This is a genomic window from Streptomyces tubbatahanensis, from assembly GCF_022699385.1.
GTDB classification, from domain to species: domain Bacteria; phylum Actinomycetota; class Actinomycetes; order Streptomycetales; family Streptomycetaceae; genus Streptomyces; species Streptomyces diacarni.
Map to the genome: position 1 here is coordinate 6,799,476 of NZ_CP093846.1, position 113,178 is coordinate 6,912,653.

General features: G+C 73.5%; 98 protein-coding genes and 2 pseudogenes (2 of these 100 running past the window's edge). 53 read left to right on the forward strand and 47 right to left on the reverse strand.

The window, feature by feature from the left end:
* A protein-coding gene (locus MMF93_RS29085) for an ATP-dependent DNA ligase (protein WP_242756099.1) crosses the window boundary here: on the forward strand, positions 1 to 138 show its final stretch. It extends 939 nt beyond the left edge of the window; only the last 138 of its 1,077 coding nucleotides appear in the window; its start codon lies off the left edge, out of view; its stop codon occupies positions 136 to 138.
* Between the two features lie 21 nt (positions 139 to 159).
* On the opposite strand, the gene MMF93_RS29090 is transcribed toward MMF93_RS29085, so the two are convergent.
* Positions 160 to 798 carry a TetR/AcrR family transcriptional regulator gene (locus MMF93_RS29090; protein WP_242756101.1) on the reverse strand — a complete coding sequence of 213 codons (639 nt, stop codon included), beginning with the start codon at positions 796 to 798 and terminating at the stop codon, positions 160 to 162.
* A gap of 167 nt (positions 799 to 965) precedes the next feature.
* Between MMF93_RS29090 and MMF93_RS29095 the strand changes: the two genes are divergently transcribed.
* Positions 966 to 2,393 carry an ABC transporter permease gene (locus MMF93_RS29095; protein WP_242756103.1) on the forward strand — a complete coding sequence of 476 codons (1,428 nt, stop codon included), beginning with the start codon at positions 966 to 968 and terminating at the stop codon, positions 2,391 to 2,393.
* Positions 2,394 to 2,516: 123 nt separating this feature from the next.
* Here the strand turns inward: MMF93_RS29095 and trxA are convergent, their stop codons facing one another.
* Complete coding sequence (gene trxA, locus MMF93_RS29100) at positions 2,517 to 2,906, reverse strand: thioredoxin (protein WP_242756105.1); 390 nt, start codon at positions 2,904 to 2,906, stop codon at positions 2,517 to 2,519.
* Between the two features lie 279 nt (positions 2,907 to 3,185).
* Positions 3,186 to 4,367, reverse strand: a complete 1,182-nt coding sequence (locus MMF93_RS29105; protein ID WP_242756107.1) for a PP2C family protein-serine/threonine phosphatase — start codon at positions 4,365 to 4,367, stop codon at positions 3,186 to 3,188.
* A gap of 292 nt (positions 4,368 to 4,659) precedes the next feature.
* Between MMF93_RS29105 and MMF93_RS29110 the strand changes: the two genes are divergently transcribed.
* The gene (locus tag MMF93_RS29110) at positions 4,660 to 5,154 is read left to right on the forward strand and encodes a MarR family winged helix-turn-helix transcriptional regulator (RefSeq protein WP_242756108.1); all 495 of its coding nucleotides are present in this window, start codon (positions 4,660 to 4,662) and stop codon (positions 5,152 to 5,154) included.
* A gap of 163 nt (positions 5,155 to 5,317) precedes the next feature.
* On the opposite strand, the gene MMF93_RS29115 is transcribed toward MMF93_RS29110, so the two are convergent.
* Entirely contained in the window at positions 5,318 to 5,710 is a 393-nt protein-coding gene (locus tag MMF93_RS29115; RefSeq protein WP_242756109.1) for a DUF2267 domain-containing protein, read from the reverse strand.
* Positions 5,711 to 6,068: 358 nt separating this feature from the next.
* On the opposite strand from MMF93_RS29115, the gene MMF93_RS29120 reads away from it, so the two are divergent.
* The 8 genes from MMF93_RS29120 (at position 6,069) to MMF93_RS29155 (ending at position 15,642) form a co-directional block, all read left to right on the forward strand.
* A complete protein-coding gene (locus MMF93_RS29120; protein WP_242756110.1) occupies positions 6,069 to 7,460 on the forward strand; it encodes an extracellular solute-binding protein in 1,392 nt (463 codons plus the stop codon).
* Entirely contained in the window at positions 7,453 to 8,406 is a 954-nt protein-coding gene (locus MMF93_RS29125) for a carbohydrate ABC transporter permease (protein ID WP_242756111.1), read from the forward strand. The genes MMF93_RS29120 and MMF93_RS29125 overlap by 8 nt, the downstream gene beginning before the upstream one ends.
* Positions 8,403 to 9,269 (forward strand): carbohydrate ABC transporter permease, encoded by an 867-nt coding sequence (locus MMF93_RS29130; protein ID WP_242756112.1) that lies wholly within the window; start codon positions 8,403 to 8,405, stop codon positions 9,267 to 9,269. The genes MMF93_RS29125 and MMF93_RS29130 overlap by 4 nt, the downstream gene beginning before the upstream one ends.
* Positions 9,266 to 10,807 carry an FGGY-family carbohydrate kinase gene (locus MMF93_RS29135; protein ID WP_242756113.1) on the forward strand — a complete coding sequence of 514 codons (1,542 nt, stop codon included), beginning with the start codon at positions 9,266 to 9,268 and terminating at the stop codon, positions 10,805 to 10,807. The genes MMF93_RS29130 and MMF93_RS29135 overlap by 4 nt, the downstream gene beginning before the upstream one ends.
* A gap of 95 nt (positions 10,808 to 10,902) precedes the next feature.
* Entirely contained in the window at positions 10,903 to 11,958 is a 1,056-nt protein-coding gene (locus MMF93_RS29140; protein ID WP_242756115.1) for a hypothetical protein, read from the forward strand.
* Complete coding sequence (locus tag MMF93_RS29145) at positions 11,955 to 12,626, forward strand: aspartate/glutamate racemase family protein (protein WP_242756117.1); 672 nt, start codon at positions 11,955 to 11,957, stop codon at positions 12,624 to 12,626. Before MMF93_RS29140 ends, MMF93_RS29145 begins: the two co-directional genes overlap by 4 nt.
* Positions 12,623 to 13,912, forward strand: a complete 1,290-nt coding sequence (gene otnK, locus MMF93_RS29150) for a 3-oxo-tetronate kinase (RefSeq protein ID WP_242756119.1) — start codon at positions 12,623 to 12,625, stop codon at positions 13,910 to 13,912. Before MMF93_RS29145 ends, otnK begins: the two co-directional genes overlap by 4 nt.
* Positions 13,913 to 13,923: 11 nt before the next feature.
* Positions 13,924 to 15,642, forward strand: a complete 1,719-nt coding sequence (locus MMF93_RS29155) for a glycoside hydrolase family 13 protein (RefSeq protein WP_242756121.1) — start codon at positions 13,924 to 13,926, stop codon at positions 15,640 to 15,642.
* Here the strand turns inward: MMF93_RS29155 and MMF93_RS29160 are convergent.
* From MMF93_RS29160 to pcaH, 5 genes are read right to left on the reverse strand one after another with little or no spacing between them, the layout of a single operon-like run.
* Positions 15,609 to 16,805 carry a 4-hydroxybenzoate 3-monooxygenase gene (locus MMF93_RS29160; protein WP_242756124.1) on the reverse strand — a complete coding sequence of 399 codons (1,197 nt, stop codon included), beginning with the start codon at positions 16,803 to 16,805 and terminating at the stop codon, positions 15,609 to 15,611. The two genes, MMF93_RS29155 and MMF93_RS29160, sit on opposite strands and share 34 nt — an antisense overlap.
* Complete coding sequence (locus MMF93_RS29165; RefSeq protein ID WP_242756126.1) at positions 16,802 to 17,623, reverse strand: alpha/beta fold hydrolase; 822 nt, start codon at positions 17,621 to 17,623, stop codon at positions 16,802 to 16,804. The genes MMF93_RS29160 and MMF93_RS29165 overlap by 4 nt, the downstream gene beginning before the upstream one ends.
* Complete coding sequence (pcaB, locus tag MMF93_RS29170; protein WP_423835545.1) at positions 17,620 to 19,071, reverse strand: 3-carboxy-cis,cis-muconate cycloisomerase; 1,452 nt, start codon at positions 19,069 to 19,071, stop codon at positions 17,620 to 17,622. The genes MMF93_RS29165 and pcaB overlap by 4 nt, the downstream gene beginning before the upstream one ends.
* Positions 19,010 to 19,684: a protocatechuate 3,4-dioxygenase subunit alpha gene (gene pcaG, locus MMF93_RS29175; protein ID WP_242756127.1), complete on the reverse strand. Its 675-nt coding sequence runs from the start codon at positions 19,682 to 19,684 to the stop codon at positions 19,010 to 19,012. Before pcaG ends, pcaB begins: the two co-directional genes overlap by 62 nt.
* A complete protein-coding gene (gene pcaH, locus MMF93_RS29180) occupies positions 19,681 to 20,559 on the reverse strand; it encodes a protocatechuate 3,4-dioxygenase subunit beta (RefSeq protein ID WP_242756129.1) in 879 nt (292 codons plus the stop codon). The genes pcaG and pcaH overlap by 4 nt, the downstream gene beginning before the upstream one ends.
* A 309-nt stretch (positions 20,560 to 20,868) precedes the next feature.
* Here pcaH and MMF93_RS29185 point away from each other — a divergent pair, with 309 nt between their 5' ends.
* Positions 20,869 to 22,659 (forward strand): IclR family transcriptional regulator domain-containing protein, encoded by a 1,791-nt coding sequence (locus tag MMF93_RS29185; RefSeq protein WP_242756130.1) that lies wholly within the window; start codon positions 20,869 to 20,871, stop codon positions 22,657 to 22,659.
* Positions 22,660 to 22,695: 36 nt separating this feature from the next.
* On the opposite strand, the gene MMF93_RS29190 is transcribed toward MMF93_RS29185, so the two are convergent.
* Entirely contained in the window at positions 22,696 to 23,157 is a 462-nt protein-coding gene (locus MMF93_RS29190) for a nucleotidyltransferase domain-containing protein (RefSeq protein WP_242756131.1), read from the reverse strand.
* A 50-nt stretch (positions 23,158 to 23,207) separates the two neighbouring features.
* Between MMF93_RS29190 and rpsN the strand changes: the two are divergent.
* Positions 23,208 to 23,431 (forward strand): annotated as a pseudogene (gene rpsN, locus MMF93_RS29195) (30S ribosomal protein S14); the annotation flags it as partial.
* A gap of 162 nt (positions 23,432 to 23,593) precedes the next feature.
* Here rpsN and MMF93_RS29200 read toward each other — a convergent pair.
* Positions 23,594 to 23,812 (reverse strand): hypothetical protein, encoded by a 219-nt coding sequence (locus MMF93_RS29200; protein ID WP_114024422.1) that lies wholly within the window; start codon positions 23,810 to 23,812, stop codon positions 23,594 to 23,596.
* Between the two features lie 296 nt (positions 23,813 to 24,108).
* On the opposite strand from MMF93_RS29200, the gene MMF93_RS29205 reads away from it, so the two are divergent.
* Entirely contained in the window at positions 24,109 to 24,345 is a 237-nt protein-coding gene (locus tag MMF93_RS29205; protein ID WP_242756132.1) for a chaplin, read from the forward strand.
* Between the two features lie 123 nt (positions 24,346 to 24,468).
* On the opposite strand, the gene MMF93_RS29210 is transcribed toward MMF93_RS29205, so the two are convergent.
* The 12 genes from MMF93_RS29210 to MMF93_RS29265 form a co-directional block, all read right to left on the reverse strand.
* A complete protein-coding gene (locus MMF93_RS29210; protein ID WP_242757840.1) occupies positions 24,469 to 26,151 on the reverse strand; it encodes a hydrogenase maturation protein in 1,683 nt (560 codons plus the stop codon).
* 67 nt (positions 26,152 to 26,218) lie between these two features.
* Positions 26,219 to 27,208, reverse strand: a complete 990-nt coding sequence (hypE, locus tag MMF93_RS29215; protein ID WP_242757841.1) for a hydrogenase expression/formation protein HypE — start codon at positions 27,206 to 27,208, stop codon at positions 26,219 to 26,221.
* 100 nt (positions 27,209 to 27,308) lie between these two features.
* The gene (gene hypD / locus MMF93_RS29220; protein ID WP_242756133.1) at positions 27,309 to 28,436 is read right to left on the reverse strand and encodes a hydrogenase formation protein HypD; all 1,128 of its coding nucleotides are present in this window, start codon (positions 28,434 to 28,436) and stop codon (positions 27,309 to 27,311) included.
* The gene (locus MMF93_RS29225; protein WP_242756134.1) at positions 28,433 to 28,795 is read right to left on the reverse strand and encodes a HypC/HybG/HupF family hydrogenase formation chaperone; all 363 of its coding nucleotides are present in this window, start codon (positions 28,793 to 28,795) and stop codon (positions 28,433 to 28,435) included. The genes hypD and MMF93_RS29225 overlap by 4 nt, the downstream gene beginning before the upstream one ends.
* Positions 28,796 to 28,824: 29 nt before the next feature.
* A complete protein-coding gene (hypF, locus tag MMF93_RS29230; RefSeq protein WP_242756135.1) occupies positions 28,825 to 31,161 on the reverse strand; it encodes a carbamoyltransferase HypF in 2,337 nt (778 codons plus the stop codon).
* Positions 31,148 to 31,936: a hydrogenase nickel incorporation protein HypB gene (hypB, locus tag MMF93_RS29235; RefSeq protein WP_242756137.1), complete on the reverse strand. Its 789-nt coding sequence runs from the start codon at positions 31,934 to 31,936 to the stop codon at positions 31,148 to 31,150. Before hypB ends, hypF begins: the two co-directional genes overlap by 14 nt.
* A gap of 4 nt (positions 31,937 to 31,940) precedes the next feature.
* The gene (gene hypA, locus MMF93_RS29240; protein ID WP_242756139.1) at positions 31,941 to 32,321 is read right to left on the reverse strand and encodes a hydrogenase maturation nickel metallochaperone HypA; all 381 of its coding nucleotides are present in this window, start codon (positions 32,319 to 32,321) and stop codon (positions 31,941 to 31,943) included.
* Between the two features lie 146 nt (positions 32,322 to 32,467).
* Positions 32,468 to 32,998 (reverse strand): hydrogenase maturation protease, encoded by a 531-nt coding sequence (locus MMF93_RS29245; protein WP_242757842.1) that lies wholly within the window; start codon positions 32,996 to 32,998, stop codon positions 32,468 to 32,470.
* Positions 32,999 to 33,147: 149 nt separating this feature from the next.
* Positions 33,148 to 33,816, reverse strand: a complete 669-nt coding sequence (locus tag MMF93_RS29250; RefSeq protein WP_242756140.1) for a hypothetical protein — start codon at positions 33,814 to 33,816, stop codon at positions 33,148 to 33,150.
* A gap of 116 nt (positions 33,817 to 33,932) precedes the next feature.
* Complete coding sequence (locus MMF93_RS29255) at positions 33,933 to 34,934, reverse strand: LacI family DNA-binding transcriptional regulator (protein WP_242756142.1); 1,002 nt, start codon at positions 34,932 to 34,934, stop codon at positions 33,933 to 33,935.
* A 164-nt stretch (positions 34,935 to 35,098) separates the two neighbouring features.
* Complete coding sequence (locus tag MMF93_RS29260; protein ID WP_341483314.1) at positions 35,099 to 36,028, reverse strand: helix-turn-helix transcriptional regulator; 930 nt, start codon at positions 36,026 to 36,028, stop codon at positions 35,099 to 35,101.
* 28 nt (positions 36,029 to 36,056) lie between these two features.
* Positions 36,057 to 37,865 carry an AMP-binding protein gene (locus MMF93_RS29265; RefSeq protein ID WP_423835547.1) on the reverse strand — a complete coding sequence of 603 codons (1,809 nt, stop codon included), beginning with the start codon at positions 37,863 to 37,865 and terminating at the stop codon, positions 36,057 to 36,059.
* Between the two features lie 181 nt (positions 37,866 to 38,046).
* On the opposite strand from MMF93_RS29265, the gene MMF93_RS29270 reads away from it, so the two are divergent.
* The 3 genes from MMF93_RS29270 to MMF93_RS29280 all read left to right on the forward strand — a co-directional run bounded on the left by MMF93_RS29270 (position 38,047) and on the right by MMF93_RS29280 (position 40,802).
* The gene (locus tag MMF93_RS29270) at positions 38,047 to 38,919 is read left to right on the forward strand and encodes an NmrA family NAD(P)-binding protein (RefSeq protein WP_242756144.1); all 873 of its coding nucleotides are present in this window, start codon (positions 38,047 to 38,049) and stop codon (positions 38,917 to 38,919) included.
* Positions 38,920 to 39,113: 194 nt separating this feature from the next.
* Positions 39,114 to 40,154: a PP2C family protein-serine/threonine phosphatase gene (locus tag MMF93_RS29275; protein WP_242756146.1), complete on the forward strand. Its 1,041-nt coding sequence runs from the start codon at positions 39,114 to 39,116 to the stop codon at positions 40,152 to 40,154.
* A 132-nt stretch (positions 40,155 to 40,286) separates the two neighbouring features.
* Positions 40,287 to 40,802 carry a lytic polysaccharide monooxygenase auxiliary activity family 9 protein gene (locus MMF93_RS29280; protein WP_114017985.1) on the forward strand — a complete coding sequence of 172 codons (516 nt, stop codon included), beginning with the start codon at positions 40,287 to 40,289 and terminating at the stop codon, positions 40,800 to 40,802.
* A 133-nt stretch (positions 40,803 to 40,935) separates the two neighbouring features.
* Here MMF93_RS29280 and MMF93_RS29285 read toward each other — a convergent pair whose 3' ends face one another.
* A complete protein-coding gene (locus MMF93_RS29285) occupies positions 40,936 to 41,976 on the reverse strand; it encodes an amidohydrolase family protein (RefSeq protein ID WP_242756147.1) in 1,041 nt (346 codons plus the stop codon).
* Positions 41,977 to 42,162: 186 nt separating this feature from the next.
* The gene (locus MMF93_RS29290) at positions 42,163 to 43,698 is read right to left on the reverse strand and encodes a type I glutamate--ammonia ligase (protein WP_242756149.1); all 1,536 of its coding nucleotides are present in this window, start codon (positions 43,696 to 43,698) and stop codon (positions 42,163 to 42,165) included.
* 246 nt (positions 43,699 to 43,944) lie between these two features.
* Here MMF93_RS29290 and MMF93_RS29295 point away from each other — a divergent pair, with 246 nt between their 5' ends.
* The gene (locus MMF93_RS29295; protein WP_242756150.1) at positions 43,945 to 44,916 is read left to right on the forward strand and encodes a helix-turn-helix domain-containing protein; all 972 of its coding nucleotides are present in this window, start codon (positions 43,945 to 43,947) and stop codon (positions 44,914 to 44,916) included.
* A 183-nt stretch (positions 44,917 to 45,099) separates the two neighbouring features.
* Here MMF93_RS29295 and map read toward each other — a convergent pair whose 3' ends face one another.
* The gene (map, locus tag MMF93_RS29300; RefSeq protein ID WP_242756151.1) at positions 45,100 to 45,882 is read right to left on the reverse strand and encodes a type I methionyl aminopeptidase; all 783 of its coding nucleotides are present in this window, start codon (positions 45,880 to 45,882) and stop codon (positions 45,100 to 45,102) included.
* Between the two features lie 77 nt (positions 45,883 to 45,959).
* Between map and MMF93_RS29305 the strand changes: the two genes are divergently transcribed.
* On the forward strand, positions 45,960 to 46,274 hold the full coding sequence (locus tag MMF93_RS29305) for a helix-turn-helix domain-containing protein (protein ID WP_242756152.1): 315 nt from the start codon (positions 45,960 to 45,962) through the stop codon (positions 46,272 to 46,274).
* Positions 46,275 to 46,417: 143 nt separating this feature from the next.
* Here MMF93_RS29305 and MMF93_RS29310 read toward each other — a convergent pair whose 3' ends face one another.
* Together MMF93_RS29310 and MMF93_RS29315 are read right to left on the reverse strand one after the other, a co-directional pair.
* Positions 46,418 to 47,635, reverse strand: a complete 1,218-nt coding sequence (locus MMF93_RS29310) for an acetyl-CoA C-acetyltransferase (protein WP_242756153.1) — start codon at positions 47,633 to 47,635, stop codon at positions 46,418 to 46,420.
* A 100-nt stretch (positions 47,636 to 47,735) separates the two neighbouring features.
* Positions 47,736 to 48,689: a LysR family transcriptional regulator gene (locus tag MMF93_RS29315; RefSeq protein WP_242756154.1), complete on the reverse strand. Its 954-nt coding sequence runs from the start codon at positions 48,687 to 48,689 to the stop codon at positions 47,736 to 47,738.
* A 192-nt stretch (positions 48,690 to 48,881) separates the two neighbouring features.
* On the opposite strand from MMF93_RS29315, the gene MMF93_RS29320 reads away from it, so the two are divergent.
* Both MMF93_RS29320 and MMF93_RS29325 read left to right on the forward strand, forming a co-directional pair.
* Complete coding sequence (locus tag MMF93_RS29320; RefSeq protein WP_242756155.1) at positions 48,882 to 50,369, forward strand: 3-hydroxyacyl-CoA dehydrogenase; 1,488 nt, start codon at positions 48,882 to 48,884, stop codon at positions 50,367 to 50,369.
* A gap of 89 nt (positions 50,370 to 50,458) precedes the next feature.
* The gene (locus tag MMF93_RS29325; protein WP_242756157.1) at positions 50,459 to 51,616 is read left to right on the forward strand and encodes an acyl-CoA dehydrogenase family protein; all 1,158 of its coding nucleotides are present in this window, start codon (positions 50,459 to 50,461) and stop codon (positions 51,614 to 51,616) included.
* A 58-nt stretch (positions 51,617 to 51,674) separates the two neighbouring features.
* On the opposite strand, the gene MMF93_RS29330 is transcribed toward MMF93_RS29325, so the two are convergent.
* Positions 51,675 to 52,787, reverse strand: a complete 1,113-nt coding sequence (locus MMF93_RS29330) for an isoaspartyl peptidase/L-asparaginase family protein (RefSeq protein ID WP_242756159.1) — start codon at positions 52,785 to 52,787, stop codon at positions 51,675 to 51,677.
* Between the two features lie 522 nt (positions 52,788 to 53,309).
* Here MMF93_RS29330 and MMF93_RS29335 point away from each other — a divergent pair.
* Entirely contained in the window at positions 53,310 to 53,945 is a 636-nt protein-coding gene (locus MMF93_RS29335; protein WP_242756161.1) for a hypothetical protein, read from the forward strand.
* Between the two features lie 35 nt (positions 53,946 to 53,980).
* On the opposite strand, the gene MMF93_RS29340 is transcribed toward MMF93_RS29335, so the two are convergent.
* The gene (locus MMF93_RS29340; protein WP_242756162.1) at positions 53,981 to 55,351 is read right to left on the reverse strand and encodes a PucR-like N-terminal domain-containing protein; all 1,371 of its coding nucleotides are present in this window, start codon (positions 55,349 to 55,351) and stop codon (positions 53,981 to 53,983) included.
* Positions 55,352 to 55,938: 587 nt separating this feature from the next.
* On the opposite strand from MMF93_RS29340, the gene MMF93_RS29345 reads away from it, so the two are divergent.
* The 16 genes from MMF93_RS29345 (at position 55,939) to MMF93_RS29420 (ending at position 72,301) form a co-directional block, all read left to right on the forward strand.
* Complete coding sequence (locus MMF93_RS29345) at positions 55,939 to 56,556, forward strand: hypothetical protein (protein WP_242756163.1); 618 nt, start codon at positions 55,939 to 55,941, stop codon at positions 56,554 to 56,556.
* Positions 56,557 to 56,716: 160 nt separating this feature from the next.
* Positions 56,717 to 58,225 (forward strand): DUF6801 domain-containing protein, encoded by a 1,509-nt coding sequence (locus MMF93_RS29350; RefSeq protein WP_242756164.1) that lies wholly within the window; start codon positions 56,717 to 56,719, stop codon positions 58,223 to 58,225.
* 37 nt (positions 58,226 to 58,262) lie between these two features.
* The gene (locus MMF93_RS29355) at positions 58,263 to 59,378 is read left to right on the forward strand and encodes an ABC transporter ATP-binding protein (protein WP_242756165.1); all 1,116 of its coding nucleotides are present in this window, start codon (positions 58,263 to 58,265) and stop codon (positions 59,376 to 59,378) included.
* Positions 59,375 to 60,250 carry an MlaE family ABC transporter permease gene (locus tag MMF93_RS29360; RefSeq protein ID WP_242756166.1) on the forward strand — a complete coding sequence of 292 codons (876 nt, stop codon included), beginning with the start codon at positions 59,375 to 59,377 and terminating at the stop codon, positions 60,248 to 60,250. The genes MMF93_RS29355 and MMF93_RS29360 overlap by 4 nt, the downstream gene beginning before the upstream one ends.
* A 3-nt stretch (positions 60,251 to 60,253) precedes the next feature.
* Positions 60,254 to 61,078, forward strand: a complete 825-nt coding sequence (locus tag MMF93_RS29365) for an MlaE family ABC transporter permease (protein ID WP_242756167.1) — start codon at positions 60,254 to 60,256, stop codon at positions 61,076 to 61,078.
* The gene (locus MMF93_RS29370; protein WP_242756168.1) at positions 61,075 to 62,460 is read left to right on the forward strand and encodes an MCE family protein; all 1,386 of its coding nucleotides are present in this window, start codon (positions 61,075 to 61,077) and stop codon (positions 62,458 to 62,460) included. Before MMF93_RS29365 ends, MMF93_RS29370 begins: the two co-directional genes overlap by 4 nt.
* Positions 62,457 to 63,488 carry an MCE family protein gene (locus tag MMF93_RS29375; RefSeq protein ID WP_242756169.1) on the forward strand — a complete coding sequence of 344 codons (1,032 nt, stop codon included), beginning with the start codon at positions 62,457 to 62,459 and terminating at the stop codon, positions 63,486 to 63,488. The genes MMF93_RS29370 and MMF93_RS29375 overlap by 4 nt, the downstream gene beginning before the upstream one ends.
* Positions 63,485 to 64,534 (forward strand): MCE family protein, encoded by a 1,050-nt coding sequence (locus MMF93_RS29380; RefSeq protein ID WP_242756170.1) that lies wholly within the window; start codon positions 63,485 to 63,487, stop codon positions 64,532 to 64,534. Before MMF93_RS29375 ends, MMF93_RS29380 begins: the two co-directional genes overlap by 4 nt.
* Positions 64,531 to 65,676, forward strand: coding sequence for an MCE family protein (locus MMF93_RS29385; protein ID WP_242756171.1), 1,146 nt, complete (start codon positions 64,531 to 64,533; stop codon positions 65,674 to 65,676). Before MMF93_RS29380 ends, MMF93_RS29385 begins: the two co-directional genes overlap by 4 nt.
* Entirely contained in the window at positions 65,673 to 66,992 is a 1,320-nt protein-coding gene (locus MMF93_RS29390; RefSeq protein ID WP_242756172.1) for an MCE family protein, read from the forward strand. The genes MMF93_RS29385 and MMF93_RS29390 overlap by 4 nt, the downstream gene beginning before the upstream one ends.
* Positions 66,992 to 68,245 (forward strand): MlaD family protein, encoded by a 1,254-nt coding sequence (locus tag MMF93_RS29395; protein ID WP_242756173.1) that lies wholly within the window; start codon positions 66,992 to 66,994, stop codon positions 68,243 to 68,245. Before MMF93_RS29390 ends, MMF93_RS29395 begins: the two co-directional genes overlap by 1 nt.
* Positions 68,242 to 68,916 (forward strand): hypothetical protein, encoded by a 675-nt coding sequence (locus MMF93_RS29400; RefSeq protein WP_341483315.1) that lies wholly within the window; start codon positions 68,242 to 68,244, stop codon positions 68,914 to 68,916. The genes MMF93_RS29395 and MMF93_RS29400 overlap by 4 nt, the downstream gene beginning before the upstream one ends.
* Positions 68,913 to 69,461 (forward strand): hypothetical protein, encoded by a 549-nt coding sequence (locus tag MMF93_RS29405; RefSeq protein ID WP_242756174.1) that lies wholly within the window; start codon positions 68,913 to 68,915, stop codon positions 69,459 to 69,461. Before MMF93_RS29400 ends, MMF93_RS29405 begins: the two co-directional genes overlap by 4 nt.
* A gap of 5 nt (positions 69,462 to 69,466) precedes the next feature.
* Complete coding sequence (locus tag MMF93_RS29410) at positions 69,467 to 70,138, forward strand: nuclear transport factor 2 family protein (RefSeq protein WP_242756175.1); 672 nt, start codon at positions 69,467 to 69,469, stop codon at positions 70,136 to 70,138.
* A 20-nt stretch (positions 70,139 to 70,158) separates the two neighbouring features.
* Positions 70,159 to 71,043: a hypothetical protein gene (locus MMF93_RS29415; RefSeq protein WP_242756176.1), complete on the forward strand. Its 885-nt coding sequence runs from the start codon at positions 70,159 to 70,161 to the stop codon at positions 71,041 to 71,043.
* A 10-nt stretch (positions 71,044 to 71,053) separates the two neighbouring features.
* Positions 71,054 to 72,301 (forward strand): lytic transglycosylase domain-containing protein, encoded by a 1,248-nt coding sequence (locus MMF93_RS29420; protein WP_242756177.1) that lies wholly within the window; start codon positions 71,054 to 71,056, stop codon positions 72,299 to 72,301.
* A 234-nt stretch (positions 72,302 to 72,535) separates the two neighbouring features.
* On the opposite strand, the gene MMF93_RS29425 is transcribed toward MMF93_RS29420, so the two are convergent.
* On the reverse strand, positions 72,536 to 73,597 hold the full coding sequence (locus MMF93_RS29425; RefSeq protein WP_242756178.1) for a cation diffusion facilitator family transporter: 1,062 nt from the start codon (positions 73,595 to 73,597) through the stop codon (positions 72,536 to 72,538).
* Positions 73,598 to 74,016: 419 nt separating this feature from the next.
* Between MMF93_RS29425 and MMF93_RS29430 the strand changes: the two genes are divergently transcribed.
* Complete coding sequence (locus MMF93_RS29430) at positions 74,017 to 76,599, forward strand: beta-glucosidase family protein (protein ID WP_242756180.1); 2,583 nt, start codon at positions 74,017 to 74,019, stop codon at positions 76,597 to 76,599.
* A 303-nt stretch (positions 76,600 to 76,902) separates the two neighbouring features.
* Entirely contained in the window at positions 76,903 to 77,475 is a 573-nt protein-coding gene (locus tag MMF93_RS29435) for a transglycosylase SLT domain-containing protein (protein WP_242756182.1), read from the forward strand.
* Positions 77,476 to 77,793: 318 nt separating this feature from the next.
* On the opposite strand, the pseudogene MMF93_RS29440 reads toward MMF93_RS29435, so the two are convergent.
* Positions 77,794 to 78,045: pseudogene (locus MMF93_RS29440) on the reverse strand (type B 50S ribosomal protein L31); the annotation flags it as partial.
* Between the two features lie 187 nt (positions 78,046 to 78,232).
* On the opposite strand from MMF93_RS29440, the gene MMF93_RS29445 reads away from it, so the two are divergent.
* From MMF93_RS29445 to MMF93_RS29460, 4 genes are all read left to right on the forward strand, one after another.
* Complete coding sequence (locus MMF93_RS29445) at positions 78,233 to 79,366, forward strand: baeRF3 domain-containing protein (protein WP_242756183.1); 1,134 nt, start codon at positions 78,233 to 78,235, stop codon at positions 79,364 to 79,366.
* 41 nt (positions 79,367 to 79,407) lie between these two features.
* Complete coding sequence (locus tag MMF93_RS29450) at positions 79,408 to 80,628, forward strand: MFS transporter (protein ID WP_274709517.1); 1,221 nt, start codon at positions 79,408 to 79,410, stop codon at positions 80,626 to 80,628.
* A 183-nt stretch (positions 80,629 to 80,811) separates the two neighbouring features.
* On the forward strand, positions 80,812 to 82,374 hold the full coding sequence (locus MMF93_RS29455; RefSeq protein ID WP_242756184.1) for a sialate:H+ symport family MFS transporter: 1,563 nt from the start codon (positions 80,812 to 80,814) through the stop codon (positions 82,372 to 82,374).
* Positions 82,374 to 83,363, forward strand: a complete 990-nt coding sequence (locus MMF93_RS29460) for a dihydrodipicolinate synthase family protein (protein WP_274709518.1) — start codon at positions 82,374 to 82,376, stop codon at positions 83,361 to 83,363. Before MMF93_RS29455 ends, MMF93_RS29460 begins: the two co-directional genes overlap by 1 nt.
* 32 nt (positions 83,364 to 83,395) lie before the next feature.
* On the opposite strand, the gene MMF93_RS29465 is transcribed toward MMF93_RS29460, so the two are convergent.
* On the reverse strand, positions 83,396 to 84,148 hold the full coding sequence (locus tag MMF93_RS29465) for an SDR family NAD(P)-dependent oxidoreductase (protein WP_242756185.1): 753 nt from the start codon (positions 84,146 to 84,148) through the stop codon (positions 83,396 to 83,398).
* A 341-nt stretch (positions 84,149 to 84,489) separates the two neighbouring features.
* Here MMF93_RS29465 and MMF93_RS29470 point away from each other — a divergent pair, with 341 nt between their 5' ends.
* Complete coding sequence (locus tag MMF93_RS29470; RefSeq protein WP_242756186.1) at positions 84,490 to 85,071, forward strand: DoxX family protein; 582 nt, start codon at positions 84,490 to 84,492, stop codon at positions 85,069 to 85,071.
* Between the two features lie 39 nt (positions 85,072 to 85,110).
* Here the strand turns inward: MMF93_RS29470 and MMF93_RS29475 are convergent, their stop codons facing one another.
* Positions 85,111 to 86,469: a 6-phospho-beta-glucosidase gene (locus tag MMF93_RS29475; protein ID WP_242756187.1), complete on the reverse strand. Its 1,359-nt coding sequence runs from the start codon at positions 86,467 to 86,469 to the stop codon at positions 85,111 to 85,113.
* Positions 86,466 to 87,218 (reverse strand): DeoR/GlpR family DNA-binding transcription regulator, encoded by a 753-nt coding sequence (locus MMF93_RS29480; protein ID WP_242756189.1) that lies wholly within the window; start codon positions 87,216 to 87,218, stop codon positions 86,466 to 86,468. Before MMF93_RS29480 ends, MMF93_RS29475 begins: the two co-directional genes overlap by 4 nt.
* Before the next feature lie 141 nt (positions 87,219 to 87,359).
* On the opposite strand from MMF93_RS29480, the gene MMF93_RS29485 reads away from it, so the two are divergent.
* Genes MMF93_RS29485 through MMF93_RS29500 form a run of 4 tightly spaced genes read left to right on the forward strand, consistent with a single transcriptional unit; the run spans position 87,360 to position 91,768 of the window.
* On the forward strand, positions 87,360 to 88,466 hold the full coding sequence (locus tag MMF93_RS29485; protein WP_242756191.1) for a carbohydrate kinase family protein: 1,107 nt from the start codon (positions 87,360 to 87,362) through the stop codon (positions 88,464 to 88,466).
* Between the two features lie 28 nt (positions 88,467 to 88,494).
* Entirely contained in the window at positions 88,495 to 89,910 is a 1,416-nt protein-coding gene (locus MMF93_RS29490) for an ABC transporter substrate-binding protein (protein WP_242756193.1), read from the forward strand.
* The gene (locus MMF93_RS29495) at positions 89,910 to 90,887 is read left to right on the forward strand and encodes a carbohydrate ABC transporter permease (RefSeq protein ID WP_242756194.1); all 978 of its coding nucleotides are present in this window, start codon (positions 89,910 to 89,912) and stop codon (positions 90,885 to 90,887) included. The genes MMF93_RS29490 and MMF93_RS29495 overlap by 1 nt, the downstream gene beginning before the upstream one ends.
* Complete coding sequence (locus MMF93_RS29500; protein WP_242756195.1) at positions 90,884 to 91,768, forward strand: carbohydrate ABC transporter permease; 885 nt, start codon at positions 90,884 to 90,886, stop codon at positions 91,766 to 91,768. The genes MMF93_RS29495 and MMF93_RS29500 overlap by 4 nt, the downstream gene beginning before the upstream one ends.
* Here MMF93_RS29500 and MMF93_RS29505 read toward each other — a convergent pair.
* From MMF93_RS29505 to MMF93_RS29530, 6 genes are read right to left on the reverse strand one after another with little or no spacing between them, the layout of a single operon-like run.
* Entirely contained in the window at positions 91,746 to 94,118 is a 2,373-nt protein-coding gene (locus MMF93_RS29505; protein WP_242756196.1) for a penicillin acylase family protein, read from the reverse strand. The two genes, MMF93_RS29500 and MMF93_RS29505, sit on opposite strands and share 23 nt — an antisense overlap.
* A gap of 40 nt (positions 94,119 to 94,158) precedes the next feature.
* Entirely contained in the window at positions 94,159 to 95,673 is a 1,515-nt protein-coding gene (locus tag MMF93_RS29510) for a sodium:solute symporter family protein (protein WP_242756197.1), read from the reverse strand.
* On the reverse strand, positions 95,670 to 95,984 hold the full coding sequence (locus MMF93_RS29515; protein WP_242756198.1) for a DUF3311 domain-containing protein: 315 nt from the start codon (positions 95,982 to 95,984) through the stop codon (positions 95,670 to 95,672). The genes MMF93_RS29510 and MMF93_RS29515 overlap by 4 nt, the downstream gene beginning before the upstream one ends.
* Positions 95,985 to 96,023: 39 nt before the next feature.
* Entirely contained in the window at positions 96,024 to 96,830 is an 807-nt protein-coding gene (locus MMF93_RS29520; RefSeq protein WP_242756200.1) for an SDR family NAD(P)-dependent oxidoreductase, read from the reverse strand.
* Positions 96,827 to 98,275, reverse strand: coding sequence for an aldehyde dehydrogenase family protein (locus MMF93_RS29525; RefSeq protein WP_242756202.1), 1,449 nt, complete (start codon positions 98,273 to 98,275; stop codon positions 96,827 to 96,829). The genes MMF93_RS29520 and MMF93_RS29525 overlap by 4 nt, the downstream gene beginning before the upstream one ends.
* Complete coding sequence (locus MMF93_RS29530) at positions 98,275 to 99,516, reverse strand: M20 family metallopeptidase (RefSeq protein ID WP_242756204.1); 1,242 nt, start codon at positions 99,514 to 99,516, stop codon at positions 98,275 to 98,277. Before MMF93_RS29530 ends, MMF93_RS29525 begins: the two co-directional genes overlap by 1 nt.
* Positions 99,517 to 99,783: 267 nt before the next feature.
* On the opposite strand from MMF93_RS29530, the gene MMF93_RS29535 reads away from it, so the two are divergent.
* The 3 genes from MMF93_RS29535 to MMF93_RS29545 all read left to right on the forward strand — a co-directional run bounded on the left by MMF93_RS29535 (position 99,784) and on the right by MMF93_RS29545 (position 103,349).
* Positions 99,784 to 100,596, forward strand: a complete 813-nt coding sequence (locus MMF93_RS29535) for a FadR/GntR family transcriptional regulator (protein ID WP_242756206.1) — start codon at positions 99,784 to 99,786, stop codon at positions 100,594 to 100,596.
* A 462-nt stretch (positions 100,597 to 101,058) separates the two neighbouring features.
* Entirely contained in the window at positions 101,059 to 102,267 is a 1,209-nt protein-coding gene (locus MMF93_RS29540; RefSeq protein WP_242756207.1) for a S1 family peptidase, read from the forward strand.
* Between the two features lie 158 nt (positions 102,268 to 102,425).
* Positions 102,426 to 103,349: an XRE family transcriptional regulator gene (locus tag MMF93_RS29545; protein WP_242756208.1), complete on the forward strand. Its 924-nt coding sequence runs from the start codon at positions 102,426 to 102,428 to the stop codon at positions 103,347 to 103,349.
* Positions 103,350 to 103,467: 118 nt separating this feature from the next.
* Here MMF93_RS29545 and MMF93_RS29550 read toward each other — a convergent pair whose 3' ends face one another.
* Complete coding sequence (locus MMF93_RS29550; RefSeq protein ID WP_242756209.1) at positions 103,468 to 104,139, reverse strand: HAD family hydrolase; 672 nt, start codon at positions 104,137 to 104,139, stop codon at positions 103,468 to 103,470.
* 236 nt (positions 104,140 to 104,375) lie between these two features.
* Here MMF93_RS29550 and MMF93_RS29555 point away from each other — a divergent pair, with 236 nt between their 5' ends.
* Positions 104,376 to 106,367, forward strand: coding sequence for a glycoside hydrolase family 84 protein (locus tag MMF93_RS29555; RefSeq protein ID WP_242756210.1), 1,992 nt, complete (start codon positions 104,376 to 104,378; stop codon positions 106,365 to 106,367).
* 81 nt (positions 106,368 to 106,448) lie between these two features.
* Here the strand turns inward: MMF93_RS29555 and MMF93_RS29560 are convergent, their stop codons facing one another.
* From MMF93_RS29560 to MMF93_RS33445, 5 genes are all read right to left on the reverse strand, one after another.
* Positions 106,449 to 107,570: an aromatic ring-hydroxylating oxygenase subunit alpha gene (locus tag MMF93_RS29560; protein ID WP_242756211.1), complete on the reverse strand. Its 1,122-nt coding sequence runs from the start codon at positions 107,568 to 107,570 to the stop codon at positions 106,449 to 106,451.
* Positions 107,567 to 108,742, reverse strand: coding sequence for an N-methyl-L-tryptophan oxidase (solA, locus tag MMF93_RS29565; protein ID WP_242756212.1), 1,176 nt, complete (start codon positions 108,740 to 108,742; stop codon positions 107,567 to 107,569). The genes MMF93_RS29560 and solA overlap by 4 nt, the downstream gene beginning before the upstream one ends.
* An 83-nt stretch (positions 108,743 to 108,825) precedes the next feature.
* Complete coding sequence (locus tag MMF93_RS29570; protein ID WP_242757848.1) at positions 108,826 to 111,330, reverse strand: GcvT family protein; 2,505 nt, start codon at positions 111,328 to 111,330, stop codon at positions 108,826 to 108,828.
* Positions 111,331 to 111,332: 2 nt separating this feature from the next.
* Complete coding sequence (locus tag MMF93_RS29575; protein ID WP_242756213.1) at positions 111,333 to 112,418, reverse strand: S-(hydroxymethyl)mycothiol dehydrogenase; 1,086 nt, start codon at positions 112,416 to 112,418, stop codon at positions 111,333 to 111,335.
* 283 nt (positions 112,419 to 112,701) lie between these two features.
* Positions 112,702 to 113,178, reverse strand: partial view of an IclR family transcriptional regulator gene (locus tag MMF93_RS33445; RefSeq protein ID WP_274709519.1) — the 3' portion only. 327 nt of this gene lie beyond the right edge of the window; only the last 477 of its 804 coding nucleotides appear in the window; the start codon falls outside the window, past its right edge; the stop codon is at positions 112,702 to 112,704.

Below are 113,178 nucleotides of genomic sequence, written 5' to 3' on the forward strand. Positions count from 1 at the left end.
CACATGGAGGGCGAGCGCTTCCGCCACACGGTCCTCTTCCGGCGCTGGCGCCCCGACCGCGAGCCGGGCTCGTGCACGTACGAGCAGCTGGAGCAGCCCGTACGGTACGACCTCGAGGAGGCGCTCGGCGGGCGGTGACAGGCCTGCGGGGCTGAGGGGTCAGCGCGCCGACCGTGCCGGGTCGCCCTCAGTGGGCTCGGGCAGGCCGGCCGCCAGCGAGTCGAAGCAGGAGTCGAGCATGGCCAGCAGGTCCTCGGCGGAGGACTCCGGGTCCCAGGCGCGGATGGCCGAGCGCAGCACCGTCATCCCGGCGCCCGCCAGGAGGCGCGGGTAGAGGGCGTCGGAGGGCAGCCCGGTGCGGGCTGCGACGGCGTCGGAGAGCGCCTCGGCCATGTGGCTGTTGCTGTGCACCAGCTTGGGCACCAGTTCCGGATGGGCGCCCAGCAGCTTGCGGCGCTCGCGCCAGCCCGCGTCGGCGACCAGCGCGGGGATCGCCGTGCGCAGCGTCTGGCGCAGGGCCGTCAGGGGCGGCTCGTCCGCGGGCCGTGCGGCCAGGAGGTCGACGAGGTGGCCGGTGAGCCTGTTGTCCCAGTCGAAGACCGCGTCGTCCTTCGTCTCGAAGTAGTTGAAGAAGGTGCGGGGGGAGACCCCGGCGGCCTCGCAGATGTCGTGCACGGTGACGGCGGCGGGGCCGCGCTCCAGATACATCGCCACCGCGGCGGCGCGCAGCGCCGAGCGGGTCTCCAGTTTCTTCCGCTCCCGGAGACCGTGGGCGGTCTCGGCGGTCTCGGCGGCCATCTGTGCTCCCGTGCTCTCCGGTTGCGGTTCTCCCCTGCGGTCCCACCCGCGGTCTCACCTGTGGCGCTTCCTACAGTAGTGCATTTTTGCAGCGCTGCACCTTTCTGTTAGCGTAGCTAATCATTGGCCATGCCACATAATTTTCACGAGGAGGCGGACCCCAGTCCATGGCGGAACACAAGGCGGAACCGGAGAGCGGAGGCGGCCCCTCGGCGCTCCGCACGACCGTGCGCACCCTGGCGGAGACGCTCTGGTTCCCGGCGTTCTTCTTCACCGGCTTCCTCGTCTGCTACCTGCTGCCCTTCCACAACCCCGTCCCCCACCACGTGGACGTGGCCGTGGCGGGGCCCACCGCGCCGCAGCTGGAACAGGCGCTCGAACACAAGAGCCCAGGCGCCTTCGACATCCACCAGGTCGCCGACGCCGACGCGGCGCACGACGCCGTCACAGGGCGCGAGGCGACCGCAGGTTACGTGCCCGACGCCAAGCAGCCGCAGCTCTACGTCGCCAAGGCGGACGGCTACTCGCTGGAGTCGGTCCTCCAGAAGACCTTCACCTCCGTCGCCCAGCAGAGCGGCGGGCAACTCCAGGTCCACGAGGCCGCGCCCACCGCGCCGGGCGACGGCATGGGAACCGGACTGTTCTACGTCGTCCTCGCCTGCACCATCCCCTCGTACATCAGCGTGATGATGCTGCTGCGGGCCACCACCTTCGGGCGGCGCAAGAAGGTGCTCACGCTCGCGGCCGTCGGAGCCGTGGAGAGCGTCGTGGCCTTCTTCGTGGCGCGGGGCATGGACGTCATCCCGAACGAGCCGCTGGCCATCCCCCTGATCTTCCTGATGACCCAGGCGGTCGCGCAGACCTCCTTCGGTCTGGTGCCGTTCTTCAAGCAGTTCTTCCCCGGCGTGGCCATGGGCCTGTTCGTCCTGCTGAGCATGCCCTCCAGCGGTGGTGCGATACCCGTCCAGATGGTCCCGGGCTTCTTCAGGGCGCTCCATCCGGTCATGCCGATGGGCAACCTCATCGAGGCGTTGCGCGGGCTGTTCTACTTCGACGGCAAGGACGTGTGGCGGCACGTGCTGGTGCTGTGCGCGTGGATCGTCGCCGGTGCGGCGCTGCTCGCCCTCGGCCTCTGGAAGGAGCGGCGTGCGGCCCGCAAGGAGGCCGGGAACGGTACCGAGGCCGAGGCCGAGGTGGCGGGCGACGAGCCGCAGGCGGCCGTCACCCCGTCCGAGCCCCCGGTCGAGGACCCCTCCTTCGAGCTGCCACGGCCCAGCGCCGTGCCGCCGCACCTGCACCGCATGGGGCAGCAGCAGCCCACCCTGACCGGCCGGGTCACCGACGAGGGCGGCCGGGCGGTCCACGGCGTCGCCATCACGGTCACCGGCACCCACGGCAGGGAACTGGTCCGCGCGATCACCGACGAGAACGGCGAGTACGCCGCGGCCGGTCTGCCCGACGAGTTCGTCAACGTCATCGCCAGCAGCCCCGACCGGCTCGCCGCCGTCGCCCGCGTACGGGCCAGGGACGGACACCCCGTCCGGCAGGACTTCCGCCTGGACCGCCGTCCCGTCCCCGCGGGCACGGGGCGCTAGCAGGCCGCGTGCGGCGACCACGACGACGGCCGCCCGGGTGCGAACCCGGGCGGCCGTCGTCATGCGGGTGCGGGGCCGCGAGGCGCTCGGCCGTGGCCGCCCGCCCTCCTGATACCGGACCCCTCAGGCGTTGCCGCCCTCGGAACCGCCCTCCTGCTGGGCTTCGGCGGCGGACTTGTGGACCTCTTCCATGTCCAGCGCGCGGGCCTGGCCGATCACGTCCTCCAAAGCGGCCTCGGGAAGCGCACCGGGCTGGGAGAAGATCAGGGTGCGGTCGCGGATGATCGCCAGGGTCGGGATCGACTGCACCTCGAACGCCGCTGCCAGCTCCTGCTGGGCCTCCGTGTCCACCTTGGTGAAGGCCAGGTCGGAGTGGCGCTCGGCGGCGGCCTCGTACACCGGGGCGAAGCTGCGGCAGGGGCCGCACCAGGACGCCCAGAAGTCGATCAGGATGAAGTCGTTCCCCGCGATGGTCTCCTCGAAGTTGTCCGTGGTCAGCTCGATGGTGCTCATGCTGTCTCCTGCGATGGGGGCATCAGGACGGGCCGCGCCCTGGTATGGCGGGAAACAAGCCCCGCCGGGCCCCACATTCCCCGCCCACCCCCTTCTCCGGCAAGCGCGCCTCCCCGGCGAGCGCGCCTCCCCGGCAAGCGCGCCTCCCCGGCAAGCGCGCCTCCCCGGCAAGCGCGCCTCTCGGGAAGCGCCGGCCTCTCGGGGCGCGCGCCGCCCTCGCGTGCGCGGGCCCCGGCCTCTCTCCGGATCAGGCGCGGCAGGGGAGGGCGCTGAGGGGCGTCAGGCGTGCTCCGCCCCGCGGCGCCCGTACCAGTCGACGCACACCGTGAGGGCGTCGTCCTCGAAGAGGCCCTCGCCGCGGTGGCGGGTGAGCTCCTGGAAGACCGCGCGGGGCACCTGCGCGGCGGGCAGCAGCCCGTTGGCGGTCAGCGAGCGGGCCAGCGCGTGGTCACCGAAGGCCTCGCCGGCGGGGGAGCGGGCCTCGTAGACGCCGTCCGTGGCCAGGAGCAGCCGGTCACCGGGCTGCATCCGGAAGTGCTCGGTCACGTAGTGGGTGTCCTCGAACATGCCCAGCGGCAGCTGCGCGTCGAAGACCAGGGGCTCCACCTTTCCCTCCCGGCGCAGCCAGGCGCGCGGCGACCCGGCCTCGACGACCTCGGCCCGGCCGGTGGCGAGCTCGAAGCGGATCAGGACCATGGCGACGTGCGCGGCGCCCCTGTGCTGCGCGTACACGGCCTGGTCGGTGAGCGCGGCCTGGTCGGCCAGTGAGAGGCCGGCGCGGCGGGCGTTGCGCATCGCGCTGACGGCGAGGTTGGTCAACAGGGCCGCCTCCACACCGTCGCCCATGCCGTTGGCGACGGCGACGGTCAGATGGTCGGCCGAGACGGACCAGTCGAAGTTGTCCCCGCTCGTGGAGTACGCGGGCTCCAGATGGGCGCCCAGGGCGAACTCCGCGCGCCGCAGGGACCGGCCGGGCAGCAGCTGCCACTGCATCTCCGCGGCCAGCGTCAGCCGGGTGGCCCGGCGGGCTCGCTGGTAGAGGTCCGTGTCGCGCTCGGCGACCGTGATCTCGTGACCGAGGGCCCGGCACAGATCCTCCAGCTCCGGCAGCAGGCCGTGCGCGTCGGTGTCGGAGGGGAAGGCGACCGACAGCACGCCCAGCCGGTCCCCCCGTACGCTCACCGGCAGGTGCACCGTCACCGTGCGTGCCGCCCTGTCGGCCAGGACGAGAGGCTCCGGCGCCCGCAGCGCACGCCCCTGCGGACTGTTGTGGATGCGCAGCGGCTCGGCGGTGGACGGTACGGGCTCGACCCGCTGCAGGGTGCGCATGCCGAAGTCGGCCATGCGCAACTCGGCTCCGGACGCTCCGTACTGTTCTCGCAGTGCCTGCTCGACGACATCCATCAATGCGTGGGGGGCGGCGGCGCGCAAGGCCCGCTCGACCACGGCGAATCTGTCCACGTCTCCTGCTTCTCGTTCTGCCGAATCGTGCGACGGCCTGGCAGGGGGCACTGCGTACCCTGCGGCCGGACCAGTACATTATCGTCGCACTGCAACATTCGCTGAATGACAACAGATGGCCGCTCGGCGGCCCGGGCAGAAGGCCGTGACCTGCGGGTGAGGGCCTGCCGCGCGGGCCTGTCCGAAGAGTGCCGGAGGGCGATAAGCTCTTCTCCGCCCCTTGCACGGAGACGGACAGGCGACGAGTGTGCCCCGTGACGACGGGCAGAAGCGCCGGAAATGGGGAGTGAACGTGACCTCGACCTCGCACGAGGCAGCCGGGGCGGCCGGCGAGGTCATCGAACTGCTGGAGATCCTGTGGGAGCACGGCAGGGACGCGGTCTCCACCTCGCCCGTCTCCGCCTCGCAGCTGCGGGTGCTCTACTGCCTCGACCGTGACGAGGGCATGAACCTCCGCATGCTGGGGGAGCTGCTGGGCTCTGCGCCCTCCTCGGTCAGCAGGCTGTGCGACCGGCTCCAGGCGCTCGGCTTCCTGGAGCGTCTGCCCAGCCCCGTCAGCCGCCGGGAGCTGGAGCTGCATCTGACCCGTCAGGGCAAGAAGTACCTGAGTGACCTGCGGCTGCGCCGTGAGGAAGCCCTCACGGCGACCCTGGCGGCGATGCCGCCCAAGGCCCGCGCCGTCCTGACGGAGGGCTTGCAGGCCTTCCGGGAAGCGGCGGAGGACGCCACGCCCACGCGGCGGCTGAACGCCCTCGAAGAACTCGAAGAAGTGGACCGCTCCGCCTGACCCGGACCGCTCACAGGCACTGCCGCGGCGAGGCGCGGTCGTTCTCTGGTATCGATCCCACCGGATCGGCCCCATGCAGCCGGCGCGCCGCCCCGGACCCGCCGCGCCTGTCGGCCCGCACCTCCCGGCGCAAAGCCGAGGCGCGCACCTCGCGGTGCGCGCCTCACCTGCTCAGTTCGGCCTTGCCGAAGAGTGCCGCGTAACCGCTCGGCAGCTGGCTGATCAGCTGGTTGAGCTCTCCGCCTGAGACCGCGTCGGCGAGGGTCGACAGGACGGCGCTGGCGTCCCACTCCGCGGTGCGGGGGCGGGCGCCCGTCTGCGCGGCGACGCGCTCGCAGAACCGGGCCACACCGAACGTCTCGGGGTCGTCCTCGCCCGCCTCGGCGACGACGGGTCCGAGCGGGCCCGGCAGCTGGGCCGCCAGCTCTCCGGCCTTGACGGGGGTGATGCGGTTGGCGAGCACGCTCAGTACCACCCAGGTGACCTGCTCGGCCTCCTGCTGGTCGTGGTACTCGCCGCGTTCGCGGACCTGGGCCAGGAACTCGTCGTACCTCATGATCGGCTCCTTCGTGCCGCCGGATCTCGTGCCCTTGTGCGCGGTGGTCTCGTGTGCGCGGTGGTCTCGCGCCTCGCGGTACCCAGTGGGTCGCCCGCCCATGGGTGGGGATGTCCGACCCGCCCGCAGAAGGTGCGCTCCCTCCGGACGCCGTGGGGTGTCCGAGCCGGCCGTCCGGAGCGGACTGCCCGACGCGGCTGTCGAGCCGGCTGCCGGAGGCGGCTGTCCGAGCCGGTTTCGTCCGCGCCATTGACCGCCGGGACGGGTGTGGTTACGTTCCCACACGACATCGATGTCACCTCGACGTCACTCCCCTGGCCGGCCCGCCGGACCCCCGCAGACACTCACGGGAGAGAACATGCAGCGGAATCCCGCGCCACCTCGGCGGCCCGCCTCCGGAACCGTCCGCAGGACCGTCCTCGGCGCGGCCGCCGCGGGCCTGTTCGGCGGGGCGCTGACCGGATGCTCGGGCCGTGCCGACGGCGCCGAACGGGCGCTGCGCGTCGCCTACCCCTTCTGGGGAGAGGACGACATCGTCCACCGCCAGATGCGGGCCTGCGCCGACGCGTTCGCCGCCGCGCGGACCGGCCGTCCCGTCGAGCTGATCCCGATCCCCGACCAGCAGGGCAACTTCGCCACGAAGATCGAGCTGATGCAGCGCTCGGCGACCAGCGCGCCCGACGTCGTCTTCCAGGACACGGTGATGACCAACGCCGACGTCCAGGCGGGATATCTGCGACCGCTGGACGCGTGGTTGCGCGCATGGCCGGACTGGCGGCACTTCAACGCGACCGCCCGTGAGGCCACCCGCGCCGACGACGGCCGCACCTACGGCGTGCTCACCGGGACCGACGTCCGCGCGATCCTCTACGACCGGCGCGTCTTCGCCGCCGCCGGGCTCCCGTCCGTGTGGCGGCCACGCGACTGGAACGACCTGCTCGGCGCCGCCCGGATCATCCGCCGCCGGGTCCGGGGCGCCGTACCGCTCAACGTGTACGCCACCAAGGCGCTCGGTGAGGCCACCACCACCCAGGGCCTGCTGATGCTGCTGTACGGCACCGACGACGGCTTCCACGACGAGAAGTCGGGCCTGTGGAAGGGCGACACCCCCGGGCTGCGCGCGAGCCTGAGCTTCGTCGACGCGGTCTTCCGCGAGGAGCTGGGTCCCACCCGGCAGATGTCGTTCAGCCCGACGGCCCGCGACAAGCTGGTGTCCGAACTGCTGCCCGCCGGCAAGGTCGGCATCGCGGTGGGCGAGGGCTCCTGGACCCCGAAGACGTGGATCGAGGGCGGTGCCTCGCCCTGGCCGGGCTGGACGCGGCACATCGGCGTCGCCGCGATGCCCGCGCGGCACGGCCCCGGCCGGGTCAGCCTCTCCGGCGGCTGGATGCTGTCGGTGGGAGCCCACAGCGCCGCTCCCGAGGCGGCGTTCCGCTTCATCGCGTACGCCACAGGACGCGAGCGGGCGCTGCGGTACGCCGTGGAGAACGCCCAGATACCGGTGCGCGAGGACGTGCTGGCCGATCCCGCCTACACGGAGGCGCTGCCCACCAACGAGACCTTCGCGAAGCTGCTGTCCGTCACGGAGTTCCGTCCCACGCAGGCCGAGTACCTGATGGTCTCCAGCCGGGCGCAGGTCGCCATGGAGGACGTGATGACCGGCAAGGCCACCCCGGCGCGAGCGGCCCGCACCTATGCCGACGGGCTGCGCGACGACCTCGGCGAGGACCGGGTGGTGGACCGTGGCTGAGTCGGTCCTGACCCGGGCCGGCGCCCCGGGGACCACCGAGCCGCGTGGGACCGCGCCGGGGCGGCCGCCCTCCGGCCTGCGGCGTACCGCCGGACGGGCCCTGCCGCTGCTGCCGTCCGTCGCGCTGCTCGCCGTCTTCTTCGCCGGGCCCGTCCTGTGGTGCGTCTACGCCGCCTTCACCAACACGGCGCTGACCGGAGCCGCGGCGCGCGACCCGGAGTTCGTCGGCCTGCGCAACTTCACCCGGCTCTTCGGTGACCAGCAGTTCACCGCCTCCCTCGTGCTCACCCTCGTCTTCGCGCTCACCTCCGGAGTGCTGGGCCAAAACGGCCTCGGGCTCGCACTGGCCCTGCTGCTGCGCGGCCGCGCCCGGTGGATAAGGACGGCGCTGGGCGTGCTGCTGGTCGGCGCCTGGGTACTGCCGGAGATCGTCGCGGGCTTCACGCTGTACGCGTTCTTCTCCGACGGCGGCACCCTGGACACGGTCCTCACCTCGCTCCACCTGCCCGCGCCCGACTGGCTGGTGGAGCATCCGATGCTCACCGTCGTGCTGGCCAACGTGTGGCGCGGCACCGCGTTCTCCTGGATGGTCTACACGGCCGCGCTGGACGAGATCCCGCCCGAGATCGAGGACGCGGCCGCCACCGACGGCGCCACCGGTGTGGCCAGGCTGTGGTGGGTGACGCTGCCGATGATCCGGCGGTCGGTCTTCACCAACCTGATGGTCGTCACCCTCCAGACACTGGCCGTCTTCACCCTCATCTTCGTCCTCACGGGCGGCGGCCCCAGCGGCGCCAGCGAGACGGTGCCGCTGTACATGTACCAGCAGGCGTTCAAGTTCTTCCAGCTCGGCCAGGGCACCGCGATCGCGCTCGTGCTGCTCGCGCTCGGCGGCCTGTTCTCGTTCCTGTACCTGCGCGTGCTCAAGCCGGAGTTGAACCGATGACGTCGCCCACGCTCGCACCGCTGTCCCTGACCAGACTCACCGAACCCCGTCGCGCGGCCGGCACGGCACTCGTCCACGTCGTCCTCCTCGGTGTCGCGCTCTGCTTCGCCGCGCCGTTCGTGTGGCTGCTGGTGGCGTCCGTGGACGCGGAGGCCACCGCGAGCGCCGCCGTGCCGAAGCTGACGGCCGGCAACTTCACGGCCGTCGCGGACTGGGAGACCAGCATCCGGCCGATCCTCAACAGCCTGCTGCTGTGCGGGGGAGCGGCCCTGGTCAACATGGTCGTCTCGGTGCTCGCCGCCTACCCGCTCTCCCGCTACCGGCTGCGTTTCAGACGGCCGTTCCTCTACGGCGTCCTGTTCGCGACGGGGCTGCCCGTCACCGCCGTCATGGTGCCCGTCTACGAGCTGTTCGTCCGGCTGGAACTGGTGGACTCGCTGTGGGGCACCGCCCTCTTCCTGGCCACCGCCACGCTGCCCTTCTCGCTGTGGCTGACCAAGGGCTTCATGGACGGGGTGCCGGTCTCGCTGGAGGAGGCCGCCTGGGTGGACGGGGCCTCAGGGCTCCAGTCGCTGCGCCACGTGGTGCTGCCCCTGATGGCGCCCGGCATGGCGGTGGTGGCCGTCTTCACCTTCATCGGCGCCTGGGGCAACTTCTTCATCCCGTTCGTGCTGCTCCAGTCGCCGGAGAAGGAACCCGCGGCAGTCGGCCTGTTCACCTTCTTCGGCCAGTACGGCACCGTCGCCTACGGGCAGTTGGCCGCCTACTCGATCCTCTACTCGCTGCCCGCGGTGCTGCTGTACGTGCTGGTGTCCCGCAAGCTCGGCGGCGGTTTCGGCCTCGGCGGGGGGCTCAAGGGGTGAGCACCCGTACGCCCGCCGCGCCCGTACTCGCCGGCCTCGACATCGGCTCCACCCACTGCAAGGCGCTGCTGTGCGACGGCTCGGGCCACGTCCTGGCCCGCGCCGGGCGGCGCACCCCGCGCGGCGCCGACGGGCACACCCACCCGGTGCCCGACCTGCCGGCGGCCGCGCTGGAGGCCCTCCGCGCGTGCGTCGCGGCCGCCCACACGGTCCCGGACGCCGTGGGCGTGACCGGCATGGCCGAGGCCGGAGTACCCCTCGACCGTACGCACTCCCCGCTCGGGCCCGTCCTGGCCTGGTCCGATCCGGCCCCCGGCGCCGAAGCCGCGCGCCTGGCAGACGTGTGGGGGAGGGGAGAGCTGCACGCCCGCACCGGGGTGCTGCCACAGGCGAAGGTGCCCCTCGCGAAGTGGTGCGCCCTCGTACGGGAGAAGCCTGACCTGCCCGTACGGATGCGGCGCTGGGCCGGGGCAGCCGACCTGGTGGCGCACGCACTGACCGGACGGGTGGGCACCGCGGCGACCTTCGCGCAGCGCACCATGGCCTGGGACCCCGTGGCAGGCGACTGGATCCCCGAACTGCTGGCCGAGGCGCGCCTGACGCCGCACCACATGCCGCACGTGCACGCCCCCGGCGCAGCGCTGGGCCGCGTCACGCGGGACGCGGCAGGTGCGACGGGACTGACCGCAGGTACGCCGGTGGTCGTCGCCGGGCACGACCACCCGGTGGGAGCCTGGGCGGCGGGCGCGCGAGGCGCGGGACAGGCCGCGGACTCCATGGGCACCGCCGAGGCCGTGCTGACCGTCACCTCGCGGCCCCCGCACGCACACGCCGCCGGCGCCGAGGGCATGTCGTGGGGCAGGCACGTCGACGGCGAGGGCTGGATCGTCCTGGCGGGCATGCAGGGCTCTGGCGCCCTGGTCGAGTGGTTCTGCGACCGGTTCCTCGACAGCGCGGGCGGCGAGCGGGACGCGAGCCGCTACGAGGAGTTCGCGCGGCTCGTGGCGGCGTGCCAGGGGCCACCCGACGCACTGGTGATCGAGCCGTATCTGTACGGGCGCAGCTCCCCGCGCCCCGACCCGGACGCCGCGCTCACCGTCCACGGACTGCGGCCGCACCACGGGGCCGGCCACCTCGCGCGCGCCCTGCTGGAGGCCGCGGCCCACCACGCCCGCTGGATGGCCGACACCCAGGCGGAGCTCACCGGGGCCCCGCCGCTCGGCGTCACGCTGCTGGGCGGCGGCACCCGGCTGCGGTCCTGGACCGCCCTCAAGGCCGCCGTCAGCCCCTGGACCACCGCCGTGTGCGCGGAGCCCGAGGCCGCCGCGCTGGGCGCGGCGGCCTGGGCGGGCGCCGCGCTCGGCCACGCGCCGGACGCGGTCGGGGCGCCCGCCACCCCGCTCGTCGCCGACCCGTCCGACGCGGAGCTCTACCGCGCCCGGTACCGCACCCGGTTCCTGCCGCTCGTCGCCCGCGCGGGACCCGAGGCGTCCGCACGTCTCGTCGCCCGCGAGCCCCGAGGTACCCGCAGGCCCTGACGCACCCGCGCGGTTCGAAGTCCCCCAGGGCCCGCACGATCCCCAGACCGCCCCCGGATGTCCGGCACAGTCCCGTCCGACAAGGAGCCCCCTGCGTGAATCCCTCCACCGAAGCGGCATCCGCGGCCGAGTCCGCGTCCGAAGCCGAGTCCGGCGCCCGAGCCGCACACGCCTCCGCGGCCGGAACCGCGCACCCGCTCCCGCGCGCATCGCGAGTCCCCCCGCTGGCCGGCGGTTCGCTCGCACCCGCGGGGCTCTCCCGGCCCGGCGGCACGTTCGCGATGGTCGCCGCGGACCAACGCGACTCGCTGCGCACGATGATGGCCGACCGGGCGGGCCTGCCGCACGGCGCGGTCGCCGACGCGCGGCTGACCGCGTTCAAGGTGGCCACGGCGCGCGGTCTCGCCCCGCACGCCTCCGCGCTGCTCCTCGACCCCGACCACGGCTACCGCCCGGTCCTCGACGCGCGTGTGCTGCCCGCGGGGTGCGCCCCCATCCTGGCCGTGGACGTGCTCGACCAGCGGCCCGGCGGCCCCGTCGAGGACACCTCGCTCGACGACGGCGTCGATGTGGCCGCCGTCCGCGCCGAGGGCACGCGCGGCCTCAAACTGCTGGTGATCTGGCGCCGCGACGCCCACCGCGAGCGGCGCGTCGCCCTGGCCGCGCGCTTCGTGGAACTGTGCCGCACGGCCGGGCTGGCCTCCGTGCTGGAGCCCGTCGCCCGCCCCACCGAACAGGAGGAGGCCGCCGGAACCTTCGCACTCGACGACGCCATCGTCGAGGCCGCCCGCGAACTCGCCCCGCTGCGGCCCTCCGTCTACAAGTGCCAGGTGCCGGGGGCCGGCAGGGGCACCGTCGCCGAACTGGCCGCGCGCGCCGAGCGGATCGACGCCGTGGTGGACGTGCCGTGGGTGGTGCTCTCACAGGGCGTGGCCCCCGCCGACTTCCCCCGCGCCGTGGAGGCCGCCTGCCGCGCCGGCGCCTCCGGCTTCCTGGCCGGGCGCGCCCTGTGGACCGCCGCGTTGGACGCTCCCGACCCCGAGGCGGCCCTGCGCGGCCCGTGCGCCGGCCGGCTCACGGAGCTCGGCGCGCTGGTCGACGCCCACGGCAGACCCTGGTGGGACGCGCCCGCGGCGAGGAGGGCGGCGTGACGGGCCCCGGACCCCGGGTGTGCGTGCTGCACACGGTGGCGGCGCTGCCCGCCGTCTTCGATCCGCTGCTGCGCGCCTGTGCCCCACACGCCCGCCCCTACCACGTCGTGGACGAGAGCCTGCTCGCCGACACGATCGCGTACGGGCCGCTGCCGCGCACCACCGAACGGCTGGGCGCCTACGTGAGCCTCGCCGAGCAGGCCGGGGCGGACGCCGTGCTGGTGACCTGTTCGTCCGTGGGCCAGGCCGCGGAAGTGGCCAGGCGGCACGCCACCGTTCCCGTGCTGCGTGTGGACGAGCCCATGGCCGAGCGGGCGGTCCGCGAGGGCCGGCGCATCGCCGTACTGGCGACGCTCGCCTCCACGCTGGAGCCCACCGCGCACCTCGTGGGCCGCAAGGCCGAGGCGGCGGGCAAGGCCGTCACCCTCACCACCAGCACGTGCCCTGGCGCCTACGAGGCACGGTCCCGCGGGGACGCCCGCACGCACGACGCGCTCATCGCGGACGAGGCCCGGCGGCTGGCCGCGGGCCATGACGTGCTGCTCCTCGCCCAGGCGTCGATGGCCACGGCGCTGGCCCGGCTTCCTGCGGACGCGTTGCCCGTTCCCGTGCTGACTTCCCCCGAGTCGGGCACGGCCCAACTGGCCGGGCTGGACGGCGCACGGTGAGCCCGGGCCCGGAACTGGGCTGCATAGCCGACGACTTCACCGGCGCCACCGACCTGGCGGGCAACCTGGCCCAGGCGGGGCGACGAGCCGTGGTCACGGTGGGGGTGCCCGCCTCGCCCGTGCCGGACGCGGACGCGGTCGTGGTGGCGCTCAAGAGCCGCACCGCGCCCAGGCAGCGGGCCGTCGGAGAGTCGCTGCGCGCCCACCGCGCGCTCGCGGCCATGGGGTGCGGGCGGATCTGGTTCAAGTACTGCTCGACGTTCGACTCCACCTCCGAGGGCAACATCGGGCCCGTCACCGACGCCCTGCTGGAGGCGACCGGTGCGGCCTGGACGATCGCCTGCCCGGCCTTCCCCGCGGGCGGACGCACCGTCTACCAGGGGCACCTGTTCGTGCACGGCCGCCCCCTCGACGAGACCGGCATGCGGCACCATCCCCTCACCCCGATGACCGACTCCGACCTGGTGCGGGTGCTGCGCCCGCAGACGGCGTACGGTGTCGGGCTGCTGCCGCACCAGGTGCTGCGCGCCGGGCACCGCGCCGTGCTCGCACACGTGGCGCGGCTGACCGCCGACGGCCGGGTGCGTACCGTCGTCACCGACGCGGTGGACGAGAAGGACCTGGCCGTCGTCGAGCGCGCCACCCGCCACCTGCCGCTGGTCACCGGCGGTTCGGGGCTCGCCCTTTCGCTGCCCGGCGGGGTGCCGGGGGCCCGTGCCGTCGAGGCGGCCCCGGGGCCCGCGGCGATCCTCGCCGGAAGTGTCTCGGAGGCGACGCTGGCCCAGACGGCGCACGCGCGGCGCACCTTGCCGGCCCGCAAGCTCTCCGCGCCCGACGTGCTGCGCTCGCCCGCCGACGCCGCCGCCGCGGCCGTCGCCTGGGCCGCGCCGCACCTGGCGGCCGGGCGGACGGTGGTGCTGCACAGCGCCGACGACCGCGAGGACGTCCGCCGTGCCCGCGAGCGGCACGGCGGCGCGCACGGAGCCGCCGAGCAGGCCGTGGAGGAGACGTTCGCCGCCTGTGCGCGGGGGCTGGCCGAGCGCGGGGTGCGCCGGTTCGTCGTCGCCGGCGGCGAGACGTCGGGTGCGGTGGTGACGGCACTGGGCGTCCGGACTCTGCGCATCGGCCCGGCCATCGCGCCCGGTGTGCCCTGGACCTGCGCGTCCTGGCGGGGCCGCACCGTCAACCTCGCGCTGAAGTCGGGCAACTTCGGCGACCCCGACCTGTTCACCGCGGCCCAGCGGTATCTGGACCACCCCGCCACGACCGCCCCGATCCGCCGCTGAGGGAAGGCCCCATGCCGCTCACCACCCCCGCCCCGCCCAGCAGCCCCGCCCCTGCCGGGAGCTGGTGGCGCGACGCCGTCATCTACCAGATCTACGTGCGCAGCTTCTCCGACAGCGACGGCGACGGCCTCGGCGACCTGCCCGGCATCACCGCCCGCCTCGACCACGTGGCCGACCTCGGCGCCGACGCGGTGTGGCTGACGCCGTTCTACGCCTCACCCATGGCGGACGGCGGCTACGACGTCGCCGACTACCGTGCCGTCGACCCACGGTTCGGCACCCTCCAGGACGCCGACCGGCTGCTGGCCCGCGCCCACGCGCTGGGGCTGCGCGTCCTCATGGACATCGTCCCCAACCACACCTCCGAGACCCACACCTGGTTCCGGCAGGCGCTGGCCTCCGCGCCCGGCAGCCGCGAGCGGGCCCGCTACGTCTTCCGTGACGGACGCGACGGGGGCCAGGCGCCGCCCACCGACTGGCGGTCCGTCTTCGGCGGCCCCGCCTGGGAGCGCACCGGGGACGGACAGTGGTACCTGCACCTGTTCGCCCCGCAGCAGCCCGATCTGAACTGGAACAACCCCGAGGTCGTCGCCGAGTTCCACGACGTCCTGCGCTTCTGGCTCGACCGTGGCGTGGACGGCTTCCGCTTCGACGTCTGCCACGGCATGGCCAAGGACCTGACAGAGCCCCTCCGCGATCTGGGGCCCGACCAGACCCACCACAAGATCGTCGGCCAGGGCTGGGACGGCGCCCACCCCTTCTGGGACCGCGACGAGGTCCACGATCTGCTGCGCGGCTTCCGCCGCGTCACCGACGCCTACACCCCGCCGCGCCTCGGGGTCGCCGAGTCGTGGGCCGGACTGGAGCGCCGCGCCCTCTACACCCGCCCCGACGAGCTGCACCAGGCGTTCAACTTCGACTTCCTGGGCGCCACGTGGGACGCGGCGGCCCTGCGCACCACCATCGACCGCTCCCTCACCCTGGCCGCCGCCCACGGGGCCGCGCCCACCTGGGTGTTCTCCAACCACGACGTCATACGGCACGCCTCCCGCCTCGCCCTGCCACCGGGCACCGACGAGGAGGAGTGGCTGCGCCTGGGCGGCGCGGCCCCGCACCTGCCCGCCGGAGCGGTCCGCGACCGGGCCCGTGCCGCCGCCCTGCTGCTGCTCGCGCTGCCCGGCGCCGCCTACCTGTACCAGGGCGAGGAGCTGGGCCTGCCCGAGGTCGCCGACCTCGCGTGGGAGGCGCTCGCGGACCCGGTGAGCCGCCGCTCGGGAGGGGAGCGCAAGGGCAGGGACGGCTGCCGGGTCCCGCTGCCGTGGGATCCCGGAGGCCCTTCCTACGGTTTCGGGCCCGGGCCGGAGCCCGCGTGGCTGCCGCAGCCCGACACGTTCGGCCCGCTGTCCGTCGCCTCCCAGCGCGCCGACCCCGGCAGCACGCTGCACCTCTACCGCCGGGCGCTGCGCCTGCGGCGCGAGGCCGGCCCCGGCGAGTCGCTGGTGTGGAGCGCCCGGGCACCGGCGGACGTGCTCGACTTCACCGTCGGGCCGCTCCGCTGCGTGGTCAACCTCGGCGCGGAGGAGGTGCCGTTGCATGGGGACGCGGAGCCGCTGCTGTCCTCGGCCGGGCGGCGTGGCGCCACCTCGTGCCTGCCGCCGGACGCGGCCGTGTGGCTGGCCGCGGACCCGGGCGCGCGCTACCCCTCGTCGGGCAGCGGCACCCCCGTGTAGTTCTCGGCCAGTTCCGCCGCGGCGTGCGGGGAGGCGGCGACGCGCTCCAGTTGGGAGAGCTGGAGCCGGGTGTCGAAGGAGGACTGGTCGGGCGCGGTGTGCAGGGTCGTGGTCATGAAGGAGGAGAAGTGCTCGGCGCGCCACACCCGTCGCAGGCAGTCGTCGGAGTAGGTGTCGAGCACAGCGGTCGAGCCGGTCTCGTGCAGGTGGGCGAAGGCGCGGGCCAGCACCGCCACGTCGGACACCGCCAGGTTGAGGCCCTTGGCGCCTGTCGGCGGGACGATGTGCGCCGCGTCCCCGGCCAGCAGCACCCGCCCGAAGCGCATCGGCTCGGTCACCGAACTGCGCATCGGCAACACGGCCTTCTGGGTGACCGGGCCGCGCGTCAGCCGCCAGTCGGCGTCCGCCCCGAACCGGGTGTCCAGCTCGTCCCAGATCCGCTCGTCGGGCCAGGCGTCGGGCTCCGTGCCGACCGGCACCTGGAGGTAGAGCCGGCTGACCGTCGGGGAGCGCATGCTGGCCAGCGCGAAGCCACGCGGCGAGTGGGCGTAGATCAGCTCGTCGTGGACGGGGGGCGCGTCCGCCAGGATGCCCAGCCACGCGTACGGGTAGACGCGCTCGTGCACCTGGCGCGCCTGGGCGGGGACGCAGTCGCGCACGACACCGTGGAAGCCGTCGCAGCCGACGACCCAGTCGCAGGCCAGCGCCCGCTTTCGGCCCTCGTGGGTGTAGCGGACGGTGCAGCCGCCGTCCCGGGCGCCCTCCACCGCGTGCACCGGCGCCTCGAACAAGAGGGGAGGGCCGTCGGCGAGTTGGAGTGCTATGAGGTCCTTGACGACCTCCGTCTGGGCATAGACCCACACGCGGCGGCCGCCGGTGAGCGCGGGGAAGTCGAGACGGTGGCGGCGCCCCGCGAAGCGCAGTTCGATGCCGTCGTGCGGCAGCCCCTCGCGCTCCAGCCGGTCCGCGGCGCCCGCCCGGCGCAGCACGTCGACGGTGCTCTGCTCCAGGATCCCGGCGCGCTGCCGCTGTTCCACGTAACCGCGTCCCCGGCTCTCCAGGACGACGCAGTCGATGCCGCGCAGGTGCAGCAGCCGGGCGAGCAGCAGTCCTGCGGGGCCCGCACCGACGACGGCCACCCGCGTGCGCGAGCCGGGACTCACGCGGGGCCTCGTTCCCCGGCGGGGTGCGGCGGGGTGGCGCCGTCCCAGTGGCTGAGCAGCGCTTCGGTGACGGCCTCGGGCTGCTCCACACCGGCCAGGTGCGCCGCGCCCGCCACCCGCACGAGCGCGGACGCGCGGATGCCGTGCGCGAGTTCACTGGCGTGGGTGGGCGGGATGGCCGGGTCAGCGGCGCCGGCGACGACCAGCGTCGGCGCGGTGATCCGCGACAGCACGGGCCGCGCGTCGAAGTCGGCGACGGCCTCGCAGCAGGCGGCGTACCCGGCCGGGTCGGCCTCGGCGAGGTCCGCGAGCAGCCGTGCGCCGAGTGGCGTGCCGGTCATCCGCTCGGGGTCGGCGAACCAGCGCCCCGGCGCCGCCTCCAGGAGGGAACGGGTGCCGTCCTCGCGCACCAGCGCGGCCCGCTCGTGCCATCCCGCGGGCTCCCCGAACCAGGCCGACGAGCACACCAGCGCCAGCGACGAGATCCGCTCGGGGTGGTGGACGGCCAGGTGGGTGCCGATACCGCCGCCCAGCGAGATGCCCGCGTACCGGAAGGTCTCCCAGCCGTGGTGGTCGGCGAGCGCCAGCACCCGCGAAGCCAGCTCGGCGACGGTGGCGGGCTCCGCGTCCGGCGCGGCGGCGCTCCCGCCGCCAGCCTCGCCCCCGTGGCCCGGCAGGTCGTACCGCAGCACCCTGTGGTGCCGGGTCAGGGCGGGGACCTGGGGCTCCCACACGGCGAGGGAGGTGCCCAGCGACGGGCCCAGGATCAGCGGCGCGCCGTCTTCGGGGCCGTCGAGGCGGTGGTGCGGCAGGGTCACGGACTCTCCTCGGGTCGCGGTGCTGTACGGGGTGGTGCGGGCGGGACGTCGGCCAGCGCCCGGTCCACGAGCGCGGGCGCGCAGCCCGTGTGGCGCGCGGGCTCGGCCAGGTCGGCCCAGACCTCCTGCGGGACGTCGGCCAGTTCGTCGTACCCGCGCAGGACGTCGACGAACGGGGCGTGTTCGGACACCGACCGTGCGGCGGCCTCGGTGACCAGCGCGCCGGCCCGCGCCCGCCCCACGTACCGGGAAAGGACGAGCGCCGCGCGCTCGGAGACGAGGCGCCCGTCCGTCAGCGCGAGGTTCTCGCGCATGCGTTCGGGCCGCACGCGCAGCCCCTCGGTGAGCTCGGCGGCGCACCGTGCCGCGCCCCCGGTCAGCCGCAGCGCCTCGCGCAGGGTCTGCCATTCGGCGTGCCAGGCCCCGGCGGGCCGCTCGTCCTCGGCGGCGAGCGCGCCCAGCAGCACGCCGGCCAGCGCGGGGAGCTGCCGTGCGGCGGAGGCGACGAGGGCGGCCCGCACCGGGTTGGCCTTGTGCGGCATGGCCGACGAACCGCCGCCCGCGTCCTCGGCCACCTCCGCCGTCTCCGTGCGGGACAGCGCCAGCACGTCCGCGGCGAGCTTGCCCAGTCCGCCCGCGGTCTGCGCGAGGGCGGCCGCCAGGTCGGCGACGGGCGTGCGCAGGGTGTGCCAGGGCAGCGGCGGTTCGGCGAGCCCCGTCTCCTCGGCGAGGAGGGCGGGCAGCCGCAGCGCCGCCTCCTCACCCCCGTGCGCGGCGAACGCGGCCAGCGTTCCCGCCGCGCCGCCCAATTGCACCGGCAGCGCCTCCCGTACGGAGGTCAGCCGCCGCCGCGCGTCCAGCGCCAGGGTCCGCCAGCCTGCCGCCTTGAGGCCGAAGGTGGTGGGCACGGCGTGCTGGGTGAGGGTACGGCCCGGCATGGCGCTGTCCCGGTGGGTGGCGGCGAGCGCGGCCAGCGCGGCGGCGGTGCGCTCCAGGTCGGCCAGCAGGTGGCCGAGCGTGCGGTGGGCGACCAGCATGGCGGCGGTGTCCATGAGGTCCTGGCTGGTGGCGCCCCGGTGCACCCAGGGCCCGGCCGCTTCTCCCACCGCCGCGGTGAGGTCGGCGACCAGCGGAATGACGGGGTTGCCCCCGGCGCCGGCGCGCAGCGCCAGGTCCCGTACGTCGAAGCGCGCGGCGTCCGCCGCGGCGGTGACGGCGCGCGCTGCCGCGTCGGGGGCAAGCCCGAGCCTGGCCTGGGCGCGGATGAGGGCGGCCTCGGCGTCGAGCAGCGCCTGGAGGAACGCGCGGTCGCCCGTCGCGGACTCGGCCGGGGAGCCCGCCCGCACGGGGGAGAGCAGCCCGAGATCGGCCCCGTCGTCGGGTGCGTCACCGGGCCCGTGGGCCGGTGGCGGCGCCGGGGGGCTGGTGGGGTCCGAGGGGGAAGTCAAGAAAGACCGTCTCCTTCTCGCCCTGGAGGCGGAGGTCGAAGCGGTAGCGCCGCTCGGCTTCGCGAACGGCGAGCAGCGTGTGGAGGCGCTCGGGCGGCAGCGCGGCGAACTCCGGCTCGGCGGCCAGCGCTTCGGCGTGTTCGGGCAGGTGGACGCGGGTGTGCAGGTGGTGCAGCAGGCCTCGCGCGAACAGCACGAGCGACAGGTACGGTACGGCGCCACTGCGGTGCGGGCCCGGCGCGAGGGTGCGGATCATCCAGTGTCCGTCGGCGTCCGTCGGTATCCGGGCGAAACCGGTGAAGCGTACGGTGTCGCGGCCCACGACCTGCCCGGTCACGGGATCGTGGCGCAGCGAGCCGGGCGCCCCGGCGGTCGCTCCTGCCGGGTCCGCCTGCCAGAACTCCAGCAGCGCGTCGGGCACCGGCTCACCCGCGCCGTCGAAGACGTACCCGTGCAGGGTGAGCGCTTCGGGATGCCCGGCGGGGACGAGGCCGCCGCCACCGGCGAAGGGGAGCGCGTAGCCGTAGAAGGGGCCGACGGTCTGCGACGGGGTGGGCGGGAGCGGCGTGGCGGCGGGAGGGGGCGCGGCCGCGCCCCCGGTCGGTTCGGTCATCGGGCGCGGCCCTCCTCGCGCCAGGTGGCGGCCGGGCCGTCCAGGACGATGTCCCAGCGGTAGCCCAGCGACCACTCGGGAACGGACAACTCGTGCTCGTAGTCGGCGACCAGCCTCTCGCGTGCCGCCGGGTCGGTGACGGACTGCAGGATCGGGTCGTACGGGAAGAGCGGGTCCCCGGGAAAGTACATCTGCGTCACCAGCCGCTGGGCGAAGGCGTCGCCGAAGAGGGAGAAGTGGATGTGCGCTGGACGCCAGGCGTTGGTGTGGTTGCGCCACGGGTAGGCGCCGGGCTTGATCGTGGTGAAGGCGTACCGCCCCTCGTCGTCGGTCAGGCAGCGGCCGAACCCGGTGAAGTGCGGGTCGAGCGGCGCCGGATGCTGGTCGAGCTGGTGTGCGTACCGGCCGGAGGCGTTGGCCTGCCACACCTCCACCAACTGCCCGCGCACGGGCTGTCCGCGCCGGTCGAGGACCCGCCCTGTGACGGTGATCCGCTCTCCCAGCGGTTCCGCGTGGTGCCGGCGCATCAGGTCGCTGTCCAGCGCGGTGACGTCCGTGACGCCGAACACCGGGCCCCTCAGCTCGACGGCCTCCGGGTCGCGCAGCGGCAGCGGCGCGGCGAGCGGGTGGCGCAGGGCGCTGCTGCGGTACGGCGGGAAGTCGCGCGGCGGATGGCCCCGGATCGCCGCGCGCGCGGCCCGCGCGTGCGCCGCGCCGATGGCCTCGTCGATGTCCGCCTGCGAGGGCGCGGGGGAGCGGGGCGGCGCGCCGCCGCCTCGCGCGGTGGCGCCGTGCGCGTGTGGGGGTGGGACGCGCTGTGCGTGCGGGGCGGCCGAGCCGGGCTCGGCCGGCGGGGAAGGGCGCTGTGCGGTCATCGGGCCTCCTCGGGGACGCGGATCGGGGCGGCGGTGCGCTCGGCCACCTCGGCGGACTCGCCACCGGGCGCGCACTCGTGCGGGACGGCGCCGATCGAGGCCGTACGCCGGCGGCGGGTGCGCGGCTCGCGCTGTCCGGTGTTCGCACAGTGAACTATCGTTCGTTCCCGAACGCCCGGTGAGTCTCTTCCGGGCGTGAGGCCTTGTCAATGGGTGCCGCACCCGGGAGACCGCGCCCGTGGCCCCGTCGGACACGCGCCGGGAGCGAGAGGTGACGCCGCCCGCCCCGTGAGGACTTCGGAGGAGCGCATGCCACGCAGCGCAGCGACCCCACCGCCCGCACCGCCCAGGCCCTCCCCGCCCCGGGCCGCGCCCGGCGGGGAGGCCGTGGCCACCGTGGAGCGCGGCCTGACGGTTCTCGGCGCCCTCGCGGCGGCGCCCGGCGGCCGCCTCAGCCGCGCGGAGCTCGTGCGCGTCACTCCGCTCGCCCGCGCCACCCTCGACCGCGTCGCCGCCACCCTCGTCCGCCTCGGACACATGCGCGCCGAGGGGAATGACCTCCGGCTGACGCCCCGCGTCCTGGAGTTCGGCAACGCCTACCTGGCCGCGAGCACCCTGCCCGGGGCGCTGGGCCCGCACGCCCACCGGCTCGCCGACGAGCTGGACGAGTCGGTCTCCGTCGCCGTCCCCGACCGCGACGGAGCACGCTTCGTCATCCAGTGCCCGCGGCGGCGCGCCATGGCCGTCACCTTCCACATCGGTGACCTGCTGCCCGCCGAACGGTGCGCGCCCGGCGCCCTGTTCGCCGCCCGGTGGGACGAGGCCACGTGGCGGCGCTGGCGGCAGCGCCTGGCCGAGGACCCGCACGCCGCCGGGTTCCTCGCCCTGCCGCCGCGCCGCGGCCCGTGGCAGGCGCCAGGGGCCGGGGAGTTCACGGCCCGCGTCGCCGAGGCCCGCGAGGCGGGCGCCGCCGTGGACGACCAACTCGTCGAGCCCGGACTCGTCGCCGTCGCGCTGCCCGTGTACGGGCCCGACGCGACGCTCGTCGCCGCCGTCAGCGTCGTCAGCCACACCAGCAGACACACCGCGGCCAGCCTCGCCGCCCACGCGCTGCCCCGGCTGCGCGCCTGCGCCGCCACGATGTGCGAGACGCTCACCACGTCCCCGCGCGGGGCGACGGTCCCCGCGCACCCCTCGGCGCCGGCCCCCGCGCACCCCTCGGCGCCGGTCCCCGCACACCCCTCGGCGCCGGCCCCCGCACCCACCCAGGCGGCGGCCCTGCGGGCGGTCAAGGACGAGGTCGGGCCCGGCTTCCTCCAGTCGCTCGCCCGCGGCCTCGCCGTCCTGTCCGCACTGCGCGCTCCCGGAGGCCTCACGCTCTCCCAGGTCGCGGCCGCCACCGGGCTCTCCCGGGCGACCGCCCGCCGCCTCCTGCACGCACTGCGCCACCTCGGCTACGTGGGTGCGGGCGCCGACGAGACCCGTTTCGCCCCGTTGCCCAGGACGCTGGGGCTCGGCTTCGCCACCCACGCGGGCCTCACGTTCGAGCGGATCGCCACCCCGCACCTGGCCGAACTCGTCGGCCGCGTCCACGACTCGGCCTCGATCGCCGTCCTGGACGGCACCGCCATCCGCTACGTGGCACGCGTCGCCGCCACCCGCATCATGGGTGTCGACCTCGGCGTGGGCGCCCGGCTCCCCGCGTACGCCGCCGCGATGGGCCGCGTCCTGCTCGCGGGGCTGGACCGCCGGGACGCCGCCGACCGGCTGGCCCGCTCGGAGCCGGAGCCGCTGACCGGCCGCACCCTCACCCGGCAGGCGGAACTGACCGCCGCTCTGGAGGTCGCACGGCGGGACGGTCACGCCCTGGTCGACCAGGAACTGGAGGAAGGGCTGCGCTCCCTCGCCGTCCCCCTCCACGACCGGCACGGCCGGGTGGCCGCCGCCCTCAACGTCGCCGCGCACGCCGCGCAGCGCACCCCGGACGAACTGCGCACCGCCGTCCTGCCCGAACTGCGCGCGACGGCCCGCCGGATCGAGACGGACTTGGCTGCCGCCACGGAGTACCTGGCGGCGGAGGCGCTCACCGGCGCGCCGTAGCGAGGCCGCTTCCCGAGGTTCCCGTCCCGGCCGCGCTCAGCCCCCGCGACAGGCGTCCTTCAGCTCGGCGAGCAGGCCCACAGGGTCGTGCAGGACGAGCGCCCCGTCCCCGACGACGCGGCGGGTTCCGGGGTCCACCGGCTGCGTGGCCGCCCACGACGGCGCTCCGATCCCGAACTCCACCTCGAGCCCCGAGCGCGCCGCGAAGCGGCGCTCCCGGATGGCACCCCACTGCCGGGTGCGTACGGGCTGCGGCAGCCCGAGTCCGTGGGCCCAGGCGTCGCCGTCGAAGGCGGACACGTCGGCCACCAGCAGGACGAGATCGATGTCCGAGCTCGTCCGCGCCGTGCCCCGGGCGCAGGAACCGACCAGCAGCAACCCGGCCACGTCCGGGCGGCGGGCCGCCCACTCGGTCACCCTGGCGAGCACCTCGTTGATCTCGGTGACGCGTGCGGCGGGCAGGCCGGGACCGGGGGAGGGGAGAGGTGGGTGGCGCATGCGCAGAGCCTACGGGCGGCCGCCGGCGAGGTGGCGGCCCGCGGTCGGCCGAGATCGTGCGCGGGCCCTCCATCCCCGAAGCCGAACGACGTGCCGCGCAGGGCGAGTTGCGGCGCCAGCCGCGCGACGCCAGTGCGGCCCGGTGCGCAGCAACGGGGACAGCGTGGACGGCCGCCCCCGTGGCCACCTGCGGGCCTTCGGGCTCTCCCGGGTCCGCTTCCGTGAGCAGGCGCACGCCGGGTTCCTGCCGGGGGTCACCAAGTCCTCCTGGTGACCCGGCGTGCCGGCGCCCGCCGCACACGTCACCAGGGGCCGCTCCGGACGGAGCGGCCCCTGGGGGTCGGCCGGACCCGCGGTCCGGCCGTGACGCGGAGGGATCATCCTTGGAGGTTCGGAGGGCCTCCCCGCGTCGGCTGGAGAACCGCCGGCGAACCGGTCAGTCGTTCTGCATCGGGCCGAACTTGAAGATCACCGAGTCGTTGATGATGTGATCGTCGTCCGAGACGTTGACGGACGTCCAGTTCTTGTGGACGTCCTTGTTGACCCAGTTGTACTCGTCGCCGCCGCAGGCCGAGGCCGCGGTGGTGCCGGCGGCGGCCAGGCCGAAGGCGGCGAGGCCGACCGCGAGGGAACGCGTCAGGGTGCGCATGCGCATGGAAACCTCCGTGGGGATCACGAAAGAACAAGGACCGGCCCATCGTCGCCGCCTCGCCGTGCATTACAGAGCAATATATGAAGGACACGGCATAACGGACCCGAATGGCCTCCTCGGCCGCGGTCTCGGGCCGTCAACACGTCGGGCCGCCGCCGGCCCGCCCACAGGTGAGGCGCCGCAGGCAAACACCGCCGATCGGGTGAGACCCCGCCCGTTGCGCGTGGCGACGGAACGTCCGGCTCAGGTCGCGGTGCACCCTTGTGCGCGTCCTGGTACACAGAGCAAGGAGGATCGCCATGCGCATCCGTACCGCGGTTGTCGCCTCAGGTCTGGCCGCCACCACCGTTCTCGGCGGCGCGAGCGCGGCGTTCGCCGACGCGGGCGCCAGTGGCGCAGCGACGAACTCGCCGGGGGTGCTCTCCGGCAACGTCGTCCAGGTTCCGGTCCACATCCCGATCAGCGTGTGCGGCAACACCGTCGACATCGTCGGGGTCCTGAACCCGGCCTTCGGCAACTTCTGCTACAACGACTGACACCGCCCCCGCGGAGGCGGGTCTCCCCTCTCCCGCGGGCTCTCCGTTGTCAGTCGAGCGCCCCGCCGGCACACCGGCGGGGCGCTCGCGCGTGCCCGGTCGCGGGACCGTGGTGCCGGGCGCCTACCCCCGGCGGCCCCGTACGTCGCCGGGAACCGGCTCCTTGCGCAGGAACGCGGCGCGCAGCGCGTGGTGCGGCGCGCCCGGGTCGAACAGGACGCGGTGCATGGCGGCCAGTTCCTGGTCGCGGTACGAGGCCAGCGGCTCCGCCGCCTCGTCGCGGGCCCTGTTGGCCTTCTTGACGGCCAGCCGCTGGTGGGTGGCCGGATCCACGGCCAGCGCGGCCGCCAGCTCGGCCACGCGCGGCGCGAACTCGCTCGGCCCGGCGGGCAGCACCCGGTCCACCAGGCCGATGCGGCGCGCGGTGGCCGCGCTCATCGGCTCGGCGTCCCGCATGAGCGCCTCGGTGATCTCCGGGCCGACCCGGCGGGGCAGCGTGTAGGTCCACAGCTCGGAGCCCGGCAGGCCCATCAGCCGGTAGTGCGGGTTGAGGACGGTGCCCGCCCTGCACCACACCTCGTCTGCCGCGGCGGCCAGCATGGCGCCGCCCGCCGCGGCGTTGCCGCCGAGCGCGGCGACCACCAGCCGGTCCGTGGTGGTCAGGACCGCCTCGACCACGTCGTCGATCGCCTGGATGTTGGCCCAGCCCTCGGCCGCGGAGTCGCGCGCCGCCTCGATGACGCCGAGGTGGATGCCGTTGGAGAAGAAGTCGCGCGCACCGCCGAGCACCACCACCCGGGTCGGCCTGGTGCAGGCGTACCGGTAGGCGGCCAGCAGCCGTCGGCACTGGACGGTGCTCATCGCGCCGCCGGGGAAGGAGAAGTGCACGTACCCGACGCCGTCCCGCTCCCGGTAGCGGATCTCGGAGTAGGTGGAGCGTTCCGGTGCCAGTTCGAGCGGTGCCGGGCGTTCGGGCACGTCGGGCAGCCGCTCGCCCAGCGCCAGCGTGGCGGGCAGCTTGAACGTCGCACGGCCGCCGGGGGCGCGCACGGGGCGCAGCTGGGGGATCCAGACCGCGCCGTCCACCGTGGCCCGGCAGATGGCGCCCGCCCGGGTGGCGACGATCTCTCCCGGGGCGCCGTGCAGTTGGTCCTCGAGGTGGCCGCCGTGCAGGTACCACTCGGCGCCCAGCAGTTCGTCGCGCACCCCGGGCTGCGAGTCGGCGGCCCGCAGGGTGCGCAGCACGGCGACCGTCCCGTCCGAGCCCCAGTCGATGCGGCGTTCGGACTGCCGCATGACCGGCCGCACCGTCGGCGTGAGGTCCCGCTGCGAGAGCGGGCGGTGGCTGCCGGTGGCGAACCGGGCCAGTGCGCTGCGGACCGCTTCGAGTGCCGCGTCGGAGACCTCACCGCGGTACAGGTCGCTCTTGGCGACGCCGCTGGGTACCGCGCACTCGGCGGAGGCCCAGATGTCGCCCGCGTCCATCTCCGCCTCGGCCTGGAGCACGGTCACGCCCCAGCGGGTACGCCCTTCGGCGACGGCCCTGTCGAGGGAGGAGGGGCCGCGGTCGCCGGGCGGCCCCGGGTGGACGATCAGGCAGGTGTACCGCGACCACACGTCCTCGGGGACGGCTGTCCGCAGCATCGGCGCGACCACCAGCTCCGGCTCGTACCCGGCGACCGCGTGCCGCATGTCGTCGGCGTCGCGCACCACCTCGGTGGCGACGGTGTGCCGGGCGTCGCGCAGTTCGGCCTGTACCCGCTGGGTCAGGCTGTTGAAGGCGCTCGCGATGAGCAGGATCCGCACCACGACCTCCTGGTGGCTGTTGGGTGAGCTGTCGGCAGGTGCCCTGGCGGACACGTTCCTGGGTGGTTCAGCAGATGCGGGGGAGTTGTTCGCCCAGCGGCAGGTCCACGACTCTGCGGCCGCCGAGACCGGTGCGGGCGACGACCATGCCGGGGTGCTCCTCGACGCACTCGCCGATCACCGCGGCCTCGGCCCCCAGGGGGTGGGCGCGCATCGCGGCGAGTACGGCGTCGGCCTCGGCGGGTGGCACGAAGGCGAGGAGCTTGCCCTCGTTGGCGACGTACAGCGGATCGAGGCCCAGCATCGAGCAGGCGTTCGCCACGGCGTCGGGGACCGGCAGCGCACGCTGGTGCAGCTCCACGCCCACCGAGGCGGCCGACGCGATCTCGTTGAGGGCGGCGGCGACACCCCCGCGCGTGGGGTCGCGGAGCACGTGCACGTCCCGGGTGACGGCGAGCATGGACTCCACAAGGCCGCCCAGCGCCGCGCAGTCGCTCTCGATGCCGACCTCGAACCGCAGCCCCTCGCGCTTGCTGAGGACCGCCACGCCGTGCGCGCCGATCGCGCCGCTGACCAGCACCACGTCGCCGGGGCGAGCGCGCTGCGGCCGGATGTCGACCCCGGCGGGGATCAACCCGATCCCCGCCGTGTTGAGGTAGACGCCGTCGCCGCGCCCCGCCTCCACGACCTTGGTGTCCCCCGTGGCGACCTCCACCCCCGCGGTGCGGGCCGCGGCGCCCAGCGCCTCGGCGATCCGCGCCACCAGGGCGATCTCCACGCCCTCCTCCAGGATGAACCCGCAGGAGAGGTAGGCGGGCCGGGCCCCGCTCATCGCCAGGTCGTTGACCGTGCCGTTGACGGCCAGGTCGCCGATGCTGCCGCCGGGGAAGAACAGCGGCCGCACCACGAAGGAGTCGGTGGAGAAGGCCAGCCGGGCGCCGCCGAGTTCCAGCGCGGCCGAGTCGGCGAGCGCGGACAGCGCCCGGCCCCCGAACGCCGGGGCGAAGACGTGCTCCACCAGTTCGGCCGAGAGCGCTCCGCCCCCGCCGTGGCCCATCACGACCCGCCGCTGCCCGCGCAGCGGCGCGGGGCACGTCCAGCCGGAGAAGTCGGGAGCGGGGGAGGGTGCGCCCGCCGCGGGCTCGGCGGTCTCGGTGCTATTCAACGCTGCTCGCCTCCAGTGGTGCGGTCGTCGTCCCGCCGAGCCGGCGGTAGAGGTAGTAGGCGGCGCAGGCACCCTCGCTGGAGACCATCGTGGCGCCCAGCGGGGTGCGCGGGGTGCAGGTGGTGCCGAACGCCTCGCACTCGTGCGGTTTCAGCAGCCCCTGCAGCACTTCGCCGCTGCGGCAGGCCGCCGGTTCCCTGGTGGTGATCGTGTCCACGGAGAACCGGTACTCCGCGTCCCAGGCGCGGTAGCGGGGCGCCAGTCGCCAGCCGCTTTCGGGGATGACGCCGATGCCGCGCCAGCCGCGGTCGCACGGCGCGAAGACCTGATCCAGCATGGCCCTGGCCGCCGTGTTGCCCTGCGCGACCACCGCGCGCGGATAGGCGTTCTCGACGGTGTGCCGCCCGCTCTCCAACTGGCGTACGGCCCGCCGCACGCCCTCCAGGATGTCCAGCGGCTCGAACCCGGTGACGACGATGGGCACCCCGAACCTGTCGGCCAGCGCGGGGTACTCGTCCGTCCCCATGACGCTGCACACGTGCCCCGCGGCGAGGAACGCCTGCACCCGGCACTCCCCGGAGCTCATGATCGCCTCGATGGCGGGCGGCACCCGCACGTGGGAGACGAGCAGGCTGAAGTTGCGCACGTCCTGCTCGGCCGCCTGGTGGACGGCCATGGCGTTGGGCGGAGCGGTGGTCTCGAAGCCGATGCCGAAGAAGACCACCTCGCGCTCCGGGTTCTCGCGGGCGATGCGCAGCGCGTCCAGCGGCGAGTAGACGACGCGGACGTCGCCGCCCTCCGACCTGACCTGGAAGAGATCCCGCCCGGTGCCCGGCACCCGCAGCATGTCGCCGAACGAGCAGAAGATGACGTCGGGGCGCGAGGCGATCTCCAGCGCCTTGTCGATCAGTTCCAGCGGGGTGACGCAGACCGGGCAGCCGGGCCCGTGGATCAGTTCGAGTCCCTCGGGCAGCAATTGGTCGATGCCGTGCCGGATGATCGAGTGGGTCTGCCCGCCGCACACCTCCATCAGCGCCCACGGGCGGGTGACGGTGGCGTGGATGTCGTCCAGCAGCCGCCGGGCCAGCTGCGGATCCTGGAACTCGTCGATGTACTTCACGCCCGCACCTCCTGCTGCCCGTTCCGCACGGGCTGCTCGTCCTCGTTCCGCCGCGCCCCCTCGCCCCGCCGCGCGTCGGCCTCGCCCCGCCGGGCCTCCTCGGCCGCCTGCCACGCGTCGCCGAACTCCTCCTCCAGCAGCCCCAGCCCCTGGAAGAGCGCCAGGGTCTGCCGGGCCGACTCCTCGTCCAGCCGCTGCAACGCGAATCCGACGTGCACGATGGTGTACTCGCCGACCCGCAGGTCGGGCAGGTAGGCGAGGCACACCTCCTTGACCACGCCACCGAAGTCGACGGACGCCATGCGCGTGCCGTCACGCTCCTCGATGTCCAGGACCTTGCCGGGTACCGCCAGGCACATGGGCTCGTTCTCCTCGTTCGACGGTCGGGTCAGTGGGCCGCGACCAGGAGCTGGCCCAGGGCCAGCCCGCCGTCGCCGGGCGGGACGATCGTGTGGCGCAGGACCGTGAAGCCGTCGGCGCGCAGCCCGCGCGCACAGGCCTCGGACAGCAGTGCGTTGGCGAACACGCCGCCGGTCAGCGCCACGGTCTCCACCCCGTGCCGCTCGCGGGCCACCGCGCAGGCGCGCAGCACCAGCGCGGTGACCGCCGCGTGGAAGCGCGCCGCCATCACCTCCCGCCCCACGCCGGCGCGCAGGTCCGCGACGACGGCCGCCAGCAGTGGTCCCGGGTCGGCGAGCAGCGGCCCGCCGTCGGCGGGGGAGCGCAGCTCGCACGCGTAGGCGCCGGGGTCAGGCGCGGAGCAGGCCGCAGCCGCGGCCTCCAGTTCGACGGCCGCCTGCGCCTCGTATCCGGCGTGCCCGCACACGCCCGTCAACGCGGACACCGCGTCGAACAGCCGTCCCATGCTGGAGGTCGGCACGCAGTGCAGGGAGCGCTCCAGCTGCCGCGCCAGCACCCGCAACTCAGCCGCGGAGCGGCCCGCCACGCACGGCAGGTCCGCGTCCCAGGCCAGCCCCGCGGCCCACAGCTGGGCGAGCGCCATCCGCCAGGGGTGGCGTACGGCGGCGTCACCTCCGGGCAGCGACGCGTAGCGCAGGTGGGCGAAGCGGAGGGAGCGGTCGTAGTCGGCGAGCAGGAACTCACCGCCCCAGACCGCGCCGTCGTCGCCGTACCCCGTGCCGTCGAAGGCGACGCCGAGTACGGGGAACGAGCCGTCCAGCCCGTTCTCGGCCATCACCGAGGCGACGTGCGCGTGGTGGTGCTGGACCCGGCGCAGCGGCCGGTCGCCCGCTGCGCCCTCGGCCCACCGGGTGGACCGGTAGCCGGGGTGCGGGTCGGCGGCCAGCAGCTGCGGGGCGACCCCGGTGAGACCCGCCAGGTGCTCGCCCGCACGTGCGAACGCGCCCAGCGTGGCCGGATCGTCCATGTCCCCGATGTGGGCCGACAGCCACGCGCGCCGCCCCTCGCCCAGGCCCAGGACGTTCTTCAGGTCCCCGCCCACGGCCAGCGCGGGCCGTACGGGGACGGGGAGCGGCACCGGCACCGGCGCGTACCCGCGCGAGCGGCGCACCGGCAGCACCTCACCGTCCACGACACGCACCACCGAGTCGTCGCACGGCACGTGGATCGGGCGGTCGTGGGTGAGGAAGGCGTCCGCGAGAGGCGCCAGCCGCTCCCACGCCTCGTCCTCGTCCCAGGCGATGGGCTCGCCACCCAGGTTGCCGCTGGTCATCACCAGCAGCCGGGGCCCAGGCGGATCACCGGGCAGGCCCAGCAGCAGGTGGTGCAGCGGGGTGTAGGGGAGCATGACACCCAGGTCGGGGCTGCCCGGCGCCACGGCGGCGGCGAGCCCGTGCCCCGTCCCGGACAGACGTCTGCGCAGCAGCACAATGGGGCGGCGGTTCCCCCTCAGCACGGCCCGCTCGTGCGGGCCGACGGCGGCGAACTCCTCGACGTCCGCGAGGTCGCGGGCCATCACCGCGAACGGCTTGTCCCCGCGCGCCTTGCGCGAGCGCAGCAGCCGCACGCTCTCCTCGTCGGCAGCGTCGCACGCCAGGTGGTAGCCGCCCAGGCCCTTCACGGCGACGACGGCGCCCCGCGCGAGCAGCCGCCGCGCCTCGGCCACCGGCTCGCCGCCGTCCTGCGACCACCCCGCGCCCGTGCCCGGCGCCCGGGGTACCAGCAGCCGCACGCGGGGACCGCAGTCGTGGCAGGAGACCGGCTGGGCGTGGAAGCGCCGGTCGGCCGGGTCCTCGTACTCGCGGGCACACCGCTCGCACATCGCGAAGCGCGCCATGGTGGTGTTGGCGCGGTCGTAGGGCAGTCCGGTCACGAGGGTGAAGCGGGGCCCGCAGTCGGTACAGGTGACGAACGGATGGCGGTGCCGGCGGTCCGCGGGGTCGGCCAGTTCCCGCAGGCAGGCTTCGCAGGTGGCGGTGTCAGGGGCGACGAGGGCGGGCAGCGCGGACGGCGTACCGCCCGGCCGCGAGGCGACGATACGGAACCCGGAGCCCCCCTGCGGCGGCAGCGCCTCGTGCGTGACCGACTCGACCAGGGCCAGCGGTGGCGCCTCGCTCCCCACCCGCTGCCGGAAGGCCGCCACCGCCTCGCGGGCGCCCTCCACCTCGGCCACCACGCCCTCGCCCGTGTTGGTGACGTGTCCTGCCAGCCCCAGCCGCCCGGCCAGGCCGTACACGTACGGGCGGAACCCCACGCCCTGCACCACGCCCCTGACCAGGACGCGGCTGCGCTCAGCCCCCGACATGCGCGGGAGCGTGCGGATGGCTCAGCCCCTGATCCGGGCCGTGGTCGTCAGCGTGGCGGTGTTCGTGCGCGTGCCCGTGCGCCGCCGTACGGCGGTCCATCACCGGGCGGTGGGCGGCGGCACCGCCCGCCACCGCCACGGCGCGATCCAGCAGCGCACCGACGCCGACCCCGGCCCGCGCCGAGGTGAAGACGACCTCGACACCGGGGTTGACCTGGTCCACGTGGGCCAGGAAGGCCTCACGCTCGAAGCCGACGGCCTCGGCGATGTCCTCCTTGGTGACGAGGACCAACTGCGCCGTACCGAACGCCGTGGGGTACTTCAGCGGCTTGTCCTCGCCCTCGGTGACGGAGGCCAGCACCACGCGCAGCGACTCGCCCAGGTCGTAGGAGGCCGGGCAGACCAGGTTTCCCACGTTCTCCACGAACAGCAGCCGCGTGTCCCGAGGCAGCCAGCCGGTCAGGTGCCCGGCGAGCATGTCGGCCTCCAGGTGGCACAGCCCGTCGGTCAGCACCTGCTTGCAGGGCACACCCGAACGGGCCAGGCGCCGCGCGTCGTTCTCGGTGGCCAGGTCGGCGGTCAGCGCGGCCACGGCGACCCCGCGCTCGCGGGCCAGGGCCAGCTCGGCCTCCAACAGCGCCGTCTTGCCGCTCCCCGGGCTGGAGAGCAGGTTGACGGTGACCGTCCCGCGCGCGGCCAGCTCGGCGCGCAGGTGCTCGGCACGGCTGTCGTTGCGGGCCAGCACGGCCTGCTGGAGATCGGTGACGCGGCACATGGGATCACAGCTCCTCGAGGGCTCGGGCGCGCTGCGGGCCCTCGGCCCAGCGCACGGTGGCGATGCCCAGCTCGCGGCCGGACAGCAACCGGGTACGGGAGTCGCCGCACCGCGTGCAGCACAGCCGCGGCGGCACACCCGTGGCCCACTCACGGCCGCAGGACTCGCACCGGGCGCGCCCCGCGACCTGTTCGATGGCCAGTTCGGCGCCCGCCAGGACGGTGCCCTCGCAGGCGAGGGAGAAGGAGAAGCGCAGCGCGTCGGGGACCACGCCCGCGAGCTCGCCCACCGACAGCGTCACGGTCTCGACGCCCTCGGCGCCGTGCGCGCGCGCCGCCTCCTCGACCTGGCAGACCACTGCCATCGCGATGGACATCTCGTGCATCGGGCACTTCCCTGCGGTACGGGGACCGGGCTGCGGCCCGCACCATTACAGGGCCGGCCCGAGCCGCCCCCGCGCCGCCACGCCGCTGCCCGGGCGGGCCGTCCGCCGTTCGGCGGTTTCCCGCGCGCCGCTCGTGTGATGCGCCGTCAGCAGGCCGCCTCCAGCTCGTCCAGCAACCGCAGCACCAGTTCGCAGGCGTCGTCGACGGCGGCCGCCACCGGTGCGCTCAGCCCGATGCCCTCCTCCAGCGCGGCCGGCTCGCAGCCGACGACGAACACGCGCCGCGGCCTGCTGCCGCCGGTAGCTTCGCTCAGGGTCTCCAGCAGCGCGAGCACCGTGTCCGGTGACATGTGGTGTCCGTCGAGAACGGGCACGCCCTCCGGCGCCACCCGGTCGTCAGCGCCGACCTCGATCAGGTGCACCGTCCCCGGCTCGCCGCCCCGGTGGACCGCGTCGACCAGGACGAGAACGGCGCAGCCGTCGAGAACCTGGTAGGCCAGGTGCACCCCCCGCACCCCGATGTCCACCGCCTCGACGCCCGCCGGCAACGCCCGCTTGGCCAGCCGCTGGACGACCTCCACCCCGAAACCGTCGTCACGCAGAAAGATGTTGCCGATACCGGCGACGAGGACCGGGGCAGCGCGCTCGGCGACGGGGTCGTGCGCGGGGGCGGTCACGGACTCGTGCCCGGGGTCGACGGGGGCGTTCACGGGGGCTCCAGAGGTGGGGGTGCGCGTACGCGGTGGGGACGGGCGGGCCCGGCGGGGCCCGGCACGGCCGGATGCCGCGCCGGGCCCCGCGGGGCGGTCAGGGCTGCGCCCCGGCCTCAGGCGTGCTGCGGAACGCGGTCCGTGGTCGCCGCCTGCGCTGCCGCGGCCGGCGGGCCGTCGCCCGGGTCCGCGTGGGGGGAGACCGGGCGCCAGCGGTCGGGGGCGTGCTGCTCGACCACGCCGTGCTCGGCCAGGCCCAGCAGGTGCTTGGCGATGGTGCGGCTCTGGTAGCCGACCCGGGCGGACAGCTCCTCGACGGTCAGCCCGTCGGCCCCCGCCTCCTTCACCTCCTGCCAGGTGCGGGCCGCGCTCTGCCCCAGCCCGCCGTCGCGCGCGGGCGTACGGAAGAGCACGCCGAGCGATTCGGGCGCGTGCGCGGGCGCCGGCACGGTCGCGGACTCCGACGGGGCCGCGCCCATCGGGTCGCAGTCCGGTGCGGACGCCGGTTCGGGGGAGGGCAGGCGGCGTTCGGGCGGGGTCGCGGGTCCGGCCACGGTGGCCTGGGGGCGGGCAGCCTGCGGGCCCGGCGCGGTGTCGCCCGCGCGTGCGGGCTCCGGCACCGCGGCCGGGGGCGCACCTGTGGTGGTGGGGGCCGCGGCCGGCGTCCGGGGGCGCGCCGCCGGGACGGCGGCCTCACGGGTGGCCGTCACCCGGACGGCGGGCCCGACCGGGCGGGGCGTGCGGTTGACCTGGCGGTGCCTGCGTCCCCTCTGGCGCTTGCTCATCGCGCGCTCACCTGCCCGAGGAGCCGCCGTGCGGAAAGCTGATCAGGGTGTCGTCGTGCAGTGATCATGTGGGGCTTAACGAAAGAACCGGCCGCAGGTCGATCCGCCGATCGGGGTCAGCCGGGTCCCGCCGTGCTGTTTCTCGGTTCCAGCGAGGTGCGCAGCACGACGGTCTGCAGCGGTTTGGCCGATCCCGCGATGCGCTCCTGCAACAGGGCCGCGGCGGCCTCGCCGAGGTCGTAGGCCGGCAGGTGGACGGTGCTCAGCGACGGGTGCACGAGCGAGGCCCACGGCACGTCGCCGAAGGAGAGGATGCCGAAGCCGGGCGGCGCGACGCCGGCCTCGCGCAGCGCCCGCAGTGCGCCGACCGTCATCAGGTTGTTGGCCACGAACACGGCGTCCGGCGGCACGTCGAGTGCCAGCAGCTCCTTCATCGCCGTGTAGCCACCCTCCACGCGGAAGTCGGCGTGCCGGGTGTGGGCGCGGATCCAGTCGTCGGGGACGTCCGCGTCGCGCAGCGCGGCGCGGTAGCCGGCGAGGCGGTCCTCCGAGGTGGAGGCGCCTGCCGGCCCCGTCACGCAGGCGATGCGCCGGTAGCCGCGCTCGATCAGGTGTGCGGTCGCGTCCTCGGCACCGTGCTGGTTGTCGACCATCACCGCGTCGACGTCGGCCGCGCGGGGGCGGCGGTCCACCGCGACGACGGGCATGCCCCGCTGGGCCGCCGCCGACAGGTCGGTGCGCCTGCGGGAGGCGGCCGCCACCACGAGCCCCGCCATGTGTTCGGCGAGTGCCACATCCAGGTAGCGGCGTTCCTTGTCCACGTCCTCGTCGGTGTTGCACAGGACGACCGAGAGGTTCGTGCGCTGGGCGGCGTCCTCCACCCCACGGGCGAGCGCGGTGAAGAAGGGGTTGGCGATGTCGGGGATGAGCAGCCCGATGACGCTGGCGCGCTGGGTGCGCAGGGAGCGGGCGACCCGGTTGGGGGAGAAGCCGAGCGTGTCGGCCGCCTCGCGGACGCGCTGGGCGCGTTCGGCCGTGACCCGGCCTCCGTTGAAGACACGCGAGACGGTGGCGGGCGACACCCCGGCGGCACGCGCCACATCACTGATGGTTGCCACCCGTCTCCCTCGCTTCCGGCCTCGGCCCCGTCACCCTACGGGTGAACCCTACTCGGGCTGAAATCGATTTCTCACCCGGCCCCGACGCGTCGGCGCCCGCGGGACGCCGTCGTCGCGGGCCGAGTCGAGCCGTTTCGGGGCGGGTCGAGCCGAGTCCAGCCCGTTCAGGGCAGCAGGCCGTGGCGGCGGGCCGCCGCCACCGCGTGGTGGCGGCTGTGGACGCCCAGCTTGCGGGTGGCGCTGCGCAGGTAGGCCTTGACGGTCTCCGGCTCCAGGCAGAGGTACTGGGCGGCCTCGGCGTTGGTGCAGCCGAGGGCGACGTAGGAGAGGACGTCGAGTTCGCGGGCCGACAGGCGCGGACGGCCCGCGGGGCTCGCGTCGGCCTGGCCGCCCTCCGGGCTGGTCTCGGCGCGCAGGAAGCGGTCACAGGCGTGGCGGAGCCGGTCTCGCAGCGCGGTGTCCTCGATCTCGTGCGCGATGCCGCGCAGTTCGGCGTGCAGGTCGCGCAGCGCGTCAAGACCGGGGGACGGCGGGGCCTGGGACGGGACCTCGGCGGCGGCTTCCAGCAGACGGACGCGCCGGTCGACCTCGTCCCGTACGGCCAGCTCACCCGCGAGCCGCCGCGCGGTGTCCATCAGCGCGGCGGTGGCCCGTTCGCCCAGTGGCGCGGCGTCGCGGACGGCCGCGTAGAGCACGCCGCGTACGCCGCTGCGCACCGTGACGGGCGCGGCGACGATGGCGCGGATGCCTTCCTGGCGCACCGGATTGTCGTAGTCGTGGGTGATGCTGGTGGCCGGGACGTAGTCGTTGACCGCGAGAGGGCGTTGGTGGGTCAGTACGTAGCCGCCCAGCCCCCGCCCTGCCCCGACGCGCAGTCCGCTCATGGAGTCGGTCAGGGTGCCGGTGAACTCGGTGAGCCGCAGCGTGCCGTCCCCCACCTCGCCGCCGAAGACGCAGCGCACGCCGGTGCGTTGTCTGGCCAGGCGCAGCGCGTGCCGGAAGGCGTCGGCGTCGTGGGGGCGCAGCAGCGGCCGCACGCCCGGTGTTCCGCCGGGCGTGCGGGAGCGGGAGGGGGAACGGTCGGGGGAAGGCAACCTCGACTCCTGGGCTACGGAACGGTGATCACTTCGGTTTCCGCTGATCTTCCTCGCCTGCCGCGTCCGGCGCCGCCGCGCCGGGGCCGGACGCCAGCAGCTCGGTCGACTTCTCGCGCATCTCCACCTTGCGTATCTTGCCGGTGACGGTCATCGGGAACGCGTCGACGACGTGCACGTGGCGCGGGATCTTGTAGTGGGCCAGCTTCCCCGAACAGAATTCCCGTACGCCGTCGGCCGTCAGGGCCGCCGCGCCCTCCCGCATCCGTATCCACGCCATCAGCTCCTCACCGTAGCGCTCGTCCGGCACGCCGACGACCTGTGCGTCGAGAACGTCCGGGTGGGTGTGGAGGAACTCCTCTATCTCGCGCGGATAGATGTTCTCCCCGCCGCGGATGACCATGTCCTTGATGCGTCCTGTCACGCTGACGTACCCGTCCTCGTCCATCACCGCGAGGTCGCCGGTGTGCATCCAGCGGGCCGCGTCGATGACCGCGGCGCTCGCCTCGGGCTGCTCCCAGTATCCGAGCATCACCGAGTAGCCGCGGGTGCACAGTTCGCCGGGCTCGCCGCGCGGCAGGCACCGGCCCGTCGCCGGGTCGACGACCTTCACCTCCAGGTGCGGGCCGACCCGCCCGACGGTGGAGACCCGCCGCTGGAGCGAGTCGTCCGCGCGGGTCTGGGTGGAGACGGGGGAGGTCTCCGTCATGCCGTAGCAGATGGACACCTCGGCCATCCCCATCCGGTCGATGACCTGCTTCATCACCTCGACCGGGCACGGCGATCCGGCCATGATGCCGGTGCGCAGGCTGCCGAGGTCCCAGGAGGCGAAGTCGGGTTCGGCCAGCTGCGCGATGAACATCGTCGGCACTCCGTACAGGGAGGTGCACCGCTCCTCCTGGACCGCGCGCAGCGTCGTCCTCGCCTCGAAGGCGGGGGACGGGATCACCATGCAGGCGCCGTGGGTGGTGGCGGCCAGATTGCCCATCACCATGCCGAAGCAGTGGTAGAAGGGCACCGGCAGGCAGATGCGGTCGGCTTCCGTGTAGCCGCACAGTTCGCCGACGAAGTAGCCGTTGTTGAGGATGTTGTGGTGGGAGAGGGTGGCGCCCTTGGGGAAGCCGGTGGTGCCCGAGGTGTACTGGATGTTGATGGGGTCGTCGGAGGAGAGGGTGGCGGCGAGGGAGTCGAGGGTCCGGCGGGCGTACTCGGGCCCCTGCGCCCGGCCCCGGGCGACCAGATCCGCCCAGTCGCCCGCCGGCCGCGGTGCCGAGGTGCCCGTACCGCCGTCCGCCGGCCGCGGCGCCGAGGAGCCCGTACCGCCGATCAGGACGACGTCGGTCAGTTCGGGGCACTCGGGGCGCACCTGTTCGATCATCGCCGCGTAGTCGGAGCCCTTGTGCGCGGTGGCGGCCACCAGTGTGCGGACGCCCGCCTGCTGGAGGACGTACGCCAACTCGTGCACCCGGTAGGCGGGGTTCACGTTGACGAGGATCGCGCCCAGCTTCGCCGTGGCGTACTGGGTCAGCGTCCACTCCGGGCAGTTGGGCGCCCAGATGCCCACCCGCTCGCCCTTGCGCACGCCGAGACCGTGCAGGCCGAGTGCGAGCGCGTCCACGTCGGCGGCGAAGCCGCGGTAGGTCCAGCGGCGGCCCCCCGCCACGTCGACCAGCGCCTCCCGGTCCCCGTGCGCGGCGACGGCCCGGGCCAGGTTCTCCCCGATGGTGTCGCCCAGCAGCGGACTGGTCGACGGCCCCGAGGCGTAGCTGCGTGCGGGGCCGTCCGGCCGGGGCTGACGCTGCGCTGCGGGGGCACTCTGCGGAACGGATGCGGGCACGGGCGGCCTCCACGGTGGTCCGTCGGGTGTCGTGGGTCACACGTACCGGTAGCGGCGCGGTGCGCGCTACCCCTCGCCGGGGGTAGCGCGCACCCGGCAGCCCCTGGCCGCGGGTACCTGCTCGAGCACCGGCGCGGGTATCCGCTCGCGTACGGCGCCCCGATGGTCTTGGCTGGCGTCCATGAGAATCGTCGTGACCACACCCACCGGACGTGTCGGCTCCCGTGTTGTCCGCCTGCTCCTCCACTCAGGGGTGCGCCCCACCCTGCTGGCGCGGGACCCCGCCCGGCTGCCCGAGCGGGTACGCGAGCGCGCCGAGGTGGTCCGCTGCGACCAGGGCGACGGCGAAGCCGTGGTGCGGGCGACCGAGGGCGCGGACGCGCTGTTCTGGGTGGATCCGCCCACCGATGACGAGGACCCGGTCGAGGGGTACGCCCGGATGGGCGCCAACGCGGCGCGCGCGGTGCGCGAGAACGGCATCGGCCGCACCGTCTTCCTCAGCAGCGGCGGCGCCGAGAAACGCTCGGGTGCCGGGGAGATCGACGGGCTCGGCCGCACGGAGGAGATGCTGAACGCGACCGGAGCGCACGTGCTCCATCTGCGGTGCGGCTACTTCTACACCAACCTGCTCTTCGAGGTGGAGGCGCTGCGCACCGAGGGCGTGCTGCGCACCACGCTGCCGCTGGACCATCCGCTGCCGTGGGTGGACCCCCGCGACATCGGGGACGTCGCGGCGGCCCGCCTGCTGTCACCAGGATGGACGGGGCAGCACACTCAGGGAGTGCACGGCCCCGCGGACCTGACCTGGCCCGACGCGGCCGCGATCCTCACTGAGTCCGTGGGCCGCCCGGTGCGGGCCGAGCGCATCTCGGACGACGAACTGCGCGCCGGACTGCGGGCCGCGGGGCTCGGAGCCCGGCAGGTCGAGGGGGTCGTGGGGATGTCGGCCTGGATGCGCGACGGCTTCACGCCCGAGGACGCCCGCACCCTGCTGACCACGACGCCGACCACCCTGGGGTCCTGGGCCTGGGAGCACCTGCGTCCGCTGCTGTGACCCCGGGCGGCTCCCGACCGCGGGGCGCGCACCGTCCCTGAACGGCGGCTCGCGGGCCGTCATGAGCGTGCAGAAATGTACGCAAATGGGAGAATCGGCATGACGGAGCGCTCGCCCTGGCGACGCGACAGACGGACAGGGACGAGGAGAGCTGGGTGGTCGGCCCCGCGGTTGCACAGGTCAGAGTGCCGTACGTGGCACCGCCGCTGCTTCTGCTCGGGGGCGTGGCGGCGGACCTCTTCGCGCCCCAGCCGTACTACGGACTGCCGCTGCTGGCCTGCACCTCGATGGTGGCGGGCATGGTGTACTCCTTCCGGATCAGCGCCCTGTTCGGGTTCGCCGCCTGTGCGGGTGCCGCCGCGTCCGCCGCGTACACGGGCCGGGAGAGCTCCGCGCTCTTCACGGACGTGGCCGCCGTGCTGGTCGTCAGCCTGGTCGGTCTGTGGATCAAATGGCTCGTGGACCGCCAGGGGCACAACCTCGCCGTGGCGCTGACCGTCGCGGAGGCGGCGCAGCGCGCCGTCCTGCCCGCTCCCCCCACCGACGTGGGGCCGCTGACCGTGGCCGACCGCTACGTGGCGGCACAGGCCGGGGCCGCGATCGGGGGTGACCTGTACGCGATCCAGGAGACGCCGTTCGGTATCAGGGCGCTGATCGGCGATGTGCGGGGCAAGGGGCTGCGAGCCGTCTCCGCCGTCTCGGTCGCGGTCGGCGCCTTCCGCGAGGCGGCCGAGCACGCGCCGACCCTGCACGAGTTGGCCGACCGGCTCGATCGCGCCCTGGACCGGGAGGGCGGGCGGCGCAGGAACTCCGAGGACGACATCGAGGGGTTCGTCACCGCGCTGCTGGTCCAGATCCCGCCCAGCGGTGACACGGTCACCGTGCTCAACCGGGGGCATCCGCCGCCCTACCTGCTGCACGACGGGGCGGTCGTGTGTCTCGAGCCGACGCATCCGGAGTTGCCGCTTTCCACTGGTCTGGGCCCTTCCCGCGGTTCGCCTGTGGAGGAGACGTTTCCGCTCGCACCGCGGGACTCTCTGGTGCTCGTCACCGACGGTGTGACGGAGGCCCGGAATCCGGACGGTGCCTTTTTCGACGTGCCGCGAGGGCTGGGGGGCACGGGGCTGCGGGAAGCGGACGAACTGGCGGAGGCGCTGGTCAAGGCGGTGACCGAGTGGACGGGAGGCCAGCGCCAGGACGACATGGCGGTGCTGGTGCTCACCCGCGGCGAGTGAGGCTTCCGACTTCCGGATGTGCGCGACGTCTTGACGGTGCATGGCCAGTGACTAAAGTCTAGACCAATCGGATGCCCCCCACCGAGGCCGGCACGGTCGTGCCGTACCAGCCTCGCCGCCGGAGGAGTTGACATGCACAAGAAAAGGAAGCTGGCCGCGTTCATCGGCGCCGGACTCTCCCCGCTGTTCGCCCTCGGGCTCACCGCTACCCCGGCGAGCGCCCACGGCTACATCAGCGACCCCGCCAGCCGTCAGGCGCAGTGCGCCGAAGGCGTCGTCGAGTGCGGATCCATCAAGTACGAGCCGCAGAGCGTCGAGGGCCCCAAGGGGCTCCAGGACTGCGCGGGCGGCAACGAGTCGTACGCCGAACTGCGCGACGACAACAAGGGCTGGAACGTCGCCGACGTCGGCAAGTCCGCGACCTTCAACTGGAAGCTGACCGCCGCCCACCGCACCACCACCTGGCAGTACTTCATCGACGGTCAGCAGATCGCCGAGTTCGACCAGGGCGGGGAGCAGCCCCCCTCCCAGCTCTCGCACGACGTGGACTTCGGGAGCTTCTCCGGCCGGCAGACCGTCCTGGCGGTCTGGAACGTCGCCGACACCGACAACGCGTTCTACGCCTGCGTCGACGTCAACATCGGCTGAGGCCGGCTGAGCCCCCCGCAGGAGAGCGCCCCCTGTCCCGCCGCGTCAGCGAGGCAGGGGGCGCTGCGCGTCCACGTGTGGGCCACCGCGCCACGGCCGCGCCCCCGGGCAGGGCGGCGCCGGTGCCGCCTCGTCAGAGCCCGTACAGCCGGCGCGCGGTACCGCCCGCGATCATCGCCGTCACCGACTCGGCGTCGCTCCCAGACCACGCGCCGCGCCCCACCCACTCGGACGTCAGCCGCGTCATGGCCTCGCGGAAGAGCTGGGCGCCCACCAGGTACAGCTCGGGGAGACCGTAGGCGTCGGTGGAGAACAGGAGCTTCCCGAACGGGGTCAGCTCCAGCAGCTCGGCGAGAACGGCGTGGGCGCGGGCACCCGTGTGGGAGAGGGCGAGGCCGAAGTCGGCGTAGACGTGGGGGAAGACGGCCGCCAGATATCCCGCGCCGCGGTGGTACGGGTAGCAGTGCAGCAGGACGAGCGGGGTTTCGTAGGGCGCGGTCGCGCGGATGAAGTCGGTCAGCAGCAGCGGGTCGCAGTGGTCGAGCCGCAGGTCGGGGTCGCCGAAGCCGGTGTGCAACTGGAGCGGCAGCCCCGTGCGTACCGCCGCCCACAGCAGGTGGCGCTCCAGCACCGGATCGCTCAGCCGGCCGCCCGCAGGCCGCGTGCTCAGCCAGCGGTCGGCGGACGCGTGGACCCGGGAGGCACCCGGGGGCGAGGGCTCCACATCGAGGCCGCAGCGGTAGGCGACGACCGACTTGAAGCCCCGCGCCGTCCGCGCGGCCTCGCGGATCCCCTCGGACACCTCGCCCAGGAAGGCGTGGGTGTCGCGTGCCGTGTCCGCCGCACGTTCGGCCAGTCGTTCGAGCCGCACGATCTCGTGCGCCTCCCCTGCCGACGTCTCGGCCAGCTCCCCGGGTGTGAGCAGGGGCCCTGGCAGCCCCGTGTCGACGAGGAACGCGGAGATACCGCTGGCCCGCAGCAGCCGCCCCGTCACCTCTCCCGTTCCCAGCTCGGCACGGCGCTCGAGGTAGGCCTCCGGGCGGCAGTGCGGTTCCAGCCCGAGGACGGGCGCGCACCACCGGCGTACGGCGAAGCCCAGCTGCGTGTCGAAATAGCTGAAGGGTGCGTGGGATGCCCGGCCGCCGCCAGGACCGCCGTCGGGGCCGCGGGGCACGTGGGCCTCCGTCAGATATCCTTCGAACGAGGTACGGCCGGGTCCGGCCCGCAGTACCCCGTGACAGTGCTGGTCGAGCAGCGGCGGAAAGGACGGGAAGGAGGGGAGGGACGGCGGGGAGGGAGCGGACGCCGGCGGCTCGTCCCGCGGGGACGAAGGGCGTGGGCGCCCTCCTGGCGCGGCCATTCAGTACCTCCCCCGGGTGGCGGCGGCGAGCGCCTGGTCGCTCGCGCCCTCGAAGAGGGCGATCTCGCCCTCGCGTACCGCGTGCACGGCCCCGAACAGCGGCTCGCCCAGCGCGGTGCGCAGGACCTCGGACGCGGCGAAGTGCCGCAGCGCCTCGTCGAGCGAACCGGGCAGGCGGGGCGGTGCCTGCCGCGACGCGGTGTGCGCCGGGTCGCCGCGCACCGGCTCCGGCAGCCGGGGCCCTTCGTCCCCGGTGAGCTCCGCGAGACCCGCCAGGCCCGCCGCGAGGACGCCGCCCACCAGCAGGTACGGGTTCGCGGCCGCGTCCACGCACTTGACCTCGGCGTTGGCGCAGTGCGGAGCGCGCCGCGTCCCGGCGACGAAGCGGAGGGCCGCCTCCCGGTTCTCCAGCCCCCAGCACTGGTAGGCCCCCGCCCAGCGCGAGGGCCGCAGCCGTAGATAGCTGGCCGGTGTCGGCGCACCCAGCGCCAGCAGCGCGGGCAGCTCGCGGAACACCCCGGCCAGGAACGCCTCACAGGAGCGCGTCATACCGAACGGCCCCTCGCCGCCCGCGCACAGGTTCCGCCCCTCCCGCCACAGGCTCAGGTGCAGGTGTCCGCCGCTGCCCACCCCGGCCGGATCCACCACGGGGCCGAACATGGCGGTCAGCCCGTGCCGCAGGGAGACCGCGCGCACCGTCTCGCGCACCAGTACGGCCAGGTCCGCCGCGCCCACCGGATCGGACGGCGCCACCGACACCTCGAACTGGCCGGGCGCGTACTCCGGATGGATCTGGAGCACCTCGACGCCCTGCGCGGTGAGGGCCGCGAGCACCTCCCGCAGATAGTCGGAGGTCTCCACCAGCCGGGCCATGCCGTAGGCGGGGCCCGTGGTCGGATACGCCGGCTCACCGGCCGCGTCCGGCAAGGGGCCGCGGGTGACCACCCACTCCGTCTCGAAGCCCATCCGCAGCTCGATCCCGTGCTCGTCCCGCGCCTGTTCGGCCATCCGCCGCGCGAACCCCCGCTGGCAGCCGGCGTACGGGGTGCCGTCCTGCTCGTACCGCGCGGCCGGGGCCCAGGCCCAGCCCGGCTGCGCAGCCAGCACCGTCAGCCGCTCGGGATCAGGCACCAGCCGCAGGTCGCCGTCGGGGCCGCCGATGTGCGGGCTGTCCGTCATGGAGTCGTCGACGAGGTAGACGTCGAAGCAGGGCGACATGCCGACCCCGGCGGTGAGCGCCTGCCCGAGCCGGCTCGCCGGTACGGCCTTGACGCGGGTGAGCCCCGCGTTGTCCACCCAGGTGAGCGCGATCCCGTGGGCCCCGGCCCGGACCAGCCGTGCCGCGGCGGCCTGCGCCTGCTCCTGCGCGCGCCCGGCTACCTGCGCGCCCCCGCCCTCCTGCGCGTTGCCGCCCTCCTGCGGGCTTTCCCCGGGCTCCGCTGAGCCCTCCGTGTCCTCCGTGCCCGCTGCCGGGCCTGCCGTCGTCCCCGCTGCCGTGCCCGCGTGCTGCGGCGATGTCCGCCGTGTGGTTCCCATGCAGCAGGCTCTTACTCCCCCTTCGCGATCTGGGCAAGTCGGCGCACATCGCCCGGCGGACCGTTCCACGAGGGTCCTGGCAGCGCCCCGGCCGGGTGCTGGGATGTGCCAAAGGCAAGAAGCCTTGGCACGACGTGCCTGACTTCAGGGCGAGTTGGGCAGTACCCCCTGTGAGGCCACATCGGAGCGGGGAGGGAAACTTGGAAGGTGGCGAGACCTATGCGGCTACGGTATGGGAGCAGTGGTATGCGCATCAGTGACGTCTCGGGTGGTGAGCCGACCGCCAGAGACGCCGAGCAGGACGGCGGAGAGGAAGGGACCGCCGCGTCGCCTGCGGTTCCCCGGAAGGTGCTGGGCATCCGGCTGCGGAGGCTGCGCGAGTCGCAGTACATATCGCGCCGCGAGGCGGCCGAGGCCATCCGGGTCACGAACAGGAAGATCGAGGATCTGGAGCACGGGCGCACGGGCTGCGCCCTGCGCGACGTCGCTGACCTGCTCACCATCTACGGCGTGACCGACGAGAGCGAGCGCGCCGTGCTGACCGCGCTCGCCCAGCAGGCCAACGCGCCCGGCTGGTGGCAGGCCTTCCAGGGCGTCGTCCCCTCGTGGCTGCACACCTACATCGGTCTGGAGCAGGCGGCCGGCGTCATCCGCACCTACGAGGTGCAGTTCGTGCCCGGCCTTCTCCAGACCCGGGAGTACGCGCGCGCCGTCATCGAACTGGCACACGAGGAGGAGCCGGAGTCCGCGGTCCAGCGGCGCGTGGACCTGCGCATGCGGCGCCAGCAGATCCTCTTCGGACCCCGTTCCCCCCGCGTGTGGGCCGTCATCGACGAGGCCGCGCTCCGCCGCCCCGTCGGGGGAGCGGCCGTGATGCGCGCCCAGTTGCGGCACCTGTCGGCGATGAGCGAGCAGCCGCACGTCACCGTCCAGATCATGCCGTTCAGCGCGGGCGGACACGCGGCGGCGGGTGGCCCCGTCACGCTGCTGCGGCTGCCCGAGAGCGAACTGCCCGACGTCGTCTACCTGGAGCAGCTCGACTCGGCCAGCTACCTGGAGGACGAGACCGACATCGAGGCCTACCGCCGGGTCACCGACCGCCTGGTGACCCGCTCGCTCCCCCCGGCCGAGACCCGCGGTCTGCTGCGCCGGATCGCCGCCGAACTCCCCGACACCGAGCCCACCGCCACCCTCGCCGGACACTTCCCGGTCCACTAGCCGTCCGGCGCACCGCCGGCTTCCGCCCGGAGCGGTAGCCACTGCCGAGGATCGGTCCCGCAACGACGACGGCGACCGAAGTGGCCGCCGGGCGGCGAGCCCCCGGCACCCGGGCCCCGGAACCGCGCCCCCGTGGCCGGTCTCGCCGGCCGGCTCGGTTGAGCGCGGTGCCCGAGCGGGGACTCACGCCCGCGCTCGCGAGGGCCGGGTGAGGATCTCGGCTCCGTCGTGGGTGATGGCGATGGTGTGCTCGCTGTGCGCGGTCCGGCAGCCCGTCGCGCTGCGCAGCGTCCACCCGTCCGCGTCGGTGACGAGGGTGGCGGTGTCGGCCATGATCCAGGGCTCCAGGGCGAGCAGCAGTCCGGGGCGCAGCGGGTATCCCCGCCCGGGCCTTCCGGTGTTCGGGACGTGGGGGTCCTGGTGCATCGTCGAGCCGATGCCGTGGCCTCCGAACTCGGTGTTGACCGGATAGCCCGCCTCGGTCAGTACCGTGCCGATGGCGTGGGAGAGGTCACCGATGCGCGCGCCGGGCCCGGCGGCGGCGATGCCGGCGGCGAGCGCGCGTTCGGTCGTCTCGATCAGCGCGACGCTCTCCGCCGGCCTGGCCTCGCCCACCAGGAAGCTGATCGCGGCGTCCGCTGCCACCCCGCCCCTGGCCACGGCGAGGTCGAGGGTGAGCAGGTCTCCGTCCGCCAGCGTGTAGTGGTGGGGCCGCCCGTGCAGCACTCCGTCGTTGACGGCCGTGCAGATGTGATGTCCGAACGGGCCGCGCCCGAAGGACGGCGCGTAGTCGACGTAGCAGGACTGCGCTCCCGCCTCGGTGATCATTTCCTTGGCCCACTGGTCGATGTCCAGCAGGTTCGTCCCGACCGTGCTGCGCTGCCTCAGCGTGTGCAGGATGTCTCCGACCAGGGCGCCGGTGTCCGCCGCCTGCTCAAGCTGCGCGGAGTTCAGAATCTCGATCACGGGGGACCTCTCCCATGGGGCCGGCACTGCTTCCAATAACTATCACGGTCTAACTATACCGGCATTAGAATGGGGCCATGGTCAGGTTGCCGCTCACCCCCGCCGAGGTAGCACGCGGAGAGCGCCTCGGCGCCCTGCTCCGCCGCGCCCGGGGCGGTCGCTCGATGCTGGACGTGGCGCTGGCCTCGGGCATCTCGCCGGAAACGCTGCGGAAGATCGAGTCAGGCCGGGTGGCCACCCCGGCCTTCCCGACCATCGCCGCGATCGCCGACAGCCTCGGCCTGTCGCTCGACGCCGTCTGGGCCGAGATCAGCCAGATCAGCCAGGCGGAGCGGACCACCGAGGAGCAGCCGGCCCCGCCCGTCACGCGGCATCCGTCGCTGGCTTCGTAAGGCCGCACTCGGTCTCGGCACGTCGGCGCCTGGCCGTACTCCGCCTTGCCGCGCTCGTCCTCGGGTTCAGCGCACCCCGCAGGACCGTGCGTCGGACACGGCCTCGGCGCACCGCGCCGAGAACCCGCGTCGGACGTGACGACCTACTCCGGCACGCGTTCGAAGACGGCGGCGAGGCCCTGGCCGCCGCCGATGCACATGGTCTCCAGGCCGTAGCGGGCGCCGGAGCGGTGCATCATGTGGGCCAGGGTCGCCAGGATGCGTGCGCCGGTGGCGCCGACCGGGTGGCCCAGAGAGATGCCGGAGCCGCACACGTTGACGCGCTGTTCGTGGTCCTTGCCGGTCAGCCCCAGTGCGCGCGTGCAGGCCAGCACCTGCGCGGCGAACGCCTCGTTGAGCTCGATGAGGTCCAGGTCGGCGAGGCCGAGTCCGGCCTTGGCGAGCGCCTGTCCGGTGGCGCCGACGGGGCCGAGCCCCATGGTCGCGGCGGGCACCCCGGCGCGCGCGAACGAGACCAGCCGCACCAGTGGCCGCAGCCCCAGCCGTTCGGCGGCCTCGGCCGTGGTGACCAGGCAGGCGGCCGCGGCATCGTTCTGGCCGCTGGCGTTGCCCGCCGTCACGGTCGCCTCCGGGTCCTGACCCAGCCGTACGGGGCGCAGCTTGGCGAGCTGTTCGGCGGTGGTGTCGGGGCGCGGGTGCTCGTCGGCGGCGACCACGCGCTCGCCCTTGCGGGTGCGGACCGTCACCGGCACCGTCTCGGCCTCGAACAGCCCCCGTTCCACGGCGTGTGCGGTGCGCTGCTGGGAGCGCAGCGCCAGCGCGTCCTGGTCGGCGCGGCTGACGCCGTACGCGCGGCGCAGGTTCTCGGCCGTCTCGATCATCCCGCCGGGCACCGGGTGGTTGACGCCCCCCGCGGTGACGCGGCCCCGGGCGAGGGAGTCGTGCAGCGTCAGGCCGGGGCCCTTGATGCCCCAGCGTCCTTCGTGCGTGTAGTAGGGCGCCGCGCTCATCACCTCGGCGCCGCCCGCGATGACGACCTGGCTGAAACCGGCCTGTATCTGCATCGCCGCGTCCAGCACCGCCTGGAGTCCTGAACCGCACCGCCGGTCGATCTGGGTGCCCGTCACCGTCTCGGGCAGTCCCGCGTCCAGCGCGGCCACCCGGCCCAGGGCCGGTGCCTCGCAGGTGGGGTAGGCCTGGCCGAGGATCACCTCGTCGACGCGTGCGGGATCGATGCCCGTACGGGCGACGATCTCGGCGATGACCAGTGCGGCCAGGCCTTCGGGCCGCTGCTCCGCGAGGGCTCCGCCGAACCGGCCGATGGGGGTGCGCAGGGGTTCGCAGATGACGATGTCGGTCATGTCGCGGCCTTCCTGTGTCCAGGGGGTGGGAGGGGGTGGAGGCGTGACGGGCGCGCGGACGGGGGCGCACAGGAGGAGGGGCCGCACGCGGAAGGGCGGCTCATGTGGGCGGCCCGGCCTCCGCGCCGTCCTCGGCGGCTTCCGTGCGGCCCCCCGGGGTGGGCAGTGCGTCGCGGGCGATGTCCAGCACGCTGCGCAGCGCCGCCGAAGGGTTGTCCGCGCGCCACGCCAACGCCGCGCGCAGCACCACGGGGTCGCCCGCCAGCGGGCGGTAGACGAGCCCGGTCTGCTGGATGTGGGTGCAGGAGGTGAGTGTGAGGGTGACACCGACGCCCATGGCGACCAGCGCGAGGATCGTGTACGAGTCGGGGGCCTCCTGGACGACCCGCGGCAGGTAGCCCGCGCGTTCGCACGTGAGGAACGTGATGTCCCGCAGGCTGGACCCGGCGTTCGCGGGGAAGCTGACGAACGGTTCGGCGGCCAGGTCCGCGGCCTCGATCCGCTCCTGGCGGGCCAGTGGGTGGTCGGAGGCGAGGGCGCAGATCAGCCCCTCCTCGGCGATCACCCGGGTGCGGACGCCGGGCCGCTCGACGTGGTGCGTCACCGGCAGCCGGACGAAGCCGAGATCGAGGCCGCCCTCCGCGACCTCGTCGAGGGCCCGGTTGGCGTACGTCTGGCCCCGCATCACCAGTTCGATACCGGGGTGCGCGGTGCGGACGGCGCGGGTGAGGCGGGGGAGCGTGGTGTGACTGGAGGCGCCCGCGAAGCCGACGCTGACCCGCCCGGACTCGCCGCGCCCCGCGGCTCTGGCCAGCCGGGTCGCCGCCTCCAGGTCGGCAAGCACCGTACGCACGGGTGCGAGGAAGGCCTCGCCCGCACCGGTCAGCCGTACCGAACGCGTGCTGCGCTCGAACAGTTGGACGTCCAGCTCCCGCTCCAGCTGGCGGATCTGCTGGCTGAGCGGCGGCTGCGCCATCCGCAGCCGCTTGGCCGCCCGCCCGAAGTGCAGCTCCTCGGCGACGGCGACGAACGCGGCGAGGTAGCGCAGCTCCACGGCTCCCCCTCCGCTTCCCGGAACGTCTCCACTTCCCGGGGCATCTCCGCTTCCCGGGGCATCTCCGCTTCCCGGGGCATTCGGCCAACTGATCTGTTCTTCGTCTCAAAGAGACTCTAATTTGGTGGGGAACACAGATCAATGGTCGCTGACAGCGGAGAGACCGCACCAGCTGCGGAGAGGGAGCCGTTCATGCGGATCAGGGTGGTGGGAGCGGGCACCATGGGGCGCGGCATCGCGCAGTGGGCCGCGGTGGCCGGGCACACGGTGGAACTCGCCGACGCCCGTGCCGAGTCGGTGGGCGAGGCGGTCGCCTTCGTCCGCTCCATGCTGGAGCGCGCCGCGGACAAGGGGCGGATGAGCCGCGCGGAAGTCGACCGTGCCCTCGCAGGTCTCCTCGCCCTGGACTCGCCCCACGCCGTCCCGGACGGCGACGACGCGCCCGACCTGGTGATCGAGGCCGTGGTGGAGGACCTGGAGGTCAAGGCGGAGCTGTTCACGGGCCTGGAGCGGGTGCTGCCGGCCACCACCGCCTTCGCGACCAACACCTCCTCCCTGTCGGTCACCCGGATCGGCGCACGGCTGGCTGACCCGGGGCGCCTGTCGGGGCTGCACTTCTTCAACCCGGTACCGCTGATGAAGCTCGTCGAGGTGGTCCCGGGCGCCGCCACCCGCACGGCTGTCACGGAGCGGCTGACGGAGCTGGTCGAGACCTCGGGGCACCGCGCCGTCACCGTCGCCGACACCCCGGGGTTCCTCGTCAACCACGCCGGACGCGGGCTGGTGACCGAGGCGTTCGCGCTGCTGGAGGAGTCCGTGGCCGCTCCCGCCTCGCTGGACCGCGTCGCCCGCGACGTCCTCGGGCTGCGCATGGGCCCCTTCGAACTGATGGACCTGACCGGACTCGACGTGACGGCCTCCGTCATGGAGACCGTCTGGACCGGCTTCCGCCACGCCGACCGGCTGCGCCCCTCGTACCTGACGGCCAACCGGGTCGCGGCCGGCCTGCACGGGCGCAAGACGGGCCGGGGCTTCTACGCCTACGGCCAGGGCGAGGCGGGACCCGCCGTGCCGGAGCCGGGGGATGCGGGCGGCGACCCGGCGCGGGACGTCGCCGTGACGGGTGACGCGGCGGCCGCCCTCGCCACCGTGGCCGCGCCCTCCGACACGTCGCTGGTCCTCGTGCCGACCTGGGGTACCTCCGTCGCGGCGGCCGTCGCCGAGGGCGGGCTCCCCGCCGAGCGCACCCTGGGGCTCGATCCCCTCTGCCTGGACACCCCGCGCCGGGTGCTGGCGGTGACGCCCGCGACCGAGGAGAGCGCCGTACGGGACGCGGTGGCCGTCCTGGCGCGGGACGGCGCCGCGGTGACCGTGGTCAGGGACGCCGCGGGGTCGCCCGCACAGCGGATGCTGGCCTCGCTCGTCAACGTCGCCACCGGGATCGCCGAGCGCGGCCTCGCCGCACCCGAGGACATCGACACGGCCGTCACCCTCGGGCTCGGCTACCCGCGCGGCCCCCTCGCCTGGGCCGACACGGTCGGTGCCGCCCGGATGCTCGCCCTCCTGCGTGCCCTCCACGCCGAGACGGGCGACCCCCGCTACCGGCCCACCCCGTGGCTGACGCAGCGGGCCCGCCTGGGCCTGCCCCTGACCACCCCCATGGCGCCACTGCCGGAATGACGAGAGGGCCCCCGCACGGGGCCGCGTGGCGCCGGTTGGCAGAGAGACCGGTGCGCGGACGGACAGGTTCTCAGGACGGAGAGGAAGACATGGACCACCGGGATTTCGGGCTCAGCGAGACCCAGCAGGACATGCGCGCCATGGCGCGCGACTTCGTGGAGCGCGAGGTCGTCCCGTACGCGCGCGAATGGGACAGGCGGGAGGCCGTGGATCCCGGGATACCCGGGCGGCTGGGCGAGCTCGGCTTCCTCGCCCTGACCCTCCCCGAGGAGTACGGCGGGGTGCCGGCCGACATGCTCTCCTACGTCCTGGCCACCGAGGAGCTGGGCCGGGGCGACTCCTCGGTGCGGGGCATCGTCTCCGTCTCGCTCGGGCTGGTCGCCAAGACGATCGCCGCGCACGGGAGCGCCGAGCAGAAGGAGCGGTGGCTGCCGCGGCTGGCGAGCGGCGAAGCGCTCGGCTGCTTCGGTCTCACCGAACCGGGGACGGGATCCGACGCGGGGTCGCTGCGCACCCGTGCCCGCCGCGAGGGCGGGGACTGGATCATCGACGGCGCGAAGATGTTCATCACGAACGGCACCGTCGCGCAGGTGGCTCTGACGTTCGCCCGTACCGGAGAGGAGGGGATCACCGCCTTCCTGGTGCCCACCGACGCGCCCGGTTTCACGGCCACCCCGGTCCACGGCAAGCTGGGGCTGCGCGGGCAGGCCACCGCCGAACTCGCCTTCGACGGCGTGCGGGTGCCGGATACGGCGCGCCTCGGCGAGGTCGGCAGGGGGCTCGGCATCGCCCTGTCCACGCTCAGCCGCGGCCGGATCTCCGTGGCGGCCGGTGCGGTGGGTCTGGCCCAGGGCGCGTTGGACGCCGCGGTGCGCTACACGACGGAGCGCGAGCAGTTCGGCAAGCCGGTCGCCTCCTTCCAGCTCGTCCAGGAGCTGCTCGCCGAGTCGGAGGTCGAGATCCGCGCCGCGCGCCTGCTCACCCACCAGGTCGCGCGGATGGCGGACGCGGGCGCCTCGCCCAAGGAGTACGCCACCGAGGCCTCCATCGCGAAGTACCACGCCAGTGAGACGGCCGTGAAGGTCTCCAACAACTGCGTGCAGACCTTCGGCGGTTACGGCTACATCGACGAGTACCCCGCGGGCAAGTACCTGCGGGACGCCCGCGTCCTGACCCTCTACGAGGGCACCAGCCAGATCCAGAAGCTGCTCATCGGCCGCGCCCTGACCGGCGTCGACGCCATGTGACGCGGGGCCGGCCACGGCGTCGGGTGTGGGGCGTCCGGCCGGCGTCAGGTGTGGGGCGTCAGGTGTTGGGCGGCGACTCGTCGGAGAAGATGCGGGTGACGAACTTCCCGTCCCGCGTGAGATATCCGGTCAGCATGCCCTCACTGCTGTGCGGCGCGTCGAAGGTGCCGTGGCGGTCCAACGCGATCACGCCTCCGTCGCCGCCCAGCTTCGGCAGCCGCTTGATCAGTACCTCGTAGGCGGCGGAGGCCACGTCCTCGCCCTCGAACTCCATCAGGTCGGAGATCGTCGCGGTGGCGGCGCCGCGGATGAACACCTCGCCCTGCCCCGTGGCGCTCGCCGCGACCGTGCTGTTCTTGGCGTAGGTGCCGGCGCCGATGAGGGGTGAGTCGCCCACCCGGCCCGCCATCTTGTTGGTGAGTCCGCCCGTGGAGGTGGCGGCGGCCAGGTCCTTCTCGCCGTCCACGGCGACGGCGCCGACCGTGCCCTTGGTGGCGTCCTTGACAGGCTTGCCCGGGTCGCTGCCCTTGGCCTTCATCAGCTCGTCCCAGCGCCGCTGGGTCCAGTAGTAGTCCTGCGTCACCGGCTTGAGGCCCTGCTGGAGCGCGAAGTCGTCGGCACCCTGGCCGGCGAGCAGCACGTGCTTGGTCTCGTCCATCACCAGCCGGGCCGCCGTGATGGGGTTGCGTACGTGCTTGACGCCCGCGACGGCACCGGCCTTCAGGTCGGAGCCGCGCATGAGGGAGGCGTCGAGTTCGTGTCCGGCGTCCGCGGTGAAGACGGCGCCCTTGCCCGCGTTGAACAGCGGGTCGTCCTCCAGCACGTTGACCGCCTTCTCCACGGCCTTGGTGCTGCTGCCGCCCGCTTTCAGCACCTTCTGTCCGGCGCGCAGCGCCCGCTGGAGGCCGTCGCGGTAGGCCTTCTCCTCCTCGGGGCTGGTCTCGTCCCGTTTCAGCGCCGTCCCGGCGCCGCCGTGCACGGCGAGCACCACGTTCCGCGCGTCCGGCTTGGCCTTCTTGGCGGGCGCTGCCGCGGCGGCGGCCGCCGTGGAGCCTTCCGACGGGCTCTTGGCGTCTCCGGGCGCGGCGACGGCCACGACGGTGAGTGTCGTGGCCGCGGCCAGCGCCGGGAGCAGCCACGAGCGGGTCCGTATCCGCGCGGGTGTGCGCATGTGCGGTCCTTCCTTCCGGCCGGTGACCTGGGAACGCGCGCACCCTACTGCGCGGAGTCGGCCCGGCTGTAGAGGGCGTCGCTCCCTTTCGCGGACGCGGCGGCGCCCCCGTACGGCGCCACCGGCGGCCGGCCCCGCGTCCTGTGGTGTGCTCAGGGACCGATGAAGAACGCACCCTGAAAACGCGCGCATTGCGCGGGCACAGACAAAGAAACGCGCCCATCGCTTCCTTCGTCAAGAAATCAAGAAACCGCTGTTGCGCGACCGGTTACTCGCTCGTAGCGTTCCTTTTCACCGGAGCGCCGCCTTTCCGTCGGCGTCATGGCTCGCGAGTCGTACCCCAGGCCGCCACGTGCGGCCGAGGACCCCGTGGCCGTACCCGAGGCGGCCACGGGGTCCGCTCATGCGCGGCAGCGCATTCCCCGACACCCAGGAGCTGATATGAGACGCACGCCGTCCGCGTTCCCGGCCGACGCTCCCACCGCCTGCCCCCGCTCTGGGCGGCCGGCCCGACGTGCGAGCGTGGCCGCCGCGCTCGCACTCGGCTGCGTGGCACCGGTCCTCGTCACCGGTACCGCGCACGCCGACACCCAGCAGGGCGACGCGGGCGCCGCCGCGACCCCCGTCCGCCTCGACTACCCGCTCAACGGCACCACCCACCTCGCCGGCCCCGGCAGCGACCTCACCCTGGGCCCCGGAACGCTGAAGACCTCGGCCGACCTGACCACGGGCGAGCTGACCGCCCAGACCCAACTCCCCGACGCGCCGGGCTCCTTCAAGGCGCTCGGTATCCCGATCACGGTGACCACCGAGTTCATCGAGGAGGAGCCCACGACCGGCACCCTCGATCTGAAGACCGGCGCGGTCGCCACCACCTCGCACCTCACCCTCCGGCTGAAGAACCTCAAGGTCGCCGGCATCCCCACCCCCGTCGGCCCGCGGTGCAAGACCAGGGCGCCGGCCGTCATCGACCTGAAGTCCGAGGAGGGCTTCAACGTCTTCGCCGGCGGAAAACTGAGCGGGAACTACACGATCCCCAAGTTCGAGCACTGCCTGTTGGCCACCCCGGTCATCAACAGCATGGTGCCGGGCGAGGGCAACACCCTCACCCTCACCCTGGGCAAGGCCGCGCAGCCCCCGGCCACCGCAGCCAGGTAGCGCCCGCGGTCACTCAGACGCCCTCCTGCCCGCGGTCACTCGGACACCTCGTGCCCGCGGGGCATCTCCGGCTCCCGGCCCTGTGCGTGCGCACCGGCCGGGGGCCGCGCGGCGCCCGGCCGCCGCAGGTGCAGCGCCCGCAGCGCCAGCTCCGTGGCGAACCGCGCTTCCGGGTCGCCGAGTTGGGCGCCCAACGTCTTCTTCAGCGCCCGCATCCGGTAGCGCACCGTCTGCGGGTGCAGGTGCAGTGCCTCCGCCATCTGCGCCGCCGTACCGCGCGTCGTCAGCCACGTCCGCAACGTGTCGACCAGGCGTTCCCGCTGCCCCGTGGTGAGCCCGTCCAGGGGGGCGAGCTGCCGGGTGGCCAGCCGCTCGGCCAGCGCCGGATCGCCCGTCAGCCACAGGGTGACCAGATGGTCCTCGCACCGCGCGACCTGCCGCTGGGGCAACACCCCCGTCTCCATCAGCGACAGGGTCTGCCGCGCCCAGCGCAGCGAGTCGGCCGCGCCGCCCAGCGGCACGGTCACCCCGATCACCGCCTGGCGGCCCCCCAGCACGCGCCCCAGCGTCCCCATGCGGGCCTCGTCCACCTCGCCGGGCACCAGGAGGTGCGGTCGCGGGTCGTCCAGGTCGGCCAGTACGTCGTCGAGCCCCGGCAGGCGTAAGCGGTCACGGGCGGCGCCGGGCCGCAGCGCCACCAGGGTCGCCCGTTCGGGCACGGGCCAGCCGACCCGCCGGGCGAGGTCCACGACGGCGGGGTGCGGAACCGCGCGCCCCGGCTCCGCGACGGCCCCGCCGCGGTGCGCCCCGCCGGATCCAGGCGCCGCACCGGCGGGGCCCGGCTCGTCCGCGGCCGCCGAGCCCGCCAGGATCAGCCGCAGCAGCCGAGAGCGCTGCGACTCCCACGCGTCGTCCCTGCCGCCCCTGGCCTCCACGTATCCCTCGCGGCACAGCGACTCGATGACGTCCGCGTAGGCGAAGACCGCGTCGGCGAACGCGACGATCAGCGAGGCGGGCAGGTTGTAGCGGGTGCCCACACCGGTGGCGCGGCGCAGCCCCACCCGCGCCCCGATGCGCAGTGCCGACTGGAGACAGTGCAGCCCCCGCCCCTCGGTGGCCTCCAGCCGGCCGAGGCTGCGGCACAGCGCGTCCCGCTGCGCCGTGGAGGCCGCCGGGTCCGCGACGAGTTCGACGAAGGTGGTGAGGTTCTGCCGCACGCAGTGCAGCAGCACCGTCCGGCTCGGGCCTTCCAGCAAGGGGCCGTACTCGGGCACCACCCGGCCGATCTCCTGCACCATCTCGTCCGCGACGGCGGGCAGTTCCGGCCACATCACGGACGCCAGTTCCTGGGGGAGCGGGCCCGGCACCTGGGCGCGGGGCTGGGACGCTGCTGCTGTCTGCACCATGGACGTACCCTCCACTGTCGGCCTGCGTCGGTCAGACGAGCCAACCGGCCAAGGTGGGGGACGAGTCCGGCCTCGTGCGGCCGGTGCGGCCGGCCGCCTGTCGATGGAATCGCGCACTCCGCTGCCGTGCCGCGTGGGGGCGGCGCCTCGCGTCGGTGGCGTACGGCATCGGCGCTCGTGCACGGGAGACCTTAGACCAGCGGGCGCGGCGGCGCAGCCCCTCGGAAACGCGGAAGATGGCCGGTACACGCGCGAGTCACCACGCTGCCACCGCCGCCCGGCCCCGTCACCAGGGCGCAGCCGGAATGCGCACCCGATGATGAACGGCGCGCTCGGAAAACGCCGTCGACGCGCAACCGGTGACAAGAAATCCGACCCTGGGGAAACGGCCCCTCACTTCTTGCGCCGAGGTATTGCACCGGCGCATTACCAGTGCGTAACGTCCCGTCGTGCCAGCCCTCGAAAAGGGCATACGGAAAGTGGCGTGGCGCAGCGTTTCCTGCGATGAGCAGCGGCTGTGCCGAGAAAGTCGCCCCGGTGCGGAGCACAGCTCTTCAGGATCCCACATCCAGTGGAGGGAATGTCACGTGCGCAAATTCACCAGACGGGCCGCGGTCGCGGCCGTCGCCGCAACCGCGGCCCTCGGCTTCTCCGCCGCCTCGGCAGCCGCCACCTCGGCCGGCACCTGGACGGTCACCCCGGGCGGCGCGTTCTCCGCGAACGCCGCCCAGCCGACCCTGTCGGTACCCAACGCGCAGCTGGTCTGTTCGAGTTCGGACGCCGGCGGCGACCTCAAGACGGGTTCGGGCAACGCGGGCGCGGGCCTGGGCACCATCGACTCGCTGACCTTCACGGGCTGCTCCCTGGCCGGTATCAGCTTCGACGTCACCGTCTCCAGCCCGCTGAGCATCAACGCGGAGTCCGTCGACGCGAGCAACCCCGACCGGGTCACCGGCTCCATCAGCGGCATCACCGCCTCCATCTCCGACGCCGACGGCCTGTGCAGCGCTTCCTTCGCGGGCCCGGGCGGCGGCGAGGCCACGGTGACGGGCTACTTCGACAACGCCACCCACCAGCTCGTCATCAACGGCGGCAACCTCCAGGCCACCGACGCCAACTGCCTCGGCCTGATCAACGCCGGCGACTCGGCCACCTTCAACGCCGCCTACGACACCGACCCGGCCCAGACCATCACCGCCGACTGACGTCCGGCACACCCTCACCGCCGGCCGGTATCCGCCGGTCACCCGAACGACCCGCCGCACCCGCACCCCTCGTGCGGGTGCGGCGGACCAACCCGCCCCGGCCGCGGGGAACCAGCCGCCCCGCCCGCCCCGGGCGACGAGCCGACCGTGGGAGTCACGCGTGAGACCCAGTGCCCGAACCCGGCGACGCACCGCACGGGGCGCCGCCGTGGCGGCGGTCGCGCTGGTGGCCGGGGTACTGCCGGGCACGGGCTCACAGGCGCAGGACAGCGAGGCGACGGTGCGTGCCGCCTTCACGTGCGCGTTCCCGACGGGGACGCAGCGCGTCGCGGCCGAAGTCTCCGCCAGGTTCCCGGCGTCCGGCACCCCCGGCAGCCCGCTGCGGGTGAGGGAACTCGACGTCGAGGCCGTGCTCTCCGCGAAGGCGCTCGCCGAGATCCTGCCGGCCGGCACCGCCGAGGTCGCTTCCGAAGCGACGCTGACGGTGCGGGTGGCCCAGGGAACCTCGGACGCCGAGGCCCGCTGGGACGGCCTCAAGGCGCCCTCCACCCCGGTGCGGGACGCCGCGGACCTCACTCTCGCGCACCGGGGAGAGGTCCCGCCCGTGACCGTCGAGCACGCGGGCAAGGTGACCTTCAGCGTCGGCGCGCTCGACCTGGACCTGGCCCCGCGGGGGGAGCCCTCCAGCGGACCGTCGACACTTCCGGCCAAGGCGCCGCCGGCAGCCCGGTGCACACCGGCGGACGAGCGCAGTGTCGTGCTGGCCACCGTGCCGGTCGGCGACCAGGAGGGCTCGCCGCGCCCGTCCGCCTCACCCACCCCGACAGGGAGTACGGCGCCGCCAGGGCGGGACGAGGGGGGCCAGGGGGAGAAGGACGGGCGGGGTGCGCGCCGCGAGGCGGGCATCGACGTGGGAGACGACCCGCTGCCCCCCGCGAAGCCGTGCGAGTCCGAGCGGCCCACGGCCGAACTGGACCGCTCGAAGCTGCCGGAGCCGCCGCCGGGCGTGACCATGGTGAAACTGGCGGGCACCCACTGGTGCACGGTCCCCGTCGCCGTGGCCAACGTGCTCAAGCTGCGGGGCGGCATGGCGATCAACGACCCCGCCGACGGCGCCACCACCGCCAACCTGCTGATCAACGTCGAGTCGGGCAGCAACGGCACCTACAACCAGACGCGGAGCGTCGGCGAGGTCACGCTGCCCGACGCCTCGGCCACCTTCCTCGACTTCGACCTGATGCCCGTCACCGCGAAGATCGAGTTCACCGGCACCCCGATGACGATCGTGACCGAGCAGCGCAGCAACACGCTGCCCAACTACGCCACGATCTTCATGAGCCAGACCTTGCGCATGCACGACGTGGCGGTGAACGGCACCCCGCTGCCGGTGGGGCCGCACTGCCGTACCGAGAAACCGGTCGACATCGAACTGCACGGCGTCGGCCCGGACGAGTACCACGTCTTCAAGGGCGGCGTCCTGCGCGCCGAGCTGGACATCCCCGCCTTCACCGGGTGCGGGACCGGCGGCGAGGACCTGGACCGGTTGTTCACCGCGAGCATCTCGGGCAGCGGCAACTACATGAAGCTCATCCAGGGGAAACCGTGCCTGATGCGCCCCGGTGGCCTGGGATGCGCGCTGCCGCCCGAGGTGCCGGAGCTGCCGAGATGAGCGCGGTCGCACGCACGCACCGGGAGGGGGCGCCGCCATGGGAATCGAAGTGACCGTCCAGGGGCTGACCAAGTCCTTCGGGAAGAAGAACATCTGGCAGGACCTCTCGCTCACCCTGCCCGCAGGCGAGGTCAGCGTCATGCTCGGCCCCTCGGGAACGGGGAAGACCGTCTTCCTCAAGTCGCTGATCGGGCTGGTCAGGCCGGAGCGCGGCAGCGTCCTGGTGGACGGCGTCGACATGGTGCGCAGCCGCGAGCGCGACGTGTACGAGGCCCGCAAGAAGTTCGGGCTGATGTTCCAGGACGGCGCGCTGTTCGGCTCCATGAACCTCTTCGACAACATCGCCTTCCCGCTGCGCGAGCACACGAAGAAGAAGGAGACCGAGATCCGCCGCGTCGTCATGGAGCGGCTGGAGATGGTGGGTCTCGCCGGTGACGAGGACAAACTGCCCGGCGAGATATCCGGCGGCATGCGCAAGCGCGCGGGCCTCGCCCGCGCCCTCGTCCTGGACCCGCAGATCATCCTGTGCGACGAGCCCGACTCCGGACTCGACCCGGTGCGCACCGCCTTCACCTCGCAGCTGCTCATCGACCTGAACGCGCAGATCGACGCGACGATGCTGATCGTCACCCACAACCTCGACATCGCCGCGACCGTGCCCGACAACATGGGCATGCTCTTCCGCCGCAACCTGGTCACCTTCGGGCCGCGGGAGGTGCTGCTCACCAGCGAGGAACCGGTCATCGCGCAGTTCCTGTCCGGCAGCCGCACCGGCCCCATCGGCATGTCGGAGGAGAAGGACGCGGCCACCCTCGCCCGTGAGGCCGACGGGCAGGCGGCAGGGCCGCTGCACGCCGTACCCCGCGAGGTCGTCCCGCAGCTGGAGCCCACACCCGGGCTGCCGGAGCGGCAGGCGGTGCGGCGGCGCAGGGAGCGGGTGCTGGGCATGCTCGACCAGCTGCCGCCCGCCGCCCGCCGCGCCGTCGAGGCGAGCCTGCCGCAGAACATGCCGCCCCTGCCGCAGCGCACGAGCCTCGCGCGGCGAGGGCGGCCAGGGGAGGAGCCGCAAGCGGCCGGTGTGGACCCGAACGCGGCGACGGCTTCCGTGGACATCAGCCGCCCCGGCCCGTCCGGCTCCCGGGAGCGCCCATGAGCGCCACCGAGCAGACGCCGCCCGGCGCGGGCGAGAGACCCGAGCCCGACCGCGCGCGGCAACCCGTGCCCGGCTCCGCGCGGCAGAAGGCCGTCAAGCCCCCGCTCAGGGGTCTGGGGTTCCTGCGCGAGCCCGGCAGGCTCTTCGCCCTCGCGGTCACGGTGGTGCGGGCGGTCTTCCGGCGGCCCTTCCAGTTCCGGGAGTTCGTCGAGCAGTTCTGGTTCATCGCCAGCGTCACCATCCTGCCCGCGGCGCTCGTCTCCATCCCGTTCGGCGCGGTCATCGCTCTCCAGGTCGGCTCGCTCACCAGCCAGATCAGCGCCCAGTCGTTCACCGGCGCCGCCAGCGTGCTGGTCAACATCCAGCAGGCCAGCCCCCTGATCGTCGCGCTGTTGATCTCGGGCGCCGCCGGGTCGGCGATCTGTGCGGACCTGGGCTCGCGCACCATCCGCGAGGAGCTGGACGCCATGGAGGTCATGGGCGTCTCGCCGATCCAGCGCCTCGTGGTGCCGCGGGTGCTGGCCACCGTCGGCGTGGCGGTGCTGCTCAACGGCATGGTCTCCGTCGTCGGCACCCTGGGCGGCTACTTCTTCAACGTCGTCCTCCAGGACGGTACCCCGGGTGCCTACCTGGCCAGCTTCTCCGCGCTGGCACAACTGCCCGACCTGTACATCAGCGAGATCAAGGCCATGGTCTTCGGGTTCATCGCCGGCATCGTCGCCGCCTACCGGGGGCTGAACCCGCGCGGCGGCCCGAAGGGGGTGGGCGACGCGGTCAACCAGTCCGTCGTCATCACCTTCCTCCTCCTCTTCTTCGTCAACATGATCCTCACCGGGATCTACCTCCAGCTCGTACCGCCGAAGGGGGGCTGACCGATGGCCCAGCCCGGCCCGCAGGCCCGCCTGTTCGGCTGGCTCGACAAACCCGGGGACCAGTTTCTCTTCCACGTGCGCGCGCTGCTGTGGATCCCCAAGGCGCTGCTGCGCTACCTGCACGAGGTGCTGCGGCTGCTGGCGCAGGTGGCGTTCGGCAGCGGCGGCCTCGGCGTCATCGGCGGCACCGTCGGCGTGATGACCGCCATGACCCTCTTCACCGGCACGGTCGTCGGCATGCAGGGGTACGCCGCGCTCGACCAGATCGGCACCGACGCGTTCACCGGCTTCATCTCCGCCTACTTCAACACCCGCGAGATCGCCCCCCTGGTGGCGGGCCTCGCGCTGTCCGCGACCCTCGGCGCGGGCTTCACCGCCCAACTGGGCGCCATGCGCATCAACGAGGAGATCGACGCCCTCGACAGCATGGGCATCCGCTCCATGCCGTACCTGGTCACCACCCGCATCATCGCCGGCGTCATCGGCATCCTCCCGCTGTACGGCATCGGGCTGCTCAGCTCCTACCTGTCCTCCCGCTTCATCACCGTCTTCTACAACGGCCAGTCGGCCGGCACCTACGACCACTACTTCACGCTGTTCCTCTCGCCCACCGACGTGCTGCTCTCCTTCCTGAAGGTCTTCGTCTTCAGCGTCATGGTGATCGTCACCCACTGCTACTACGGCTACCGCGCCGAGGGAGGACCCGCGGGCGTCGGCATCGCGGTGGGACGGTCGGTGCGCAACGCGATCGTGCTCATCAGCGTCACCGACTTCTTCCTCAGCCTGGCCCTGTGGGGCGCCACCACGACCGTGAAGGTCGCCGGATGAGCGCCGCCGTGGAAGGAGAGCGCGGCGTCACGGCCCGCCGCCGGCTGGCGGGCGTCGTCTTCCTGCTGGTACCCGCGCTGCTGATCTGGCTGGCGGTCGCCGTCTACGACAAGCAGTTCTCCGACGACGCCGAGATCACCGTGCGCACCTCGCAGGCGGGCAATGAGATGCACGTCAACGCGGACGTGAAGATGCGCGGCGTCGTCGTCGGCCAGGTGCGCGAGATCAGCTCCGACGGGCGGGGGGCGCGGCTGCGGGTGGCGCTCCACCGCGACAAGCTGGAGGGCATCCCCGCGGACGTGCGCGCCCAGATGCTGCCCACCACCGTCTTCGGCCAGCGCTACGTGGCGCTCGTGGCGCCCGAGAACCCGTCGCCGAAGGCGATCAGCGCCGGTGCCACCATCCCGCAGGACCGCAGCCGCAACGCCATCGAGCTCGAAGAGGTGCTGGACAGCCTGCTGCCCACCCTCACCGCCGTGCAGCCGCAGAAGCTGTCGGCGACCCTGACCGCCGTCGCGCAGGCGTTGGAGGGCAGGGGCGACGCGCTCGGCGAGACCCTCGTCACGCTCGACGCCTACCTGGCCAAGCTCAACCCGCACCTGCCGGCGCTCAACCGCGACATCAAGGAACTCGTCGAGGTCAGCCACCTGTACGCCGACACGGCGCCCGACATCCTCACCGCGCTCTCCGACTTCGCCACCACCAGCAGCACGCTGGCGGAGAAGGCCGAGGACCTGTCCACCGCGTACGGCGCGGCCACCGGCACAGCGCGCGAGATGACAACCTTCCTGCGGGAGAACCGGGGCAACATCATCCGGCTGGCCGCGGCGAGCCGCCCCACCCTGCGCACTCTCGCCGCGCAGTCCCCGGCCTTCCCCTGCACCCTGCGCACGCTCGCCACCTTCGTGCCCGTGATGGACCAGGCGCTCGGCAAGGGCACCGACGAGCCGGGCCTGCACGTCGACCTGAAGGTCGTGCCCTCACGCGGCAAGTACCGCCCCGGCAAGGACACCCCCGCATACGGGAACACCGGCGGCGGCCCGCGCTGCTACTCCGTCCCCTACCTCGGACCCGCAGGCGGTACGCGGGCGCAGGGCGCCGGCGAGGCGAAGGGGCCGGGCAGCGCGGGAGACTCCGAGCCAGGGCCGGCGGACACCGAGGATGCCGAGGACGCCAAGGAGCGGACACCCGATCCGGCTCCCGAAGGCGCGACTCTCGCGGACGCCCGAGGCGGTGCGGGGATGCCCAACTCGCCCCAGGAGAACCGGTTGATCAACGAGCTGCTGGCGGCAGGAGCGGACGCGTCGGCCACCGACCTGCCCGGCTGGAGCAGCGTCCTGGTCGGCCCCGCGCTGCGCGGTACGGAGGTGAGCCTGCGATGAAGCGCGCAGGCCTGGCAGGCCCGCTGATCAAGTCGCTCGTGTTCGTGCTCACGACCTCCCTGGCCACCGCCGTCCTCGCGCTGAGCATCTCCCACACCGGCGTCGGGGAGAGCGACACCTACCGGGCGCGGTTCAGCGACGTCACCGGGCTCGTGGAGGGCGACAGCGTCCGGATCGCGGGCGTACGGGTCGGCCAGGTCGACCACATCGCCGTCGTCGACCGCCGTATCGCCGAGGTGCGGTTCTCCATCGAGAAGGGCCGGAGGCTGCCGGCCTCGGTGCACGCCTCGGTGAAATACCTCAACATGGTCGGCCAGCGCTACGTCGACCTCAGACGCGGCAGCGGGCCCGTCGGGCACGACCTCGCCGCGGACGGGACCATCCCGCTCAGCCGCACGACACCCGCGCTGGACCTCACCCAGCTCTTCAACGGCTTCAAGCCCCTGTTCGAAGGCCTGTCGCCCAAGGAGACCAACCAGCTGGCCGGGGAGATCATCCAGGTGCTCCAGGGCGAGGGCTCGACCGTGACCTCGCTGGTCGGCCACATCAGCTCCCTGACCACCACGCTCGCCCGCAAGGACAAGGTCATCGGCTCCCTCATCAAGAACCTCGACACCGTGCTGGAGACCGTCAACCGGCGCGAGGAGAACTTCAACGAACTCGTCACCAGCCTCAGCGACCTGGTGTCCGGCTTCGCCAAGGACCGCAAGCCCCTCGGGGAGGCCGTCAGCGCCATGGGCGGGCTCGCCACCACCACGGCCGGGCTGGTCGAGGACGGCAGGGCGCCCCTCAAGGCGGACATCCGCGAACTGGGCCGGCTCTCCGGACAACTGAACGAGGGCACACCGCAGTTCGAGAAGTTCCTGCGCACCTCGCCGCGGAAGATGCGCACCCTCGCCAGGGCGGCCTCCTACGGCTCCTGGTTCAACACCTACCTGTGCGAGGCCCGGATCAGCGGTCTGCGCACCACGGACGGCAGCGAGCCGCCCACCGGCATCGGCATCAGCGAGCCGAGGTGCCGCGGATGAGCGCGACCAGGCGGCTGCGGATGCCGCGCGTGAAACCGATGTCGGAGCGCAACCCCATCGCCGTCTGCCTGGTCGGACTGGTCCTCCTCGCGCTGCTGGGCACCGCCGTCTACCGCGCCGACGACCTGCCGCTCATCGGCGGCGGCACCACCTACACCGCCGACTTCACCGAGGCGGCCGGGCTGCGCTCGGGCAACGAGGTGCGCGTCGCGGGCGTCAAGGTCGGTGAGGTGTCCGAGGTCGCCCTGGACGGCGCCAAGGTCAGGGTGTCCTTCAAGGTGAAGGACACCTGGGTGGGCGACGCCAGCAGGGCGGCCATCAGCATCCGCACCCTGCTGGGCGACAAGTACCTCGCACTCGATCCGCTGGGCAGCCGCGCACAGGACCCCGGCAAGCGCATCCCCGTCGGGCGCACCACGTCCCCTTACGACGTGACGCAGGCCTTCACCGGGCTCGGCCGCACCTTCGAGGAGATCGACTCGGCCAAGCTCGCCGAGAGCTTCCGGGCCGTCTCCGACACCTTCGCCGACACACCCGCCGACGTGCGCGGCGCGGCCAAGGGGCTCTCCAAGCTGTCGCAGACCCTCTCCTCCCGCGACACGGAACTGGCCGACCTGCTGGCCGGAGCCAAGAAACTGACCCGGACCCTCAAGGGCCAGCGGGATGAGTTCACCACCCTGCTGAGCGACGGCAACCTGCTACTGGCCGAGGTCCGCGCCCGCCGCGGCGCCATCCACCAGCTGCTGACCGGCACCCGCGACCTGGGCCGCGAGTTGACCGGCGTGGTGGACGACAACAACAAACAGCTCGGCCCCACGCTGCGCGCCCTCGACCGGGTCACCGGCGTGCTGGCGGACAACCGCCGGCGCCTCGACGACGCGCTCGCCGTCGCGGGGCCCTACTACCGCCTCGTCGGCAACACCCTGGGCAACGGCCGCTGGTTCGACAGCTACCTGTGCGGCCTCGTGCCCAAGCGCTATCTGCCGCCCGGCACTCCGCCGCAGACCGGCTGCCGTCCGCCGAAACCCGGAGGTGAGAGCCGATGAGCACCGAGCCCACACGCCCGCGCAGACGCAGCCTCGCCCTGGCCGCCGCCCTCGCCCTGGTGATCGGTGCCTCAGCCGGTGGCGCGACCGTGCTCGGCGGCCGGGACGGCACCCGCGTCACCGCCTGGTTCGAGCGGGCCGTCGGCGTCTACGAGGGCTCCGACCTGCGGGTGCTGGGCGTCCGCGTCGGCCGCGTCGAGGCCGTCGAACCGCACGGCAAGAAGGTGGAGGTCACCCTCCGCGTCGACGAGGGCGTCGACATCCCCGCGAACGCCCGAGCCGTCGTCATCGCCCCCAGCCTGGTCTCCGACCGCTACGTACAGCTCACCCCGGCCTACACCAAGGGGCCCAAGCTGGCGGACTCCGCCGTCCTGCCCTCGGGGCGCAACTCCGTCCCCCTGGAGGTCGACCAGCTCTACGCCAGCATCACCGAACTCAGCGACGCGCTCGGCCCCGAGGGCGCCAACGCCGACGGAGCGCTGTCCGAGCTGCTGGACGTCGGGGCCGAGAACCTGGACGGCAACGGGGCGGCCCTCGGCGAGTCCGTCGAGGAGTTCGGCAAGGCGGCCAAGACCCTCGAAGGCAACAGCGGCGACCTGTTCGCCACCGTCAGCTACCTGCGCTCCTTCACCAGCATGCTCAAGCGCAATGACACCCGGGTCCGCACGGCCGAGCGGCAGCTCTCGGACGTGACCACCTTCCTCGCCGAGGACAAGGAGAACCTCGCCCAGGCCCTCGCCCAGCTCGGCACGGCGCTGGGCAAGGTGAAGAAGTTCATCGAGGACAACCGCGGCAGCCTCAAGAAGAACGTCAAAAAGCTCGCCCCGATCACGCAGACCCTCGTCGACCAGCGCGCTTCCCTCGCCGAGGCGTTGGACACCGCGCCGCTGGCCGCGGGCAACTTCCTCAACATCTACAACCCGGACCAGGGCACCCTCGACAACCGCGCCAACATCAACGAGCTGAGCATGGGCGGCCCCCTGCTGCCCGCCCAGGGCTCCGCCGCCTCCGGCACGGCAGGGCTCGTGCCCGTCACCCCGAGCGAGCGCGAGGCGCTGCCCACCGTCCCCCTGCCCCCGGCAGGACCGGTCTACGGCACCCCCGAGAAGAAGACCGACGCACGTGAGGGGGCGGACCGATGAGCCGCGCACGCACGGGGAGACGGGCGGTGGCGGTGCGGGCCGGCACCGGAGTCGCCGCCGCCGCGGTGGCCGCCGCGCTGGGGCTCACCCTGCTCGGCGGCGGAGTGGACCTGCCGCGGTTCGGCGGCCTGGAGGACCTGCCGCTGCCCGGCGGCGCCGACCTCGGCGACCACCCGTACACGGTGACCGCCGAGTTCCGCGACGTGCTCAGCCTCGTCCCGCAGTCCTCCGTGAAGATGAACGACGTCACCGTCGGCAAGATCACCAAGATCACGCTCGGCAGGAAGGGCTGGACGGCCAAGGTCACCATGCGCCTCAACGGGCGCGTGCGGCTCCCGGCGACGCCCTACGCGCGCATCGAACAGTCCAGCCTGCTGGGCGAGAAGTACGTCCAGATCCTCGACCCGCCGAAGGGCGAGCACACCGGGGGCCGGGGCGGCTCCCTGCCCGCCGCGCCCGCCGCCCACCACGCCGGCAGTCGCCGCAGCACCCACATCCCGCTGGCCCGCACCAACCGCAACCCCGAGGTCGAAGAGGTGCTCGGCGCCCTCTCGCTGCTGCTCAACGGCGGCGGCGTCAGTCAGCTCAAGACCATCACCACCGAGCTGAACAAGGCCCTCGACGGCAACGAGGAGGAGGCCAGGTCGATGCTGCGCCGCGTCAACAAGCTGGTCGGCGACCTCGACCGGCACAAAAGCGACATCACCGGTGCGCTCGACGGCGTCAACCGGCTCTCCGCCACCCTCGCCGCACGCAAGAAGAGCATCAACACCGTCCTCACCGAGGTCAGCCCCGGCCTGACCACGCTGGAGGACCAGCGCGGGCAGCTGATGACGATGCTGCGCTCCCTCGACACCCTCTCCGGCGTCGCCGTCGACACCGTCAACCGCAGCAAGGACGACATCGTCGCCGACCTCAGGGCCCTCGCCCCCACCCTGCGCCGCCTCGCCGACTCGGGCCAGGACCTGCCCGACTCGCTCCAGGTGCTGTTCACCTACCCGTTCACCGACGAGGTCCTGACCGGAGTCAAGGGCGACTACCTCAACCTCTATCTGCGGGTGACGGCCCCCCGCGGCACCACCCTGCGACCGCCGCTGGAGGAGGAACCGATCCCCACCGACCCGGGCGCCGCGGGGGCCGGCAGCCCCGCCGCGCTGCCCCTGCCCGCGGTCACCACGGCGCCCGACGCGGCAGCCGCCCCCGACACGTCAGGCGCGGCAGCCGCCCCCGACACGTCAGGCGCGGCAGCCGCCCCCGACACGTCAGGCGCGGCAGCCGCCCCCGACGCATCCGGCGCGGCCGGGGGTGAGCGCTGATGCTGACGCGCGCCGTCCTCGTCAAGAACATCGCCTTCCTCGTCCTGGCCGTACTCGTCCTCGGCCTGATCGGCGTCCGCTACGCCGACGTGGGCCGCTACGTGGGCCTGCGCGACTACTACACCGTCCGGGTGGAACTCGCCCGCACAGGCGGCCTGTACGAGCACGCCAACGTCACCTACCGCGGCGTGTCCGTCGGGCGGGTCGACACCCTCGACCTCACCGACACCGGCGTCGCCGCCGACCTGCGGATCAACACCTCGGCGCCCCGCATCCCCGACGCACTCGAAGCCGTCGTCGCCAACCTCTCGGCCGTCGGCGAGCAGTACATCGACCTGCGCCCCAGTACCAAGAAGGGCCCCTACCTGCACGAGGGCTCCGTCATCCGCCAGGCCGACACCGACCTGCCCGCGCCTCCCACCAAGGTGCTGGCCAGCGTCGACAACCTGGTCTCCTCCGTCCCGCACGACGCGCTGCGTACCGTCGTCGACGAGCTCGGCACCACCTTCGAGGGGCGCGGCGACGATCTGGAGGTCCTGCTGGAGACGGGCAGCGAGTTCCTCGACTCCGCCGACGCGGCCGCCCCCGAGACCACCGGACTCATCGTCGACTCGGAAACCGTGCTGCGCACCCAGCGCGAAGAAGGCGCGGCCCTGCGCGACTTCGCCACCGGCACCCGGGAACTGCTGGCACAGCTGAAGGAGTCCGACCCCGACCTGCGCCGCCTCATCGCCCGCACCCCCGGCGCCGCGACCCAGGTGACGGGCCTGCTGCGCGACCTCGACCCCAGCCTCAGCGTGCTGCTCGCCAACCTCACCACCACCTCCGAGCTCGCCCTCACCCGGCAGCGCGGCATCGAGGAACTCCTCGTCACCCTGCCCCGGGTGGCCGCGGCCGGCTCCACCGCCATCACCAAGGAAGGCGCCACACTCGGCATGTCACTCGCCTTCTTCGACCCGCTGCCGTGCACGGCGGGGTACGAGGGAACCCGCTACCGCAACGGCCTCGAGACGGGGAAGGCGCCGCCGCTCAACGAGCGCGCGCACTGCGCCTCGCCGCCTGCGAGCGGCAAGAACGTACGCGGCTCCGCCAACGCCCCCACGGGCGGCCCGCTGCCGGCGCCCGCGCGCCCGGGATCCCTCGCCACCGACCACGCGGACCGGCTGACCGCCCGCTCCGGTGACGGAGCCACACGGCAACCGCGCGACATGGCCGCTCTGCTCGGACTGGAGCCGGGGAAGGAGGAGAAGTGAGCACCGACGTACAGGGCCGAGCCGACACCGGGCCTGACCCGACGGGGGAGGACCCCGGCGCGGACGAGGCCGCTGCCGGCGGAGGTGTTGCCGGCGAGCACGTCGCGGACGAGGAGGCCGCCGCCGGGGCCCCGAGCGGGGAGGCCACCGGGGCGCCGCAACGGCCGCGCGGCGCGGTCTGGCCGGCCGTGGCGCTGCTCGCCGCGCTGCTGTTCTGCGCGGCCTCGGCATGGCTCTACTGGAGCGCGCACACCGACGAGGATCTCGTCTACTCCCGCGCCCGCGACCAGGCACTCGCCGCCGGGCGCACCCATCTCGCCACCCTCAACTCCATCGACGCCCAGCACATCGCCGCCGGACTGCGCGAGTGGCGCGAAGCGACCACAGGACCGCTCCGCGACCAGCTGCGCCGCGACGAGAACAAGAGCGCCGACACGCTCAGGGAGCGCGGCACCAGCGCCCGCGCCCGGGTCACCGACGCGGCGCTCACCGGACTGGACGACACGGCGGGCACCGCCGAACTGATCGCTACCGTGCGCATCACGACCACGACCCGGTCAGGTGCGCCCGCCGCCGACCGCAAGCGCATGACGGCCGGACTCGAACGGACGGACGACGGGTGGAAGCTCACCTCGCTTGCTCCCGTCCCGGTGGGGGAGGAGCGCCGATGAGACGCCCCGTCTTCCCCCGCACGGTTCGGCTGCTGGCCCTGCTGGGCAGCCGACGTGCCCGCTGGTACGTGGTGTCGGTGCTCGTCCTGGCGCTCGCCGCCGGGACCGGTTTCCTCGTGCGGGCGGCCCAGTTGACGAGCAGCGACGCGGCCCGCAACGCCGCACTGACCGACCGCGCGGCCACCAGCAGGGCCTCCGGCGAGGTCAGTGACGCGCTCTCCCGCATCTTCTCGTACACCCCCGAGGGCCTGGCCCGCACCGAACAGGCGGCCGACGACCTGCTCGCGGGCAAGGCGGCGCGCCAGTACGACACGTTGTTCGCGCAGGTGACGAAGCGGGCGCGGGAGCAGAAGCTGACGCTCGCCACCCGTGTCGTCGACGCCGGGGTGACCCGGCTGCGCGGCGACCGCGCCGAACTGCTCGTCTTCCTCGACCAGACCACGAGCCGCGAGGGCCACGAGCCCACCCACGCCGCCGCGCAGCTCTCCGTCACCGCACACCGCGACCACGGCGACTGGCGGATCGTCGCGATGAAGGCCAGGTGAGACCGATGAGCACAGCACCCGAGGCGGACGCCGCCGTCGCCACGCCGGACGCCGACGCGCCCGATGAGGAAGCGGCACGGACGGAGGGTGGGAACGGGAAGGCCGCAACGACACGGGCGAAGCGCGGACGCGTCCGCCGGCTCACCGGCGGCGGCCCCCTCCGTACGGCGGCGCTCGCCCTGGCCTTCGCGGCGCTGTGCTCGGCCGTGTGGGCCGGCTTCTCCTGGTACGGCGCCGCACACGACGACACCCTGGAGTACGCCGCGGCCCGCGACGAGGTGCGTTCGGCCGGCGAGCAGGCGGTGCAGAACCTCAACACACTCGACCACCGCAAGGTCGACGCGGGGCTCGACTCCTGGGAGGAGTCCACCACCGGCGAGCTGCGCGGCCAACTGAAGAAGGGCCGCAAGGAATTCGAGAAGCAGATCCGCGCGGCCAAGACCGTCACGTCGGCGCGGATCCTCTCCAGCGCCGTCGCCGAGCTGGACGAGCGGGCAGGGCGGGCCGGTGTGCTGGTCGCGGTGAGGACCACGGTCAAAGCACCAAAGGAGAAGCCCGCGACCAAACAGACCCGGATGCGCGGCGAACTCACCCGCACCGAGGACGGCTGGAAGCTCAGCGCCCTCGCCCAGGTGCCGGTCGGCTACTCCGCCACCGCACCGGACGAGCGCGGCTGACCGAGCGAGGAGCAGCACCCATGTCCACCACCCGCCACCTCGTCAACCGCCAACGCCGCCTCGCCGACCGGCCGCGCACGGGCCGGGCGCCGCAGCCGGACCGGCCCGACCCGACAGACCCGACAGACCCGACACCCGGACCGGAGCCCCGCGTCGACGATTCCGGTGGCGGGAAGCGCCGCGACACCACCTCGCGGGACATCGAGCCGCCCGCCGATGCCGAGTCGGCCACCGATGTCGAGTCGGCCACCGACGCACGCGGCAGGCGCACACCCGGGCCTATGGCCCTGGTGGCCCGGCTCGCCCGGCTCGTACGGGGCCGGGCACCGCGTGGGCGCGGGCTGCCGCTGGTCTGTGCCGTGCTCACCCTCCTGCTCGGCGGCTTCGCCGCCTGGGCGGCGACGGAGGCCGCGGGGCTGCGGGACGCGGCGTCCGCGCGGAACACCGCGCTGGCGGACGCCGCCGGTACGAGCCGGGTCAAGGGCGAGGTCACCAGCGCCGTCAACGCGCTCTTCTCCTACGACCACGCCAAGCCGGGCAAGAACGAGGACGCGGCGCGCCGTCTGTTGACCGGCAAGGCCGTCGAACAGCACCGCGAACTGCTCGCCACCGTCAGGAAACAGGGCCGCGAGCAGAAGCTCGTGTTGACCACGACCGTCACCGACAGCGCGGTCACGGCGCTCGAAGGCGACCGCGCACGGGTCCTCCTGTTCGCGGACCAGCACAGCGCCCGTACCGGAGCGCGGGGCGAGCACAAGGCGAAGGCGGACGAGAAGAAGGCGGACGAGAAGAAGGCGGACGGCGGGGCGGGGGACGACGCCACCTACGCCGGCGCCATGCTCGCGGTCAACGCCGTACGGCAGGACGGCACCTGGAAGATCGCGGCCATCGACACCCTCAGCTGAAGGACGGCCCATGACCCAGCAGGACGGGAAGAACGCGTCCCGGCGATCCGGACCGGGCAGGCCGGGCAGCGGGGGCGGACGCTCCCGGCAGGGCAGACACACCGCGGCCGGCGACCGCGTGGCGCTGCCCGCCGGCAGCGGGCGCGTGAGGCTGCGGCGGGGCGCCGCGGGCACCGCGCTCGCCGTGGTGGCGGTCGCCGTGCTGACGGCCTCGCAGGCCCCCGGGGTCGCCGGTGCCCGGGACGCTCGCGCTCCCTGGGACTCCCACCGCGCCGCCCCCTCCCCGGCAGGCGCTGCCGACGACGGTTCCTACCACACCGAACTGCCGCCCCTCGACGGCGCGTCCGGCCGGCTCGTCGACCGTGCGAGCACCCTCGCGACCGCGGCCGCCTCCGGCATCCCCGCCACCGTCCTGCGCGCCTACCGGCACGCCGCTGGAACTCTGCGCTCGACCACACCGGACTGCGGGCTGCCCTGGGAACTGCTGGCCGCCATCGGCAAGGTCGAGTCGGGACAGGCCCGCGGCGGCGACGTACGGCCCGACGGCACCACTCGCCGGCCGATTCTCGGCCCGGTACTCGACGGGCACGGGTTCGCCCGCATCCCGGACACGGACGGCGGCGCGCTGGACGGGAACGACACGTTCGACCGTGCCGTCGGCCCCCTGCAGTTCATCCCCTCCACCTGGCGCGCCTGGGCGTCCGACGGGAACCGGGACGGCAGGAAGGACCCCCACAACATCCACGACGCGGCACTGGCCGCCGGGCGCTACCTGTGCGCCGACGGCCGAGACCTGACCCGTGCACCGGGGCTGCACCGGGCGATCCTCAGCTACAACCACTCCGACGCCTACCTGCGCACCGTGCTGGCCTGGCTCCGCTTCTACCGCGAGGGCACCCACGCCGTACCCGACGGAGAGGGCGCCCTCCCCGCCGGGGGGAGCAGCAAGGGTTCGGGTGGCGGGAAACGCGCGAGCACGGGCGGGGACAGGGCGGCGGAAAAAGAGCGCGGCAAGGACTCGGGCAGCCGTCCGGGGAGCGGTGGCACCGGCCACGACGGCGACGCACCGGGACCGGGCACGCCGGGGCCTCGCCCCTCGCACCCGGAGCCTTCCGCGTCGGACGAGCCGACCGAGCCGCCGTCCTGCGACGGGGACACAGAGTCGCCGACGCCCACTCCCACCCCGACGGACACCCCCACCCCGTCCCCCTCGCCCACCCCGACGGACACGCCCTGCGAGAGCCCCTCGCAGGGGTGAGCGCCGCGAGAACAGCGCTGCTCGACGGCGCCGCACGCCGCCCAGGAAACGCACCGGGACGGAAGAAGCCGCCCGCGGACCCCCCACAGGCCGCGGGCGGCGGCCCAGCGGTGGCGCACGCCCCGGGCGGCTGACGCGTGCTACCCGGGACTGCTCCCAGAGTGCCCCACACCGGCCGGCCCCAGCAGGGGCCGAACGGCCCTTCTCCGAGGTCGGTGCCGGGCGGACGGCGGGTCAGTGCGGATGCGGCCCGTCGTGGTGGACGGGCCCGTGGGGGCTGTCGCAGTGCTTCGGCCCCGCGCCGACGGTCGTCAGCGCGTGGGCCCCGGACGGCAGGTGCCCCGCGTGGTCTATCTGGAGGGTGGTGTGGGTGAGGCCGTACCTGTCGGCCAGCAGCCTGTGCAGGTTCCGGCGGACCCTGTGGCAGTCGCCGCCGGGCTCGACCAGCACGTGCGCCGAGAGCGCGGGCTCGCCCGAGGTGATCGTCCAGATGTGCAGGTCGTGCACCTCGGTCACGGCGTCGGCGGCGGCCAGGTCGTCGCCCACCGCGTCCGGGTCGAGGCCGACGGGCGCCGCCTCCAGGAAGATCCGGCCGGATTCGCGCAGCAGCCCGTAGCCCGCCTTCAGCATCAGTGCGACGACCAGCAGTGTGGCGATGGCGTCGGCGCGGGCGTAGCCGGTCACCACGACGACGAGGCCGGCGACGGCGGTGCCGATGAAGGCGAAGAGGTCGTTGAGGATGTGCTGGTAGGCGCCCTCGACGTTCAGCGAGGAGCGGTTCGCGCGCGAGAGGCACCAGGTCGCCAGAAGGTTCACCACGATGCCGACCAGGGCCGTGGTGACCACCATCCAGCCCGTCACCTCGGGCGGGTCGAGCAGCCTGCGCACCGCCTCGTAGCCCAGCCACAGCGCTGCGAGCACCAGGGTGAGCCCGTTGGCGTGCGCGGAGAGGATCTCGGCGCGCTTGAGGCCGAAGGTGTAGCCGCCGCGCGCGGGCCGCGCCGAGAGCCGCATCGCGACCAGCGCCAGCACGATCGAGACGGCGTCGGTGAGCATGTGGGCCGCGTCCGACAGCAGGGCCAGCGAGCCGGCCAGTACGGCGATGGCCGTCTCGACGACGATGAAGGCGCAGATGAGGGCGAGCGCCAGCGAGAGCCAGCGCCGGTCGGCGCTAGCCGAGACTCCGTGCGAGTGCCCCGCGTGGCCGTGCTGCCCATGGTCGGGCCCCGCGTGGTCGTGCCGCCCGTGGTCGTGCCGCCCGTGGCCGCCCTGCTCAGCGGCCGGCTGCTGCCGCACTGGCGCCTCCCGGCCGGTCGCTCCGTGCCCGTGCCCGTGACTCCCGCTCACCCTCGATCCTCCCCATCGGCATGCCGCTCGCGTCGCTCCGGCTGCCTGAAGTGAAACCCACAGCGCCAAAAGGTGCAAAGGTTGCATCGGTGACCGTTGTCAATACCGATAACACCCTTCTGAGCTGCGGTTTCTTCATGATTCTCGTTGTCGTCGCGGTTCCCCGGCACTTCCGTGTCCGTGCCCTGGCGGGGCGGCGCCCGTGTCCGAACGGAAGTGGCACCCGTTTCCGCACGGGGGCGGCGCTCGCACCCGCACGGGGCGGCGCCGGCGGCCTTCGGCGGCTTTCGCGAGCCTGGTGGGGCCGGATCTGAGAGGCTGAACACAGCCAGTGAGCGATGTGAGCGACATGAGCGGTGTGAGTGGCTGTGAGTAGCAACAACCCCGGTTCCCCGAAGCCCGACCAGACGCGCGCCGAGTCCGACCAGACGCGCGCCGCCGCCGTGGAGGCCGCGCTCGCCCGGCTGGACCTGACCGCCAAGGTGGCGCTCCTCGGCGGTACCGACATGTGGTCGGTCGACCCCGCGGGCGCCCGGACGCAGGCCGGCTTCGGCCGCCTCGTCTTCTCCGACGGCCCGGCCGGGGTGCGGGGTGAGGACTGGAGCCCCGAGGACCCCAGCGTCGCCCTGCCCTCGCCGACGGCCATCGGCGCCACCTGGGACACCGGGGCCGCCCGGTGCGCCGGGCGGCTGCTGGCCCAGGAGGCCCGCGGCAAGGGTGCCCACGTCGTCTTGGCCCCCACCATCAACCTGCACCGCACCCCGTACGGCGGACGCCATTTCGAGGCGTACTCCGAGGACCCGGAACTGACCGGTGTGCTGGGCGCCGCGCTGGTCGCGGGGGTCCAGGAGGGCGGCGTCGGTGCCACCCCCAAGCACTACGTGGCCAACGACGCCGAGACCGACCGCTACACCGTGGACGTGCGCGCCGACGGCCGCACCCTGCGTGAGCTGTACCTCGCGCCCTTCGAACGGGTGGTGCGCACGGCCCGGCCCTGGGCGCTCATGGCCGCCTACAACAGCGTCAACGGCGTCACCATGAGCGAACACGACGTGCTCGTGGGCGGTGTGCTGCGCGGCGAGTGGGGCTTCGACGGCGCCCTGGTCTCCGACTGGACGGGAGCCCGCTCCACCGTCGGCTGCGCCCTCGGGGGCCTCGACCTGGCCATGCCGGGCCCTGACACCGTCTACGGCGAGCACCTGGTCGCCGCCGTCCGCGAGGGCAAGGTCGCCGAGGAGACGGTCGACGCCCTCGCCCGGCGGGTGCTGCTGCTGGCCGCACGCGTCGGCGTCCTCGGCGACGTCCCGCCCGCCGTCCCCGACACAGCGCTGCCCGCACCGCTGGACGGGCCCGCCACCGTGCGTGACCTGGCCGCGCGCTCCTTCGTCCTGCTGCGCAACGAAGGCGGCGTGCTGCCGCTCGCCGAGGCCACCGCCGCGGCCCCCGATGCCGCCACCGAAGCGCCACCCCGCCGCCGGATCGCGGTCAGCGGCCTGCACGCCTCCGTGCCCCGGTTCGGCGGCGGAGGCAGCTCGCAGGTCTTCCCCGCCCGGGTCAGCGCCCCTGTGGACGCGCTCCGCGCCGCGCTCGGGGACGGGACCGAGCTCACCTACGAGCCGGGACCCGACCCGCGCTCGCGCCTCGGGCCCGCGACCCGGGCCGACGGCTTCCGGCTGACGGCCGTCCTGCACGGCCTGGACGACGCCGAGCTCGCCCGCGCGGACCAACAGGACGGCAGCGTCCGCTGGATGGGTGGCCTGCCGGGCGGTGCCTCCTTCTCCGACCTGGGCCGCGTCGAGCTGACGGGCGCGTTCACCCCGGCGTGGAGCGGCACGCACCGGCTGGCCGTCAGCGGTGTCGGCCACTTCCGGCTGGAGGCGGGGGAGCGGGTGCTCTACGACGGGGAGCTCCAGCCCGAGAGCGAGGACCCGGCTGCCGCCTTCCTCAACCCTCCGCAGCAGGTCTTCCTCCTCGACGCGGAGGCCGGGGCGAGCGTCCCCGTGCGGCTCGTCTACTCGGTCTCCTCGAACGGCGTCGGCGGCCTGTTCGGGCTGATCTCCTTCGCGCTCGGCTACGGCGCCCCCGCCGTGCCCGAGGACGAGCTGATCGACCGGGCCGTACGGGAGGCCGCGGCCGCCGACACCGCGCTCGTCTTCGTCGGCACCACGGACGAGTCGGAGAGCGAGGGCGTCGACCGCGACACCCTGGCCCTTCCGGGTCGCCAGGACGACCTGGTCGCCCGCGTCGCCGAGGCCAACCCCCGCACCGTCGTCGTGGTCAACGCCGGGGCGCCCGTACTGATGCCCTGGCGGCACGACGTCGCCGCCGTACTCCTGTGCTGGTTCCCCGGTCAGGCGGGCGGTGACGCGCTCGCCGACGTGCTGCTCGGCGCGGCGGAACCCGGCGGGAGGCTGCCGACCACCTGGCCCGACGCGGAGGACGACCTGCCCGTGCGCCAGGTCGTCCCCGGGCCTGACGGGCAGTTGCCGTACGCCGAGGGCCCGTGGATCGGCTACCGCGCCTGGCGGCGGGCCGACGGGCCCCAGCCCGCCTACTGGTTCGGCCACGGCCTCGGCTACACCACGTGGGAGTACGAGTCCCTGAACATCACGGGGCGCACCCCCGCCCCGCAGGGCGACGACCCGTACACGTCCGTCGCCGAGGTCGTCGTCCGCGTCCGCAACAGCGGCCACCGTGCGGGACGCGAGGTCGTCCAGCTCTACCTCGGGCCCGACGGGGCCGACCGCAGGCTCGCCGCCTTCGCCGTCGTGCAGGCCGCCCCCGGAGCCTCGGCGGACGCCAGGCTGACCGTCCCCCTGCGTGCGGTGCAGTCCTGGGACGACACGACGCTGGCCTGGCGCGCCCATCCGGGGCCCGCCACGTTCGCGGCGGGCCGCAGCGCGGCCGACATCCGTCTGACGGCCGAGCTGGAACTGGCCGTCGAGGGCTGAACACCACCGACGGTGGGTGTGGGGTCGGTGTGCTGTGGGTGACGGCGGCGGGGGCCGGATGTGAGGGCACCCATAGGGGCCAGATCACATACGAAGCACCTTCGTATGTCCGGTTTGCCGGGTTCGGGGGTGAGGGTGGAGCGGCGCACGGTGACGGGTGAAGGGGACGAAGCGGGATAGTACGTCACATAGTTGTCGGGGCGGGGAGCCGGTCCGCAGGGTGGGCCCCAGGTCGCGACGAGACCGGGCACGGAGCCCGGGAGCGCGGCCGGATGTGTCCCCCTTCGAAAGGCATCCGCTCGCATGCGTACTGCTCTGCGCAACACCAAGCTGTCCACCGGCCTGACCGTCCTGGGCGCCGCCGGCATCGCCACCACCGCACTGGGCGGCACCGCCCACGCCGCCACCACCCCGCCCCAGACCAAGCCCGCCGCCCACGCCACCCAGGCCGCCGCCGACAAGGACGACAAGAAGTCCGACAAGGACGACAAGGCCGACGAGAAGAAGGCGGACAAGGCCGAGGACAAGGGCAAGGGCAAGGACGGCAAGTCCTACCCCGACAACCTGGACGGCTGGATCCGTGAGGCCAAGGCCATCATGGACAAGCACGGCATCCCCGGCTCCTACGACGGCATCAAGCGCAACATCATCCGCGAGTCCGCCGGCGACCCCAACGCGGTCAACAACTGGGACGTCAACGCCCAGAAGGGCACCCCCTCCAGGGGCCTGCTCCAGGTGATCCAGCCCACCTTCGACCAGTACCACGTCAAGGGCACCCCCGATAAGCTCACCGACCCCGTCGCCAACATCGTCGCCGCCTGCAACTACGCCGCCGACCGCTACGGCACCATGGACAACGTCGACTCCGCCTACTGAGCAAAAGGCCCCCAGCAGCCGACACCACACACACGCACCACGCGCACACGCGCACACGCACCACGCATGCGACACCCCGAGCGGGTGGGAGGAACACCCTCCCACCCGCTCGCCGCGTGTGAACGTCCCGGCCGGGGCCGTGGTGGCGGCCGGGGGTCAGGGCAGTTGCCGCTCCAGTGCACCCCGGCCCTCCGCCGCGATACGTTCGCGGGCCCACTGCAGGTTCTGCTCGGTCAGGTCGCGGCCCGAGGCGAGGACGACGTCCTCGGGAGTGGGCTCGCCCTCGGGGGCCGCGTGCAGGACGTCGTCGGGGGTGGTGCCGTCCGCCGAGGACTCGTAGCGGCGGCGGAACTTGGCGACCTGGCCCTCGGAGTCCACGACGCGGGCCTTGCCGGTGTAGAACGGGTGGCTCTCGGAGGAGATCTCCACATCGACGACCGGGTAGGTGTGTCCGTCGTCCCACTCGATCGTGGTGTCGCTGGTGGCCGTCGAACGCGTCAGGAACGCGTAACCGGCGGACTGGTCACGGAAGACCACCTGGTGGTAGTCGGGGTGAGCATCGGACTTCACAAGTCACTCCTTCCCCCGCGTACAGGGCGCCCTCTCCAGGCTACGACCGGCCGCCCGCGGCGGCATCCCGCCAGGTCCGGCGGGCCCCGCTCGCGCCGTCCGTATCGTCGCCCCGACGTGCGCGGCGGTGGAGTGCGCGGGACGCTGGAGGGTGCCGTCGTCGTCACCTGGGGAGCGAGGTCACCGGATGCGCACCGACGATCTGACCAACGAGGTGCTGGCCGAGCTGCGGCAGCCGCGGCCCTATCCCGCGGTCACCCTGGTGCTGCCCACCCACCGTACGAAGCCTGACGGCCTCCAGGACCCCGTCAGGCTGCGCAATTTGATCGCCGACGCGGGGCGGCGTCTGGACGACGACCCGCAGGTGACCTCGCAGGTCCGCGCCGAGGTCGTCGGGCAGCTCGAAGCGGCCGAGGAGGAGATCGACCTGGTGTACGCGCTGGACGCGCTGGTGCTCTTCGCGGCGCAGGGCGAGCACCAGTTCTGGCACCTGCCGCGCCGGGTCGACGCCGAACGCATCGTCGTGGACCGCACCTTCCTCACCCGCAACCTGGTCGCGGCCAAGGCGCAGAACCGCCCGTACTGGGTGCTCGCCTTCTCCGAGGACCTGGCCAGGCTGTGGAGCGGTTCGGGCGAGCAGCTCACCGAGGAGCGGCGGTACGGCTTCCCCGTCGAGAGCGCGACGGTCGACTCCGAGCGGGAGCGCGCCTCCCGCACCGGTGACTTCACCAGCGGCTACCGCGACGAGGCGGCACTCCAGCACCTGCGCGACGTGGACGCGAGCCTGTCCAGGGCGCTGCACGAGGCGCCGCGTCCGCTCCTGCTGGCCGGGCTCCAGCACGGGCTCTCGGCGCTGGCGGACGTCGGTACCCGTGCGGCGCGCGGGGCCGTGGCGACCGTACCGAAGGGCGGCCTGGCCCCTGCGCGGGCCTCCGTCGTCCGCGAGGCGGTGGCGCCCGCGCGGGCCGAACTCCTGCGGGCTCGCGGCGAGAAGGCACTCGGCCGGCTCGGTGACGCGATCGGACGCAAGGAGTTCGTCGCGGGCATCGACGAGGTGTGGCGTGCGGCGCGGGAGGGCCGGCTGGCGCTGCTGGTCGTGGAGGAGCCCTACCGCCAGAAGGTCAGGTTCGACGGCGACCACCTGGCGCCCGCAGCCGACGACGCGGTCAGCGACAGCGGGGGCGAGGTGTACGACGACATCGTCGACGAGACGGTGGAGGCCGCGCTGGCCACCGAGGCGGAGGTGGTGTTCGTGCCCGACGGTGCGCTGGCCGAGCACGGCCGGATCGCGGGCGTCGTGCGCTACACCTGGGCAGGGTGAGGTGGCGCGGACCGCCGGAAGATCCTTTAGGGTCGCCCGCTGTGCACAGTACTGAACACGACACAGGAACCCCGCGCAGCTCGCTGTGGTACGCGGCGGCGGCCTTCGTCTTCGCCGTCGGCATGGCGGGCACCACGCTGCCGACCCCGCTCTACGGCCTCTACCGGCAGGAGCTGGGCTTCGGCGAACTGATGGTGACGGTCGTCTTCGCCGTGTACGCGGTGGGGGTGATCGCCGCGCTGCTGGTCGCGGGCGACTACTCCGACAAACTCGGGCGGCGGCCGCTGCTGTTCGTGGCCCTCGGACTGTCGGCGGCCAGCGCCGTCTGCTTCCTGCTGGAGGGCGGGCTGCCGCTGCTGTTCGCCGGGCGGCTGCTGTCAGGATTCGCCGCGGGACTGTTCAGCGGCGCGGCGACAGCCGCCGTCCTGGAACTGGCGCCCGGCGGCAGCCGGGGCTTCGCGGCGACCGCCGCCAACATGGGCGGGCTCGGCTGCGGTCCGCTGCTCGCGGGCGTGCTCGCCCAGTACGCGCCCCGCCCGCTCGTGCTGCCTTTCGTGACGCATCTCGGCCTGCTGGCTCTCGCCGTCGCCCTCACCCTGGTGCTGCCCGAGACCGTACGGCGCCCCCGCCCCAGGCCCGGCCTGCGGCCGCGCGGCATGGAGGTGCCGCGCGAGGTGCGCCCGGTGTTCGTGCCCGCCGGGCTGGCCTGCTTCACCGGCTTCGCCGTCTTCGGCCTGTTCACCGCCGTCTCGCCCGGCTTCATGTCCGAGACCCTGCACCTGACCAACCTGGCCGCCTCCGGCGCTGTGGTCTTCTCCGTGTTCTGCGCGTCCTTGCTGGGGCAGGCGGCGGCGGGCCGGGTGAGCGTGGCGCTCGCCCTGCCGCTCGGCTGCCTGGGCCTCGTCGCGGGCATGGCGCAGGTGGGCGCCTCGCTCCTGGCGAGTTCGCTGCCGCTGCTGGTGACCGGCGCGGTGACCGGCGGTGTCGGGCAGGGGCTGGCGTTCCGCTCGGCCATGGCGGCGGTGAGCGCCCGCGCCCCCGAGGAGCATCGCGGCGGGACCATCTCGGCGCTGTTCGTCGTCGCCTACCTCGGCATCTCGCTGCCGGTGGTGGGGGTCGGGGCACTGAGCACCGGCCTCGGACTGCGGAACGCGGGGCTGGTCTTCGCAGGCTGTGTCGTCGCTCTCGCCTCCGCGGTGGGCGTGCACCTGTGGCGGACACGCGACTCCGACACCGCGGGGGCGCCGGAGAGCGGCGGCTGAGGACACCCCGCGGGCCGCACCTTCCCAGGACTGCCCCTCCTGGCGGGGGGCTTCTCGGGCTCCCCGCGGCCTTGCCGGAGTCCTCCCGGACCCTTGTCGGCCCGTGGCGGCGCGTGTAGCGTCCCGCCACGTCAGGACATCCCATGTCCTACCTCCGGACGCGGACGAGGGGCGCGCTGCGCGATGGCGAGAGCGAGAGCGAGAGCGAGACGACGGCCCATCCGGCCCACGGCCGGACTCACCCGCCAGGACGGCAAGACGCTCCTCGCCGCCTGGCTCGGCTACCTGATGGACGGCTTCGACTTCGTCCTGATCACCCTCGTCCTGACCGAGGTCGCCGACGCCTTCGGACTGTCGACCGTCACCGCCGCCACCCTCGTGTCGGCCGCCTTCATCTCCCGCTGGTTCGGCGGGCTGGCCATCGGCGCGGTCGGCGACAGATACGGGCGCAAGCCGGCGATGATCCTGAGCATTCTCCTGTACTCCCTCGGCTCGCTGGCCTGCGGTCTGTCGTGGGGCTACTGGTCGATGTTCGCCGCCCGGCTGGTGCTCGGACTCGGCATGGCGGGGGAGTACTCGGCCAGCGCCACCTACGTGATCGAGAGCTGGCCCGCCACGGCGCGCAACCGCGCCAGCGCGCTGCTCATCTCCGGGTACGCGGTCGGCTCCGTCATCGCGGGCCAGCTCTACCGCTTCGTGGTGCCCGCCTGGGGGTGGCGGGCGATGTTCTTCCTCGGCTTCGTCCCGATCGCGCTGGCGCTGTGGATGCGGCGCGGGCTGAGGGAGTCCGGCGACTGGGAACGGGCCAGGGGTGAGGGCCGAGCGGCGTCGGAAGCCTCCGGACAGCGGGGCGCAGAAGGCGAAGGGCAGCGGCGGGACTTCGTCAGCGTGCTCTTCCGCGGCCGTCTCGCCGCGCTGAACCACGTGGCCACCGCCGTCGTCGCGCTGTCGCTCTTCCTGCTGTTCACCGAGCGGTCCCACGGCTACGGATGGCCCCTCGCCGCCCTGGCGGTGGCCGGGTTCGTGCTGTTCACGGCGCAGTTCGCGCGCGCACGCACGCCCATGGTGCTGACGCTCATGGTGACCGTCTTCTGCGCCTTCCTCTACTCGTGGCCGATCCAGGCGCTGCTGCCGACCTACCTCAAGGACGACCTCGGATTCTCCCCCTCCGCGGTCAGCGACGTGCTCTTCTTCGCCGGTTTCGGCAACGTGGCAGGGTGCCTGCTGGTCGGCTTCCTCGGCGACCGCTGGGGCACCCGGCGCACGTACGTCGCCGCACTGTGCGTGTCGCTCCTGTTCGTGCTGCCCGTCTTCGCCATGGACAGGGAACAGACGGTGTCACTCGCGCTGCTGCTCTTCCTCCAGCAGATGTTCGCGCAGGGCATCTCCGGGCTGCTCCCGAAGCTGATCGGCGGCTACTTCGCGACGTCGGAGCGCGCCGCGGGGCTCGGCTTCACCTACAACGTCGGCGCGCTCGGCGGCGCCGTCGCACCCGTGCTGGGCGCCTCGCTGGCGGGCGGGCACAGCCTCGGCCCCTCGCTGGCCTGGCTCACCTTCTCGCTCACGCTGGTGGTGATCGTGCTGATCGCCGTCAACGCGCCGCTGCGCGTCCAGCGCCTGTGCGGCGACCGGAGCGCGGCCACCGGCACCGACCTGACCGAGGGCCGGGCCGCGGAGAGGGCCGGCGAACCGTCAGGGGCCGCGCCCGGTACCCGGCCCCGGCACGGCGAGGAGGAACTGCCCTGATGAGCGACCGACCCGCAGCCCCCACCAACCCCGAGGGGTACGCCCCGGCGGGCCCCACCCCGACCGGTGGCGTCATCCCGCCCCTGTGCATGCCGCTGACCGAGGACGGCGAACTGGATGCCGCCTCGCTGGAGAGGCTGTGCGGCCATCTGCTGGAGGCCGGGGTCCGCGGACTGTTCGTCAACGGCTCGACGGGCGAACTCGCCTACCACACAGACGCGTTCAGGCTCGCGGCGCTGCGCGTCGTACGGGGGGTCGCGGGCGGCTCCGTGCCCGTGCTGGCCGGCGCCGTGGAGATGACCACCAACCGCGTCGTCGCGCAGGCCCGCGCCGCGCGGGAAGCGGGCGCCGACGCCGTGGTGGCCACCGTCCCCTTCTACACGCCCACCCACCCGGACGAGATGGCCGACCACTTCCGTGCCGTCCGCGCCGCGGTCGATCTGCCGCTGTGGGCCTACGACATCCCGGGCAACGTCCAGCGCAAGCTGCCCGTCGAGGTGACGGCCCACCTGGCCGCGGACGGCGTGCTCGCCGGGCTCAAGGACAGCAGCGGTGACCTCGACGAGCTGCGCACCCTCCTCGGCCTCACCGAGGCGTCCGGTGCCCGCGCCCGCGGCTTCACCGTCCTCACCGGCTCCGAGACGATGGCCGATGCCGCGCTCGCCCTGGGCGCCGACGGCGTCGTTCCCGGGCTCGGCAACGTCGACCCGCACGGCTACGTCGCCCTGTACGAGGCCGCCCGCCGTGGTGACGGGCGGGGCGCCGCCGCCCACCAGGACCGCTTGCGCCGCCTCTTCGCGCTCACCCGGGTGGGCGACCCCGCCAGGATCGGCGCCTACTCCTCCGCCCTCGGCGCCTTCAAGGAAGCGCTGAGGCAGCGCGGCCTGCTCACCTCGGCGCGCACCCCCGCGCCGCTGCGCCCGTTGAGCGATCCCGAGCGGGCCGAGGTCTCCCGCCTGCTCGCCCAGGCGGGGCTGGGGCCCGTGTGAGACCGGCGGCCGCGCGGCCAGAACGGGGGGGCCTACTGGGCCGCGTAGCCGCCGTCGACCAGGTGGTAGCTGCCCTGGATGAAGGAGGCGTGGTCCGAGAGGAGGAAGGCGGTCACCTCGGCCACCTCCTCGGCTGTGCCGAGGCGACCCTGCGGATGGAGGGAGATGAGGCGTTCGCGCATCGGGTTGTCGGTCTCACGCAGCAGCGGGGTGTCGATGAAGCCGGGGCCGAGCGCGTTGATCCGCACGCCCTTGTCGGCGTATTCGAGGGCGGCGGTCTTGGTGAGGCCGACGACCCCGTGCTTGGCGGCCACGTAGGCGGGGCTGCCGGCGAATCCGTTGGTGCCCAGGATCGAGGCCATGTTGACGATGGCGCCACGGCCGGCCGCCGCCATGACCGGCAGCTGGTGCCGCAGCCCGTAGAAGACGCCGCTGAGGTTGGTGGCGATGACCCGGTCCCAGGCGGTGATCTCGTACTCGCCGGTCGGCATCGAGGGACCGCCCACTCCGGCGTTGTTGACGGCCAGGTCGAGGGAGCCGAAGGTCTCGGTGGTGAACCGCACGGCGTCGCGGACGGAGCCGGGTTCTGTGACGTCCACGACGAAGGGTTCGGCCCGGGTGCCCGCCGTCTCCAGCTCGCCGGCCGCGACCTGGGCGCCGTCCTCGTCGTAGTCGGCGACGACGACCGAGGCGCCGGCCTGGCCGAGCCGCCGGGCGACGGCGAGACCGATACCCGAGGCGGCGCCGGTCACCAGGGCCGCCTGGCCCTCGAATGCGCGGTCCATCGGCTGGCCTTTCGCTCGGTGGGCTCCCCCTCGGCTCACGTTCCTCCGGGGCGACGGGCCGCGCACCGCCGCGACGGTCGTTCGGGTGACACGCACCGCGTGGGAGGGCCCGCCGGACACGGCAGCCTCGCGCCGTACGGTGCGAGGCCGGACACGGGGCGTTGCGCCGTACGGCGGGTCCGCGGTTGCGGCGCTTCGCCGGTGCGCGTGACATGGCGGTGAAGGGCCGGGGCACCGCCCCCGGCCGGTCAGACCCTGCCCGCCACGTCCCGGGACCCCCCGCCCCGAGCCCGCCCGCCCCGAGACCCCCCACGATGCCCCGCGCGACCAAAGGACGCCGCATGACACCTCTCCAGCTCGTCGCCCGCCCGCTCCTCGGCACCTTCTTCGTGAGCGCGGGGGTCGAATCGCTCAGCGAGCCCGAGCCCCGCGCCGAGATGGCCGGACCCTTCCTGGCGAAGCTGCGGGAGAAGGCGCCGGGGCTGCCGGACGACGACGTGCTGCTCGTCCGGGTGAACGCGGCCGTGCAGGTGGCGGCGGGCGCGCTGCTGACCGTCGGACGCCTCCCGCGGCTGGCCTCGCTCGCGCTGGCCGCCTCCCTGGTGCCCACGACCCTGGCCGGGCACCCCTTCTGGGAGCACGAGGACGCCGGGCAGTGCGCCGCCCAGCGCACGCAGCTCGCCAAGAACGGCGCCGTGCTGGGCGGCCTGGCGGCCGTGATCAGCGACGCGGGGCACCACGCGCGGATCCACGCGCTGCGTGCCCGCGCCCGGCACCGCCGCCCCTGCCCCGTCAGTTCGAGGAAGAACTCCCTGCCGACGAAGAGCTCCCTTCCGACGAAGAGCTCCCTTCCGACGAAGAAAACGCTGAAGAACGCCAGGCAGAGCCTCGGCCAGAAGGGGTCGTCTCTCTCCGTCAAGTGAGCCGCGCCGCCCGCGCGCGGCGGGCCGCGCGGTGGGTTCTCAGTGGCCTGCCGCCCGCAGGACGCGGTCGGCGGCGTGCACCGAGTCCACCAGCGGATGGAGGGCCAGCGCGCGCAGCGCGGCCGGCTTGGAGCCGTCGGAGGCCGCCTCGATCGCGGCGCGCTCGACCGCCTTGAGCTGGAGCATCAAGCCCAGCTGGTCGGGGGCGACGGGCCCGGTGGCCAGGGGGCGGGCGCCACCCGCGTCGACCACGCAGGGGACCTCCACCACCGCGTCGCCGTCGATTCCGGGTACGGCGCCGCGGTTGCGGACGTTGAGGATGAGGCGGGTGCGTTCGTTGCGGGCGATGGCGCGCATCAGGGCGAGGGCGACGCGGTCGTAGCCGCCGCCGTCCAGGTCGCAGCTGTCGCGCTCCCAGCCGCCCGAGGCCTGCCGGCTCTCGGCCATGTAGGTCTCCTCGCGCTCGCGGCGGGTGGCCTCCCACGCGGCGAACGCCCCTTCGGGCGCGCTGCCGAAGGCCCGCGCGTAGAAGCCGTCCTGCTGCTGTGCCAGGAACTCCCCCCGGGTGGCGTCCGCTTCCTGGATCGCCGCGAGCGCCTCCCTGTGGTGGTAGTAGTAGTGCAGGTACTCGTTGGGCAGCGCGCCGAGCGCGCGCAGCCACTCCGCGCCGAACAGCTTGCCCTCCTCGAAGGAGCCCAGCGCGTCGGCGTCCGCGAGCAGCGCGGGCAGCCGGTCGGTGCCGTCGACGACGAGCCGGCGCAGCCAGCCGAGGTGGTTGAGGCCCACGTAGTCGTAGTCGGCGCGGTCGGGGTCCGCCCCCACGGCGCGCGCGGCGCGGCGGCACAGGCCGACGGGCGAGTCGCAGATGCCGATGACGCGGTCGCCCAGCACCCGGCTCATGGCCTCGGTGACCATGCCGGCGGGGTTGGTGAAGTTGATGACCCAGGCGTGCGGGGCGACGGCGGCGACCCGCTCGGCGATCCGGGTGGCCACGGGCACGGTGCGCAGCCCGTACAGCACCCCGCCCGCGCCGACGGTCTCCTGCCCGAGCAGCCCCTCGGCGAGGGGGAGACGCTCGTCGCTGACCCGTCCGGCGAGGCCGCCGACGCGGATGGCGCTGAAGACGAAGTCGGCGCCGCTCAGCGCCTCGTCCAGGTCGGTGGTGGTGCGGACCTTCGGGGCCGGGCCGTCGTGCTGGGCGGCCTGTTCGGCCAGGACGGCGCCGATGGCCGCCAGCCGCTGCGGGTCGGTGTCGTGGAGGACGAGTTCGGTGCAGCGGCCCGCCTGGTCGGGGTGGTGCGCGTCGTCCAGGAGCGCGCGGTGGACCAGCGGAACGCGGAACCCGCCGCCGCCGAGCACGGTGAGCCTCGTGCCGGGCGTGCCTGTCGTACCCGTCATACCTGTACTACCTCCACATCGGCCTCGCGGAACGCGGCGAGGGTGGCCGGGTCGGACGCCTGGCCGGTGATCAGCATGTCGATGTCGGTGGCCTGGCAGACACGTGCGCTGCCGGTGCCGGGGAACTTGCGCGCGGTGGCCAGCAGTACCGCCTGGCGGGCGGCGCCCAGCAGGGCCTGCTTGACGGGGACCTCGACCTGGGTGGTGTCCAGGACGCGGCCGTCGGGCAGGACGCCGCTGGTGCCGAGGAAGACGCGGTCGGCGTAGATCTCGCGCAGCGCCGCCCGGGTGAGGTTGCCGACCAGCGACCGGTAGTTGCGCCGCACCTCGCCGCCCAGCAGGACCAGCGTCACCGTCTCGTCGGACCGCAACTCCTCGTAGACGGCGAGGCTGGAGGTGACCAGGGTGATCTTCCTGCCGTGCAGCAGCCGCGCCAGTTGCAGGGTGGTGGTGCCGATGTCGAGCAGCACCGTCTCGCCGTCCTCGACCAGTGCGGCGGCGCCCGCGGCGACCGCGTCCTTGGCGGGGAGGTCGTCCACCTCCTCCTCGGCGAAGGGGCGTTCGGCGGGCTCGCGGGCGAGGGCGCCGCCGTAGACCCGCCGCAGCCGTCCCGCTCCTGACAGGTCGGACACGTCGCGCCGCGCGGTGGCCTCGCTGACCCGGAGCCGGCGCGCGATCTCGACGACGGGCAGCACGCCCTCCTCGCGGAGGATGCGCAGCAACTCCTCGTGCCGACTTTCGCGCAACATGACCAGGACCCTAGCGCGGCTGAGCGTCTGTGCGCGACTGTGAGCGAGGTATTGCATTCGGCAGGGGGGCGGTGCAAGGTATCGCTCAAACCAGTCACCGAGAAGTCATCTTCTGGCCATAGCTGAGAGGGGAGAGCGGCCATGAGCACCGCTGGGAGCGCCCAACCCGCACCGACCGGGAGCCCGTTGGACCCGCTGGCCGCCCTGCGCTCGGACGGTGGCCCGGAGACCGACGTGTTCCTGACGGGCACCGTCTTCCTCGACATCGTCTTCACCGGCCTCGACCACGCCCCCGTACGCGGCACCGAGACCTGGTCGCGCGGCATGGGCTCCAGCCCCGGCGGGGTGGCCAACATGGCGACGGCACTGCGCCGGCTCGGCCTGCGCACGGCGCTCGCCGCCGCGTTCGGCGACGACATGTACGGCGACTACTGCTGGGACGCCCTGTGCGGCATCGAGGGCATCGACCTGACGCCCTCGCACCGGGCGCCGGGCTGGCACTCGCCGGTCACCGTCTCGATGGCCTACGACGGCGAGCGCACCATGGTCAGCCACGGGCACGAGGCGCCCAGACCGTGCGTCAGCGTCGCTTCCCGGCCGCCGTCGCGCGCCTGCGTCACCTCCCTGGAGCCGGGCCGGGTGGGGGACTGGGTGCGCCAGGCGCACAACGAGGGCAGCCTGATCTTCGCCGACACCGGCTGGGACGAGACCGGTGCCTGGGACCCGGACACCCTGGCCGACCTCTCGCTGTGCCACGCGTTCCTGCCCAACGCCACCGAGGCCCTGCACTACACCCGCACCGACACCCCCGAGGAGGCCGTGCGGGCACTGGCCGAGCTGGTGCCCGTGGCGGTGGTCACGAAAGGGTCGGGCGGCGCCGTCGCCATCGACGGCAACAGCGGCGAGCACGCCGACGTGCCCGCGCTCGCCGTCGACGCGCTCGACCCCACCGGCGCGGGCGACGTCTTCATGGCCGGATTCACCACCGGCACACTGGCAGGATGGCCGCTCGCCGACCGGCTGGCCTTCGCCAATCTGACCGCCGCGCTGTCCGTGCAGCACTTCGGCGGCTCGCTCTCGGCACCCGGCTGGAGCGAGGTGGCCGCCTGGTGGCAGTACGCGCGGCGCATCGGCGGGCAGAGCCCCGAGGTGATGCGGCGCTACGGCTTCCTGGACGAGCTGCTGCCCGGCGGCCGCGGCGACTGGCCGCTGCTGCGCGCCACGCCCACCATCGGCTTCCGCTCGTGAACGGGCCAGGCCGAGGAGACGAGGAACGATGAACGACGGGCGAAGCCCACGCACGGGCGGCCGGTACCGCCGCACCCTCGCCGCCCTCGGTGCCCTGTGCGTGCTGCTGCCGGCGGCCGCCTGCGTCCCGGGCACCGACGGCTCAGGCGCGGCCGGTACGGGCGGTGGCGCCGCGAGCGCCGTGCCCGACCCGGCGAAGGCGGGCGAGGTCACCCTCACGGTGTGGGACCAGCAGGTGCGCGGTGGCCAGAACGCCGCGATCGAGCGGCTCAACGAGGAATTCGAGAAGAAGTACCCGAACGTCACGATCAAGCGCGTCGCGCGCAGCTTCAACGACCTGAAGAAGACCCTGAAGCTCGCCCTCAGCGGCGAGGAACCGCCCGACGTCGTCCAGGCCAACCAGGGCTACTCCGACATGGTGGCCTTCGCGCACGCCGGAATGCTCGCCCCCCTGGACAACTACGCGGGCCTCTACGGCTGGAACACCCGCTTCCCGCAGACGCTGCTCAACCTCAACCGCGTCTCCGCCGACGGGAAGCGGTTCGGCACAGGACGGCTGTACGGCGTCTCGCAGGAAGGCGAGTACATCGGCGTCTACTACGACAAGAAGGTGCTGCGGAAGGCCGGCGTGGAGCCACCCCGCACCTGGAAGGAGTTCACCGAGGCGCTGCCCCGCGTCAAGAAGGCCGGGCAGCTCCCCGTCCAGTTCGGCAACCTGGACAAGTACCCGGCGATCCACACCTTCGGCCTCCTCCAGGCGCAGGCCGCGGGCAGCGCGGGGCCGGTGCGCGAGACGGTGTTCGGGCGGGGCGAGGGCTTCGAGACGGACGCCACCCGCGAGGCGGCCCGCACGCTGGCCGACTGGTCGGAGAAGGGCTATGTGCCGGGGGGCGCCAACGGAAAGGGCTACGACGACGCGGCCAAGCAGTTCGCCGACGGCAAGGGCGCCTTCCTGGTCACCGGCACCTGGCAGCTGGCCGACCTGCGCAAGACGATGGGCGACGACCTCGGCTTCATGCCGCCGCCCCCGGACTCCGGCGCACAGCCGGTCACCACCGGCGGCGAGGGCCTGCCCTGGTCGGTCACCTCCAAGTCGGACCACCCCGAGGTCGCCGCCGCCTACCTGGACTTCCTCACCAGCTCCCACGCATCCGACGTGCTGACCGAGGAAGGCGTACTGCCCGTGGTGCCCGGAGCGGCCGCCGAGAAGCTCGACCCGGACAGCGCCGTCGGGCGGATGGTCGCCGGGTGGCAGGAACTCAACGACGCCGACGGGCTCGTCCCCTACCTCGACTACACCACCCCCACCTTCTACGACACCCTCTCCGCCGACCTCCAGGGCGTCCTCGCCGGCGACGTCGGCCCAGCCGAACTCGCCTCGCGCATGCAGAAGAGCTACGACGACTTCCGCGCCGAGCAGCGCGCCGACGGTGAGGACAGGTGATGACCGCCGGCACCCGGCGCCCGGACGCCGTGCCCAGCGAAGGAACTGCCGTGCCCGGCAAGGGGCCCGCCGTGCTCGGCAGGTTCGCGGCCCGCTACCGCCGTCAGGCCCCCGGCGAGCCCCGAGCCGTCGGCTACCTGTACATCCTGCCCGCGCTGGCCGTCTTCGGGGTGTTCCTGCTGTGGCCGCTGGGCCAGACGGGATGGCTGTCGCTGCTGCACTGGGACGGGCTGACCCGCGCCACCTGGGCCGGCTGGGACAACTACCGTGCCCTGCTCACCGACCCCGAACTGCGCGCCCCCTTCGCGCACGCCGCCGTCCTGCTGCTCTTCTACGCCGCGCTGCCGGTCGCCCTCGGGCTCGTGCTGACCGCGGCGCTCACCCGCTTCCGTATCCGCGGCATGACCTTCTTCCGCACCGTGCTGTTCCTGCCGCAGGTGCTGGCCATGGTCGTCGTCGGCGTCGCCTGGCGCTCCATCCTGGCCCCCGACGGACTGCTCAACGACACGCTGCGCGCGGTGGGCCTCGACGCGCTGACCCGCTCGTGGCTGGGCGACGACAGCTGGGCACTGCCCGCCGTCGGCGCCGTCGGCACCTGGGTGGAGACCGGGCTGTGCCTCGTACTCTTCCTCGCCGGGGCCCAGCGCATCCCGCGCGAGCTGTACGAGGCAGCCCGCATCGACGGCGCGGGCCCTGTGCGTGAGTTCTTCACAGTGACACTGCCGGGGCTGCGCGCCGAGGTCGCCGTCGCCCTGACGCTGACCCTGGTGGCCGCGCTGCGCAACTTCGACCTCATCTACATCACCACCAGCGGCGGTCCGGGCAACGCCACCTCGGTGCCCGCCTACGAGGTCTACCGCCGGGCCTTCGAGACCGGCGAGGTCGGCGCCGCCTCGGCCATGGGCATCACCCTCACCGCGGTGATCTTCGCGCTGACCATGGTGGTCACCCGGCTCGTGGAGGGGCGCAACCGATGAGCACGCTGAGAAGGCCGGCCACCCCCGGAAGGCAGCCCGCGCGGCAGACCCGGGACACCCTCACCTCGCCAGCGGAACGCGCCGTCACCTACGGGATCCTCTGCCTGTTCGCGCTGATCGCGCTGACCCCGGTGGCCGGAATCCTGTCCACCGCGGTGTCCAGCCAGTCCTCGCTGGACACCGGCTTCTCCCTGCCGAAGTCCCTCAACTGGGGCAACTTCGCCGACGCGTGGACCCGCGGCCACTTCGGCACCTACCTGGTCAGTTCCGTCGTGGTGGCCCTCGCGGTGGTCGCCCTCACCACGGTGCTGGCCACCCTGGCCGCCTACGCCTTCGGGACCATGCGGTTCCCCGGCTCCCACGCGCTGTTCTACCTCTTCGTCGTCGGCCTCACCCTGCCGCAGGAAGCGGTGATCGTCCCGCTCTACTTCGACCTGCGGCACTGGGGGCTCACCAACACCTACTGGGGGCTGATCCTGCCGCAGACCGCACAGTCCCTGGCCTTCGGCGTCTTCTGGATGCGCACCTACTTCCGCAACACCCCGCGCTCGCTTCTGGAGGCGGCCCGGATCGACGGAGCGACCCACTTCACGACCCTCACCCGCATCCTGCTGCCCATGGGCCGGCCCGCCTTCGCGACGCTGACCGTGATCGTCTTCATGTGGACCTGGAACGAGTTCCTGATGGCTCTGGTGATGGTCAGCGACGAGGCACACCGCACCGTCCCGCTCGGGCTCGCCTTCTTCCAGGGACAGCACTCCTCGGACACCGCGCTGCTCGCCGCCGCCGCCGTCCTCATCGCGCTGCCCGTGGTCGTCGTCTACCTGCTGCTGCAGCGCCGGTTCATCCAGGGCATGCTCACCGGTGCGACGAAGGAGTGACCCGCGCGGGGGAGAGCACGATCCGGTGCGTGGTCTCCTCCTCGACGCGGGCACGTGAGTAGACGAGAGGAAAGGCACCGTCCGAGGCCCACGCCGGATACAGGTCCGCGTAGTGCTCGGAGCGCGGATCGCCCGACTGGCCTGGGGAGTTCATGGCGAGCGAGCCGTCCCACTCCCCGACGTCGACGACCATGCGGAAGCTCGCGCCGTCGCTCTGGGCGAAGCCCGCCAGGTAGCCCGCCGCGCCCACCGTCTCCGCGCTGCCCCCGCGCGGCAGCGCAGGCAGCCGGCACCAGTCGGGCACATCCCGCACCCCCTGGCGGGCCAACAGCCCCGCCACCGGGTGCACCAACGCGGCCCGGTGCAGCGCTCCCCAGGCCCAGCCGGCCGGGTCCGCGCCCAGCAGCGCGGCGACGTCGGCCACCGCCTCCCCGAGGGTGTCAAGCAGCAGCGGGCCCAGCCGTCCTTCCGTCTCGGGCGCGTCCAGCAGCCGCTCGTCCACGCGCGGGTCCATCGCCTCGCCGTCGGCCGGCGTCACGCGCCGCACCGCCGCTCCCAGCCGACGTGCGGCGTCCCGCGGCCCGGTGCTCGCGGACACCGCCGCGGGACGCAGCGCTTCGCGCAGCAGCGCCGGGCGCAGGTGGCGCCGGTACCACACCTCGAAGAGCGCGGCGGCGCCCGAGTCGGCGGCGAGCCGCCCGTCCCAGCCGCGCAGCACCGCAAGACCGGTCCGCGCCCGCGGCTCCTCACCGCGCAGGCCCGCGAGCCGCGGCAGTATCAGCCGCGCCGGAAGGCTGACGTAGTCGGTCTGCAGCCGTACGCAGTCCTCGGCGCTCCAGTCGTCCCGCGCCGCCAGCGCCTCGGCGCAGCGCTCGTATCTGGTGGGCGCGTACCAGTCGTGGGTGACCGGCCGCTCGCCGTGCGGGTAGCCGGGCGGCAGGTTGTACTGGTTCGCGGTGGCGAGCCAGCCGGCCGCCGGATCGCGGGTGGAGGGCAGGTCGCCGGCGTCGAGGAAACCGTCCCACTCGTAGGTGCCGTCCCCGGGAACCGGCAGGGTGCCGTCCCACCCGCGCCGCCGCGGTACCCGGGCGGCGGGACACCAGCCCACCGTGCCGTCGGTGGCCGCGTACACCTGGTTCTCGCCCGGAGCGCCCCAGCGCCGCAGCGCCCGGGTGAACGCGTCGGGCGTGGTGGCGTCCATGTAGCCCGCGCTGCCCAGGTACGGCGCCATGCCGGGGCCCAGCCACGCCGCCCGCACGGCGAAGGCGGCGTCGCGCTCGGGCCGCTCGCGGACGACGGGGCCGTGCCGGGTGAACCACAACTGTGTGCGGACGGGCTCGGCGTCCCTCACCGGGATCTCCTCCGTCACGCACGTCATCCGCTCCCAGCCGTCCCCGTACGCGTACGCACGCGGGTCTCCAGGGGCGGTGCGGTAGACGTAGAGGTCCTCCTGGTCCACGGGGAAGATCGTCAGGCCGAACGCCAGGTGGCCGTTGTGCCCGATGGAGATGCCGGGCAGCGCCGGCTCGCCTGCCCCGATCACGTCGAGGCCCGGTGCCGACAGGTGCGCCACGGCCCGCAGCGAGGGCAGGGTGAGGGCGCGGTGCGGGTCGTTGGCCAGCAGCGGACGTCCCGTCGCCGTCCTGGACGGGGCCAGCACCCAGTTGTTGCTGCCGTCGGGGCGCTGCGAGGGCTGGGCGCGCGGGCTCCACGGCGGTGTGGTGGCCAGCTCGTAGACGCGCAGCACGTCGTCGGGGACGACGTCCAGATCCAGCCCTTCGGGGACGGTGAGCCGGTGCCCGAGCGGATCCCTGACCTTGCGCAGCTCCTCCGCCTCCGGCCCGAAGTCCCGCAGCGTCAGGGCGCGCGCGACCTCCTGGCGGACGTTGTAGAAGAGGCCGTGCGTGCGGATGCGGGCCAGGTCGCTGTGGTGCCAGTGGGCGGGCGCGTAGTCGAGCGCGGCGAACTCGGGGGACAGGAACCGGGAGGGATCCTCGTGCACCAGCGTCACGTACGCGTTGACGCCGGTCACGAAGGAGCGGGCCATCTCCTGCGTGCCGGGCCCGTAGGCGGCCCACTCCTCGGCCATGTCGCCCCGGTACAGGAACAGCCGCGCCGCCCTGTCGTGCTCCACGTAGTCCGCGCCGAGCACCTCGGAGAGCAGCCCGAGCCCCCGCCTGCGCCACAGGTCGAGCTGGAAGAGGCGTTCGCGGGCGGCGTTGAAGCCCTGGGCGAGGAAGAGGTCGGCGCGCGAGCCCGCGTACAGGTGGGGTACGCCCCAGCGGTCGACCAGGATCTCCACGGGCTCCGCGAGTCCCGGCACCGCGAACGTGGTCGCCTCGTCCTTCACGCGTGCCTGCCCTTCGCGGGTGTGCGGCCGTGCGCCCGCCTCATACCGTCTCCTCCTCAGTTGCCGATGCGCGCCTGGTGCCCGCGGCCGGCGTGCGGGGCCCCGCGTAGGTCAGGGACGCGGCCACCAGCAGGTTGGCCGCGAGCGCGAGCACACCGCCGTTGACCCCGTGCCAGGGATCGTTGTCCGTCCACCACAGCAGCAGGACGACGGCCAGTCCGACAAGCGTGCCCGCGACACCGGCGGCCGCCGTCAGCCGCCGCCAGAACAGGGACAGCAGCGCCAGCGGCACGAGCTGGGCGAGCCCCTCGTAGGACAGGACCGACAGCTGCACCAGCGTGTTCGGGTAGAACAGGCTGCCCAGCAGCGCGACGAGCCCGGCCACGAAGCACACCAGCTGGGAGAGCCGCTTGACGCGCACGTCGTCCGCGCTGCCGGGCTCGGTGCTGCGCCGGGTGCGGCTGCGCGGGTCGGAGCCGTTGCCGCCGCCGAGCAGGGTGCGGCCGCACAGGGTGCCGATGGCCAGCATGAACACGCTCATCGGCACGATCGCCGACAGCGCTCCGGCCACCCCGATCACGGCGACGACGGGGGACGGCAGCGAGTCCGTCACCAGCCGGAACAGCGCCAGGTCCGGGTTGTCCAGCGTCGGCAGCGCGAACAGCGCGACGGCGCCGACCATCATCGGGATGAACAGCAGCAGCTGGTACCAGGGCAGCAGCAGCGCGTTGCGGCGCAGCGCGTTCGGGCTCTTCGCGCTCAGGTACCCCGCGACGGTGGTGGGGAAGATGGAGATGGTCACCGCGTTGAGCAGCAGCGTGGAGACGAACCAGGTGCCGTTCAGCCCGCCCGAGTCGTGGCCGGGAAAGGTCAGCCACTCGGGCCGCTCGTTGACCATCCGCGTCATGAAGTCGCCGTACCCGTCGAGGTAGTGCAGCGGCACCCACACCGCCAGGAACACCACGGCGACGATCACCAGCACGTCCTTGAGCACGCTCACCCACGCCGAACCGCGCAGCCCGGACACCAGGACGAACGCCTCCGCGACGACGAACGAGATCACGGCCGCCACGTGCAGGTCGACGCTGCCGTACGTCATCGCGTTGACCACCACGCCCATGCCCTGGATCTGGACCTGCACGTACGGGACGATGAAGACCGTCGCCGTCACCGCCACCAGGATCCCCACCGGGCGCGAGCGGAACCGGTGCTCGGCCATGTCCGCGATGGACAGCAGCCGATGACGGCTCGCGTAGGTCCACAGCGCGGGCCCGACGACGTAGGCCACCGCGAACCCGACCGTCAGGTAGGCGACCAGGTAGAGGATCGGCACCCCGTACGAGTACGACCAGCCCGCCGTGCCCAGGAACGAGAAGCTGGTGTAGGTCTCGCCCGCCATCAGCAGCCAGACGAACAACACGCCCAGGCCGCGGCTGGAGACGGACCACTCCGCCATGCCCTTGTCCCGCCCGCGGGCGCTGAGCACGCCGATGGCGAGGGTCGCCACCATGGCCAGACCGAAGAGCGTCGTCGCGACGGCCGCGGAGCCGCTCATCGCAGGCCTCCCTCTTCTCGCGGGGCGTCATCGACCGGAAGGGGCTCGACGGCATCCTGCTCGAACGCCGGATCGAGCCGCGAGACCACCCAGATGACCAGCGGGCTGACGACCGTCGCCGCGATGATCCACAAGAGCAGGAACGGCAGGCCCAGCACGCGGGGCTCGACGCGGTTCGCGACCAGCGGGGCCGCGCAGAACAGGACGGCGGGAACGAGGAGGAGCCACAGCGCGGGGCGCCTGGCTCGGACGCGGGGGAGCCCGTCCAGGGGGCTGCCCTCCCCGTGCGGGGGGTCGTGCTGCTCGGGCATTGCGGGAAGCTCCTTGAGGGGCGCTGGAGACGAACAGGGTCACACGGCCGGGTCGTACCGCCCGTCGACGGCCGTCCAGCCGCCGTCGACGGTGAGCACGCTGCCCGTCACGAAGGTGGACGCGTCACCGACCAGGTACACCACGGCGCCCGCGATCTCGTCGGCCCGCGCCCACCGCTGCAACGCGGACGCCCGCGCATACGCGTCGTACCACTCCTGGTCCGCCGCGATCTGGTCGGTCAGCGGCGTACGCACCACGCCGGGCGCCACCGCGTTGAACCGCACGCCCTGCGGCCCCCACTCGGCTGCGGCGGTCCGCAGAAGCTGGACGAGTCCGGCCTTGGAGGCGGCGTAGACACCCTGCCCGGGCTCCACCTGGAAAGCCCGCATGGAGGCGAGGGAGACGACCGCGCCGCGCCCGCGCGCGGCCATGGCGGGGGCGCACGCCCGCACCAGGGAGAAGTGGGCGCGCAGATTGAGGGCCACGACGCGCTCGAACTCCGCGACCGAGTAGTCCGCGAGGCGCTTGCGCACGTTGACGCCGACGGTGATCACCAGCCCGTCCAGCGGCCCCCAGTCCGCCGCGGCGGCCGTCAACGCGTCCTCGTCCAGTACGTCGAGCAGGAACGGCGCGGCCCCGGGGCCCGCCAGCCGCGCGGTCTCGGCGGCGCCCGCCTCGTCCCGGTCGGCGACGATCACCTCGGCGCCCTGCGCCACCAGCGCCCGCGCGGCCTCACGGCCGATGCCGCTCCCGCCGCCGACGACGGCCACACGCCGCCCGTCGAGCCGGAAGAGCCTGCCGTAGTCGGCCCCCGCGCCGCCGCCCGTGTCCGTTTCCGTACTCACGGCTTGATCACCGCCATCTTCGTCACCGTCAACTCCTCGATCGCGAACCGCGGACCCTCGCGCCCGATGCCCGAGTCCTTGACGCCGCCGTAGGGGGCGACGTCGCAGCGGTAGCCGGGCACTTCGTTGACCACCACGCCCCCGACGTCGAGTTCCTCCAGCGCGCGGAACGCGGTGTCCAGGCGGCGGGTGAAGACGGCCGCGTGCAGGCCGTAGCGGCTCGCGTCGACCGTGGCGAGGGCCGCGTCCAGGTCGGGCACCGCGCGCAGGCTGACGACGGGTCCGAAGACCTCCTCGTCCCACACGGGCTGCCCGTCGGGCACGTCGGCCAGCAGGGCGGGCGTCACACACCGCCCCCGCCGCTCGCCTCCCGCGACCAGGCGGGCACCCGCCTCGCGCGCCTGAGCGATCCACGCCAGCACCCGCTCGGTGGCGTCCTGGTCGATGAGCGCGGCGACGCGGGTGCTCTCCTGGCGCGGGTCGCCCACCACCACGGAGCCGAGCCGCTCGGCGATCCTGCGCTCCAGCCCGGCGGCGACCGGCGCTTCGGCGATGACCCGCTGGACGGCGATGCAGGCCTGGCCCGAGGCGTAGTAGCCGCCGCGTACCACGGCGTCCGCCGCGGCGTCCAGGTCGGCGTCGGCCGCGACGACGAGAGCCGCGTTGGAGCCCAGCTCCAGCACCACCTTGCGCGGGGCCGCGTCCCGCGCGATGCGGTGGCCGACGGCCGCCGAGCCGGTGAAGGAGACGGCGGCGACGGCCTGGTGCGTGGTGAGCGTGCGGCCCACCTCCGCGTCGCCGGTCACCAACTGGACGGCACCGGCCGGCGCACCCGCCGCGACCAGCCGCTCGCGCACCAGGTTGACCAGCCACAGGGTGGCCAGCGGCGTCGCGGGGGCGGGCTTGACGACGACGGGACACCCCGCGGCCAGCGCGGGCGCGATCTTGTGGGTGGCCAGCATCATCGGATAGTTGAACCCGGCGATCCCCACCACGACCCCGACCGGGCGCCTCGTGAAGAAGCCCGTCATCCCGTCCCCGGACGGGAGCCCGTCCAGCGGCACCGTCTCGCCGCGGATGTGCACCACCTCGTCGGCCGCGGCCCGCCAGGTGGCGACCGCGCGGACGACCTCCGTACGGCAGTCCGCCCGCGGCTTGCCGGTCTCCAGGACCAGCAGGTCCTCCATGCCGGCCGCCACGTCGTCGAGCGCGTCGGCCACCGAGGTCAGTACGGCACGCCGGGTGCGGGTGGGCAGCGCGGCCATGGTGCGGCGCAGCCCCGCGGCGTGTTCGACGGCCCGCCGGGCCAGCGCCACGTCCCCGACGGGCGCCTGGGCGACGGCACTTCCGTCGTAGGGGAAGGAGACGGTCCGCTGCCCGGGCGCCGCCACCCATCCGTCGCCGACCGGCAGCCCTTCGGGGAACTCCTTACCGTGCCACAGCATCACGACCGCGCACCTCCCGCCTGCCCGCCGCCGGTGAGGAAGCGCCGGGCGGCCGCCGCGTACACCCGCGCGTACTCGCCGATCTCACGCACCTGCACGTACTCGTCCTTCTGGTGCGCGATCCACTTCCCGCCGGGACCGTAGACGACGGTGGGCAGCCCCGCGTCGCGGGTGAGGATCGTGCCGTCCGTGGTACCGGGCACCGCGCCGAAGGCGGGCGCCGCGCCGTGCACCTCGGTGTGCGCCGCCACCAGGCCGGCGACGAGGGGGTGGTCCTCGGGGATCTCGATGGCGGGCCGGTCGTCCACGACCGTCAACTCCACGGTGACACCGAACGCCGCGGCGGCCTCCTGGGCCGTCGTGCGGACGCGCTCGGTGAGCTCGGCGTGGTCGGTGCCGGGGACCGTACGGACGTCCACGCCGACGACGCCGTGCGCGGGGATGACGTTGAGCTGGTCGGGATCGCCCCCGAGCAGCACCGTGGGGGTGACCGTGACCGAACCGGCGTGCGGATGGGCGCCGTAGCGCACTGCGGCCCACTCCTGCACCGCCGCGAGGGCCTCGACGACGCGGGCTCCCGCCGCGACGGGGCTCCTGCCCTCCTGCGGCATCGCCCCGTGCGCCATCACGCCCGTCAGGTCGAGGCGCAGCCGGATGCCGCCGCGCGCCGAGGTGCACACCTCGTACCCCTCCGGCTCGCAGACGACGACGCCGTCCACCTCGGAGGCCAGCGGGGAGGCCGCGAACGCCTTGGCGCCGAGCATCATGCCCTCCTCGTCGGCCATGACGCCGAGAACGACGCGGCCGGGGAAGGGACCTGCCAGCTGCAGCGCGCGGACCGCGTAGATCATCGCCGCGACACCGGACTTCATGTCGGCCGTGCCCCGGCCCCACATCCGTCCGTCGCGGATCTCGGCACCGTAGGGGTCCACGCTCCAGTCGGCGGGATCGCCCTCGGTCACCACGTCGGTGTGGCCCTCGAACATCAGGGTGGGGCCCGCGCCCCCGCCGCCGTCGACGACCGCGACGACGTTCGGGCGCCCGGGGGCCACCTCGGTGACGGTGTGCTCCCAGCCGAACCGGGAGAACAGCGCGCGGACCAGTTCGGCGGCGGGTTTCTCGACGGCCTCAGCACCCGCGGCGTTCACGGTGCGCAGCCGCACCAGCTCCTGCGTGAAGGCGACGGCCGCCTCGGTGTCGAGCACGGATTCCCACGGCAGTGTGCCGGGACCGGAACGCATGGAACCTCCAAGTCCCCTTCCAGGCCGCCCTGCCCAGGTGGCCAGGCGACTGGTCAGACCAGTTGATCGTCCGTACTCTGCTGGTGGGCGGAGGGCCCGGTCAAGGGGTCGACACGGGCCGCTCCCGTATGCGTACACGGGACCGGCCCGCACGTGCGGACGGGCGCGACCCGCAGGCGCACACGTGCGCGCGCCCGGACGCACACGGGACCGGCCCGCACGCACACACGGGGACGGGCTCGCGCACACACCGGAAAGGGCGGACACATGCCGGCGGAATCTCCTGAACGGCCCACCGCGCGGGCCGACTTCCGGCCCGTGCGCCCCGTGCGGGCCTACCAGCGCGTGGCCGAACAGATCGAGGAACGCATCCTGGGCGGCTCCCTGCCGCCCGGCTCCCGGCTTCCCGGCGAGCGCGAACTGATGCGCCAGTTCGACGTGGGCCGCTCGACGATCAGGGAGGCGCTGCGGGTCCTCCAGTCCTCGGGGCTGATCCGCTCGCGCCCCGGTGACCCGCAGGGCGCCGAGGTGCTGGGCGTCTCACCCGACACCCTCAGCCACGCGCTGGGCCGCCTGACCCGGTCCCACCTGTCCGGGCTCGGCGAACTGATCCAGTTCCGGATGCTCCTGGACGCGGAGAGCTACCGGCTCGCGGCGCGCCTCCACTCCGCGGACGATCTGTGCCGGCTGACCGGACTGGTGGACGAGATGGCGCAGCTCGCCCCCGGGGATCCGCACGGTTTCAGCGCGGCCGACGGGGAGTTCCACCGCGTGGTGGCCGAGGCCAGCGGCAACGCGCTGCTCGCCCTGTGCGCCCGCGCCGTGCACGACGCCGTCGTCGAGGCCATCGAGAGCAAGCTGGTCCGTGCGCGGGACGTCGGCGAGGCGGCCGACGCGATGCGGCGTTCGGTCGCCCACCACCGGCAGATCCTCGCCGCGCTCGGTGCCCGCGACGGGGCCCGCGCCGCGCGGCTCGGCCGGCAGGCCCTCCACGATCACTACGCCCCGCACGTCCCGCCCCAGGACCGGCCGCGCCTGCGTGCGGCCCTGGAGGAAGAACCCGAACGTCCGGTTGGTTGAGCGTTCTGCTCCGGCAAAAGGGTGCCCCCCTAGGCCCCCGCGCCGGGCGCCACGGCCCTCCACCGGCGGTCAACGGGCCGCCCGGGCTGCGACGTCGCGACGCAGCATTCATGGGGCGGGTGGCGAGCGCCACCTCCCGGCCTCTGCCATCGTGCGCTGCCACGACGATTCTTTTCCCCATTCCCGGCGAGGATACCGCTGTGCCTGACGCCGGCATCCGCCGGTAACCCGTGCCGGCAGGCCTTCTACAGAATCCGCAACAAGTGTAGAAAAGGCAGCGGTAACCACCCCTTGTCCGCTCGGCGTCGCGTGGGCCAGCATGCGGTTGCACTCGGGAAGCCACCCCCCCCTTTTCCCGATGGCTATTCATGCCCCGGAATGACTGCTTGCGTTCGCAACACCCCCGCGATTCGCATGCGCGGAAAAGCGCCGGGCTGCCCCCTCCCCGAGAAAGGACAAGGAATGAGAAAATCCCGCACTTCTCTCGTCGCCGCCATCGCGGTTGCCCTGCTCGCGGTGCCCGCTACGGGCGTCGCGCAGGCCCAGAACTCCTCTCCCGCGACACCGCGTTACCAGCCGCAGATGGTCGCGGCACTGGCAGACAGCCTGCACGTCAGCGAGAAGGCCGCCGCCGACCGTCTGGACCACCAAGCGGCCCAGGAAGACCAGCTTGCCAATGTGGTCAAGGAGGGAAAGGCACGGACGGACGGAGCGTTCTTCGACGCGTCGGGAAACCTCGTCGTGAACGCGCCTGACGACCGCGCGGCGTCACAGATCGAGAAGGCGGGTTTGCACGCCCGGGTTCCCGAACACGGCAAGGCGGCGCTGACCAGTGCCAAGGAGCAACTGGACGAGCAGGCCGCCGAGAAGGCACCCGCGGGCATCTCGTCCTGGTCTGTCGACCTGTCAGCGGACACGGTCAAGGTCGAGGTCAACGACGCGGACGCGCGCGGCGCCCGGTCGTTCCTGAAGACGGCCCGGTCGTTCGGCGACGCCGTGCACGTGGTCAAGGGCGCTGAGCCCCTCGAGTCGCAGGCCACGGTCTACCCGGGCAGCGCAATGACGTGGACGGACGACAAGGGCAGCTGGGTCTGCTCCGTCGGATTCGGGGCCCAGGACTCCTCGGGGAAGGGGTACCTCGTCTCGGCCGGTCACTGCCTCGCCAGTCTCCCGGACCTTTCCGTCGACGGCGACCACTTCGCCAAGGGCACGGACTCGCGCTACGAGGTGGGCCGGGACAGCGTGGACATGGGGATCGCCGCTGTCGACCAGGGGGACTCCATAGCCACCGAGGTCGGCACCTGGGGAAGCACGGACGGCAACGTCGCGGTCGAGGGCAGCGAACGTGCACCCGAGGGCGCCGACCTGTGCAAGTCCGGGCAGACGACCGGGTGGACCTGCGGCAAGGTCGAGGCCTACGACGTCAGCGTCACCTACGTCGACGAGCACGGAGGGCCGGACACCGTCGTCTCCGGGCTCGGAGAGTCCACCGTGTGCACGGAGGGCGGCGACAGCGGTGGCGCCTACATCTCCGGCAACCAGGGCCAGGGGATGACCTCCGGCGGCCCGACGAACCAGAGCTGCGGCGGCCTGAACAGCTCGACCAAGTCCTACTTCCAGCCCCTGGACGACACGCTCGAGCACTACGGACTGACCCTCAACACCCACTGACACCGTCAGACCGCGGGGTGGCGGCTCACCGGACGCGGGTGAGCCGCCACCCCGTTCTCCGTCGGGAACAGACACTGGAGGTGCCTGCTCCGGCCCCCTTATGCTGCGTCGGACCAGGCCTCTGCCACTGGCGAACCCGCACGACGTAGGAAGTCCCCTTGGCCGAACACCCGCATGCGAACCGGCGCAGCCCCGTTCCGCGCGACGCCTCGTTCCCGGACGCCTTTCGCGAAGCGGTACTCCGACGGGGACTGAGCCTGGAGCGCATCCATGAACGGCTGAGAGAACAAGGCATCAGGATAAGCCTGGCTTCCCTGGGGCACTGGCAGAGCGGTCGCAGTCAGCCCGAAAGACAGTCCTCCCTTCTCGCCGTCGACGCGTTGGAGGAGATCCTGCTGCTGCCGTCCGGCGACCTGCGCTCGCGCCTGGGACCTCACCGGCCCCGCGGGCGGTTCTCCCCGAAACTGGTGGGAGTGGAGCAGTTCTACGGCGAGAACTCGCTCTTCGAGCGGGCGTTGGGCCGGGAGGACGCCGCCCACAGCGAGGAGGTCACTCGGCAGTTCGTACACGAGTCGGTACGCGTCAACCGCGATCGCCGCATGTACTGTCAGTCCGTTTACCAGGTGGTGCGCGCCAACCGGGACGGCGTGACACGGTTGAGTGATCTCCACTGCCTTGATGAAGCTCCCGCTTCGGTCGACATCGTCATGCATTCCGGAGTGCTGCGCAGACTGGATTTCCAGTCGGCTTGGAAGACCGTGGTCGTTGACGTGTCTTTCGGCCGTCGGCTGCGCAAGAACGAGACAGCGGCGGTGCACTACGACGTGCTCTTCGACCCGAAAGGTGAAGCGGCCGTCTGCCACGAGCGCCGTACACGCGTCAATCTGCGCGGATATCTGCTGCACGTCTACTTCGACGCGGAGGCCGCACCGCTCACCTGCCACAGCTATTTCCGGGAAAAGGCCGACGCGACGAAATCCCGGGCCCAACCACTCATGCTCGACCCGTCTCACAGCGCCCACACGCTTGTCATGCCGTGCCCGGTCGGCGTACACGGTATGTCATGGCAGTGGCCCGACTGAGCACCACCTGCCCGACTGAGCACCACCTGCCTGGCTGCGCAGCGGCACGCGGAGCACGCCCGGCACCCTTCCGCGACCGTCGAGAACGCACCGGGGCAGTACACCTGGGGCAGTACACCTAGGTCAGAAGGTCTCGCAGATCGGGGATGGTGGGGGCGGGGGCCAGCCATTCCGCGGGGGTGGGGCCGCCCGTGTAGCCGAGGACGGGCATCCGGGCCGCCCGCGCGGCCCGCACCCCGGCGGGGCTGTCCTCGACGACCAGGCACTGTGCCGCCGGCACCCCGCACTCCGCCGCCGCGTGCAGGAACACATCCGGCGCGGGCTTGCCCTCGGCCACGTCCTCGGCGCTGAAGACACGCCCCGCGAAGCGGTCCCACAGCCCGGTGGCCGTCAGGGAGTGGCGGATACGGGAGTGGCTTCCGCTGGAGGCGACGCAGTAGGGGGTGCCGCGCTCTTCGAGGGCGTCCAGGACGTCGCGGACGCCGGGCATCGTGTGCGGGGCCGCGTCGAACGCGGCGGCGACCCGGGCGCGGTACTCCACCAGCCAGCTGTCGTCCACGGGCACCGTCGCGTGGGCGCGTACCTGCGCCAGAAGGTACGGCTCCGGAGTGCCCAGGAATGTCTCCAACACGTCCTGCGGGGTGAGCGGCCAGCCCGCCTCGGTCGCCATGGCGGCCACCACCTCGGGCCCGATCCGCTCGGTGTCGACCAGTACGCCGTCGCAGTCGAAGACGACCAGCCGTGCTGCCGCGAGGGCCTGGGCGGGGGAGGGGCCGAGGGGGGCGTTCATGCGGCCCACCCCATCACACCGTGCCCCGGCTGCCTCCACCGGGCCGACCGGAGGTCCGACCTCTCGGTGCGGGCCGGGCGCGGACCGAGCTCCGGGTCGGACCGCGGACGGAGAAGCAGGGGAGAAAAAGTGGAGAGAACGAGCCCACTGTCTTGACGAGTGGACCAGACCACTCGAAGCTGACATCCGATCAATCAGCGAACGCCGCCCACGCACCCGTACCTCACGGAGGCCGCATGTCCGCCGCTGACGGAGTCCGCACCAGAGTCCTCGCCCTCGGTCTGGCCCTGCTCGCCGCAGGGGTCCCGGCAGTGGCGTCCGCCGCCGGTGGACCGGACGGCGGGAGGAACCCGGGCCGCACCGGCGGCGGAGGCGCCGCGTTGCCCACCGTCTCGCCCACCCCGCAGCACGCCGAACGCGCGGGCGGCGACGTCCGCGTCCCCCGCACCGCCGAGATCGTCGTCGGTGACCACACCGACGCCGCCGCGCGCGACCTGCTCGCCGACGTGCTCAAGGCGAGCGGCGTCCGCGCACCCGAGGTCCGCGACAAGCCCTCAGGACACGCCCGGCTGACGGTTCTGCTGGGCGAGGCGACCAGGGACGACATCGCCGAGGCGCTGCGCGGCACCTCGGCGCCCGACCACGCCGAGGGGTACGCTCTCCGGGTCTCCAGAGCGGGCAAGGGCCGCGACGGCGGCACCGTCGCGCTGGGCGGCACGGACGCGGCCGGGCAGTTCTACGCCGTGCAGACCCTCCGGCAGCTGATCACCGAGCGCCACGGCCCGCGCCGCATCGCGGGCGCCGCCATCAGCGACCACCCCTCGATGCCGCTGCGGGGCACCATCGAGGGGTTCTACGGGCCGCCCTGGACCCAGGCCGAACGCCTGGACCACGTGCGGTTCCTGGGCGACACCAAGGCGAACACCTATGTGTACGCGCCCAAGGACGACCCCTACCACCGGGAGAAGTGGCGTGAGCCGTACCCGGAGGACAAGCTCGCCGAGCTGGGCGAGCTGGTGGAGGCGGCCCGCGCCCACCACGTCCGCTTCACGTTCGCCGTCTCGCCCGGCGCCTCGATCTGCTACTCGGATCCCGAGGACGTCAAGGCCCTGGAGGCGAAACTCCAGTCGCTCTACGACCTGGGCGTGCGCGACTTCTCCGTCCCGCTGGACGACATCAACTACACGAAGTGGAACTGCGACGGCGACAAGGAGAAGTACGGCGCGCCCGGCCGCGCCCCGGCCGCCGAGGCGCAGGCCGACCTTCTCAACACCGTCCAGCGCGGCTTCCTGGCCGGCCACGAGGGCACCAGGCCCCTCCAGACGGTGCCCACCGAGTACGGCGACCTGACCGAGACGGCGTACAAGAAGACGCTGCGCGAGAGGCTGGACGCCGACGTGGAGGTGATGTGGACCGGCACCGACGTGGTGCCGCCCGAGATCACCAACGAGCAGGCCGAGAAGGCGTCCGAGCTGTTCGGGCGCAAGGTGTTCGTCTGGGACAACTACCCGGTCAACGACTTCGAGCGGACGAAGGGCAGGCTGCTGCTGGCCCCGTACGACAAGCGGGACGCGGGCCTCTCTGAGCACACCAGCGGCCTGGTCTCCAACCCCATGAACCAGGCCGGGGCCAGCAAGCTCGCCGTCTTCACGATGTCGGACTTCTCCTGGAACGACCACGGCTACGACCGCGACCGCTCCGGTGCGCGGGCCGCCGCCTACCTGGCAGGCGGGGACGCGCGGACCGCCGCGGCGGTCCGCACCTTCGTGGACCTCAACCACATGGCCCCCACCTTCGGTGAGGAACCCTGGCAGCCGCAGGCGCCGAAGCTGGCCGCCCGGCTCGACGGCTTCTGGGAGCGCTACGCCGACGATCCGGCAGCCGCCGTCCGCGAACTGCGGCCCGTCGCCGACGACATCCGCCGCGCGCCCGCCCGCATCCGCGACGGCGTGCGGGACCGCTACTTCCTGCACGACGCCGACCGCTGGCTGGACGCCACCGAGCTGTGGGGCGAGGCCATGGGGCAGGGCCTGCGGGTACTGACCGCGTTGCGCGACGGCGACGACGAGGCGGCCGAGGGCGCCCGCACGGCCATGGACGAGGCGGCGAAGAAGGCCTCCGACATCACCGTCGACCCCGACGAACACCATCAGGTCGGCCCGGTCAGGATCGGCGACCCCTACCTCGCGGACTTCCTGACCGGCGTCCGCGACCAGCAGGACGGCTGAGGCGGCGGTGGCGTGAAGACCGGGCCGGCGGCCCGGGCGGTGCCTTCCCCGCCCCGGTCGCCGGCCCACCACCGGTGCCGCTCAGCCGGGCCCCTCCACTCGTCCCGTCACCCAGTCGTGGAACTCCCCGATGTGGTGCTCGCTGGGGACCAGCACGCCGCCTTCGCGGTAGGCGCGGGAGGACATGGCGGGCTGGGTGCGCTCGCAGGCGTCGAAGTCCTGGACGTTGACGCGGTGGAAGAGCTCCACCGAGCGGTCCAGGTCGGTGCCCGCCGCCACGACCTCGGGCGCGTAGAGCCAGTCGCACTCCACGACGGTGCGGTCCTCGGCCAGCGGGAACATCCGGTGCCAGATGACGTGGTCGGGCACCAGGTTGACGAAGACCTGCGGGCGTACGGTGACCGCGTAGTAGCGGCGGTCGTGGGCGTCGGGCACGCCGGGCAGCCGCGCGAAACCGGCGCTCCCGTCCACCGTGAAGCCCTCGGCCTCGGCGGCGAACTCGGGTCCGTGGCCCACGAAGTACTGCGCGGCGAGCCCGTCGGCGAACTCCGGCAGTACCTCGGTCAGTTCGGGGTGGATGGTGGCGCAGTGGTAGCACTCCATGAAGTTCTCGACGATCAGTTTCCAGTTGGCCGCCACGTCGTAGGTGTGCCGCCTGCCCAGCGCCAGCGACTCGATCGCGTAGTGCCCGATGACGTCGCCGCCACCCAGCCGGCCGGCGACGTCGGCCATCACCGTCTCCTCGAACGACGGTGGCTCTGCGGCCAGACACACCCACGCGTACCCCAGCCACTCCCGCAGTGCCACGGTGTGCAGCCCGTAGGAGCCGCGGTCCACGTCCGGCATCCGTGTCAGGTTGGGGGCGGCCGTGAGCCGGCCGTCCAGGTCGTACGTCCAGGCGTGGTACGGGCACTGCAGGCTGCGCCGTACCTCGCCCGCCTGCTGGGTGCACAGCCGGGCGCCGCGGTGGCGGCACACGTTGAGGAAGGCCCGCAGGTCTCCGCGCCGGTTGCGGGTGACCAGCACGCTCTCGCGGCCCACCTGGACGGTGCGGTAGGCGCCTGGCTTGTCGAGATCGGCCGAGCGGACGGCGCAGAACCACCCGCTCTCGAAGATGCGTTCCTGCTCGCGCCGGAAGTTTTCCGGGTCGGTGTAGCGGTCACCTGGCAGGGTCGCCAGCAGGCTGCCGACGGCGGTCGTCATGGTGTGGTCACTCCCTCGGGCGTCACGGACTGCCTCAGCGGGTCGAAGAGGGCGATCGGATGCTCGGTGGCGCCGGTGAGCGCCAGGTCGGCGACGATCTCGCCGATGACGGGAACGAACTTGAAACCGTGCCCGGAGAAGCCGCACGCCACCGTGACCGAGTCCGGGTGCTCGGGGTGCCGGGCCAGCACGAAGTGCTCGTCCGCCGTGGTGGTGTACATGCACGCGACGGCCCTGCGCAGGGTGCCGGGCAGGTCGGGGAGGCGGGGCCGCAGCTGGGCTGCCATCGCCACCACTTCCTGGGGCCCGACCGTGCGCTCAAGAGTCTCCGGGTCGCAGACCGTCCCCTTGCGGAAGAAGGCGACCTTGGCGCCGCCGTCCGGTCCCTCGATCGCGGGGAAGCCGTAGATCTGCATCCCGTCGCCGTCCTCCCACACGTAGATGGGGTGCCGCCCCGGTTCGAACGCCGCGGTGCCGCCCCGGGGATGGAACCAGTACATGACCTGCCGCTCGATGGTGAAGCCGACACCGAGATCGGACAGCAGGCGGGGCGCCCACGCGCCGGGACACACCACCAGGTGCCCCGCGGTGTAGACGTCGTCCACCGTGTGGACGCGCACGCCCTTGCCGCCCGGCAGCACCTCCCACCGGGTCACCGGCTCCTCGAACCGCAGGTCCGCACCCGCCTGCTGGGCGAGCTGCACGTGTGCGGTGACCGTGGCCTCGGGGCGGACGAAACCGGCCCTCTCCTCGTACAGGGCCACCTCGTCGGGGCCCGGGGTGAGCGTCGGGAAGCGCCGCCGCACCTGTGTGGCGTCGAGCATCTCGTGGGGGAGCCCCCACCGCTCGGCCGAGAGCCGGCTGCCCGCCACGGTGCGGCTGTCCGGGCGGCCCAGCATCACCCCTCCGCAGAGGGTCGCCAGGGTGCGTCCCGTGTCGCGCTCCAGTTTCGCGAACAGTTCGTAGGAGCGCAGGAGCAGCGGCACGTAGGCCGGGTCCTCGAAGTAGGACTGGCGGGTGATGCGGGAGCCGCCGTGGCTGGAGCCGCGGTTGTGGGCGGGGCCGAAGCGCTCCAGCCCGAGGACCTGCTGGCCTCGGGCCGCCAGGTGGTAGGCGGCGGCACTGCCCATGCCGCCGAGGCCGACGACGATGACGTCGCGGGTGACTGACACTGCGGGCCTCCTGTTCGTGGGTCCCCGCCCCGCCCCCTTTCCCGTCTCCTCGGGGAAACGGGAAAGGGGGCGCAGGTGGGGGATCAGCGGCGGATGCGGGCCATCTCGGGGTCGAACAGCGGCTCGGCTGCCACCGTCGCCGCGGTCTTCTCGCCGAAGTACTCGACGGACACCGCCGTACCCGGCGCGGCAGCGGCGGCCGGCAGCCACGCGTACGCCACGCACCGGCCCACGCTGTAGCCGTATCCGGCGCTGGTCACGTACCCGGCCACGACCCCGTCGAGGTGGACGGGCTCACTGCCCATGACGAGCGCCGCGGGGTCGTCGAGAGTGAGGCAGACCAGTTTGCGTGCCGCCCGGCCCCGGGCCGCGAGCGCGTCGAGGCCGACGAAGTCGCCCTTGGACGGGCGGACGGCGAAGGAGACACCGGCCTCCTCGGGGGTGTGCTCCGTGGTCATGTCGGCGCCCCAGGCCCGGTAGCCCTTCTCCAGCCTGAGGCTGTTGAAGGCGCTGCGCCCCGCCGCGATGACGCCCAGCCGCTGCCCGGCCTCCCACAGGGTGTCCCACAGCCGCAGCCCGACATCGGCGTCGGCGTACAGCTCCCAGCCCAGTTCGCCCACGTAGCTGACCCGCAGCGCGGTGACCGGCACGTGCCCCACATAGGTCTCGCGGGCCTTGAAATAGCCGAAGGCCTCGTGGGAGAGGTCGGCGGGGGACAGCGGCTGCACCAGCTGCCGGGCCAGCGGCCCCCAGACACCGACGCAGCAGGTGCCTGAGGTGATGTCGCGTACCTGTACGCCCTCGGGCGCGCGGCGGATGAGCCAGTCCAGGTCGGCCGGGGTGTTGGCGCCCAGCTGCCAGCGGTCGCGGCCGAGCCTGGCGGCCGTCAGATCGCTGCGGATGCCGCCCGCCTCGTCCAGCAGCAGGGTGTAGGTGACCGAGCCGGGACGCTTCTTGAGGTTGTTGGTCGTCATCCGCTGGAGGAAGTCCAGCGAGCCGGGGCCTGTGACCTCCAGCCGCCGCAGCGGCGTCATGTCGTAGAGAGCCACCCGCTCGCGGGTGGCCTCGGCCTCCGCCGCGGCGATCGGGGACCAGTGCTGCGCCGACCAGGCGTCGCGCTCGGGAAGCTCCCCTTTCAGGTCCGCGACCAGCGGCGCGTTGGCCTCGTACCAGTGGGGCCGCTCCCACCCGCCCGACTCCAGGAAGTGGGCGCCCAGTTCGCGCTGGCGGGGGTAGAAGGGGCTGGTGCGCAGCGCCCTGGCCCGCTCGGGCGGCTGGAGCGGGTGGATCACGTCGTAGACCTCGACGAAGCTGCTGACGCCCCTCTCCCGCACATACGCGGGGGAGCGCTGCGCCTTCTCGAACCGGTGCAGGTCGCACTCGTGCACGTCGACACTGGTGCGCCCTTCCGTCATCAGCTCCGCGACGGCGCGGGCGGCCCCCGCCGAGTGGGTGACCCACACCGCCTCGGCCAGCCAGAACCCGCGCAGGGTGCGGGACTCGCCCAGCAGTGGCATGCCGTCCGGGGTGAAGGAGAAGACGCCGTTGAAGCCCTCCTGTACGCGGGAGGCGGCGAGCCGGGGCAGCATGCGCCGCGTCTCCGCCCAGCTCGCGGCGAAGTCCTCCTCGGTGAAGGGCAGCGAGGACGGCATCACCGGCGCCTCGTCGAACGCCGGTACCGCGTACGGGTCGACGGGCAGCGGGCGGTGCGCGTAGGTACCGATGCCGATGCGTCCGGGGCCGCCCGCCGGGTCGAGGTGTTCGCGGTAGTACAGGTCGTGGTCCTGGTGGCGCAGCAGGGGGCGCACGGCCTCCGCGCCGTGCGGCCGCGCTCCGGTCAGCTCGGGCAGCGGCGCCGTCTTCGCGTACTGGTGCGCGAGCGGCAGCAGCGGGACGTCCACCCCCGCCATGGCGCCGATGACCGGCCCCCAGAAGCCGGCCGCCGAGACCACGTGGTCCGCGGGGAAGGTGCCCCGGTCGGTGACGACCCCCGTCACCCGGCCACCCTCCCGTTCGATGCCGGTGACCGTGTGCCGGTCCAGGAAGCGGGCGCCGCGCCGCCGCGCGCTCTCGATCTGCGCCTGGCAGGCGAGCTGGGCGCGGGCCAGCCCGTCACCCGGCGTGTGGAAGCCGCCGAGCACGGCGTCGGCGTCCAGCAGGGGGAAGAGCTCGGCGCACCGGGCGGGCCCCACCAGTTCGCCCTCGACACCCCAGGCGGCGGCGAGCCCCGCCTTGCGGTGCAGGTCGAGCCACCGGGTCTCGGTCGTGGCGACCTCCAGCCCGCCTACCGGCAGGAAACAGGGCTGCCCTTCCACGGTGAGCGAGCTGAACTTCTCGACGGTGTAGCGCGCGTAGTCCGTCATCGCCTTGGAGGTGTTGGTGCGGAAGACGAGCCCCGGCGCGTGCGAGGTGGAGCCGCCGGGCGCCGCCAGCGGGCCCTGTTCGAGGACGGTCACGTCGCACCAGCCGCGCGCGGTCAGTTCGTCGGCCAGCGAGCAGCCGACGATGCCGGCACCGATGACGACGACGCGCTCCGTGGGCGGGGGCGCGGCGTGCGGGTCGGGAGGGACGACGGCCGGTTCAGGGATGTTCACAGGACCACCACCGATCGCAGCACCTTGCCGCGCTGCATCCGTTCGAAGGCGACCTCGACCTCGTCCAGCGCGATCGTCTCGGTGACGAAGGCGCCCAGGTCGAGCTTGCCGCTGAGATAGAGGTCGATCAGGACGGGAAAGTCCCTGCTGGGCAGGCAGTCCCCGTACCAGGAGGACTTGAGGGCACCGCCCCGGGAGAACAGCTCCTGGAACGGCAGCTCGATGGTCACGCCCGGCGCGGGCACCCCGGCCTGGACGAGTACGCCCGCCAGGTCCCGCATGTGGAACCCCTGCAGATACGTCTCGGGGCGGCCGACGGCCTCGACGACGAGATCGGCGCCGTGTCCGCCGGTCAGCTCGCGGACCGCCGCGACCGGGTCCGTGCCGCGCGAGTTGACGCTGTGGCTGGCCCCGAACCGGGCGGCCACATCCAGCTTGGCGTCGTCGATGTCGACGGCGATCACCCGGCGCGCCCCGGCCAGCGAGGCGGCCGCGATGGCCGCGTTGCCGACACCGCCGCAGCCGATGACGGCGACGGTGTCGCCGTTGGCCACCCCGCCGGTGTGGACGGCCGCACCCCAGCCGGCCATCACCCCGCAGCCGATGAGCCCGGCGGCCTCGGGGCGCGCCGCCGGATCGACCCGCACGGCCTGACCTGCGTCGACCAGGGTTTTCTCGGCGAAGGCGCCGATACCCAGCGCCGGGGTGAGCGGGGTGCCGTCCAGCAGCGTCATCTGCTGCCGGGCGTTGCGCGAGTCGAAGCAGTACCAGGGCCGCCCCTTGCGGCAGGCGCGGCAGCTTCCGCACGGTGCGCGCCAGGCGAGGACGACGAAGTCGCCGGGGCGCAGATCGGTGACGCCGGGGCCCGTCTCCTCGACGATGCCCGCGGCCTCGTGGCCGAGCAGGAACGGGAAGTCGTCGCTCACGGCGCCTTCCCTGTAGTGCAGATCGGTGTGGCAGACACCGCATGCCTGGACGGAGACGAGGACCTCTCCGGGCCCTGGATCCGGTACCAGGACCGGCTGCACCTCGGCCGGGGCATCCTTCTTCATCGCGATGACAGCGCGGACCTCGTGTGGCATTCCCAGACCTCGCATTGTTGCGTAGTGCACGACTGGTTGCGCTATGGGAGACATAGTGAGAACGCCGTCCGCCGCCGTCAAGAGAAGACGACCAGTGGTTCCTGACGGCGCGTCATAAATGCGAACTGCGGGCCCGGGCGATGCCGGACCCGCAGTTATGGGAGGTCGGGGCGGTGCAAAAGCTGATGCCCCATCAGGAATTCGTGACGTTTCCGCGCGGCAGCCACGCCGTGGAGTGCCGAAGCACCGTGGAGTGCCCGACGCGCCGTGGAGTGCCCGACGCTCAGTACGCGTACCCCATGCGGCGGGACAGGTCCTGCGCCGCGGCCACCGTGCGCTTGGCGACCTCGTGCAGCCGCTCCTCCTCCAGCCGGTAGGAAGGCCCCGAGACGCTGATCGCCCCGATGACCTTGCCGTCGTGCGCCCGCACCGGTGCCGCCACCGCGTGCAACCCGATCTCCAGCTCGTCACGCGCCGACGCGAAGCCGTTCCTGGCCACCGACCTCAGCTCAGCCCGCAGCTCGGCGGGCGAGACCACCGTGTGATCCGTCAGCCGCGGCAACTTCCTGGCCAGCACGCTCTCCTGCACCGACTTGGGCTGGTGCGCCAGCAGCGCCTTCCCGCTGGAGGTGGCGTGCAGCGGTGTCCTCCTGCCCAGCCAGTTCTGGGCGGTCACCGACGACGAGCCGCGCGCCTGCATGATGTTGACCGCCGCGTCGTCGTCGAGCACCGCGATGTTCGCCGTCTCACCGGCCTCCTC

Bases quoted from the DNA above. Each gene is read 5' to 3' on its own strand.
- MMF93_RS29090 (WP_242756101.1), bottom strand. From the start codon at position 798: ATGGCCGCCGAGACCGCCGAGACCGCCCACGGTCTCCGGGAGCGGAAG.
- MMF93_RS29095 (WP_242756103.1), top strand. From the start codon at position 966: ATGGCGGAACACAAGGCGGAACCGGAGAGCGGAGGCGGCCCCTCGGCG.
- trxA (WP_242756105.1), bottom strand. From the start codon at position 2,906: ATGAGCACCATCGAGCTGACCACGGACAACTTCGAGGAGACCATCGCG.
- MMF93_RS29115 (WP_242756109.1), bottom strand. From the start codon at position 5,710: ATGAGGTACGACGAGTTCCTGGCCCAGGTCCGCGAACGCGGCGAGTAC.
- MMF93_RS29120 (WP_242756110.1), top strand. From the start codon at position 6,069: ATGCAGCGGAATCCCGCGCCACCTCGGCGGCCCGCCTCCGGAACCGTC.
- MMF93_RS29130 (WP_242756112.1), top strand. From the start codon at position 8,403: ATGACGTCGCCCACGCTCGCACCGCTGTCCCTGACCAGACTCACCGAA.
- MMF93_RS29155 (WP_242756121.1), top strand. From the start codon at position 13,924: ATGCCGCTCACCACCCCCGCCCCGCCCAGCAGCCCCGCCCCTGCCGGG.
- pcaG (WP_242756127.1), bottom strand. From the start codon at position 19,684: ATGACCGAACCGACCGGGGGCGCGGCCGCGCCCCCTCCCGCCGCCACG.
- pcaH (WP_242756129.1), bottom strand. From the start codon at position 20,559: ATGACCGCACAGCGCCCTTCCCCGCCGGCCGAGCCCGGCTCGGCCGCC.
- MMF93_RS29185 (WP_242756130.1), top strand. From the start codon at position 20,869: ATGCCACGCAGCGCAGCGACCCCACCGCCCGCACCGCCCAGGCCCTCC.
- MMF93_RS29190 (WP_242756131.1), bottom strand. From the start codon at position 23,157: ATGCGCCACCCACCTCTCCCCTCCCCCGGTCCCGGCCTGCCCGCCGCA.
- MMF93_RS29200 (WP_114024422.1), bottom strand. From the start codon at position 23,812: ATGCGCATGCGCACCCTGACGCGTTCCCTCGCGGTCGGCCTCGCCGCC.
- MMF93_RS29205 (WP_242756132.1), top strand. From the start codon at position 24,109: ATGCGCATCCGTACCGCGGTTGTCGCCTCAGGTCTGGCCGCCACCACC.
- hypE (WP_242757841.1), bottom strand. From the start codon at position 27,208: ATGGGCCACGGCGGGGGCGGAGCGCTCTCGGCCGAACTGGTGGAGCAC.
- MMF93_RS29225 (WP_242756134.1), bottom strand. From the start codon at position 28,795: ATGTGCCTGGCGGTACCCGGCAAGGTCCTGGACATCGAGGAGCGTGAC.
- hypF (WP_242756135.1), bottom strand. From the start codon at position 31,161: ATGTCGGGGGCTGAGCGCAGCCGCGTCCTGGTCAGGGGCGTGGTGCAG.
- hypB (WP_242756137.1), bottom strand. From the start codon at position 31,936: ATGTGCCGCGTCACCGATCTCCAGCAGGCCGTGCTGGCCCGCAACGAC.
- hypA (WP_242756139.1), bottom strand. From the start codon at position 32,321: ATGCACGAGATGTCCATCGCGATGGCAGTGGTCTGCCAGGTCGAGGAG.
- MMF93_RS29250 (WP_242756140.1), bottom strand. From the start codon at position 33,816: ATGAGCAAGCGCCAGAGGGGACGCAGGCACCGCCAGGTCAACCGCACG.
- MMF93_RS29270 (WP_242756144.1), top strand. From the start codon at position 38,047: ATGAGAATCGTCGTGACCACACCCACCGGACGTGTCGGCTCCCGTGTT.
- MMF93_RS29280 (WP_114017985.1), top strand. From the start codon at position 40,287: ATGCACAAGAAAAGGAAGCTGGCCGCGTTCATCGGCGCCGGACTCTCC.
- MMF93_RS29290 (WP_242756149.1), bottom strand. From the start codon at position 43,698: ATGGGAACCACACGGCGGACATCGCCGCAGCACGCGGGCACGGCAGCG.
- MMF93_RS29295 (WP_242756150.1), top strand. From the start codon at position 43,945: ATGCGCATCAGTGACGTCTCGGGTGGTGAGCCGACCGCCAGAGACGCC.
- MMF93_RS29305 (WP_242756152.1), top strand. From the start codon at position 45,960: ATGGTCAGGTTGCCGCTCACCCCCGCCGAGGTAGCACGCGGAGAGCGC.
- MMF93_RS29310 (WP_242756153.1), bottom strand. From the start codon at position 47,635: ATGACCGACATCGTCATCTGCGAACCCCTGCGCACCCCCATCGGCCGG.
- MMF93_RS29320 (WP_242756155.1), top strand. From the start codon at position 48,882: ATGCGGATCAGGGTGGTGGGAGCGGGCACCATGGGGCGCGGCATCGCG.
- MMF93_RS29325 (WP_242756157.1), top strand. From the start codon at position 50,459: ATGGACCACCGGGATTTCGGGCTCAGCGAGACCCAGCAGGACATGCGC.
- MMF93_RS29330 (WP_242756159.1), bottom strand. From the start codon at position 52,787: ATGCGCACACCCGCGCGGATACGGACCCGCTCGTGGCTGCTCCCGGCG.
- MMF93_RS29340 (WP_242756162.1), bottom strand. From the start codon at position 55,351: ATGGTGCAGACAGCAGCAGCGTCCCAGCCCCGCGCCCAGGTGCCGGGC.
- MMF93_RS29355 (WP_242756165.1), top strand. From the start codon at position 58,263: ATGGGAATCGAAGTGACCGTCCAGGGGCTGACCAAGTCCTTCGGGAAG.
- MMF93_RS29360 (WP_242756166.1), top strand. From the start codon at position 59,375: ATGAGCGCCACCGAGCAGACGCCGCCCGGCGCGGGCGAGAGACCCGAG.
- MMF93_RS29365 (WP_242756167.1), top strand. From the start codon at position 60,254: ATGGCCCAGCCCGGCCCGCAGGCCCGCCTGTTCGGCTGGCTCGACAAA.
- MMF93_RS29370 (WP_242756168.1), top strand. From the start codon at position 61,075: ATGAGCGCCGCCGTGGAAGGAGAGCGCGGCGTCACGGCCCGCCGCCGG.
- MMF93_RS29375 (WP_242756169.1), top strand. From the start codon at position 62,457: ATGAAGCGCGCAGGCCTGGCAGGCCCGCTGATCAAGTCGCTCGTGTTC.
- MMF93_RS29380 (WP_242756170.1), top strand. From the start codon at position 63,485: ATGAGCGCGACCAGGCGGCTGCGGATGCCGCGCGTGAAACCGATGTCG.
- MMF93_RS29385 (WP_242756171.1), top strand. From the start codon at position 64,531: ATGAGCACCGAGCCCACACGCCCGCGCAGACGCAGCCTCGCCCTGGCC.
- MMF93_RS29390 (WP_242756172.1), top strand. From the start codon at position 65,673: ATGAGCCGCGCACGCACGGGGAGACGGGCGGTGGCGGTGCGGGCCGGC.
- MMF93_RS29395 (WP_242756173.1), top strand. From the start codon at position 66,992: ATGCTGACGCGCGCCGTCCTCGTCAAGAACATCGCCTTCCTCGTCCTG.
- MMF93_RS29405 (WP_242756174.1), top strand. From the start codon at position 68,913: ATGAGACGCCCCGTCTTCCCCCGCACGGTTCGGCTGCTGGCCCTGCTG.
- MMF93_RS29410 (WP_242756175.1), top strand. From the start codon at position 69,467: ATGAGCACAGCACCCGAGGCGGACGCCGCCGTCGCCACGCCGGACGCC.
- MMF93_RS29415 (WP_242756176.1), top strand. From the start codon at position 70,159: ATGTCCACCACCCGCCACCTCGTCAACCGCCAACGCCGCCTCGCCGAC.
- MMF93_RS29420 (WP_242756177.1), top strand. From the start codon at position 71,054: ATGACCCAGCAGGACGGGAAGAACGCGTCCCGGCGATCCGGACCGGGC.
- MMF93_RS29435 (WP_242756182.1), top strand. From the start codon at position 76,903: ATGCGTACTGCTCTGCGCAACACCAAGCTGTCCACCGGCCTGACCGTC.
- MMF93_RS29445 (WP_242756183.1), top strand. From the start codon at position 78,233: ATGCGCACCGACGATCTGACCAACGAGGTGCTGGCCGAGCTGCGGCAG.
- MMF93_RS29455 (WP_242756184.1), top strand. From the start codon at position 80,812: ATGGCGAGAGCGAGAGCGAGAGCGAGACGACGGCCCATCCGGCCCACG.
- MMF93_RS29460 (WP_274709518.1), top strand. From the start codon at position 82,374: ATGAGCGACCGACCCGCAGCCCCCACCAACCCCGAGGGGTACGCCCCG.
- MMF93_RS29465 (WP_242756185.1), bottom strand. From the start codon at position 84,148: ATGGACCGCGCATTCGAGGGCCAGGCGGCCCTGGTGACCGGCGCCGCC.
- MMF93_RS29470 (WP_242756186.1), top strand. From the start codon at position 84,490: ATGACACCTCTCCAGCTCGTCGCCCGCCCGCTCCTCGGCACCTTCTTC.
- MMF93_RS29475 (WP_242756187.1), bottom strand. From the start codon at position 86,469: ATGACGGGTACGACAGGCACGCCCGGCACGAGGCTCACCGTGCTCGGC.
- MMF93_RS29480 (WP_242756189.1), bottom strand. From the start codon at position 87,218: ATGTTGCGCGAAAGTCGGCACGAGGAGTTGCTGCGCATCCTCCGCGAG.
- MMF93_RS29485 (WP_242756191.1), top strand. From the start codon at position 87,360: ATGAGCACCGCTGGGAGCGCCCAACCCGCACCGACCGGGAGCCCGTTG.
- MMF93_RS29490 (WP_242756193.1), top strand. From the start codon at position 88,495: ATGAACGACGGGCGAAGCCCACGCACGGGCGGCCGGTACCGCCGCACC.
- MMF93_RS29495 (WP_242756194.1), top strand. From the start codon at position 89,910: ATGACCGCCGGCACCCGGCGCCCGGACGCCGTGCCCAGCGAAGGAACT.
- MMF93_RS29500 (WP_242756195.1), top strand. From the start codon at position 90,884: ATGAGCACGCTGAGAAGGCCGGCCACCCCCGGAAGGCAGCCCGCGCGG.
- MMF93_RS29510 (WP_242756197.1), bottom strand. From the start codon at position 95,673: ATGAGCGGCTCCGCGGCCGTCGCGACGACGCTCTTCGGTCTGGCCATG.
- MMF93_RS29515 (WP_242756198.1), bottom strand. From the start codon at position 95,984: ATGCCCGAGCAGCACGACCCCCCGCACGGGGAGGGCAGCCCCCTGGAC.
- MMF93_RS29525 (WP_242756202.1), bottom strand. From the start codon at position 98,275: ATGCTGTGGCACGGTAAGGAGTTCCCCGAAGGGCTGCCGGTCGGCGAC.
- MMF93_RS29530 (WP_242756204.1), bottom strand. From the start codon at position 99,516: ATGCGTTCCGGTCCCGGCACACTGCCGTGGGAATCCGTGCTCGACACC.
- MMF93_RS29535 (WP_242756206.1), top strand. From the start codon at position 99,784: ATGCCGGCGGAATCTCCTGAACGGCCCACCGCGCGGGCCGACTTCCGG.
- MMF93_RS29540 (WP_242756207.1), top strand. From the start codon at position 101,059: ATGAGAAAATCCCGCACTTCTCTCGTCGCCGCCATCGCGGTTGCCCTG.
- MMF93_RS29550 (WP_242756209.1), bottom strand. From the start codon at position 104,139: ATGAACGCCCCCCTCGGCCCCTCCCCCGCCCAGGCCCTCGCGGCAGCA.
- MMF93_RS29555 (WP_242756210.1), top strand. From the start codon at position 104,376: ATGTCCGCCGCTGACGGAGTCCGCACCAGAGTCCTCGCCCTCGGTCTG.
- MMF93_RS29560 (WP_242756211.1), bottom strand. From the start codon at position 107,570: ATGACGACCGCCGTCGGCAGCCTGCTGGCGACCCTGCCAGGTGACCGC.
- MMF93_RS29575 (WP_242756213.1), bottom strand. From the start codon at position 112,418: ATGCCACACGAGGTCCGCGCTGTCATCGCGATGAAGAAGGATGCCCCG.